This window comes from Comamonas thiooxydans (assembly GCF_002157685.2).
Taxonomy (GTDB): Bacteria; Pseudomonadota; Gammaproteobacteria; order Burkholderiales; family Burkholderiaceae_C; genus Comamonas; species Comamonas testosteroni_H.
The window spans coordinates 3876904-3987572 of record NZ_AP026738.1 but is presented as its reverse complement, the minus strand read 5'-3'; the positions used below and the strand labels follow the sequence as shown (position 1 = coordinate 3987572).

Genomic DNA, 110669 nt, shown 5'->3' with positions numbered 1-110669 from the left:
TTAGCTGAAGAACGTCGCACAACTTCGAGGGCGCAGCGAGGCGTGACAGCAATGATCGCCGGACTGGCAGCAGTCGAAACCAAGGCCGGCCAGGCAACAACTGCCTGTGTAACCAGACACACCAAGGGTCTTATTGACTCCAGTTTGGTGCGGTAAAGCCTGGAGCACGTGCCACCTTCTAGCAGTCTTGAGCTAATACTAACAAATACGCCTGCAGTGAAAAGTCAGGAATAGTTATCAGTGCTTCTGAAACAGCCATTCTCGTGCATCTTGGGTGAAATCATGGTTTAAATATGGTGATGCGGTGCATGAGTTATTTCTATAAAAATATATCTTTTTCATGCATTGATAATTATCTTTCGTCTTGATGGAAGTATTGGAGTTCCCGCTGGAAATCACTGGTTGCTCACTTCAGTGGCGCAGATCGAGCAATATCGATAATTTTTCTGAAATCTAGATCATCTAATGATTTTTTGACTAAATAAACTAACGTTCTATAGTCTAGGCCATTGTCTATTGAGTCAATCCAGACATGTAAATCGCTCCACCTGCCTTGGATCGCCAGTTTCTCTAGTTCGAGTTTCTGATTCTCTGTAAGAGGCTCCAGGTTTTTGAGGGAATATCTCTCCTCATTTTTATTAAGATGAGAGATAATATTTTTGGGGAGAGGTACTATTTCTCGAAATTGAGAACTCTCAGGTACCTGTGTGATCATTAGAAAAAATATCGCGTTAGTACCTCTCCCTGGTTGACTTTCAAAAATCAGATGACCGGACATTTTTTCAATGATTCGGTGTGCGATAACTAGCCCCAGGCCGCGATTTTCATAAGTACCTTGCTCTGTTAGAAATTTCTGGATTGTGGCGAGAATTTCAGGATCTATACCAGATCCGCTATCGCTAACTTCAAAGCGAAAATTCCACTTATCTTGTCCAAGATATTTCCCTCCAAGTCTCAAATCAATGCTTCCGTGAGAAGTAAATTTTGCGGCATTGGATAGGAGGTTGAGAACAACTTGCTTTAGGCGTTTTCGGTCTAAATAAATATGGGTGGGCAATTCGCTTTGTATTTTTAGCGAGAAAATATTTCGCTTGCTGGAGGCTAGGATATGCGCGTGCCTCTCTAAATCACTCAGTACAGAACGCAGATCTTCGAAACTCTCATTCAACGTTAAATGCGGCTGTAAATCATCTTTGGCATATTCTACCAAGTCATCAATTAATTCCAATTGGTAGGTTGCACTTCTTTCAATTACGGATAATTTCTCTGTTTCAATTTTGTTAGAAGATTTTATTATCTGTCGCAAATATGTGATAATCACAGAGACAGGCGCTCGCAAATCATGGCTAACATAGGCTAGTAGTTGCTTTTGCTCCTGCGAATGTTGCGCTGCTTTTTCTAAAGCTTCTTTTAGAGTGCGACTTTTGTACTCGACTTCGTGCTCAAGGCGTGCTTTCTGCTGGCTTTGCCATTGAAGAAGCTCACTCTCTGCTTGCTGACGTTGTAGAGAAGTATTGTGAATCCAAATGATTATGTAGAAAATTCCTACTATTAGGGCGGGTAGGGAAAAAATATATTGCTGAAAATTATTTATCAAAGCAATATTTGGGAGTAATAAAACTGAAGCTCGTAGCAATGCCAAGAATGCCAAGATGAATATTAGTGATAAAGTACTCCGCCCCCCTGGCCCTCCACTGCGATGGTATACGTATGTGCAACCTAGAATTATAAATAAGCTTATTGGCGCAACAATAATTCCCGCAGTTGCGAACCATTCATAAGGGCCAATTAGAACTCCTAAAAGAGCAATGATTTCTATGAGGGCTACAGTCTTAAGTAGAAATTCTCCCGCTGCAGGTAAAATGTTGGGGGTGATTTTTAGCCTGGCTCTAAAATACAGCGTGGTACATAAAACTATCCCTGCTACCAAAACATGATGGGATTTGTGGCTCCACTCTGTGCTACTGGGCCATAGTATTATTCGAGCATAACCTCGGTAGGTCGCTTCATATAGCGCTATCAGTAAAAGAGCCAGTGTTTGCCACGCCATTAGAGGAACTCGTAATGTTCTCCAAAGAACTGCAGAATAAATTGCAAAAAAAATGATACTGCCAATCAATATTCCACTAAATAAAGCATAATTTCGCTCTAACGCATGCCATTGATCTACTGTTTGTAGTGTAAATCCAAGCTTGCTGGGGGTGTTACTATTTATATGAATGAGTACGCTAACAGTCTCTCTTGGTGATATATTAAGAGTAATCTGAGGGACTCGATTTGGCGACTTTGAACCTACGCTGATTCCATCCAGGGATCGACTTACCCGAAATTGACCATCTTGCATGCGTAGTAGATAGAAATTTACACGTTGCAACCAACTTGCCCTCAATGCTAATTGCATCGCCTGAGGGGTTGATAAATCGTTATGCAATGTAAACCTTAGCCACAGGTTTTTTGTATTGAATCGTCCATTCAAAACGCTGGAATTAGCGATTTTAAATCCATCACTCTGACCACTTGGAAGGGCTGCTATCTGTAGTGGATTATCGGATCCGAGCCATTCTTCTAGAATCTCGACAGTGTTGTTTTGGACTTTATTTCCAAAAGTTACATCGCTAATTTTAATTGGCGAAGGAAGAGAACTTTCAATTGCGTTAGCATTGATCGACCACCATAGCAGTATGCTGCAGATTAGCTGGATGCTGCCAGGTATACGTTGCCTCATGATTTTTGACTCAGGCAGGAGCGTCGAAAATTCGATGGAGTGCAGCTAAAGTAGGAGTGAAAGGCGGATGAGAAATTAGCTGAGCTGGAGAATCCTATGGTTGCAGCCACTTCTTCGATGTGCATGATAGAGCTGGAAAGCATGCGTTTGGCCTCATGAAGCCGGGCCTCTCGGATGAATTTGTAAATCGTTTTTCCCGTGTGCTGTTTGAATACCTGTGCCAAGCGCTTTTCATGTGTTCCTAGCTGAGCCGCCAACTCTGTAAGAATGGGAACCTTTGACAAGTCAGAAAGAATCAGTTGCTGGGCGGCCCGCAGTAACGTTAAATTGTGATCAATATTTTTTACTTTTAATTTATTCTCTGATGCATCGATCGATGATAATGGATCAGATGATTCTGATAACGCTATGGAATATTCAAATGCTTCTCTGCGGGATTTCGCTAAAGCAAGATGGATTTCAATACGCGCTAAAACTTCATTAATATCGAAAGGCTTTGAGATATAGTCCACAGCTCCCAACTGCAATCCCCTGATACGCTCGTGAGGTAAAATACTAGATGTCACAAAGATCACGGGAATGTCTTTGGTGGATGAGTCTGCCTTCAATAGCCTGCATATGGAGAATCCATCTACATGCCCCATATTCACATCTAATAGGATTAAGTCATATTGTTGAGCTGTGGCTCGACGGTAGCCTTGCATTGCATCCATTGCGACGGATAGATGATAACTATTGATCCTGAGTAGTTCCAGCAACATCTTCAGTTCAGTCACGTTGTCATCGATGACCAGAATTTTTGCATTCGAAATGCCAGAGCGTAACCAGTAAGACACAATTGGAATTCACAAGCTGAAATTGATATGGGAATCTTCTGAAACAGAAATTTTAGCTTAGCAGGGTGCTTCATTTTTCTCCGTTTTATAGCGTAGAAGACGTATTTTTGACAATGCTTTACAATTTTGCATATTTTTAAATTAATTATCCTGTTTTTAAAAAGAATTCGATTTTTTCTGGATGTGCTGTGTATTTAAAGTTTTATTATATTGAGAGGTGGTATTTATCTTTTAGAAGAAAAAATAAATACTAAATAATTCTGGCGAACGTTTGAAGTCTTGAAGAGACTTGAGTTGGAAAGGGGTGTGGTGTAAATCTTGGGCGGGCTATGTAGTAATACCGAAGGCTCTGCAGTAATCAACTGGGCTTCGTGCTACCACGAAGTTTTGATGCGTGGCATCTCGGGATAGAACCAGTTCATGACCCAGCAGGTGTATTGCCAGCCGAGTTGGACGACGAATCAAAGAATCAGCGTCTGGATCACGCCTGTTGGCGTCAGATCGTCCAACGGCCCATGGCTGAGCTGCGTCACCGCGAAGACATGGGCGAGATCAAAGAACAATTCCTCATGGGTGACGTGCGCATGGCGCGCCGTCACGCGGCCGCAGGAGTGAATGATGATCGCCGTTGTCTGCCGTTGCTCCCGTCAATACATCCGCCAGATCGCGACAACGGCAAGCGCTGCCGGAACCGCAAAGACGACGAGCAGGATCGGCAATTCGTCCTGCACCGAATAGCCGGCATGGGTCACGCCTACCCACATGTTGACAAGCGAGATGACGAGCCAGACGGGAATGAACCACTTCACCCCCAAGACGATGCCGGCGACATCACCGCCCCAGAGCTTGCCGAACAAGGCGAAACTGCCAAACAGGACAACGCCCCCTACGATAGTCAGCAGCATGTGCATGTGAACTCCCTTATGCGGATACCCGAATGACAGCCAGCCTCGAAAGGTTGGCCGACTTCACCTTCATTTCGTGGTATAGCCGCCGTTCACCAGAATGGTCTGGCCGGTCATCCACCAGCCATCCGAAACCAGCAGTCGCACCCATGGCACGATGTCCTCGATATCGGTGAGGCCCGTCTTCGAGAAATTGGACAGCGCCGCCGCGCTCTTGTGATGAGCGACCGCATCCGCCCCCTCGGCTGGGTAGAAGAATGGTGTGTCCATTGGGCCGGGGCCGATGGCATTGACTGAGATGCCGCGCTCGCCGAATTCCTTGGAGGCTGCACGGGTGAAGTGCTCGACCGGCGCCTTCATGCCCTCGTAGCTCGCATAGAAGGGCGTATAGGCGCCGAGCAACGAGGTGACGAGCGTCAGCACCTTGCCGTTGTCGTTGACGTGACGGCCAGCTTCCTTGAGGAAGAAGAAGGCGGTCTTGGCGTTTACAGCAGCCATCTCGTCATATTCCTCCTCGCTGGTCTCGGTCATCGGCTTCTTCAGCACCTTGCCGACGGTGTTGATGGCGATATCCGGCCGCCCGATCACCGCGACCATATCAGTGAACAGCTTTTCCATCGCGCTCGCCGAGGTCAGGTCGGCCTGGAAGGCGACAGCCTGTGCGCCGGCGGCCTGCACGGCGGCGACAGTCGCTTCTGCTTCGGCTTTGGTAGCGGGGCTGTTGTAGTGGATGGCTATCGCCTTTGCACCCTGCGCGGCGAGATCGCGAGCGACCAGCCCACCGAGGTTTTTCGCCCCGCCGGCGATAATGACAACTTTGCCTTTGATGCTGTGGTCGGCCATATAACGATCTCCTTTGTCAACTTGCAGCCACGCCGATGGCTACTTCGATAGGCAAGGATATCGTCTAGTATTTCAAGATAAAGACTATCATTCTGACATCACTTGTCAGAAATTCAATCTAATTGAAGCAGCCACCGTTTTGGATCGCATTGACCTGTTTCGCATCTTCGCCCGCGTCGTCGAGTGTGCGAATTTCACCCGTGCCGCCGACACACTGGGCGTCCCACGTTCTTCTGTTTCCGCAGCCGTTCGGGAACTGGAGGAGCGCGTCGGCGCCCGCCTATTGCATCGGACCACGCGCAAAGTCTCGCCTACCCAAGACGGCGAAGCCTTCTACGAACGGTGCCAACGCCTCATCTCCGATGTCGAGGAGGCTGAAAACCTGTTCCGGCAGAACGAGGCCAAGCCCTCCGGGGAGCTGAGGGTCAATGCACCAGGGCGCATCGGCCGTCTCATCATCGCACCGGCGTTGCCCGTCTTCCTCGACCTCTACCCTCGGATCGACATTAACCTGGGTATCACCGACCGTGCGGTCAATCTGATCGAGGAAAGTGTTGACTGCGTCCTACGCGTCGGGCCTTTGAGCGATTCCGAGCTAATCGCCCGAGCGATTGGAACCTTGCCGCTCATCAACGTTGCCAGTCCGGCATATCTGGAGCGGCATGGCACGCCGCAGACGCCGGAAGATCTCGCCCGCCATTGGGCAGTGAACTACGCCTCGCCCTCAACCGGGCGGGTGGGGCCATGGGAGTGGATCGAGGGCGATGACATGCGAACCCTGATGATGCGTGGGCGAGTCACGGTCAACAGTGCAGAAGCTTATATTGCCTGTTGCCTTTCGGGGCTCGGGCTTATCCAGATCCCCGCCTATGACGTCCGCCCTCATCTGGAGGCCGGCGAACTGGTTGAAGTGCTGACAGACTACCGGGCCGAGCCGCTGCCGATGACCCTGCTCTATCCGCATCGGCAGCACCTTTCACGTCGCGTTCAAGTATTCGCGGACTGGCTGGAAGACCTATTGGAGAGGACGATCGAGCGGTGAGCAAGCCTACGGCTGGCGGGCACCGCTGCGAGCTGGCTTTTTTGCTTCACTCATCAGCACGAACGTGCCTGAATGGCAGCGGCAATCGAGTGGATTGACTGCCCTTAGACAGGTAGACATACCCTGTCTATCCTCTGGCACTGTCCCATCCAGCACAGACAGCTACCAAAATGATAAAGCTGTGCTGCAGTTCATACCTCCCCTTCCGGCCGGGTGCCAGGCAACACCAGCTTGCCTTCGCGCATTGCCTGCAGCAGTAGATGGGGGGTGGTGCAAATATGGGCTTCCAGGGCCAGGGCCGCGCGGGCCTCGTGGCCAGCCATGGCGAGCTCGAAGATCTCCTGGTGCTCGGCATGCACATCGCGGGTGAGCGCGGGCTGCTCCATGGCGTAGCAGCGGTAGCGCTCGCTATGGCGCGCCAGCAGACGCAGCACCTTCAATGTCCAAGGGGATGCATAGCCGGAGAGCAGGGACTCGTGAAAGCGCACATTCAATGCCTCCCACTGGCGGCGGTTGTCGCTGGACAGCGGTTGCTCGGCTGCCGAGAGCTCGTCATAGCTGGCCTGCAACTGGGCCCGCCAGGCTGCGTCGCCATGGCGTATGGATTCACGCAGTGCATGGGTTTCGATATGTACCCGCAGGCGGGTGATGTCCTGCAGGTCGTCCATGGCGATGGTGGAGACGCGAAAGCCGCGCTGGCCTTCGGTTGTGACCAGGGCATCACTGACCAGGCGCGTCAACGCCTCCCGCAAGGTGCCTGCACCATCCTCGTAGGCCTGGCGCAGATGCTCTATGCGCAGCTTGCTGCCAGGCAGCAGGCGGCCTTCGACAATATCGGTGCGCAGCCGGGCATAGGTTTGCTCGGTCAGGGTGCGTGATGCCTCGCCGCCGCTGGATTCAGCCTCGGGCATGGCCAGGCATTGCACAAAGGATTTCTTGGCCAAGCGTTTACTCCTCGATGCTGCGTTCACGGATGCGTGAGAGCCGGTAGCTGAGTTGGGGGCGGGTCATGCCCAGGGCGCGGGCCGCTGCTGCCAGATTGCCGCTGGCGCGGCGCACGGCCTCTTGCAACAGTCGGTCTTCCAGGGCGTCCAGCGAAAGCCCCTGGTGCTGCATGCTGTCGTAGACACTGGCCGTGTGCAGATCGCCATTTGTGCCGCAGGCCTGGGCCAGATGGCCTTGGTCGTCTATGGTGCTTTGGCCGTTGTCGCTCCATTGGGGGAACAGGCAAGCCACATCAATGGGTTCGCCGGCCGGCGTGAGGATGAGGCCGCGTTCCACCAGGTTCTCCAGCTCGCGCACATTGCCGGGCCAGCTGTGGCCGCGCAGCGCGGTCAGCGCCCGGTCGCTGAAGCCCGGGGCCGGCTTGCCGTGCAAGGCCGAGTATTTCTGCAGCAGATGCATTGCCAGCAGCTCGATATCGTCCACGCGCTCGCGCAGCGCGGGGATGCGTATGGGGTAGACGTTGAGGCGGTAGAGCAGGTCGCGCCGAAAGCGCCCCTGTTCCACGGCTTTTTCCAGGTCCACATTGGTGGCGGCGATCACGCGCACATCGACCTGGGTGCTGCGGTGGCCGCCCAGGCGTTCCACCTCGCCGCTTTGCAGCACGCGCAGCAGCTTGGCCTGGGCGGCCAGGGGCAGTTCGCCCAGCTCGTCCAGCATCAGCGTGCCGCCATGGGCGCGTTCAAAGCGCCCTATGCGCGTGGCCGTGGCGCCGGTGAAGGCGCCTTTTTCGGCACCGAACAGCTCGCTCTCTATCAGGTCGGCGGGCAGGGCCGCGCAGTTCACGGCCACAAAGGGTTTGTCGGCGCGCGGGCTCATGGCATGCAGGGCGCGCGCAAAGCGTTCCTTGCCCACGCCGGTCTCACCCGTGAGCAACACGGTGACCTGGGTGGGAGCAGCCTTGGACAGCAGCTCCAGCGCGGCCTGAAAGGCGCGTGAATGGCCCAGCAAGGGGCCCTGGCTGTCGCAAGGGCCCAGGCCGGTACGCAAGGCCTCGACCTGGGACTGCAGCTCATCCAGGCGTACCAGCATGGAGTCGGGGTCGTAGTCGCGTGCGATCTGTTCACCATCGGGCCACTCATGTTGAAACCGGCCCTCTATCAGGCAGTGTGCGTGGCCGCAGGTGGAGCACTGCATTTCCTTGAAAAACACCGGGCGACGGAAGAACGCGCTGGAGTAACCCGAGGCATAGCCCAGCAGCATCCAGCACGAGGGCTGGTCCTGGGGACCCCATTCGCGCAAATGGATTTCCGCTTCCCAGCTGTGTTCCCAGCGCACCACGCATTGAAAGTGGCCCGCCTGCTCATCGGCCTCAAAGATTTCCGGCGTGGCGCGCACCGCACCCTCCAATCTGTGCAGCTGGGGCCCAACGGCAAACATCTCGAACAGGCTGGCCGTGGGCCGTATCTGGCGTGCCAGCAGCGCATCGCGCTCACCTGCGGCATAGCCGGCACGCAGCAGCAGGCGCCGCGTGTGATCGGGGCCCATGGTGTTCATCATTTCGCGGCGCAAGGCGTGAAGAGAGGCCAGGTGCAGCAGCAACATGCGCTGGCCCGAGAGCCAGATCAGTCCGTCTTCGGTGGAGAAGCGGACCTGGCTGCGCAAATCGGCATCGGAGGGTAAGGCGGGGGGAGTGTGGGGCATTAGAAAACTATCGATAAAACATTAAATTCTGGCTACGGGATTGACCCGCATCCCCTGCCTTGAACTGCTGGCGCAATTGATGAATTGCGAACCTTTGCATGGCGTGCTTGATCATTTGATCATGCTGCACTGCAGTAGGCATCGAAGCACTGCGGCTGCAGTCCTAGGGTTTGCCCGGAAATCACTGTTACCCAGCTTGCTCAAACACGTACAAATTTAGGGAGTAACCCTAGATTTATCGATATTTTCATGAACTGGCACGGGCTGTGCAATTGCAAAGGCCATAGACCCGCCAGGAGCCCCTCATGGAAACAAGCACTCTCGATCTTCCCGCCTGCGATCTCACGCGCCGCTCGGTGCGCGTGCTGCAAAAGCGCGCCAACGGTTTTGTGGACTTCGAGTTCTCCGTGGGCTGGCCCGAACTCACGGTGGAGCTGGCCATGACAGAGGCCGACTTTGAGGCTTTCTGCCAGGTCCAGAAAGCCAGGCTGGCCTGACCATCACTCACGCATCCCACGACAACACAGGAGACAAGCCCATGAATATCGAGCTTTCGGCGCGCGAGATACAGCCTCTGCGCCATACCTTTGCCCGCGTGGCAGCCTACACGGGAGACAAGCCCGCGTCGCGCTATCTGGAGGCCACGCTGGGCGTGCAGCCAACACATCACTTCCATTACCGGCCGCTGTGGGAACCAGAGTTCGAGCTGTTCGACACCGGCCGCACAGCGATCCGCATGGCCGACTGGAACGCGTTGCGCGATCCACGTCAGTACTACTACGCCACCTGGACCATGACTCGTGCCAAGCAGCAGGAGGCCATGGAAGCCAACTACCAGTTTGTGGAGTCGCGCAATCTGGCCGGCAAGATGTCCGATGCCCTGCGCGCTAAGGCCTGCGATGTATTGATGCCGCTGCGCCATGTGGCCTGGGGCGGCAATATGAACAACAGCCAGATCTGTTCACGCGGCTACGGTACGCCCTTCACGGCTCCGGCCATGATGCATGCCATGGACCATCTGGGTGTGGCCCAGTACCTCACGCGCCTGGGCCTGGTCATGGACGAGCCCGGCGTGCTTGAGGCCGGCAAGAACGACTGGATGCAACACCCGGCCTGGCAGCCGCTACGCCATCTGGTGGAAGACCTGCTTGTGGTGCAGGACCCCATGGAGCTGTTCGTGGCTCAGAACATGGTGCTGGACGGACTGCTCTATCCCCTGGTCTACAACCACTTCGTGGACGAGCGTGTCACGGTGCAGGGCGGCACGGCCGTGGCCATGCTCACGGCCTTCATGCCCGAGTGGCACACCGAGACCGCACGCTGGATCGATGCCGTGGTCAAGGTGGCTGCAGCCGAATCCGCAGACAACCGCAGCCAGCTGTCGCGCTGGTATCTGAGCTATGCCGACCATGCCGGCGTGGCACTGGCCGCCGTGGCCGAACTGGCCCTGGGTGAGCGTGGCGCGGCCGTGCTCAGCGAAGTCCGCCAAAGCCTGGATATCCGTGCCCGCAAGGCTGGTCTGGACATCTGAGGAGCAGCGCCATGAGCACATCTGCCAGCACCCCCGTCTCCAAGGTGTTCATCGCCTTTCAGGACAACGAGGAGTCGCGCCCCGTGGTGGACGCCATCCTCGCCGACAACACCCACGCCCAGGCCGTGTACTCGCCCGGTCTCGTGAAGATCGACGCCCCTGGCCGTCTGGTCATACGTCGCGCCAGCATTGAAGAACAGACCGGTCGCCCCTACGAGCTGCAGCAGCTCCAGATCAATCTGGTCACGCTGTCCGGCCATGTGGATGAGGACGACGACGAGTTCTCCCTGAGCTGGAACCAATAAGAGCTGCTCACCTAACACCACTAGAAAACGCCATCCAAGGAGACACCATGGACGCACCTGTAATCAAGAAAAAGCTGGGCCTCAAGGACCGCTACACCGCCATGACACGTGGCCTGGGCTGGGAGACCAGCTACCAGCCCATGGACAAGGTCTTCCCCTATGACAAGTTCGAGGGCATCAAGATCCACGACTGGGACAAGTGGGAAGACCCCTTCCGCCTGACCATGGACGCCTACTGGAAGTACCAAGGCGAAAAAGAGAAAAAGCTCTACGCCGTGATCGAGGCCTTTGCCCAGAACAACGGCCAGTTGGGCGTGACCGATGCGCGCTATCTCAACGCGCTCAAACTGTTCATTCAGGGCGTGGTGCCGCTGGAGTATTACGCCCACCGCGGCTTTGCCCATGCGGGCCGGCATTTCACCGGTGCGGGGGCACGCGTGGCGGCGCAGATGCAGTCCATCGACGAGCTGCGCCACTTCCAGACCGAGACTCATGCGCTGTCCAACTACAACAAGTACTTCAACGGCATGCACAGCTCCAGCCACTGGTTCGACCGGGTCTGGTTTCTGTCGGTGCCCAAGTCCTTTTTTGAAGATGCGCTGAGCGCAGGCCCGTTCGAGTTCCTCACGGCAGTGAGCTTCTCCTTCGAATATGTGCTGACCAATCTGCTGTTCGTGCCCTTTATGTCGGGCGCGGCGCATAACGGCGATCTGTCCACCGTGACCTTTGGCTTCTCGGCGCAAAGCGATGAGTCGCGCCATATGACACTGGGCATCGAATGCATCAAGTTCATGCTGGAGCAGGACCCGGGCAACGTGCCCATCGTTCAGCGCTGGATCGACAAGTGGTTCTGGCGCGGCTACCGCGTGCTGACCCTGGTGGCCATGATGCAGGATTACATGCTGCCCAAGCGCGTGATGAGCTGGAAGGAAGCCTGGGAGATGTATGCAGAGGAAAACGGCGGCGCTCTGTTCCGCGACCTGGCGCGCTACGGCATCCGCGAGCCCGCAGGCTGGAAGCTGGCCTGCGAAGGCAAGGACCACATCAGCCACCAGGCCTGGAATATCTTCTACAACTACACGGCGGCCGCACCTTTTCACACCTGGGTGCCCGGCGAGCAGGAGATGCAGTGGCTGTCCGAAAAATACCCGGACAGCTTTGATAGGCACTACCGTCCCCGCCTGGAGCACTACCGTGCCGAGCAGCAGGCCGGCAAGCGCTTTTACAGCAAGACCCTGCCCATGCTGTGCACCACCTGCCAGATCCCTATGGGCTTCACCGAGCCCGGTGACGCCACCAAGATCTGCTATCGCGAGTCCGACTACGAGGGCAACAAGTACCACTTCTGCAGCGACGGCTGCAAGCATGTCTTCGACGATGAGCCCGAGAAGTTTGTCCAGTCCTGGTTGCCCGTGCACCAGATTTACCAGGGCAACTGCTTCAAGCCCGACGTGGATCCCACGGCCGAAGGCTTTGACCCGCTGGCTGCCGTGCTGGACTGGTACGGCATGAATGCGGGCCGCGACAACATGGATTTTGAGGGTTCGGAGGATCAGCGCAATTTCGCGGCCTGGCGCGGCGATCCGCCACCGGCAACCTCGGCCAACAACGCAGCCAGTAGCGCTTCCGCCAACCCCAGCCAGGAGGCCCAGCCATGAGCGTCACCGCACTCAAGCCCTATCGCTTTCCCGCCAAGGATGTGCGCGAGAACTTTCCCGCGCCTCTGCTCTATATCGGCTGGGAAGACCACCTGATGTTCTGCTCGCCCGTGGCTCTGCCGCTGCCGGCCGATATGCCTTTCGGTGCGCTGAAGGCCGTGCTGCCCGATGTCTATGGCGCCCACCCCGACTTTGCACGCATCGACTGGAGCGAGGTGCAGTGGTTCAAGTCGGGCCAGCCCTGGTCGCCCGATGCGTCCAAGTCGCTGGCCGACAACGGCCTGGCGCACAAGGACGTGATCCGCTTTCGCACTCCGGGCCTGATCGGCATCCAAGGCTCCTACAGCTAACCACCCTGGCGGTTGCTGCGCTGGCCTGGCCGGTGCTGCAGGAATGAGAGCGAGACGATATGAGCTACCAACTGACCTTAGAACCCCTGGGCGCCTCGATTGAAGTAGAGGAAGGCCAGACCCTGCTGGACGCCGCGCTGCGCCAGGGCATTTACATTCCTCATGCCTGCGGCCACGGCCTGTGCGGCACCTGCAAGATCCAGGTTTGCGACGGCGATGTGGACCACGGCGCAGCCAATCCCTTCGCGCTGATGGACATGGAGCGCGAGGACGGCATGACGCTGGCCTGCTGCGCCACGCTGCAGTCCGACGCCACCATCGAGGCCGATTTCGAGGATGAGCCCGACGCGCAAATCATCCCCGTGCGCGACTTCGCGGCTGCGGTGGTGCGCATCGTCGATCTGACGCCCACCATCAAGGCTCTGCACCTGCGCCTGGACCAGCCCATGCGCTACCAGGCGGGCCAGTATGTGCAGCTGCGCATACCCGGTCTGAGCAAGGAGCAGGGCGGTTCGCGCGCTTTTTCCATCGCGAACGCGCCTGGCGCCGATGGCTGCGCCCAGGAGATCGAGCTCAATGTGCGCCTAGTGCCGGGCGGTGAGGGAACGGGCTGGCTACACAAGCATTTGAGCGAAGGTGACAGCCTGCAGCTGGCCGGGCCCTATGGGCGCTTTTTTGTGCGCCATTCGGCACGCCAACCCATGGTCTTCATGGCCGGGGGCTCGGGGCTTTCCAGTCCGCGCGCCATGATTTTGGAGCTGCTGGCCAATGGTTGCGAGCAGCCCATCACCTTGGTCTATGGCCAGCGCTCGCGAGAGGAGCTGTACTACGACGACGAGTTTCGCGCCCTGGCCGCGCAGCACCCGCATTTCACCTACATCCCCGCGATATCTGGCGATGACTGCGGGGATTGGCAAGGCGCACGTGGCTTTGTGCACGAGGCTGCGCAAGCCCATTTCCAAGGCGGCTTTGCGGGTTGCAAAGCCTATCTGTGCGGGCCACCACCCATGGTCGAGGCCTGTATTTCCACCCTGATGCAGGGCCGGCTGTTTGAGCGCGACATCTACACCGAGAAATTCCTCTCGGCCGCCGATGCGCAAGGCGCGCGCAGCCCCTTGTTCAAGCGTGTCTGAGGCCGCCATGCCAGCCATGCAAAACGTGCAAGTCAGCGTGGAGCAAACCGGCGATACCTATGCCTGCGGCACCCACGAAAGCCTGCTGAGTGGCATGTTGCGCCTGGGGCGCAAAGGCATTCCGGTGGGCTGCGTCAACGGCGGCTGCGGCGTCTGCAAGGTGCAGGTGCTCGAAGGTGCGGTACGCCATCTGGGTCCCGTGAGCTGTGCCCATGTGAGCGATCTCGAACGCGATCAGGGCTACACCCTGGCCTGCCGTGTAGCCCCGCTGGAGGCCGTGCGCATTGCGGTGGCACAGCGCCTGCACAAACCATTTTTTCTGCGGGCGGCCTCCCCGGCGCCCACAACCCACGGCACACCAACAAGCAACTAAGGAGACAAACATGGGTGTAATGCGAATCGGCCACGCTAACTTGCGCGTGATGGACATGGATGCTGCGCTCAAGCACTACGAAAACGTGCTGGGCATGAAGGTCATGCTGCGCGATGCAGCGGGCAATGTCTACCTCAAATGTTGGGACGAGTGGGACAAGTACTCCCTCATCCTCACGCAAAGTGATCGCGCCGGCCTCAATCATGTGGCCTACAAGGTGCAAAACGATGCCGACCTCGACAGCCTGCAGGCACGCATCGAGGCCTGGGGTGTGAAGACCACCATGCTGCCAGAAGGCAGCCAGCCCACGGTGGGCCGCATGCTGCAGTTCGATCTGCCCAGCGGCCATGAGATGCGTCTGTACGCCAAGAAGGAGTGCGTGGGCACGGACGTGGGCTCTCTGAACCCCGACCCTTGGCCCGATGGTCTCAAGGGCGCAGGTGCGCACTGGATAGACCACTGCCTGCTGATGTGCGAGATGAATCCCGAGGCCGGTATCAACACCGTGGAGGACAACACCCGTTTCATGGCAGAGTGCATGGACTTCTTCCTGACCGAGCAGATTCTGGTCGGCCCCGAAGGCAATATGCAAGCCGCGACCTGGATGGCGCGCTCCACCACGCCGCACGACATCGCCTTTGTGGGCGGCCCCACCTCGGGCCTGCACCACATTGCCTTCTTTCTGGACTCCTGGCACGACGTGCTCAAGGCTGCCGACGTCATGGCCAAGAACAAGGTGCGCATCGACGTGGCTCCCACGCGCCATGGCATCACGCGCGGCGAGACGATTTACTTCTTCGACCCCAGCGGCAACCGCAACGAGACCTTTGCCGGTCTGGGCTATCTGGCCCAGCCCGATCGCCCTGTGACCACCTGGAGCGAGGACCGTCTGGGCAGCGGCATCTTCTATCACACGGGTGAGCTTGTGGCGTCGTTTACGGATGTGTACACCTGAGCATTCCCTGAGGCGTAGACGCGCCTTTCCCCTCTCAGGCTTCGCCGGAGGGGGCGACAGCCTCACTGCGGGGCGGCGCGTCCGGCGTAGGTCCTTGCTCGCTATTCCAGGCGAAAGGGACGTGGCATGCGACATGTGGAAATTATTTGCGCTGAGCCCCTGCCTTTGCTCCCTCGCCCCTTTGGGGAGAGGGTGGGCGTGAGAGGTTGCTGGCCAAGGCGTAGAGCACATGCGTGGTGCATGACCCCCCGAGACATCTGTGAACCCACCTGAAAGATAGAAATGAACCACAAGATTGCATCTGCTGCCCTGGCCCTGCTGGGTACGCTGGCAGCCTCGGCCGTGCAGGCCGAAGGCCATTACGTCCCCGGTGTGGAGGGCATGCAAGGCCCTAGCGTGCCGCCGCCCGGCGTGTACTACCTAGGCTATATGGTGAACTACAGCATCGACGATTTCCGCGCGCCGGGCAGCAGCGACAGCCTGCCCGGCCACAACCGTGGAACCGTGACCGCCCTGGCCAACCGTTTTGTCTGGATCACCAACTACAAGCTGCTCGGTGCCGACTACGGCATGGAAGCCATCGTGCCGGTGATGCGTACCTCACTCACGGTGAATGCGGCCGGCATTTCCGATAGCCGTTCGGGCGTGGGCGACGTTTATCTGGGGCCGCTGGTGCTGGGCTGGCATGGCCCGCAGTGGGACGCTGTGGCAGGTGCCGGTATCTGGCTGGATTCGGCCAGCAGCCGCGATCCGGCTTCGCCGGGCAAGGGTTACAAAAGCACCATGCTCACCGGTGGCCTGACCTATTACTTTGACGCTGCCAAGACCATTTCGGCCTCGGGTCTGATGCGTTTTGAGCGCAACGGCAAGAACGATATGGGCTTTCGCAACGGCAACCAGGTGACGCTGGAGTGGGGTCTGGGCAAGCATTTTGGTGCCGTGCAAGCCGGCCTGGTGGGTTACAGCCAGTGGCAGATCAGCGATGACAAAGGCCCGGGTGCCACGAGCCAGCATTCCTCGCGCCATGCACTGGGCGCAGAGCTGGTCTACCCGGTGCCGGGTGCAGGTGTGTTCCTCAAGGGCGCGGTCTACAAGGAAGTCAGCGCCACGGCCGGCACGGGGGCCCTGCCCAAGGGGTCGCTGGTGCGCTTCACAGTAGTCAAAGCATTTTGAGGAGGCTTGACATGCTGGACTCACTGATGGTTTCTCAGCCCGTGATCCGCACCGACGCCGCCTTGCGCGCCGTGGGTGCGGCCGTAGCCAAGGCCGTGGAATTGGGCGTGCGTGTCAATGTGGCCGTGGTGGATGCGGCTGGGGTGCAGGCCGCGTTTGTGCGCATGACGGGCGCACCCCTGCACTCCATGGACATCGCCACGGACAAGGCCTATACGGCCGTGAGCTTTGGCCTGCCCACGGGCCAGTGGAATGAGGCCTTGGCCCAGCATTCGCTGGCTGTGCGCCAGGGCCTGGTACTGCGACCGCGCTTTGTGGGCTTTGGCGGTGGGCGGCCCATAGTGGTGGAGGGCGCACGCATTGGCGGCATCGGGGTGTCCGGCGGCAGCGAACAGCAGGACGAGATCATTGCCGAGGCCGGCCTGCAGGCCCTGGGCCTAGTTGAGGACCAGCAAGGTGGCTAGAGCCTGGCGCCTGCCAGCCCCTCCAGGCCTAGGTTTTGCCCTGGCCCGCAAAGGTGCGCACCATGTCCAGAAAGGCAGCCAGCACCGGCGATGCATCGTCGCTGCGGTACAGGCAGCTGAGCTCGATGTCACGCAAGTGGTGCGAGTGCAGCGGCCGGTATTCCACGCCGGGCAGGCGCAAGCTGGTGGCCGAACGCGTGGTGATGCAGGCGCCAAAACCGCCTGCAACCAAAGCCACGCAGGTCAGCACATCTTCCACCGACTGGGCCACGTTCAGACGCAGGCCCTCGCGGTGGAAGGCATTGCTGACTTCCTGGGCCAGGCCATGCAAAGAGAGATTGGGGTAGAGGATCATGGGCTCGTTGTCGAGCTCGGACAGTGTGACCTCTTCGCGCGCGCACAGCCTGTGCGTGGCGGGCAGGCCCACGACCAGGGCTTCTTTGAGCACGGTCTGCACGCCTATGCCAGGTTCTGCAGGCACCAGCCGGTTGAAGCCAATCGTGATTCTGCGTTCGCGCAGCGCCTGCAGTTGCTCGTCCTTGGTCTGGTTGTGCAGCGCTATGCGCACCTCGGGCCTGGCCTGGTGAAACGCCGCCAGCAGGCGCGGAATCACGTCCAGCACGCCGGAGCCAAAAATGCCCACGTCCAGCTGGCCAGTCAGCCCCTGACCGGCTCTTTGCGTGCGCTCGCGGGCGCGGTCGGCCAGCGACAGGATGTTGGGCACCTCGTCCAGCAGGGTCTGGCCTGCCTCCGTCAGCTCCACGCCCTTGGAGGTGCGCACAAACAACTCGGTGCCCAGCTCCTCTTCGATGGCGCGTATCTGCCGCGTCAGCGGTGGCTGGGCCATGTGCAGCCGGGCCGCGGCTCGGCCGAAATTCAGCTCCTCTGCCAGCGCCAGAAAGTACCTCATCTGCCTCAAGTCCATGGGGTGGCTCCTTGATACCTTTTGGGTATCTATTTTGGAAAATTCAGTATTGGACAGTATTGAACACCGAATTTATCGTTGCTGCAAAAGCATGCGTGACAGGAAGAAAACCATGAAAGACATCCAGAACTTCATCAACGGTGCCTACGTTTCCACGGGGCGCAGCTTCGACAAGCACTCACCGCTCACGGGCAAGGTGATTGCCAAGGTGCATGAGGCCGGCCGCAACGAAGTCGATGCCGCCGTGACTGCAGCGCGCACTGCGTTGAACGGACCCTGGGGCCGTATGAGCGTGGCCGAGCGCGTGGAAAAACTCTATGCCGTGGCCGATGGCATCAACCGCCGCTTCGAGGAGTTTCTGGCCGCCGAATGTGCGGACACGGGCAAGCCGCGCAGTGTGGCCAGTCATATCGACATTCCGCGTGGTGCGGCCAACTTCAAGATCTTTGCCGACGTGGTCAAGAACGTGCCCACCGAGTTCTTCGAAATGGCCACGCCGGACGGGCGTGGTGCGATCAACTACGGCCACCGTGGCCCGGTGGGCGTGGTGGGCGTGATCTGCCCCTGGAATCTGCCCTTGCTGCTGATGACCTGGAAGGTAGGCCCGGCCCTGGCCTGCGGCAACACCGTGGTGGTCAAGCCTTCCGAGGAATCGCCCCAGACTGCAGCCCTGCTGGGCGAGGTCATGAACGAGGCTGGCATTCCGCCTGGCGTCTACAACGTGGTCCATGGTTTCGGCCCCGATTCGGCCGGCGAGTTCGTCACCAGCCATCCCGGCGTGGATGCCATCACCTTCACCGGCGAGACGCGCACTGGCGAGGCCATCATGAAGGCTGCGGCCAAGGGCGCGCGCCCCGTGAGCCTGGAGATGGGGGGCAAGAACGCCGCCATCGTCTTTGCCGACTGCGATTTCGACGCGGCCATCGATGGCACGTTGCGCTCGGCCTTTGTCAACAGCGGCCAGGTCTGCCTGGGCACGGAGCGCGTCTATGTGGAGCGCCCGATTTACGAACGCTTTGTGGCCGCGCTGAAGCAGCAGATCGAGGGTTGGAAGATCGGCGTGCCAGAAGACGATGACACCAAGCTGGGCCCGCTGATCAGCAAGGAGCACCAGGCCAAGGTGCTGTCGTATTACCAACTGGCGGTGCAGGAAGGCGCCACCGTGGTCACCGGCGGCGGCATGCCTGACCTGGGGGCCCAGTATGCGGACGGCGCCTGGGTGCAGCCCACGATATGGACCGGCCTGCCCGAGACGGCACGCGTCATCAAGGAAGAGATCTTTGGTCCCTGCTGCCATATCGCCCCCTTCGATACCGAAGAAGAGGTGCTGACCAAGGCCAATGACAACGTCTACGGCCTGGCCAGCGCCATCTGGACGCAAGACCTGGCCCGCGCCCACCGCGTGGCCCAGCGCATGCATGTGGGCATTTCCTGGGTCAACAGCTGGTTTCTGCGCGATCTGCGCACGCCTTTTGGCGGTGCCAAGCAATCGGGCATCGGCCGCGAAGGCGGTGTGCATTCGCTGGAGTTCTATACCGAGCTCAAGAACGTTTGCATAAAGCTTTGACCACATCAACCCCTGAGGCGCTGTGAGCCTGCCCCAAGGGGGGGAGACACCCTCGGTGCGGGGCGGCGCGGCCGGCTCAGGCCCTTCCTCGGTGTCTCCGAGTTGGGCTGCGCCAGTTTCACAACGCGAGTCCCGGACATGAAGACCATCTGCCAATTTTCTGAGATTTTTTATGAACGCTGAACTGCACCAGACCCTGGGCGACGAACTCCACGCCGCCCTGTGCGGGCGCCAGGCCATCGAGCCGCTGAGCGCGCGCCACCCCGAGATCACCATCGCCGACGCCTACGCCATACAGCAGCGCATGCTGGCGCGCCGCCTGGAGGCGGGTGAGCGCGTGGTTGGCAAGAAGATAGGCGTGACCTCCAGGGCCGTGATGGACATGCTGGGCGTGTTCCAGCCCGACTTTGGCTGGCTCACCGATGGCATGGTCTTCAACGAAGGTGAGGCCGTATCGGCGAGCAGCCTGATACAGCCCAAGGCCGAGGGCGAGATCGCCTTTTTGCTCAAGAAAACGCTCCAGGGCCCGGGCGTGACGGCAGCCGATGTGCTGGCCGCCACCGAGGGGGTGATGGCCTGTTTCGAGATCGTCGACTCCCGCATCAGCGACTGGAAGATCAAGATCCAGGACACCGTGGCCGATAACGCCAGCTGCGGCGTCTTTGTGCTGGGAGATCGCCTGGTCGACCCGCGCGATGTGGACCTGGGTACCTGCGGCATGGTTCTGGAGAAAAACGGCGAGATAGTGGCCACGGGCGCGGGCAGCGCGGCCCTGGGCCATCCGGCCAATGCCGTGGCCTGGCTGGCCAACACCCTGGGCGCCCACGGCATTGCGCTGGAGGCCGGGGAAGTCGTGCTCTCCGGCTCGCTGGCCGCCATGGTGCCGGTCAAGGCCGGGGACAACTTGCGCGTTTCCATTGGCGGCATCGGCGGTTGTTCCGTCCGATTTATATGACCCCCCTGAGTCGCCTCGCGCCTTCCCCTCGAGGGGGACGACAGCCTCGCGGCGGAGCGGCCCTAGCTCGCTGTCCCTGACCTGGGCCCCGCCAGTTCAAAGCTTGGCGCGCTGAGATAAGTCGGCAGCAACACATAAGCAATTTCTGTGGAGACAAAAGATGAGTCAAAAAATCAAATGCGCGCTGATCGGGCCGGGAAATATCGGCACCGACCTGTTGGCCAAGCTGCAGCGCAGCCCCGTGCTGGAGCCGGTGTGGATGGTGGGCATAGACCCCGATTCCGATGGCTTGAAGCGGGCGCGTGAAATGGGCATCAAGACTACGGCTGAGGGCGTGGATGGACTGCTGCCGCATATGCACGTCGATGGCGTGCAAATCGTGTTCGACGCCACCAGCGCCTATGTGCATGCCGAGAACTCGCGCAAGGTCAACGAACGAGGTGCGCTGATGATTGACCTCACGCCGGCGGCCATAGGCCCTTTCTGCGTGCCCCCGGTCAACCTGATACAGCACCTGGGCAGCGGCGCCATGAATGTGAACATGGTCACCTGCGGAGGGCAGGCCACCATCCCCATGGTGGCGGCGGTGAGCCGCGTGCAGGCCGTTGCCTATGGCGAGATCGTGGCCACCGTGTCCTCCAAGTCCGTGGGGCCGGGCACGCGCAAGAACATTGACGAATTCACGCGCACCACGGCAGGTGCGGTGGAGAAGGTGGGCGGTGCCAAAAAAGGCAAGGCCATCATCGTCATCAACCCGGCCGAACCCCCTTTGATGATGCGCGACACCGTGCACTGCCTGACCGAGGACGAGCCCGACCAGGCCGCCATCACCGCCTCCATCCACCAGATGCTGGCCGAGGTGCAGAAATACGTGCCCGGCTACCGCCTGGTCAACGGCCCGGTGTTTGACGGCAAACGCGTCTCCGTCTTCCTCGAGGTCGAGGGCCTGGGCGACTACCTGCCCAAGTACGCGGGCAATCTGGACATCATGACCGCCGCTGCCGCGCGCACGGCCGAGATGTTCGCCGAACAAATGCTGGCCGGCAAGCTCACGCTCGCACCCGTGGCCCCTATAGCCGCCTGAAGGAGAGGCAACATGGAACTCAAAGGCAAGAAGATCACCGTCCACGACATGACGCTGCGTGACGGCATGCACCCCAAGCGCCATCTGATGACGCTGGAACAGATGAAGAGCGTGGCGCAGGGCCTGGATGCGGCCGGCGTGCCGCTGATCGAGGTCACGCACGGCGACGGCCTGGGCGGAGCCTCGGTGAACTACGGCTTTCCCGCGCATAGTGACGAGGAATACCTGTCCACCGTGATCCCGCTGATGAAGCAGGCCAAGGTCTCGGCCCTGCTGCTGCCCGGCATAGGCACCGTGGACCACCTGCAGATGGCGCATGAGCTGGGCGTGACCACCATCCGGGTGGCCACGCATTGCACCGAGGCCGATGTGAGCGAGCAGCACATCACCGCCGCACGCAAGCTGGGCATGGACACCGTGGGCTTTCTGATGATGGCGCATATGAACAGCGCCGAAGGTCTGGTCAAGCAGGCCAAGCTGATGGAGGGCTATGGCGCCAACTGCGTCTATGTGACTGACTCGGCAGGCTATCTGCTGCCCGACCAGGTCAAGGAACGCATTGCCGCCGTGCGCGCAGCGCTCAAGCCCGAGACTGAGCTGGGCTTTCACGGCCACCACAACCTGGCCATGGGCGTGGCGAATTCCATCGCCGCGGTGGAAGCCGGCGCCAACCGCATCGATGCGGCGGCTGCAGGCCTGGGCGCCGGTGCGGGCAACACCCCCATGGAAGTGCTGGTGGCCGTGTGCGAGCGCATGGGAATTGAGACCGGCGTCGATGTCTGGAAGATCCAGGATGTGGCCGAAGATCTGGTCGTGCCGCTGATGGACTTCCCCATTCGCGTGGACCGCGACGCGCTGACCCTGGGCTATGCGGGCGTGTACGGCAGCTTTTTGCTGTTCGCCAAGCGGGCCGAGAAGAAGTACGGTATTTCTGCGCGTGATCTGCTGGTCGAGCTGGGCCGGCGCGGCATGGTCGGCGGCCAGGAAGACATGATCGAAGACACGGCGCTGACCATGGCGCGTGCGCGCGGGATCAAGGTCGCAGCATGAAGCGCCGCGCCCTGCTCAATGCATCGGCGGCCTGGAGCCTAGCACAGTCCACCCAGGCCTCTGCGGCCGATGATGGCAGCGCGCTGCGCATTGCCATCATCTCGCACGACACCAGGGCGCTCGCGGCCTTTGCGCGATGCCAAGGTATCCATGGTCACGGGCGTGCTGCCGCCGCACATGGCGATCGCATTTCACGCAGCTGCACACGAGGTCGGCTACCAGCCACGCATGCTCTCCCTGGCCAAGGCCTTTGCATTTACGGACGCCGTGGGCCAGATCGATCAGCCGAGTCTTGCGCTGACCAACGAAGTCTGGTGGTCGCCGGCCTGGCCTTTCAGCTCGGGCTATACCAGCGCGAGTTCGGCCCAGGTGGCGTGAGAGTACGAGACGCGCACCGGCAAGCCCTGGGCGCAGACGCTGAGCTTTTCCCATGCCATGGTCGATCTGGCCGTGCAGTCCGCGTCAAGGCCAGGACCGTGGTCGGGCCGCTGAGCTTCTCAGGCCGCTTGCCCCGCCGCAAGGTCTGCTCCACACCCACAGTGGGCGGTCAATGGCTGAATAACGCACAGGGGCGCTGGGTGCTGGAAGTCGTGGACAACACGCGCTCGCCCCTCATTCCCGTCACGGCCGAGCTCACCCTGGGTCAGACCTGAGCAGGCCTTGCCCGTCCATTCATTTTCGATATTCGGAGCACCACATGGCACTTTACCCCGCCACCATTGAACAACTGGCCGAGCACCTGGAGAACTGCGAGCTGCAGGCCCACGATACCTTGAAGATCACCGACGCCCATCCCGATATGGACTGGGACGATGCCTACGCCATTCAGGCCGCCATCCTGGCGCGCAAGCTGGCGCGCGGCGCGCGCGTGGTGGGCCTCAAGGCCGGGCTGACCTCGCACGCCAAGATGAAGCAAATGGGTGTCACCGATCCGGTGTTCGGCTTTCTGGTGGACTACTTCAGCGTGCCTGATGGCGGCACGGTCAAGACCTCGGAGCTGATCCACCCCAAGGTGGAGCCCGAGATCGCCTTTGTGCTCAAGCATGCGCTCAAAGGGCCTGGCTGCCACATCGGAGCCGTGCTGGCCGCCACTGACTTTGTGATGCCCGGCATCGAGGTCATTGACAGCCGCTACCGCGACTTCAAGTTCGACCTCAAGAGCGTGGTGGCCGACAACACCTCGGCCGCGCGCTTTGTGGTCGGCGGCCAGCCCGTGCGTCCCGATGCCCTGGACCTGCGCACCGTGGGCCTGGTGCTGGAGAAAAACGGCCAGCCCGTGGCCATGGGTGCCGGTGCGGCGGTGCTGGGCCACCCAGCAGCGGCCATTGCCATGCTGGCCAACCACCTGGGCCGGCGTGGTCAGGAAATTCCGGCGGGCAGCCTGATTCTGTCGGGCGGCGCTACCGAGGCCATGGCGGTGACCGCTGGCGACCATGTTTGCTTGCGCGTGCAGGGGATGGGCAGTACCTCGATTCAGTTCACCTCCTAAGCCGCTTCGCGTCGTCCCCCTCTCTCTTCGGGAGGGGGACGATGCCCTCGCTACGGGGCGGCCTGTGCTCGGAGTCCCAGGCCTGAGCCGCACCGGGCTTTGAGGCATTTGGGATTTGAGCCAGAGCGGGCTTGTAAAGCAGGAGGGCGCTTGAACCCGCACCACAACGGGAAGGCTGCGCTTCAGGCAAGGGATTGCAACAGCGCTAAGAGCTGTCTTGGCGCCTCCAAATGATGCGCACCATCAAGTTTTTTCAGAACGACAACGGAGACAAGCAATGCAAAGAAGAGAGTTGATGACAGCGGTCGCCATGGCTGCCGTGGCCGTGGGCCTGCCCGGGCGCGCCCTGGCGCAGGCCGGTTATCCCACGCGCCCGGTGCGCATGATCGTGCCGTTTCCTGCGGGCGGCCCCACGGACGTCATGGGCCGCGCGGCTGCCAAGGCCATGTCCGACAAGCTGGGCCAGCCCTTTGTGGTGGAGAACAAGGCAGGGGCCGGCGGCAATATCGGCACGGACGCCGTGGCCAAAGCCGCAGCCGACGGCTACACCATAGGGCTCACAGCCATCAGCAGCCTGGCCATTGCGCCCCACCTGTACAACAGCGTGCCTTTTGATGTGGAGAAGGACTTGCGTCCCATCTCCCTGGTCGGCACCACGCCCTGCGCGCTGGTGATCAACCCGGGCGCGCCGTTCTCCGACCTCAAGGGCATGGTGGCCTATGCCAAGGCCAATCCCGGCAAAGTGAATTACGCGACCTCGGGCATTGGCACTAGCAACCATCTGGCGGCCGAATTGCTGCAGTCCGTGGCCGGCATCCAGCTGATCAATGTGCCCTACAAGGGCTCGAGCCAGATCGTGCCCGACCTGCTGTCGGGCACGGTAATGATGAGCATGGAAAGCTCGCTGGCCACGACCTTGCAGCACATCAAGGCTGGCAAGCTGCGGGCCATTGCCGTGACCTCGCCCCAGCGCTCCAAGGCCTTGCCCGATGTGCCCACTGTGGCCGAGTCGGGCTACCCCGGCTTCGAGGTCGAGACCTGGTTCGGCCTGGTCGCGCCGGCCGCTACGCCCCAGGCCGTGATCACCAAGCTGCACCAGGCCTGGGAGGTCGGTGCCAGGACGGGCGAGGTACAGCAGGCCTTTGACAACATCTCGGGCAATCTGCGCGTCAACACGCCCCAGCAGTTCGCCGATTTCATCCGCGCTGAGAACAAGCGCTGGGGAGACTTGATTCGCAAGCTGGGAATTAAAGCGTAAGTACCCCCTGAGCTCCTGCGCGGTCTTCTCCTATCTCTTTTTGGGTGGGGCCACGCTCCCTCCCGTCCCCAGGTGGGCCAGGGAGGTTTTGGGCGCTGTGCCCTGGGCCTGGGCTTTGCTACCTCATCCTTTGGGATGAGGGGCTGCCCACCAAGCGCAGCGCAATCGATAACTGATGGAAAAAGGTGCCATATGCCATTCGCACAAATCTACATGCTGGAAGGCCGCAGCGAGGAACAGAAAAAGGCGGTGATCGAAAAGGTTACCCGGGCCCTGGTCGAGGCCGTTGGCGCTCCCTCCGCCAATGTGCGGGTCTGGATACACGATGTGCCCAAGGAGAACTGGGGCATTGCCGGCGTCAGTGCCAAAGAACTGGGGCGCTGACCGGACGGAGGTTCAACCTCTCTTGATCGCCTCGGTCTTAAATTTTTCAGGATAAATCGACCAGAGTCTGTAGATGGTTCAAAGCCTCCTATTTCCGTTCCAATAGGAGCACCTGGATGTACGGCCCCGGGAAGTCATGGTGCATTCTTCAGCCTGGAACAGCAGAAGGCACTATGGCAATCCGCCTGTATGGCAGCGCCCGCACAACGCCGCGTAGCTGCTGGCGTCAATGTCCGGATGGCCGTTATGGAGCGGTGACCGATAGGTCGCGATGCGGCTACGAACAGCGGCAATCGCTGTACAGCAGTAGTAGATCAACGAGGCTTGAGCGGGTGCAATGGGTCGATAGCTGCCTTGGAACACTGGCGACTCTCGGTTGCGGCCATTGTCAGCCTGCGACCTGAACGACAGCTAACGCGGTTGGCTGACACTGGTGCGGCTGGATATGATGTATCAATAGCCACCCGCTCCGAAACTGGGAAGCTGTGGTTACCTGGGCAGGAAGACGGCCTCGCATCCAGCATGCAGCTCCTGGACGAACTGTTGACGTCGCTCGCCAACGCCTGAAGATTCCCTCTCAACACAGACCTTGAAAGTCTCAAATGTCCAAGAAAATCTTCGTCAATCTGCCCGTCACTGACCTGCTGAAGGCCAAGTCCTTCTATGAAGCAATCGGCGCCGTCAACAACCCGCAGTTCAGTGACAACACCGCCGCCTGCATGGTCGTCTCCGACAGCATCTACGTGATGCTGCTCACCCACTCGAAGTGGGCCACGTTCACCCAAAAGCCTATCGTCGACGCCCATGCTGCCAGCGAAGTCATGTTGTGCCTGAGCGCCGACGACCGCGCGGCCGTCGACAGCATGGTTGAGGCCGCTTCTGCTCACGGCGGCAAGGCGGACGTGAACCCCTTGCAAGAACACGGCTTCATGTATGGGCGCAGCTTCGAGGATGTAGACGGCCACATCTGGGAAATCATGTTCATGGACATGAGCCAGATGCCTCAAGGCTGACGCAACCTCGACCATCGGCAACGCCTGCTTATGGACGTCTTCTAGTCTGCCTGCGCGGCAATGAATGATGCAGGCCGCCTGTTCAGGCCGGTAGCACTGGTTTATGGACTTCGCTGACAGCCTGACTTCTCCGGCAGGGATCGCATATCGGGGTGTCCGCTTCCTGGCATATCCGTGTGCTCACACTATCGGCCAGAAGCGAACCTCCGAGCGCAGCTTTACAGGCCCCCATTTTCACTGCCTGCAACGGCTCATCGCTTCAGTTGACGTGAATACGTCAGCAATATTGAATCGAACCTGGAACAGTCAATCACTTTTGTTGACAGGTACTCTTGAGCGCCCTTGGATATATCGTTAACGATGATCGCCCTGGCTGCTGTCTGATCATCTTTTGACACGCCTTGCTTGCTTACTTGCTTCTCGATAGCTACAAGCGCTGCCGAAAAAAGGACTCCACTCTTATTCAGCCAGTTGTCATAGGATTGGTTGGTCGGTATGCCTTGCCCCTCGCAATACGCAGAGCTATGCTTGGCAAGCTCAAGAACCTGGAGCTTTTGCACAGCCTCTGAAAACGACATGGCTTGCGTGGCACTAAAGAAGAAAATCGTTGATATCGCGAGAAAAGATGTTGTCATTTTTAGCGACAGATTGAAAGATCAAGGGCTCACCCGACCTCATGGAAAAGAGTGCTGACTAATGCGATCAAGGATTTTCGATGAGCGAAGTAATTGCCTTGCTGCTGTGGTGCTGTATCGATTTTGTGCTGATATTTACTGGAAAAATCGTTGTCGCCATTGCAAGCTTCGGTCAATGGCGTGGAGAGAAGCTGCGCAGCAGTGAAGGACGTCTATATAGCGGAGCAGGAGCACTTTGGTTCAAGCGCGATGGGCAGAGAGTCGTCACCGCCACAGGTTTGCTGTTTGTCGGAGTGCTGTTCTATGTGCTACTTGCACTGATATCTTTTTGGTATTTTTCTAGAAAATAGCTGATTGCAACGCATCTACAGGGAATTCCGCAGTCCGGTCATGAACAGATTGCCAATCAGGAGCACATGTCGGCATCTGAGCAGGTAAATGCCGCGTTGATTTTCGGAAGCTGGCCGTGTCCTGCCGGTGCCACGTTCAAGATCACTCCGTTCAAGCCTTCAGGTATCGCGTACCGCTACAAAAGAAATCTTTCAAGTCAGAGACAAAGCATGTGAAGACACTTGGCGGACTAGCCGTGCTCTGTCATGCCGTGTTTAGTTCAAGTGAGGTCTCACATGAACGCTTTGGTCATCGCTCTTGTCACTATCCTGCCCTTCGCTGGCATTACTTTCGCTCTGTATCGAGCGCTCCAGCATGAAGTAAATCAGCAAAGAATCGCACCTCTTCTTGCCAGCTTCATAGTGTGGTTCGCAGTGCTGTGCCTGCCGTGGCTGCTTACTTTTCTCTGGGCGCTTATCGCGGCTTACATTTTTCAGAGTCTTATTGCTTTGCAAACCGCCGCATGGGATGTTGGCCTTGCCATATCGCTTTATTTCGGAATGTGTTTGTCGTATCCAGTCGGCGTATTGGCTGCAAGTCTCATCACCTGGCGATTTCTCAACCAGCCACCTCATAGGCCTTTCGAAAGCACAAGCTGACCCCCGCTTTACGACACGGGACTCACCACTATGGGTCGATCTACGATTGGCACAGCCTGGTTATAGGCTGGCATTGAAAAAGTCATACCAAGCGACTGCGTGCACTCGAAAAGACTCGACTTTGAGTCCGGTGCGCCACTTGGGTCCTAGACCTTTGTACGTGGTCTTGGGTCCGTGGGAGGGCTTCCCGATCCAGCCAACCGTAGCTGTATCAATTCCAGCAGCGCCCGGACACGCGCAGTCACGGAATGGCGATGGCTGTATGCCCCCAGCAATTGCAGTGGCGCGGGACACAGGTCCAGTGGTACCTCCTGCAATCGGCCCGTAGCAAGGTCTTCCTGGCAGGGATAAGCCGCCACAATCGCGAAGCCGATGCCTTGCCGTGCGCCTGCCACGGCCAGTTCTCCGCTGTTGACGCGGTAGCGGCTGCGGACCGGCACCTTGACGATTTCGCCCGCAGCGTCCTGAAACTGCCAGGGCTGGCCCTTCAGCGCACTGAGGGTGGTGATGCAGGGCAGAGACTTCAACTCGCGCACATGGCGTGGCATGCCGGTCCTGGCCAGCAAGGAGGGGGCGGCAACCACGATGCTGGGCAGTGTGGCGAGTTCGCGGGTGATGAAAGCACTGTCCTCCTGATGGCCCCGGTGGAAGACGATGGAAAGATCGACGTCCTCTCGAAGCACCTCCAGCCCGGTCATCCGGGTATCGCATTCGAGTTCGATACCTGGATGGAGGCTACAGAATTCGGCGAGGATGGGAGCCAGCAGCCTTGGCGCCTCCCCAGGCATGCACATCTTCAGGGGACCGCGCAGTTCGCGCTGTACCGCGCCAAGCTCTTCCTGCGTGGAGAGCAGGGTGTCGAGCAAGGGCTTTGCTCGTTCGTAGAGCAGTCGACCGGCTTCCGTCATGCGCAGATGGCGGGTGCTTCGCTCCAGCAGGCGTGTGCCGAGCCTGCGCTCCAGTGCGGCAACGTGGCGGCTGACGTTGGACGAAGGCATGGCCAATAGACGCGATGCGCCAGCAAAGCTCTGCTCATCAACAACTGCCGCATAGACACGGACAGTATTCAGATCGAGTGCATCGCGCATTGATTATCCCGCTTGAGGTATGAAAACGTCCCAATTCTGCATGCTAGTTCTCTGTGGTGGCGAAATCTAAGATGCCCTTTTGCCCGATGTGACGCGGTGGACCGTGCACCGGGCACTGTATGAGCAAGGAGAGCTGCAGCGTGGAAATTGGAATACTTGGCGCCGGCATTGCGGGCCTGAGCGTGGCACTGGCATTGCGCCAGCGGGGTTACAGCCCTCGGGTCTATGAGCGCCGTGGGGTGCCCTCAACCATGGGGGCCGGCGTGACGCTCTGGCCCAATGCCAGCTTTGTGCTGGAGGACTTGGGACTGCTGCAAGACATTGGTGCCATCGGCGGTCGACTGCGGAGCGTGCGTCGCCAGGATGCGACAGGAAATCCGCTGGGGGGCCTCGATATCTCCATGTTGGACCGGACGATGGGATACCCGACCTACACGGTGCTGCGCAGGCACTTGCAGGAGGTGTTGCTGGACCATGCGGTACGGGCGGAGATTCCGGTGGAGTTCGGGCGCCGGGCGGCGGCCATTGAGCAGGATGTTCATGGCAGAGCCGTGGCCCATTTCGAAAATGGCGCGAGCATCCGCCCGGATCTGCTCATTGGCGCCGACGGCCGCATGGAGTCAGTGGCGCGCAAGTTTGTCGCAGGGGACAACACACCTGTCTATCAGGGCTTCGTGAACTGGATCGGTGTGGCGCAGGCGCCGCAGGCGCTGGTGGACGATATTTCGATTCAGGACTTCTGGGGGGCCGGCGAGCGCTTTGGTTGCGTGCCGATTCGACCCGACCTGGTGTACTGGGCTGCGGCGAAGGCACGGCCCCTACATGAGACCACGCCCACCGCAGATATGCGCAAGGAGGTCGAAGATCTGTTCGCGGAATGGCCTGAGCCGGTCTCAGGCATCATTCGTGCCACGTCCGCAGATGCCATCCGGCTGATTGCGGTGCATGACCTGGAGCCGCTGCATACATGGAGCCGGGCGAATGTGCTGCTGGTTGGCGATGCCGCGCATGCGCCGTTGCCGACGTCGGGGCAGGGTGCCTGCCAGGCGCTGGAAGATGCGTGGCATTTGGCCCGGTGCCTGGATGGCGCAAGCGACGGATTGGACGACGTCTTTCAGGCGTTTGCAAATATCCGTGCTTCGAAAACCGCAAGGCTGGCGGAGCAGGGTCGGGTCTTCGCACGCGGGCTGTTCGCCACCGATCCTGAAACCTGCCGCATCCGCAATGAGCGTGCCAAGGCGTCCGATCCTATGCATGACGTGCAGGTCTTGGCGGCCGGATGGGGACAGGGCCTGCCAATGCCTGGCTGCACCGACTGCACGCCGGCGCAGGAGGGAGGCATCGGCAGCCTGTACCGCATTGAATGACATGCGCTGGATTCCACGCGGATAAAAAGCCATGTCGCCAGTGACGAGAGTCGCGCGGCTCGGCTGAGCTTTTCAGGTGCTGGATGTGCCTCGTCGGTTTTTATTCAGGCGCCTCTTTCTATGCATCCGGCTAGCGCGCATGTGTGCACCAGCCGGTAAGCGCTGCATAGCAGGCATGGTCGTTGACACTTGAACGACCGCAACGGGTGGATCTGCGACTGTCGCAGTCCGGTCAGGAACTGCCGGTAGCTAACGCTCCGCATGCACCGCTGCTGTTACTTTCATGTCACACAGTACAAGCGTCACAAAAAGTACTTATGTGTTGCTTAGAGTTCCGGCAGCGGTTGCAAGAGAGCCACCGCCATTCCCTCTGATAAGTTCCGTTCGTATCTCGCCAATGAAAAATCATAAAACGTGCTCGCGTACTCTGGCAATCGTGGTTGGCTCATTCCTAGCCTCTTCTTCCAGTCTGGCCCTGGCACAGTCTTCCATCACCATTTTTGGCGTAGTGGACGTCGGCATCACCAGTGCCAAGTCCGGCAGCAACAGGCTCAATGCTTTGAACTCCAGCCAAGGCAAGACCAGCCTGATTGGCTTTCGCGGCACGGAAGATCTCGGCGGCGGCAATCAGGCTCAGTTCTGGCTCGAAGGTGGCCTCAGCCCTGACGCCGGCAGTGGCGGCAGCAGCGGCTCTCTGGGTTTCGAGCGCCGTTCCACTATCGGACTGATCAACAATTCCTGGGGTGAAATACGCCTGGGGCGCGACTACACCCCCAGCTACAACATCTTCACCGCGTTCGGGGGCCCCGACACAACCACCGGCGTGCAGGCCAACCTGTTCCAGACGATCCGCCAGACTGCGTATAACGCCGCCAGCCAAAATGGCACGGTGGATCGCACGCGCATCAGCAACTCCGTGGGCTACTTCCTGCCGCGCAACCTGGGCGGTGTCTACGGCCAGTTCTCGGTTTCCTTTGGTGATGAAAACGCCTCCAACTCTGGCGCAAGCAAGGCCCGCAGATACATAGGCGGTAACCTGGGCTATCGCTCTGGCCCGCTGAACGTGGGTATCGGTTACGGCAAGATCGACGGCACTACAGCCGTGACTTCGCCCAGCGCCATCGCCGCAACCAGCGACCTGGAAGACCTGGTGCTGGGCGCTTCATACAACTTTGGTAGTTTCGTGCTCAATGGCGGATACAACAGCCTTAAGTGGAAACCCGTCAGCGGCGCAACCTCCGGGAAGGTGGACGGCGTCTACCTGGGCGCAACCATCCCCGTGGGGCCAGGCAGCTTCCGCGTCAAGTACGCCAGCGCCAAGTTCAGCGGTAACGCCACGGCCCTCACACGCAGCGGTGGCAAGACCGACAAGTATTCGATCGGATATGTCTACGACTTCTCCAAGCGCACCTCCATGTACGCCGGGATTGCGCGTGTCAACAACAAGAATGGCGCCAGCATTGGCTTGATCGGCGGCCCCGCAGGTGTCGCCAACACCGGGTCGACTGGTGTGGATATCGGCATCAGCCACTCATTCTGAGCGGCACGACGCTTCTTTCCGCAAGGAAATCTCCAAGGTCTGGCAGGCCTTCGCCTCGCTGGGCTTTTTTGGGGACTTCCATCTTCCTCTTAAGCCATACCCGCCATGCGCCACCTTACTTCTTCCTCCTGCCTGATGGCTGCGACCGCCGCCGCAGTTGCCTTGCTGAGCGCCTGCGCCGACACTCGCCCGTTCCAGGTCGCCAGCCCAGAGGCGGTCATGCAGACCACCGGCGTCGGCAGCATCAGCGCCGTCGTCACGCGTCAGGACGTCCAGTTCGACGACAAGTTCTATTTCCCCTACGAAGGCTTCCATCCCGGCACCAAGGCCGATTTCCCCAAAGGCTTTCTGCCGGCCTATGGCTCGGGCCTGGCCTTGAAGGGCCGGCGCGCCGACGGCACGCTGGAGTTCTACGCCATCACCGATCGCGGCCCGAACGCGACCACCGGCCCGGTCACGCAGATCACCGACGGCTCCAATCCCGCGGGCTTTGCCAGTTCCACGGTGTTTCCTTCGCCCAATTTCACTCCGTCCATCGGCGTGATCGCCCTCGGAAAGGACGGTGCCAGGCTCGTCTCCACCCTGCCGGTCAAGTTCAGCGCCACACAGAACGCCAATGGCCGCGTGCAGCCACGGGGCATCACAGGCAACACGGGCGAGCAAGTCCTGGACGACTCCTTCACCTATCCCGGCAAGGCCAAGGGCTACAGCGAATTCGGCCTGGACACAGAATCCGTGGTGGTGGATACCACACGCAATGCGCTGTGGGTGTCCGACGAATACGGACCCTTCATCGTGAAGATCGACCCGGCGACCGGCATCATCCTGAAGAAATACAAGCCGGGCACTGGCGCGGCCGATCTGCCTGCCATTCTCGCCAAGCGCCGCGCCAACCGCGGCATGGAGGGGCTGAGCATCGATGCGGCCAGCGGCAAGCTGCACGGCTTCCTGCAAAGCCCTCTGGACGACGGCAAGGCCGACTACACCACCACTGCCGTTCCCGGCGCCACCGGCAAGTCGGAGAACGTGCGCGACTACGCCCGCTTTGTGCGCTGGGTGGAGTTTGACCCGACCACCGAGAAAACCCGTTTGTTTGCATTGCCCGTGGACAGTAGCTGGTACAGCCAGGGCAAGACCGGCAATGCCAAGCTGGGTGATGTGGTCTCGCTGGGCAAGGGGAAGTTCATCGCCATCGAGCAAGGCACGGGCAAGGACAAGAAAGTCTTCAACGACCTGGTTCTGATTGAATTTCCGGCCAACGCCAACGCCAACGCCAACGCCACCGACATCACCGCGCTGGGCTCCGACCTGGAAAAGAGCAGCCTGACTGGCAAGCCGGTCAATGGTTCGGACTATTCCAAGGTCGTGACGCTCAAGAAGACCCGGCTCTTCAACCTGAACGCCACCGGCTGGGTGGCCGAGAAGGCCGAAGGCCTGGCACTGGTCGATGAATACACCCTGGCGCTGACCAACGACACCGACTTCGGTGTTTCGCTGGCCGTGCTGGACGCCAGCGGCAAGGAAATCGAAGGCTCGGACGTCACCAAATGCATGGTGGATGCAGACGGCAAGATCGTGAACGACGGCAAGTGCGCCAAGGGCGCGGCGAGCCTGCGCTTCACCACCAATGACGTCAACGATCGTGCGCAGCGACTATGGACCTTCAGGTTCAGCAAGAAGTTGAGCGAATACGGCGCTCGCTGAACGACAGCGGCCGCACAAGCCGCTCTCTGCTGCAGCCCAGGGGGCGCTTCCGGCGCCTGTCGGCCTGCTGCACAAAGGCAGTATTGATGCAGTCGTATAGCGACTTGCGCTGGTGCTCCAACGGTCTGGATATCCAGTGCGGCCCGGGCCAGACCGTGACCATCACCACGCTCAAAATTGAGATGAGCATCAGATGTGCGAGCGCGTGCCTTGTTCGGGCGACTACGGGGCTAACTGCTCCCGCAAGGTTGTCAATATTTCTTCAGAAAGTGCCGGGTTGCCCGCTGCCGTGGCACGAGCGAGAACCAATGCACCAACCATGCTGCTGAGGGTCACGATAGTCTGAGTACGTTTGGCCGCGTCATCACCTTGGAGCACGCTCATAAAGCGCTGGATATTGCGTTCCACTCCCTGGGCAAAAACCTCCGACATCTCAGGCCCCGCTCTTGCCGCATCTGCTGCCAATGCCGCAGCGGGGCAGCCTTCTCCGGGGTGATCGCGATGCGTCGCAGAAAGATAGCCATGCACCAGCGCGCGGAGTCTGGTTGCAGGCGCGCCATCCGCCTCCGAGGACTCCAATCCGTCTAGCGGCGTGATGGTCCACTCAAATGCACGCAGGCAGGCCTCGCGTGCGAGAGCATCCTTGGACTCGAAGTGCCGGTACAGCCCGCCATGTGTCAAGCCCGCATCGCGTGTGATCTCTGCCACGCCCACGCCATCCAGGCCCTTTTCTCGATAAAGGCGCGCAGCGGCATCCACGATTCCTTCGCGGTTCTCGGCGGCCTGTGCTTTGCTCACTTTCATACGTTAGATGATACTCATCATCAAAACTCATTTATGATTATGACCATCATCAATAAAGTTGGACCCAGCTCCTGGGTTCAGTAGCGGAAGGTGCAGCATGGGACGTCGGGTAGTCATCACCGGTTTGGGCTTGGTCTCTCCTCTAGGATGCAATGTGGAGCTGGCCTGGCAACGCCTGCTGGCCGGCCAGTCCGGGGTACGTGCCTTGGGCGCCGGTGTAGGTGAAGGCACAGGCGTCTCCATCGCCGGAAGGGTGCCGGGCCTGGAGGAGGACCCGCAAGCAGGGTGGAGTCCCGAAGCCGTGATCTCGGCCAAGGAGCTACGCCGCATGGATCGCTTCATCGCATTTGCATTGGGCGCGGCAGACCAGGCTCTGGCACACGCGCAATGGGCTCATCCAAGCATCGAACAACAGGAGCGCGCGGCGACCGTCATCGGCTCCGGTGTGGGCGGCTTCAGCACCATTGTTGAAGCGGTGCGAACCACGGATGGCAAAGGGCCGCAGCGCCTGTCGCCTTTCACCGTACCGGCGTTCCTGGCCAATCTGGCTTCGGGACAGGTGTCGATCAGGCACCAGCTCAAGGGGCCGTTGGGTGCTCCGGTGACGGCTTGTGCAGCCAGCATCCAGGCCATTGGCGATGCGGCACGTCTGATTCGCAATGACGAAGCGGACATGGCGCTCTGCGGTGGTAGCGAAGCCACGATTGACCGAGTTGCGATCGGCAGCTTTGCAGCGGCAAAAGCAGTGACCACTTTCTGCGGCGGCGATCCCACGAAGGCTTCCCGACCTTTCGATCAGGCACGGGACGGTTTTGTCATGGCCGAAGGTGCCGGCCTGCTGGTGCTGGAGGCACTGGATCATGCATTGGCGCGCGGCGCCAGACCGCTGGCCGAGGTCGTGGGCTATGGCACCTCTGCCGATGCATACCATGTCACCTCAGGTCCCGAGGATGGATCAGGCGCAGCGCGATCGATGCGCGCCGCGTTGCGACAGGCGCAGTTGCAAGCTCGTGATATTCAACACCTGAATGCTCACGCAACCTCTACTCCCGTGGGTGACCGGGGAGAGCTGGCAGCCATTCGTCAAGTGTTTGGATTAGGCACCGGCCCTTCCATCACGGCCACCAAATCAGCCGTGGGTCACATGCTGGGAGCTGCAGGCGGAGCTGCTGCGATCTTCACAGTATTGGCCTTGCGCGACCAGATCGCGCCACCCGTGCTCAACCTAGAGCAGCCAGACCCTTTGGCGGACGGCCTGGACCTGATCGCCAGGAGTGCGCGTGCTCATGCAATGGAGCACGCCATGCTCAACGGATTTGGTTTCGGCGGTGTAAATGCGTCGTTGATTCTGAAGCGATTTACTGCCTGAGCCATACCTTTATCAGAGGCCTCATCAGGCCATATCGCACATGCGGCTCTTGGTAGATCGTGAAGGCTTCTCACCCGAACGAATGCCAATGGCCGGTAGTGCGGGTTCTATAGAAGCCTGCGTCAGCAGGCGTTCGATGCAAGCAGCAAGTCGGCTGACGACTGCTTCAGGGGCTCTGGCGAAATAGAGCCTTCGTTCACAAGCCGACGTTCGGGATGAAGGCAGAGTAGTGCACAGTCATGTTGTCACCATAGCCAAAAAAACGGCGATCAACAGACCTAGATAGACCTTCGCGTGAACTCGGTCTGGAATGCGCCCGATCCACAGCGATGCTGCACGGATACCGATCCAGGAACCGGCCACGAGCACAGCAGCGGCTCGTATGTCGATATAGCCGAGGTGCCACTCTCCAAGAGGTAAAGGAGATTGAGTGGACAGGACGATGTAGGTCCCTGTTCCTGCCAGCGCGACCGGCAGCGATAGCGGATTCGCCATGGCGGTAGCTCGTGTCATTTCGACTCCACGGCGGCGCATCAGGGGAACGGTCATCACGCTGCCGCCGACCCCTAGCAATGCAGCAACCCACCCGATCACCAGTCCGGACAGTGCATTCGCCAGCGGCCCAGGGCGGTGCTGCCTTGCTGCGGGCTGAGCAAGAAACCCAGGCCTCAACCAACAGTCCAGAATGGTCAGCACCAGATATGCCGCAAATGCCCAACGCAGCCATTCGCTTTGAACAACGGTTGCCGCAAGTGCGCCAAGTGCGGCCCCTGCGCCAATGGGACCCAGCAAAGGCCTGACATTCGTCCAATCCACTGTTCCTGCGCGTTGGTGACGCCAAGTTGCCAGTAGCGCACCAAAGACCATCACGCAGGTGGATGTTGCAACGGCAATCTGCATGGCAGACTGCCCCGCTGCGCTGTCTGGGGCATTCGGTGTAGACAGCAAGCGGTACAGCAGTGGAACCACCACGAATCCGCCACCAAAACCAAAGAGAACGGTAGTGACGCCTGTCACACATCCGCAGACCGCCAACAATAAATACAAGGACACGAAAAACTCCGTTGATGCAGGAGCCATCACAGTAGATGGCTCTGGAGTGGCGCGCTTTCGATGTTTGGTCAACAATATTTGCATTTCGGCCATTCGCTCCTTGCAGTCTTGCTGTGCGCAATCAATCACTGAACTCCCTCGATGCCACGCCTCGCGCCGTTGTGGCCATTGGCACCGACTATGCGCCTGGCACCGTTCTGGATACCCATAGCCATCGCCGTGCACAGTTCCTCTATGGAGCGACTGGATTGATGGAGGTCGGTACTGACGATGGCGCCTGGGTGATACCTCCCCACTGCGGCGTGTGGATTCCAGCAGGCAAGCCGCACAGGGTGAAGATGGTGGGAGTCAACACTCGAAGCCTGTACATTGAGCCTGACGAGGTACCACGGAGCCAATCGCATTGCGAGGTGCTGGCCGTGTCCCCGCTGCTACGGCAGTTGCTCATCGAAGCCATCGACTTGCCGGCGCTGTATGACGAGCGCTGTCGCGATGGCGTGCTGATGTCGCTTTTGCTGTTGGAGGTCGGCCGCGCTGAAGCACTGCCGTTCTTTGCGCCGCTACCGCGAGATGAGCGGCTGGCGACTCTGTGCATTGCTTTCCTTCACCAGCCCGACGTGCGCTTGTCGCCACTGGCCTGGGCACAGCAGCTACACCAGAGTGAACGCACCTTCAGCCGGTTCTTTCGCTCGCAAACCGGAATATCGTTTTCAGAGTGGAGAAGCCAGGCGTGTCTTCTTGTTGCAATGTCCAAGCTGGGGACCGGTGATTCGGTGACAACGGTGGCGCTTCAACTGGGCTATGACAGTCCGGGTGCGTTCTCCACGATGTTTCGCAAGAGGCTCGGGAGCAAGCCGTCAAACTTCATGGCGGCAGAGCGGTAATACGAGCTGATGGCCACGTAGTTCATTCATTACCGGCTAGTGAACGTCTGCCTTCAGGAGCCAGCTTTTTCAGATCGGTCCAGCTTCGTGCTTTGCTCTTCTTTGAAGGCAGGGCCATCAAACCGCTGCGCTCTATATACGACTCCAGCCTGGATGTGCTCTGTTTGGATCGAGGCATGCAATGGCCTTTTCTTCGGTCGTCCACGCAATAGAAACGTGTGGTGCGCAGGAGCTGAAAGTTGTGTATCGACCAGTGGCAGGCTGAGTAAATGAAAGAGGCAGAGTGGCTGCTGACATTGGTACCTTGGGGAGCAGTTAAAGCGGCACCAGCCTGGCTCCGGGTCTCTGTCGGTTGGCAGCTATCGGCCAGTAGCTGCCGGCCACGGCAGATTTCCGAACGGCGGCTTGAGGCGTTTGCTTTCGGTGCTCATCAGGTATGCCGGCCAACATTGAGCTGAACAGGGGTCACGACCGACCAGTACCCGCAGTTCGCATCACATTGGATACATTGATTGAGAATAAGTCGCATTAACAACTTATAATTTTTGCCGTGTAGTTGATCGCAACTCTTTGCGCCAGGGCTCCAGGCTGTCTTATTGCCGCGCACGTTCGACCTCACTCATAGCTACTGGCTTTTTTGGATCGTGCTGACCCGCTACTACAGAGACCTGTTGAATTTCTGCATGCGCAAAGTGAGAGACCGCGATACTGCGGCTGACTTGGCGCAGGAAAGCTATGCCCGTGTGCTTTCCATGCAGCAGAAGGGGCAGGTCATTCTTGAGCCAGGTGCATTGCTGAGGCAGGTGGCCTTGCGCGCCAAAATCGATATGGATAGACGGGCTGAGGTGCGCCAGCATCAAAATATCGATTCTTTGGAGGAGATGGATCAGCCTGCGAGTCCTCTGCATCTGCAGCCCGAGCATGCCTATGCGTCGTCTCAGAGCATTCAAGCGTATCTTGACACTATCGAGGGACTGCCGCCTCGGTGTCGTGATGCCTTCTGCATGTACATCTTCGATGAGTTGCCCAACAAGGAAATTGCAGAGCGGATGGGGGTGTCGCTGAGCATGGTGAATCAGTACATCAGCCGCGGAAAACTTGCTTGTGCTGCGCGCAGAATGGAACTTGATAATGCCGAGTGATCGCAAATTCGCGTGCGTTTTGCGTAGCTGTTTCGCCGAGGGTGAATTCTTGCCCCGTCCCGCGCATCCGTATCCATAAGATGAGTCACTCTTTTGCATCCCAGCGCAATGTGCCAGCCTCCTTTGACGAGGCTGCGGAAGCGCGCGAGCTTGCGGATTTTTTCAGTCGACAGAATCCGGTAGATGTGGCGGCCGTCGAATGGCACTCGCGTTGGGAGCAAGGCTTGAGCGAGAGCGATCATGAAGCCCTGCGTCAGTGGTTGGCTGAGGATGCTGCGCATGACACGGCATTTCGTCGTCTGACGCAAGACATGGCGGTGCTGCGTTCTGCTCCTTCCGACATGGTTGCAAAAGCACGCTCCTCGTTCAAGAGCGAAGCCATTGCCAGCGGTGGATCTTCTGCGCAGCCAGGCGGTGAGCCCGCGAAGCCGAAGGCGATGGAGGTATGGGCGCGTGCAGGCGTTCTGTTGAACTGGATGCAGCCGCGCTCTGCCCTAGTCGCTGCCTGTTGTGCTGCGGTCTTTGCGGCAGGGATTGGATGGCATCAATGGATGCTGCAGCCGACATTCGAGAGCAGCTATGTTGCACAGAAGGGGCAGCAAAGACTTGTCACCTTGCCAGATGGTACCGAGCTCGCCATGGACACCGACACCCAGGCTCAGGTCACCATGTACCGCGACCGCCGAGAAGTGCGGATTGCTGATGGACACATCATGTTCTCGGTTGCGGCCGATCCCAATAAGCCATTTCATGTTCTCGCTGGGCCTGCGCATGTCACGGTACTCGGGACACGGTTTTCCGTTCGCTATCGCAACCAGGGGGCTGATGCCGGGGCTGTCAATGTTTCGGTGGAGAAGGGCCATGTACGGGTCGCCAGTTCCTACAGCACCGCCAGCGCGAAGGCTGATCTGCCTGTCGAATTGCTGGCGGGACAAGGTCTGAGGGTGTCATCCAATGGGGTGTTAGGCGAGGTAGCCAGCATTTCTCCCGGCAGTGTTGCCCTATGGCGCAAGGGCTTGGTGCGTTTTGATAACACCTCACTGGCTGATGCATTGCTGGAGCTGGAACGCTATGGCCCTACGGGCCTGGAGATCCGCGACCCTGTGGTTGCCGCTCTGACCATCGGCGGCAGCTACCAGATTGATAGGCCAGGGGAGTTTGCGCGCATGCTGACCCAGATCCTGCCTGTGAAGCTGGTCAGCATGTCATCGGGGAAGACTGAAATCGTCAGTGCGCATTGAGCACTTCATGCTCAATGCGGCCATTTCGAATTTTTTTCGGACCAGGGGTGTATTTCTGGTGATCTGATGCGTCTTAAAGAGTAGTGAGTTTCATTTTCATTCATTACTCGACGTTCGGAATCCCTCTCCATGCGCTTCACGCAGCCTCATTTCCAGCCCGCTCCTCTTGCTTTGGCCGCAGCCCTGGCAGTCCTTGCTCCGATGATTGCGCAGGCGCAATCCGCTGCTGATAGCGCAAAGAGCATCGGCTTCTCGATCACTTCCCAGCCATTGGGGAGCGCACTCAACGAGCTGGCAGCAGCCTCTGGCACCTCGATCGGTTTTGCTCCCGCGCTGGTAGCCGGCAAGACAGCGCGCCCCGTCCATGGAGCACTCACGCTGAAGCAGGCTGTGGAGCAGATGCTGGCTGGAAGCGGCTTGGTCGCCGTGACTCAAGGGGGTGGCCTGATCATCAGGGCCATCGCGTCAAATGATGATTCCGCATCGCTGGCCACAGTCACGGTGACCGCACAGCTTGAGAGGGACGGCGTGACCGAGGGCACCGGCAGCTACACCCAGACGGGTCCCAGCCGGACGGCAACGGGCCTGAATCTCTCGCTACGCGAGACACCTCAATCCGTGACTGTCATGACGCGTCAGCGCATGGATGACTTCAAGCTGGAGACGCTGACCGATGTGATGGAACAGACCCCCGGCATCGCCGTCTACAGGCAGAACAATGCCACTGACTTTCAAGCGCGCGGGGCAAAGGTAAACCTGCAGACTGATGGCATGGCACAGCTGAGCAGCGGCTGGTACTACCTTACCAGCACCATGTTTTCGCTTGACGATATGGCGGAGATCGACCGGATCGAGGTCCTCAAGGGTTCATCCGGTCTGGTAGTCGGCAAGGGCGACTATGGCGCGACAGTGAACATGATCCGTAAACGCCCGACCCGCGAATTTCAGGCCAGCGTGCGTGCCAATGCGGGGAGCTGGGACACTTATCGAACACAGGCCGATGTGAGCGGTCCACTGAACGAGGCGGGCACGGTGCGGGGGCGTTTGGTCGCTTCTGCCATGGACGCAGGGGGATTTCGCGATCATGAAAAGAGCAGCAGCAAGATGCTGTTCGGGGCACTCGAAGCGGACATCACTCCTAGTACAGTCCTCAACCTCGGTATGACTTATCGCGAACGCGATGCACAAGGCATCGGCACTACGCAGCCGATCCAGCGCTACACGCGAACAGGTGGTGAGGTGGCGTGGATGCCGCGCTCTTTCAACACCGGGGCCCCCTGGGGCGGATATTCCCAAAAAGGTCTCAATCTCTTCGGCAGTCTGGAGCAACGTCTGGCGGATGACTGGACAGCCACGCTTAAGTTTTCACATCAGAACGTATCCATGGACGATATGAAGGCTGGCTACTTCTACGACCAGGACCGCGCAAGCTTCGGCCGGTGGCGCAACATGGAGACCGATAACTGGAGCGTCAATCTGGATGTGAAGGGGTCATTCGAGCTGTTGGGCCGCTCGCATGAAATTCTGGCCGGCGCAGGCGTATCGCGCTTTCACAGCAATGTGCAATTGCCGCTGAATGCGTTGAACCTGGTGCCGCTCGGCAATCTCGGTATCAACATGGCACAGGGTGGGGCGGTGCTGCCTCAGCCTGATTTCAGTGTTTTGAACTACGGCAACAACAAATTCAGTCAGAAGCAGCGTTATGCCTATGCTGCGGGACGCTTCCGGGTGGCGGATCCTCTGCAGTTGATCACGGGGTTACGCGTCACACGGTTTGAAGAGCGTGACATCACACCATACTGGTGGAACTATGACATGAAGGAGAACGGCGTGATCACCCCGTACGCTGGGTTGGTCTACGAAGTGCGGCCGAACGTGTCGTTGTACGCAAGCTATGCCAACATTTTCCAGCCGCAGACGGCTCAGGATGCACGGGGTGCAACGCTGGCACCGGAGGAGGGCAACACTTATGAGATCGGCGCCAAGGGCGAATTTTTCGACAAGCGCTTGAACGCCAGCATCGCTCACTTCTGGATGAAGACGGAAAACACCGCAGAGGAGAGCGGTGATCTCACTCCTGCGGGCAATACGGCCTATCGTGCGGTCTCGTCTGCAACGCGGCGTGGCTGGGAGCTGGAGTTGGCGGGTGAACTCGCGCGCGGTTGGCAAGCGCAGGGCAGTCTGGTGCAGCAAAGCAGCTCGCTCACCAGCGCCAGTCAATATCCCAAGTACCAGTTCAAGCTCGGCACGACCTATCGCTTTGACCAGGGCTCGTTGCGGGGACTGACTGTGGGAGCGGCCACACGCTGGCAGGGCAAGACCTCGATGAGCAATAGCGCTGCCACTTTGTCGCAGAGGGGTTATGCGGTGCTAGACCTGATGGCGCGCTATCAGGTCGATAAGCACCTGTCGTTCAGCCTGAACGTGAACAATGCACTGGACAAGAAGTACATGGCCGGGCTCACCAACTTTACCGCGGCAGGCTTGTTCTACACCTGGGGTGCTCCGCGCAGCGTAAATGTCGGAATGCGTTATGACTTCTGAATGCTGATATTCAAAGCTAAACGTCGGTACTTCGCTGCCGTGGAGTTCGCAATGATGGACCACAACTGATTCTGGGCAAGGCGGAGAGAAACTCCGCGCTGACCGGCAATAAGCCTGCCCAGCCATTGCTATGTGTTGTTCGATGCAGAGCCTGAACTGCAGACCATTGTCGAGCAGGAAGAAATCCCAAAGGCGCCAAGACACCGAGCGCATTGGATACAACCTTGAAGATGAGGATCGCTGAGTGCAATTGTTTCCCGTATTTCATCGAATGGCGTTGTGCCTGCTAGTCAGTGGCCTATGGTGTTCAGCAGAGGCACAAGCGGAGTATCTCTGGGTGCAGCCCGAGGGGACGGAGGTCCGAGCCTACGTAGGAGAGTTACACAAACCTTTAGACAAGTTGCCTACATTGCTGGAGCCCAGGGCAATGCAAGCTGATGGCAAATCATTGCCAATTCAGACTGCGATCAACCATATCGTTGTTCCCAGGCCATTCAGCGATCTGCGCTTCTCTGCAACCGGGTTCGATGATGGAGTTCTTACCTACTATCAAGCTCGCTACGGTCGCCAGGACATTCAGGCCATCAACGACTTGGAGCTGGTTCCGACCCATCCTGATGGAAGCACCTTTCGATTGATATTCAAGGGACGAGCTGTTGCAGCGAGTCAAGTGAATATCGAAACGGGGGAAGGATGGCGCCGTTCACTGACCCCGTCAAAGGACGGTACGGTGAGCTTCACGCCGTCTTTCCCTGGCCTGTATGTGCTCGAGGTATCGGCTCGCGTCAATGATGCAGTGGTTGCTGTGGGCGGTAAAAAATATAACGATGTACGCTATACCGCGACGCTTAGTTTTATTGTCCCTCAGCAAGAGGGGAGGTGAGTTGTCTGGCGCTGGGCTGGAGGTGCACCACAATCGACTCTGTTGACGAGTATGAGCCAGTCATCGCAATCATTGAGGTGAAAGACAGCCAGAAGCAGCCATTATCAAAACGTCAATGCGGAAGAACAACGCTCGCGGTAGGCTGCACCGTGGCGCGAAGCCGGAGGGCATACGCAAGTGAAGCTTGTGCGCGTCGGCTTAACCAACCAGCTGGGCCACAGGTACTGCACAGAAATGCGACGGCACTTTTGATGGCTGGTTAGCTGGATTGAATCGAAACGCCAAGTTCTTTGCATGTATGCAGGAAGCGTTCGCGAAGTAGCCTTATGTCGAATTCGCCAACCTTGCGCCGCTTGAGTTCAAGCGCCGCCAGAGACTCATAGATGAGTTGAACTATGTGCGATATCGACTCTTCAGTTGAATGAGTGGCCAAAATCGAAAAATCTGGCCGAACGCTATAGTGCCCGACATTGAACCTGTCTGGTATGGCTGGAAGACCAAAATGACCTCTGCCGGAGACGCGCTTCTGTAGTCGAAAGGTATGTCGGGGCTGGCCATCTGGCTTGGCCGAGCCTATGCGCAACTCTACGTCAATCCAAAGATGCTCCATTGGGCCGCCGTACTCGCCTGACAGTTGCTCAGATAGCTTGTCAAAGAGCGGGCGAAGTGCATCAGCGAGAGTTCGGGTGGACTCGTCGAAAATGCTCGCGTGAAAGCCTAGCTGCATATCTTGATTGACCTAATGTTTGAGCTTAGCCGCCTGCAGAAGTGGCTTGCAATCTTGGTTGGCGATCGATGCACCGCGACGTTCATCCAGAACGGAGTTGCACTTTAACTTGAAGGCTGCAAAGTACCTACCAATGTTCGCTCCGGGTCGAATAGCGGCAGTCGCAGTTCGGCCAGGAGCATTCCTTGAAGATCTTCTCTCTGGTGAGTGCTTCTGGCGGGTCGAGGCAGTTCATCTCAGAGACTCCAACGATTGCTGCAGCGCATGGCGGACTTGCGTGTAGAAGTCGGGACTTGCTCTGACAGCGGGCGTTGACGCCTTCAAAGAAAAAGGCCGAGAGATTTGAGATCTCAAGGCCTTTTTGCGCTGGTGTCTATGTAGAGCGCAGGTTTCAGTGCTGCACCACTTGCCGGTCATGCAAATCGCTCAGCACTTGTCGGATATAGCGACCTGCGGCTTGAACCCTGGACATATCTACGCCGGTTTCATAGCCCATGGCATGCAAGGCATGGAGCAGCTTTTCTGTGGCCAGATTGCCGGAAGCGCCCAGGGCATAGGGGCAGCCCCCCAGGCCTGCCACAGAGCTGTCGAAAATGCGCAGTCCCATCTCCAGCGAAGTGCAGACATTGGCTTCTGCCATACCATAGGTATCGTGAAAATGGCCCGCCAGGCGCGCGCTGGGAAGGTCCCTGAGGCAGACTTCCAGCAGCTTGCGTGTGGATTCGGGCGAGCCGCGGCCAATCGTATCGCCCAGAGAAATCTCATGGCATCCCATGGCCAAAAGCTCCTGCGCAACCTGCAAGACTGCCTCTGCAGCAACATCGCCTTCATAGGGACAGCCCAGCACGCAGGATACATAGCCACGCACAGGGACGCCAGCCTTCAGCGCCTTCTGCACCAAAGGCCTGAAGCGATCCAGACTCTGTGCAATGCTGCAATTGATATTGCGTTGCGAGAAGGTTTCCGAAGCCGCGCCAAAGACCGCCACCTCATCACAGCGAGCAGCCAGAGCGGTTTCCAGTCCTTGCAGATTGGGCGTCAGTGCGCTGTAGCAAACTCCGGAGTCACGGTCGATCAAGGCCATGACTTCGGCGCTGCCGGCCATTTGCGGCACCCATTTGGGCGACACAAACGAAGCCGCTTCGATAAAGCGCAGGCCTGCGCGGCTGAGCTGATTGATCAGCTCGACCTTGGCGTTCAATGGCACAGGAAGCTTTTCGTTTTGCAGGCCGTCGCGTGGCCCGACTTCCACGATCTTGACCCGGCGGTCCGATGCATTCGACATCGCTGTCCTCGCTTTCAGATGAGCTTGAGCAGCGCAGGAACGCTGAGCACGGCTGTGTAATAGCCCATGAACTGCACGCCGGTGTTGAAGCCGAAGGTTCGGGAGAGCAGGCCACCCATGAGGCCCATGGTCAAGATCACCAGCAGACCCAGCAGACCGCCTTCCCAGACGCTGATCACGATGATCAGGCCGACAAAGGTGGCGATGATTGCTTCATGGCTGACTTTGCGCGAGACAAACATTGCAGCACGGCGCGCGTAGTTCATTGCAAACGGATAGGACACCACTGCGGCAAGCAACACCGACAACATGCCGTAGCCCAGAAACTCCCAGTGGCTCAGCAGGTTGTGCAGATTGTGGGTCTGGCCCGTAGCAGCATCCACCGTAAAGCGTGGAGGTGCATTGAACAATGGAGCAGCAGGGCCGGCAGCCACAGGACTCAAGGGCAAACCAAAGGCGATCAGCGGGATCAGCGCTTCAGCAATGTAGGTGGCTTCTGTCACACCGTTACGAGCGCTCAGCACCGTGGTCAGACGGTGATACGCGTGTTTGATGCGAGAGCCCACCAACTCGCCCAGCACCACGGTCATGGCCACGGGACTGAACACAAAGGTTGCGCTGGAAATGGCGGCAGTCGTCAATGTCCAACGGGTCTGGGTTCGATCCAGCACCTTGAGAGGATTGGGGAAATAGCCTGACCAACCTTTGACATCAGGAGCCAGGTTGAACTGGCGAACCTTGTCGCGCAACATGCTCTTGCGGCCCGCGGGCGCCATCACGGTAAAAAGATCGGCGACCAGAGGTCCAATGGCGATACCCAGGAAGTAGCTGATGCTGAGCTTGGTGTCGTACTTGGCAGTCAGTGCCTGCAGAGCCAGAATCACCACCACAAAAGGCACGAGCAAAGCAATTGCACCCCAGCGGCCTTTGGAGAAATAAGCAATCAGCACGGCTGCGGCCAGAAAAATCCAGGGCGCAGTCTTGGTAATGGTTGAGCCGAACGGTGCCAACATCACGGCAAACAGCACCGCCAGCGGCACGGCGACAAAGGCAGCGACGATGGCGCCCGAGACCATTTTGCGCAAGGCAATATGCGGCACGCCAAGTTTGCGAAGCAAGTCTGCATCCTGCAGCAAAGGCGTGGCGAGTGTATCTCCGGGGATGCCCAGCAGCGCTGTAGGAACGGCATGGGTCATGTGCTTGGCAACAGCACCAGCCAGAAAGAAGGTAAAGACGCCTGCAGGCGGAACGCCGAGCAAAACGACCAGCAGGGTGAGTGGTGCGAGTGTCGTGGTTTCGTCGGTGCCGGAAACCAGTCCGATTGCAGCAAAGACGATGGCGCCGATCAGGCCCATGCCCGCAGCAACGCCGATTTGTTCAATGAGTTGAGGATCCATGCCGTGTACTCCCTGGGTTATTGACCATCACGGCTTCTGGATGTGCCGGGCGTGATGAAAAGCTCGTAGAGCTTGAGTTCCTTGAGCTCCTGCACCACGACTGGAGGCAGGTCAGACACCGAACCCAGGCCACCGGGCTGCTGCTCCAGCTCACGCAGCACCTCGGCGCGCCATTCAGGGTTGCTGGAGATGTCTTCTTCGGTCACCACACGTTTGGGAGGGAAGATGCGGGCGCAAATAATCCCGGCCAGCACGCAGCCGGCCAGACCAGCGAGCATGGCGTAGGCATGAGCCAGCTGTTTGGATTCGACCACCGAGCTCAACCAGCGGCTGGCTGCAAAAAAGCCGAGCACGCTGATGCCGATGCCGATCAGGATGGACCAGCTCAGGTGCTTCAGGTCAACGGTATCACCCCAGACCTCAGCGAGTTGCCAGTGCGAGGCTTGCTTGTCGGAACTCATAGCCTTGTCTCCTTGCTTGTTGTTGTTCCCGTTTCGGGTAGAAAAAGCCTCGCCCGAATGTGCCTGGCGAGACTGAGGACGCTTAGCGCTGGGCGCGAATTTCTTGCAGCACTTCCAGTGCGCGATCGGTGCGTACGTCATGCTCGGCAGCCAGGCGCTTGGCGACGATCTCTACTTCTTCACCCACGGCACCTGCGACCAGTGCAATATTGCGAGCGTGAAGTGCCATATGGCCGCGCTGAATGCCTTCGGTGGCCAGCGCGCGCAAAGCACCCAGGTTTTGGGCCAGACCCACGGCGGCGGCAATCTCGCCCAGTTCCTGGGCAGATTTCACCTCCATGATCTTGAGCGCCAGGCGTGCCAGCGGATGGGTCTTGGTGGCACCGCCCACCAAGCCCACGGGCATGGGCAACTCGATCGTTCCCACCAGGGCGCCTGCATTGTCTTTTTCCCAGTGCGTCAGCGAGGTGTATTGGCCGTTGCGGCTGGCATAGGCATGGGCACCGGCTTCCACCGCGCGCCAATCGTTGCCTGTAGCGACGATGACGGGGTCGATACCGTTCATGATGCCCTTGTTGTGGGTAGCGGCGCGGTAGGGGTCGATGGCGGCGAAGGTGTAGGCGTCGAGCACGCCTTCAATAATTGCTTCGCCGCTGCGCTCCTTGGTGGCCAGGGTTTGTGGTGTCAGGCGCACACGAGCACGGGCCAGGCGCAGATCTGCCAGGTTCGAGAGAATGCGCAGGCGCACCGAACCACCGGTAATTTTCTCCACCAGTGGCGAGACTGATTCGGCCATGGTGTTCACGGTGTTGGCACCCATGGCATCGCGCACGTCCACGATCAGGTGCATCACGACCATAGGGCCGCGTGGAGAATCGGGGAAGACATGGATTTCGATGTCCTTGCAGCCACCGCCCAGGCTGATCAGCACCTTGTCTCGACTATTGGCTTGCGCGAGGATCTCATCGCGGGCCTTGAACAACGCCAGTCTTGCACCATAGGGGTCGTTGATGCCGACGATTTGCACTTGCGCACGCATCAGCGGCAAGGTGCTTGATGTATCAAAGCCTCCGTCTTCACGGGCCAGCTTGGCCATATACGATGCAGCTGCAATGATGGAGGGTTCTTCCACTGCGAGCGGAATCAGCACATCGCGACCATTGATGCGGAAGTTGCCGGCGACCCCCATGGGTAGCTCGAACGTGCCCACCACATTTTCGATCATCCCGTCAGCCAAGGTGGCGGGCAGGGCGCCCGCTTGGGTTAGTAGATTGCGCTCTTCGGCGCTGAGATTGCATGCGGTGGCGACATGCTCCCAGCGCTGTGCGGGAGTGAGAGCTCGGAAATTGGGAAGACGCGAATCGACGGCCATGAAAACTCCTACAGATCCAGATCTGGATATCAATACAAGGGGACGGTTGGCCGAGAATTTATTCAAACTGTACCTTTAAATACAGGTACAGTTTGCAAGAACAGTACTGCCGCAATGCAGCATTGGACCCATCTGCATACATACTGACAACTCACGATCTAGGAGACTTGAATGGCGGGTGGTAGCAAGCGTCAGGCCCCTATTGCAGAGCGTTTAGCTGATTTGATAGGGCAGCAAATAACCGATGGCGTGTATCGTGCAGGGGACAAGCTGCCGTCCTTGCGTGAGCTGGCGCATTTGCACAGTTACGCCAAAAACACCGTGGTGGCCGCCTTTGATCTTTTGGTCTCGCGCGGCTTGGTGGAGTCACGGCGTGGTGCTGGCTTTTATGTTCAACCGCAGGCCCGCCATGCGGCTCAGGATGAAGACGCAGGACAGCTCAATCGTGCGATGGATGTGGTCTGGTTGATGCGCGAGCAACTCAAGACCCAGCCAGATGCTGTCGCGGTTGGCGATGGATTTCCGCCTATAGAGTGGCTGGCCGATATGCGCATGGATCGCTATCACCAGAAAGTGGTGCGAACCGGATTGGGGTCCTTGTTTCGCTATGGCAGCCGCTTTGGCTATGCGCCGCTGCGCGATAGCCTGGTGCGCAAGCTGGGTGTGTTCGGCCTGGGTGTCACACCTCAGCAACTGGTCCTGACCCAGGGTGCGAATGAAGCCATGGATCTGGTGATTCGCTACTTCGTCCCGCCCGGCGCGACGGTGCTGGTAGACGATCCTGGCTACTATTTGCTGTTTGGCAAGCTCAAGCTGGCAGGGGCGCGCGTGCTGGGAGTCCCCAGGCAAGCCGATGGACCCGATGTCCAGGCTTTGGAGCAGTTGCTGTTGACCGAGCGCCCGCGCTTGTTCTTTACCCAGTCTCTGGCGCACAACCCCACTGGCTCGGACATCAGCGCTGCCAAGGCTTACCGGGTCCTGCAACTTGCAGAACGGCATAACCTCTTGCTGGTGGAGAACGACCCATTGGCCGATTTCAAACCAACCTCGTCAGTGCGTTTGTCCACGCTGGATCAACTGGAACGCACGATTTATATAGGCAGTTTTTCTAAGTCGTTTTCTGCAGCCCTTCGCGTGGGATTCATCGCCTGCAGCGATGCTTTAGCCAGCGACCTGGCAGATTTGCGATCACTGATCCATGTGAGCGGGTCCGAATACTGCGAGCGCATGGTCGATGTGATGCTCCGCGAAGGCCATTACGAGCGGCATCTCGTGCGCTTGCGCCAGCGTTTGGGTAAGGCAACGGAGCAAGCGTTGGATTGGTTGGAGATGCACAACTGCGAAGTGTTTGCGCGTAACCCTCAGTCGCTTTACCTCTGGGCCACGTTCCCCGGCAATCCGGATGCCGTGCGTCTAGCCGAGCGTTTGCTGGCCCACAAAGTCACCATGGCTCCGGGTCATGTTTTCAACCTTGATCCGAGCCAGACTTCGCCTTGGTCGCGCTGCAATGTAGGTGCCATGCTGGACCCCCGCTTTGAGGTGGCCTATCGAGCAATGCAGGAGGTGCGCTAGTCGCTTTTGCATAGCTCTGCGGAACTTATTCGTTGGAGTTTCAAAAGAGAAGTGGCCTTGGTCGAGAACCGCCTTCTCTGGATTGATCAACGCTACGGACTTATGGCTGCCGATTGCGGTCGCTGGCCTTAATTGACCATCATTCCGATACGTGAGGACCAGCCTGCTTGTACTAACCACCGGCAGCAAACGACCCAAAGCTGACGTAGCTAGTTGTCTTAGACATGTTGAGCGAGAGTTCGTATTCATCATCGTGGGCACACCAGATAGCCGCGCGCCAAGCAGACCACCTCGCGCGTCATCTGCTGGACGGAGATCCCGCCCGGCCGGCTTCTGATCATCGCGTGGGCAAGCGAATGAATCGCCTGGGTCAACACGAAGGCTGAAGTCTTCTCGTCTTCGATGGTGAATTGGCGCCGATGCTTGACCAGCGCAATGGTCAAGCGCTCCAACACCATATCTACGCTGCAATCGTGTGCCGATGTGTTGTCGCTAACTGCAAACTGCCCTTCCAACGCTTGGTGAAGATCCGGTTCAACAAGGTGTGCCTTGATCACTGCTTCGATGGCCCGACGCATCCCATCATCGAATGAGGTTGCCTCGGGTTGATCAAAGGCGCGAAGAACCTCTCGCTCCATTCGCTCCGAGTGCCGCAGCCTCACCGCTCCCAGCAAAGATTCCTTGTTAGGGAAGTACTGATAAAGGGATCCGACACTTACGCCGGCTCGTTCGGAGACGGCGTTCGTGGTCACATTGACGTACCCACGCTCGACCAGAATGCGAGCAGTGGCATCGAGTATTGCATCAACCGTCGCGTGGGAGCGTGCTTGACGTGGTGACTTGCGAGGAGGAGGAGCTTCTTTCACGGCGGATTCGAACACGAGTAGCAAAACTGAATAAATGCTCGCATATTCGCAACATCCTATCAACACCTCTTTTGGGTCCGAGTATTCGTATGCACCTTGAACTGCCTCATCTCCTCTTTCTCGCAGGCTTGTTGACCTACCTCTCCATCCGCGTCTTCTACAGGGCCCGGACGGCTTCGGTGCCCAAGCAAATCAGCGAGGCCGACTTCCAAGACAGGATCCTCATCCTGTTGGTTGTTGTGGGGCAGATTTTGCTGCCTGTACTGTATTTGTCGTCGCGGCTGCTTCGATTCGCTGACTACACGCTTCCCGAAGCTTGTGTCTGGATTGGCGCATGTCTTGCGATCTATGGCCTCTGGCTGTTCTGGCGTTCGCACGCGGATCTTGGAAAGAACTGGTCGGTGACGCTGGAACTCGGCAATGACCACCAACTGATCACCGAGGGCGTGTACCGACATGTTCGCCATCCAATGTATGCATCCTTCATAGCGCTAGGTCTTAGCCAAGCGATGCTACTGAATAACTGGATCGCCGGTTGGGCCGCCTTCATTGCAGTCTTCGCACTTTGCGTGGCTCGGATTCCGCGCGAGGAGCGCATGATGGTCGAGCACTTCGGAAATGTATACAGAAGCTACCAGGGGCGCACTGGACGAGTGTTTCCGCGCGTCCGATAGCAGGGCGTCATGAAAGTCAGTCCAGAGTTCACAGCCGCAATGCCTGAAACTGACCTTTTCCTAGCAAAACCGACAGTCTGCTCTTGGCCGAACTCAGTCGGTCACGACCAGCAGCCTAGTCAGCCACAACCGGCACACGCGGTCAGTTTGACCGGAATACGCAGCCGATCACGGACCACTGCTTGAGCGGCAACTTCGTCCTCGGGGTCGGCTGCTTGGCTATTTGGCTCGACGCGTACCCTCTCTGGCAATTGCTTCTGCCTGCAATGACAGGTGCATGCCCGTAGTGACATCCGGCGCTGCAGCAGGGCACGATCTCACCTTGGGTGAGGTGCGGGTGACGGTTCAAGCCGAGCATGAAGCCGCCACCAGTCCCGTAGTGTGCTGGACTGCCAAGCGGACGGCGACCAGCACCAAGACCGACACCGGCCTGCGCGAGACCCCCGCAGGCCGTGTCCGTGGTCACTCGCGGACAAGTGAACGGGCAAGGCATTCAGACCCTCCATAAAGCCTTGCGCTACATCCCGGGTGTGCGCTCGGAAGGGGGCAGGCCAGTGCCAACAACTTGTTCATGCACGGTTTCCTCGCGGAATGCAAAACCTACCTGGATGGTCTGCGCATTCGCCCGGATGGTTGTTTCGGCGACTTCGCGGAAGAACCTTTGCCTCTGGAACATGTCGAGGTGCTGAAAGGCCCGGCTTCGGTGCTTTATTGCCAGGCGCCTGGAGGCCGTGTCGTCAGTTGACCTGCATCTGGGCCTTGCGTGCCACCTCGCCCAGTCGTTTGTATTCGGACTGTGTCAGCGCTTCGAAGCCCTGGGCCGCGGACCCCTTAGGGGTGAATCCGGCCTGCACCAGCTTGTCCTTGACGGCAGGATCGTTCAGGGCCTGGTTGATGGCAGTATTGAGTTTGGCTGTGATGGCTGGATCTAGCTTGGCTGGGCCATATACGCCGAACCATGGATCGACTGCGTAGCCTTTGAGACCGCTCTCGGCGATCGTCGGCACATTGGGTAGCGATGGGCTGCGCTCGCTGCCTGCCACGGCCAGTGCTTTGAGTTTGCCTGCCTGAATGTGTGGCAGGGAAGCGGGCAGGTTATCAAACATGGCGGGTAGGTGGCCGCCAAGCATGTCGGTAATACCCGGTACGCTACCTTTATAGGGCACATGGACAGTATCCAGGCCAGTCATTTGCGCAAACATCACGCCAGCCAGGTGCATGCTGGTTCCGGCGCCGGCAGTACCGTACTGAAGGCCAGGGTTTGCTTTGATGTAGGCGATGAACTCCTGCACATTGTTTGCCGGGAAGCTCTTGCCCACCTCCAGCACGATGGTGGAGTAGCCCAGCATGGAAACCGCCGTGAAATCCTTGCGGGGATCAAACGCCATCGATTTGTAGATGTGCGGGTTGAGCGCATTGGTGGAGATGGCTCCGAAACCGATCGTGTAGCCGTCGGGCTTGGACTTTGCCACGACATCCATGCCGATATTGCCTCCGGCACCAGGCTTGTTCTCGATCACCACCGGTTGACCCAGCGTGCGTGCCATGTGCTCGCCCACGACTCGTGCCACAAGATCGGTCGTTCCTCCAGCCAGATAGGGAACGACAAAGGTAATGGGTTTTTGCGGGAAAGCTGCTTCTGCGCGAGCAGTTGCCATGGTGGTGAGCGCACCTGCGGCGGCAATTGACGCGAGTATCTGTCGACGGTTCATTGAGGTCTCCTTGGTAGTTCTATTGAGTGGCGTTTGAGTCGAGATCCGGAATCTGCTTGAAGCAAGGCCTTGGAGGCTGCCATCACCCGAGGCAGAGTGAGAAGCAGTGTATTTGCTCAATGCAGTCCGTGGGAGCTCAGTCTGGCAACTGCTGGCCAAGTGATGGGCACGGATGCCGGGCGGGGGCCGACAACCCATTGACCTGTAGCCAATAGAGGCGTCGAAAGGAGGAGGGGCCCTCATAATCAAGACCCCCAACGTGTTCGAGATGCCCACTTTTCGTTATGGATAAATTGTTGTTGCAGCAGCAGGTGCTGAAACGTCTCGCCGAGGATCTTCTGCAAGTCGAGCAGGCAGCGAGGGTTGCCCATGAAGCGGCGACCCATGAGGAAAATATCGCCGAGAACAAATACGACACATTGGGTCTCGAAGCTTCCTACCTGGCTGCTGGCCAAGCTCGTCGCGCAGAAGCCATCCGCCAAGCGATGGCCAATTGGCGCCAGTTCCGCCCGCTGCCCTACAACGCCAGCAAAGGTATACAACTCGGCGCACTGATCTGCCTGGTGGATTCAGACGACAAGCAACAACAGCTCTTTCTCGGCCCGGATGGGGGGAACATGAAGTTGTTCATCGGCACTGAACTCATCCAGGTCATCAGCAGCAAAGCCCCCCTGGGCAGGGATATGCTGGGTAAGTGCGAAGGTGATGAGGTGTCGATACAGGTCGCTCAAGTCCGACAGCAGTTTGAGGTGCTGTGGGTTCATTAAGCCGCGAGCAAGTTCAGGCTGGATTGCTCGGGAATTATTCGTTTCAGACCCCTCAGGCCAGCTCATGACAGGGAGGCTGCGGGCGTCATGAATTCCCGGAGCAGACATTCGATGTGAGTGCCAAATCGTCCTGCGCCTGATTTCGGGGTCGCAAGTGAATGGAGCATCCGGCCAGAGGCAGTCCTGGATGGCTTTCTCTCAGGTCACTGCTTCGGGCTGGTTGCCGCCTCAGCGCTTTGGCAGCCGGTGTCCGCGGTTCCTAAGTGGAATTCCAAAAGATCAGGTTCAGTGCTAGATGCGCAGAGGATGCCTTCCTTTCCCTGCACGAAATCTGAGGAGAATCCACAGTTTAGTCGGCAGAATCAGATGCCGCCGCGTCGGCTTTGGCCTGATCTCGCATCCGGTGCCCCCATTGATCAGCCCACTGTGTCAGGGGCTTGAGGGCACTTCCCAGCTTCCGGCCTTCTTCCGTGAGTCGGTAACCCCCCTCCGCGTGATCCACCAAGCCCACCTCACGCAGTTCGCCGAGTCGAATGTTCAATAGACGGGTGTTTGTCTCGCAAGCGTCCAGCAAAGCGCGGAATGTCAGCGAGCCGGACTGCAACTCCCAAAGAATCCGCAGCGTAGTCCGTCTTCCTAGCAGATCCAGGGCGACCATGAGGGGGCGTCCTGACTTGGAGCCTCGGACTGGTTTGTCAATAACGGGTGTCATACGTTTGCTTTACTTTATACAGCGCGCAATATAGCCTGAACTTCAGGTTAGGGGCACCGGTTGGCGGTTGCTCCAACCTGCACTTTCTGGAAGGCAATACATGACAGCACGCATCGCCCCCGCACAACCCCCCTTTGAGTCCGATATTGCGGAGCGCATCGACAAGACCATGAAGGGTCGTCCGCCGCTATGGCTTTTCGCGACCTTGGCCCGCGATCCTCGTCTGGCCAGGAAGTTCTTCTCCGGCAGTCTGTTGGATCGCGGTCATTTGACAATACGGCAAAGGGAAATCGTAATTGACCGCACGACGGCCCTGTGTCGCTCTGAATACGAATGGGGGGTCCACGTAACCGGCTTTGCGAAGCTGGCCGAACTCACTCACGAGCAGGTTCGCTCGACCGTGCTCGGCTCGGCAGCAGATGCCTGCTGGAGCGACGAGGAGAAACTGCTGATTCGCGTCTGTGATGCACTGCACTCGCACTGCGATATCGATGACCAACTCTGGGCGAGCCTCAGTGCCACCTTCCCCGAGAACGCCTTGATGGAACTCCTGATGCTGGCAGGTTTCTATCGAACAGTCAGCTATCTGACCAACGCACTGCGGATGCCACTCGAAGACATCGCGGAGCGATTTCCCACGGCATAGCGCCGGATTGAGTCGTGTCCACGCGGAGCGCCTTTGGCATCCGCGTACATGCAGGTTTCCGTTGCAGAAGCTCGTTCACTGGAAACTGAGTCAACAGAGGCGTGAAGTTCATGCTCTGGGAGCAGGCATTCACGAACGTCAGCTCCTGGCCAGGCTGCGACAGTCGCAGTTCAGCCCAATGCAGACAGTTATTGATGTTCGACGTTAGGCGCTTCAGTCTCCATCGCAGACAATCTTTCGCGTAGGAGAGCTTGACAAGATGAGTGCGAGGAGCGAAGTGATGACGTGAAGCACTTCGAGCTTTTCGACTTTGCGCCAGTCTTCAGTCTGGACGGAAACGCTCTCGCCCTGCCAGCCGACGAGAACCAGCCAGGAGTCCGGCTTATGCGCGACATCCTGCATTGCTTGCTCTAGCTCGGTGCGAAGGCGATGCAGTTGATAGCCTTCGATGACACCGCCACCGTAAAGATCAACCAGCTCACCTTTGTGGCGTTCGAGGTTTGCTGATTCAAGGTAGCGGTAAAGGAACCAGTAGTAGCCGTCGTCATTGAAGGTGACCGGCGATATCTCGCTGCAAGGCGTCTGGAGGTTGGCATGATCGGCCAGGTACAAGGATACGGACATAGAGTGTCTAACGGACTAGGTAAGCCGACCGCAGAATGCGGGTCGGCTTGACTGAAGGGTTACCCCAGGGCGATATGAGAGGCGCAATGAAGCTCAGTTTGATGGCTCTTTCAATTGTGGCTGCGTTCCTCCTTGCAACCCGAGGCTGTGCAAGCTTCAACAGCTACTGGTACGAAGGCTACCTACCTCAGGCGATCGAGGTTGAAGAACTACTGTTTGTCGAAGACAGCGGCGGCTTCAGAGAAGGTTGCGGAGCAGCTATCTACAAAATGGATGGACTATCGCTGGAACACATTCGCGCGAATGGGCTTGATGCGTTAAGAGAAGCTAAGCAGGCTAGGCGGCATAAAGCTCGTGAATACAGTGACTGGAAGGAAACACCCTACATTGAGCCGAAGGACGAAATAGTTCGAAACGGCTGGCTGACCGGTATGAACGAGGGGTGCTCGGATATTCCCTCCGAAATGGAGCGCGATATCAATGAGGCCTTGAGAGAACCAGGCTCCTTCTATGCAACTGGGCATGAGTCTGGCTTGATAGTAATTCCCAAGCGGGGGTGGATCATCTTTTCTCATTTTGGATGAAGATCGCTTGCTCCCCCTCGGTTGCATGTACCTCCTCACCGCTATCCGATACCTGCGCTGAGCGCCAGTTTCGCCTGCCTCCGGCGACGGCTTATGACCAAGACCTCCATTTCACTCATGCCCTGAAAGCGGTCGCCGGCTGATGTGTCGTTCGCGTCGAATGCGTGCTTTGGGGATTGAGCCAGTGCTTGCCATTGGTTGCCGAATAGCCGAGATGGCTAGCGTACACGGCGTCGGAGCCTCTGGTGTAGGCCGCGCTCAATTCAGGGGGGCGACGGAGTTCAGGCCCATGTCGTACTTGAGTTGCCAGGAGGCTTCGCGCGGACCGTTGAAGTCGGACGTTGCATTGCGTTTCCAACCAGATGGAGCCACGATTCACATAGTCAAACGGGTTGTTCTCGCTGACCTTCTGGTGGCCGAGTCCGAATTTGAGAGCACCTATGGCGCCACCTGGCTTTCTGGTAGACAGCCATGAAATTACGCTTTATGGCCGCTGTCGTGGGTGCGCATCCAATTTGCCGCGGGGATGAACTCTCTTGCCGATAACCGTCTTGTCGGTCGGCCTTGAATATCGATTCCATCCCAGACCGGCCATGCGATCTGTTGTCATGTCCGACATCATTTGGATGACTGCTTTCGTGTGTGCCGAAATGGTGCAGCAGACCCTTGTGGGCATTTGCAAGCGCACATCTGCGGCATGCCCGAGACCGCGCTGTCCTGCTTCGTACGACCACCTCGGATCTTGATGTTGTCTGGTGCCCCAGTGGATAAGTCAGGCAGCCCTGTCCTTGGCCATGCAATATGAGTTGACGAACATTGCAGTATGCTGCAAAGACTGACGTATATCCGGTTTGGCTATTCCATGCCTGTTGGCAAATTGCTCGACCGCCGTCGTATCGAAGCGAGTGGTCTGGATAAAGTCCAAGGCTTCGACGTCTGTACTCAAGAACCGCGCGACGGGCGGAATACTCAGTAGCAACTTCAGCAATCGTAGTGAAATGTGATGCCTGGGAGGCTTCAGGCCCATGGGTTGTGCTACCTGTCCCAGCAGCTCTCGCAAGTTGGGACTTTGGTCATCAAGTGCCAGTAGTTCCTTGCCCACCATGGCAGGATCGAAAGCACAAGCCGCCACCAACTCAACCAGGTAATCCACGGTGACCAGTGGCAGCCAATGCTCGGCAGTACCGGGCACTGCAGCCAGCTTTCCCTGCGCAAGATTGCGTATCAAAGCCACCAGCGGCTGACCGTCAAGGATATGTCCGGTACGGCTGTGGCCACAGACCGTCGCGGGGTGAACTACGGTAACTTCCCCGCCCTTGGTGGACATGACCTGCAGGGTTGCAAAGTGCGCCTCCAGCTTGCTCGCCTCGTAAGCACCGACGCACCGGTAGACGGCAGGCCAATCGGTCAGCTCTGGATGGCGAGGATCAATTCCGATGCGCAGCAGATGTTCATGATTCTTCAGCATGTAGCCGCCGATCATCACCAAGCGGCTATTTAGCTCAGCCGCCAACAGCGCCACGCGCTTTGCCCCTTCCACATTGACCGCGCGAGAATGCTCCAATGAAAGCCCCCAGGCGAAGTGGGCACCCAGATGGAATACGACTCTGGCCTGCCTTAGCACTGCTTGGTCGGAAGGGCTCAGCCCGAGGTTGTCCCGCTCCAGGTCGCCTGCAACGGCAAATATCCGGGCTGCAATTCCTCCCAGATTGTCGACCTGCTCTTGCAGTGCAGTCAGTCGTTCTGGGCGGCGCATCAACACCCGGACGGTGTGACCTTTGGCACTCAGGTTCGCCAGCAAATGTTGACCGATGAAGCCGGTCCCTCCCGTGACAAAGCACTCCACGTTCATTCTCTTGCTCCTTGGTAAGGTGAGAAATCAAATGTAGAGTGTCGACCTAACTCTATAGTCAAGCGGTATTTTCATGAGAATCGGCGAACTTGAGACCCGCAGCGGCGCCAGCCGCCATACTTTGCGTTACTACGAGCAAATCGGCCTGATCTCGCCGACGCGACGAACCAACAACTATCGCGTCTACACTGCGCAAACTCTGCAGGATCTGACCTTTATCCAGCGCGCGCAAAGCATGGGTTTTTCGCTGGGGGAAATAGGCCAGATTCTGGATGCGCAGCGGAACAAGGCGATCGATTGTGCTGATGGCGCCAAGCTCATTGAAAAGAAGATGGCGGAGATCAGACAGAAAATCGCCGACCTCAAAAGCATTTATCGCTATCTGGATGAAGAGCGTGCAAACCTCGAAGCCAGTGCTGCCAGGCAACTTGAGCTTCAGCAACTGACCAAGGCTTCGAGCTGAGCTGTCGGTATCCAGGAACGGAAGCTGCCGCAGGCTTCCGGTTTCAAGCCCTCGCTTGAGTAGTTTCTAGAACCTTGCGGCCAGACACTGTCTGGTTCAGTGCAGGCTTGCGTGTTCACTCTGTCTGCAACTTCTGCAAAGCAGACCAGGGACGACAGCACGCGAAGGTCTGCGATGGCGATCTGCGACTGTCGCAGTTCTGCCCGAAGCAGCCATCAAATCATCAACCGAGCCAATGTCTACAACTCAATAGTCGGATGAAGTCTCTGAGTTCTAGTCAATGCAGATTTTTATCCACGCTGATCGCTGCACGACGCCGCGTAACATTTCGAGAAAGCGACCATTTTCAATGGAGTGCAATGGTCGGGTGTTAACGAAATGCAAGTGGCACTCGCCTGGCCAACCAGGCCCACCACCTAGCACAGCATCCTCAAATGCATGGAGGTTTCGACCAAAAAACTGAGCTCCATCTGGTTTGACTGTGCGTATATATGCTGACCAAAAATCAACCTCTGTTCTCACGTTCTCGCAATCAACGATGATGGTTCGCATAACCTTTACCAAGTAGATTTCAATGAGGTATTGGGTGCGCTGGAGGAAATCATAGTGGGGCTCGATTCCTGCCCATGATTTCTCTCTAGGAGCATCCGCTTCGCCGGGGCGCGCCGCCGAAGGTGAAGTACATCCGGGCTGCCACACAGGCTCCTGTCGAGGCTAGAGGATCATCATTGCGACCGCCCTGGCGGAAGCGGGGCGAGTTCCATCCGGTCCCGTCCCTTGCGCTTCGATGCGTAGAGGGCTTCGTCGGCCCGCTTGAGCCAATGTGACAGCTCGGTCTCGGGCTGGTCGAACAAGGTCGCACCGATGCTCAGGGACACTGGCTCGGGCGTTGCGAACATTGCGCGCGCCTGCTGCGCGAACGACTCGCGCAGGTTTTGCCCCAGCGCCTGCGCGGCGGCGCCGGAGACACTGCGCAGCAGAATCACGAACTCGTCCCCGCCCAGTCGCGCCGCCAGTGCGCCGTGGGGCAGCGAGCCGCGGATGATGTCGCTCAGGGTCACCAGCAGGCGGTCGCCGGCATCGTGACCGTGCAGGTCGTTGACCTGCTTGAAGTGGTCAATGTCGATCAGCAGCAAGGCGCCGGGGCTGGCCCGCGAGGCCTGACGCAGCAGCTCAGGTGCGCGTAGATAGAGCGCTCGGCGGTTGTCCAGGGCGGTCAGTGGGTCGCGGGCGGCGATCTGTGCGATACGCTCTTCGCGGCGATGGCGCTCGGTACCGGTCATGGACATCGCGAGCAGCATGATTGCCATCACGCCTTCCACCAGCGAGACCAGGATCACCGCGCCTCGGAAACTGGCCAGGTTGACGAAGGCGTCCGGTGCCACGGTAGAACCGGCCTTGGCCAGGTAGAACAGGCCGTGTGCCAGCAGGACGAAGCGCAACTGCGCTGCGCCCACACTCAGCGCTGCGCCATGCGGGCGCAGCAGCAGGCCGGCGCGCAAGGCGATGACGGCAATCATCAGCGACTGGATGCCCAGCATTGTCTTGGACCACCAGAGCCCGTCGGGGAGAAACAGCATCGCCAGCCAAACGACGGCCAGCAGCCACCAGGCGCGCGGCAGCCGGGCGCGCGTGAATCCGGCAACGCCAGCCAGGAACAGCCAGTGGGCTGCGATCAGCAAGCCGTTGGGGAACCAGATGCCGAACAGTACATAGCCACTGGAGCGCAGCAAGGCCAGCACGCTACCCACGGCGATGATCGCAAACCCCGCGCTCCAGAGCAGCAGCGAGCGTTCGCGCACGCTGCTCCATTCCGCAGCCAGGTACAGCGCCGAGGCGGCGGCCATGGCCGCGGAGAGGACGAGCAGGGTGAAGGGATCGAGAACCATGGACGATGGATGTGTCAGCGCGGGAGCCGATCAGTTGCTCGGGGCGACGGTCGGGGTCGTGGCATTGATTGAAATGGAACGGGCCGTATGCGAGGCGAATCGTCGCAGGATGCGGATTTTCAAGTATCTCTTGTGGGCTGAGTCGCCGGGAGGAATTGACGGATGGAGCCGGGCGTAAGGAGAGGATGTCCGACGCTGTTCTCGCCACGATCGGCAGGCTGTCCTCGATGACCTGCTACATGCTGACCGACCGTGGGACCTCGCCGCTACGGCTGCGAGTTCACACATAAAAAAGCCCCGGGGCAGGGCCACGGGGCTTGGTGTCCGAGTCAGAAGGACTTACTCGGCGCTGGGAGGCACATAGCCGGCTGCAGCATCGGCACCGCCGCCAAAGAAATGGTTTTCCATCTGGCGAGCCAGATACTGGCGGGCGCGGGCGTCGGCCAGGTTCAGACGGTTTTCATTGATCAGCATGGTCTGGTGCTTGAGCCAGTCGGCCCAGGCCTGCTTGCTCACGCTTTCATAGATACGCTTGCCCAGTTCGCCAGGGGCAGGAGGGAAATCCAGGCCTTCAGCGTCTTGACCAAGCTTGATGCAGTGAACGGTACGTGCCATGTGTAGGGTCCTCTTGGTTGATTTCAGATGTTTAGGTAATAACAAACTGAAATCTTAGTAGTTTGAGTTTTAAGAATGCGGCTCAAGAATGCATAGCAACGGGGCAGAAGCCCGTTAACCATTCACTCCAAGAACACAGTCCAATGAAAAATCGTCGCAACTTTATCAAGTTTCCTCTGGCTGCCGGTCTGATGGCTGGCTTGACCCTCTCGGCTCTGCCCACATTGCCCGCTTTTGCTCAAACCGGCGTGCAGCTGCTCAACGTTTCCTATGACCCCACTCGCGAGCTGTATGTGAACTACAACCAGGCGTTTGCCAAGCACTGGAAGGCGACGCAGAACCAGGATGTGACCATCAAGCAGTCGCATGGTGGCTCGGGCAAGCAGGCGCGCTCCATCATCGATGGCATTGAGGCAGACGTGGCCACGCTGGCCCTGGCAGGCGATATCGACGCCCTGGTCAAGAACGGCAATGTCAAGGCCGACTGGCAAAAGCGCCTGCCTCACAACAGCGCGCCCTACAGCTCCACCATCGTGTTCCTGGTCAAGAAGGGCAATCCCAAGGGCATCAAGGATTGGGACGATCTGGTCAAGCCTGGCATCCAGGTGATCACTCCCAATCCCAAGACATCGGGCGGCGCACGTTGGAACTATCTGGCAGCCTGGGAATTTGCCAAGCGCAAGTACGGAGGCGATGCACAGGCCAAGGATTTCATCACCAAGCTCTACAAGAACGTGCCCGTGCTGGACACCGGCGCGCGCGGCTCCACAGTGACCTTTGTGCAGCGCGGCCTGGGCGATGTGTTGCTGGCCTGGGAGAACGAAGCCTATCTGGCACTCAAGGAGTTCGGCCCCGAGAAGTTCCAGATCGTCGCGCCTTCGCTGTCCATCCTGGCCGAGCCTTCGGTGGCCGTGGTCGACAAGGTGGTCGATAAAAAGGGTACGCGTACCGTGGCTGAGGCCTATCTGAAGTATCTGTACTCCGAAGAGGCCCAGCGCATCGCAGGCAAGAACTTCTACCGCCCGACCGATGCCAAGGTGGCAGCCGAGTTTGCCAGCCAGTTCCCCAAGCTGGAGCTGTTCACCATCGACAAGGCCTTTGGCGGCTGGGCGGCGGCAGACAAGGCTCACTTTGCCGACGGCGGCAGCTTTGATCAGATCTATACCAAGAAATAAGTGAAACGAAAGACGGGGGCACGATGAGTGCTCCTGTCTTTGCAATAACTAAAAGATAGAGCCAAGCCATGTCGATTTTGCTGATTGCCGGTAGTCCTTCGCAGCCCTCGCGCTCCAGTGCCCTGCTGAATGCCGTGGCTGCCCGCCTGCAGGCACAGGGCCTGAGCACAGAGCCCGTGCTGCAGCTCAACCAGCTGGACCCCGCAGCCCTGTTGCATGCCCGCTTCGATCATCCCGAGATTCGTGCCGTGACCGATAGAGTGGCCCAGGCCGACGCGGTGGTGGTGGCTACACCCGTTTACAAAGCGGCCTATAGCGGCCTGCTCAAGGTGTTTCTCGATGTGTTGCCGCAGACGGCGCTCAAGGGAAAGCTGGTTCTGCCCCTGGCCACTGGCGGCAGCCCTCACCATATGCTGGCGCTGGACTATGCGCTGCGCCCCGTGCTGCAGTCGCTTGGCGCACGCCACATACTGCCCGGCATTTATGCCACCGACCAGGGTGTGCCCTTGCTGCCCGAAGGCGGTTATGGCCTGGCTCCCGAGATCGCCGAGCGCGTCGAGGATGCCGCCCAGTTGCTGGCCACCGATCTGCGCCGCAGTGCCCAATGGGCCGCAGCCAATGACTTTGAAAGCATCGCGTTTGCCGACGTGCGATGTAGCGTTTGAACTAACGCCCCCCTGAGCCGCTGCGCGGCTTTCCCCTAGGGGACGGCAGCATCGCTGCGGGGGCCCTTGCTTGCCGTCTCACCGATGGGGCGGCGCCTATTTCTCCATGTCTATGTTTTTGATAGCAGTCCCCGCACTGCGAAGGCCGAGTTGCGCCTGAAATCAGGCCGAAGGTACGCCTGAAGTGTGTGGGCTGCAAGCTCCAAGGATTGATTTCTCATGACCGATCGCAACAACACTTCTGTCGTTATTTCGTCGCAATTGCTGAACACCACACGTCGCCAGTGGTTGGCGGGTACGGCAGCCTCGGCGCTGGCCCTGGCTTCGGGCGGACTGCATGCGCAGCAGGGCAATGGCACGGCAGGCGGGCAGCGCGTGCTGCGCGTGGGCCATCAGAAAGGCTGGCTGTCGATTCTCAAGAATCGCGGCACGCTGGAAAAGCGCTTGAGCCCGCTGGGCGTGGCCGTGCGTTGGGTTGAATTCAATGCCGGCCCTGTGCAACTGGAGGCGCTCAATGTCGGCTCCATCGACTTTGGCGATGTGGGCGAGGCCCCGCCCATCTTCGCCCAGGCCGCCGGTGCGCCTCTGGTCTATGCGGGTGCCACGGTGGCGCGCCCGGGTCTGGAAGCGGTGATCGTGCCCAAGGGCTCGACGATCCGCAGCGTGGCCGACCTCAAGGGCAAGCGCATTGCCTACAACAAGGGCTCCAACGTTCATTACTTCCTGGTCAAGCTGCTGGAAAAGCATGGCCTCAAGTACGGCGATGTGCAGTCGGTCTTTCTGGCTCCTCCCGATGCGCGTGCCGCCTTCGAGAAAGGCTCGGTCGATGCCTGGGTGATCTGGGACCCGTTCCTGGCCTCGGCCCAGAAGGCTCTGGATGCACGCCTGCTGGCCGATGCAAAGGGCGTGGTCAACAACCGTGCCTACTACTTCACCTCGCGTGACTATGCGAGCCGCAATGCCGATGTGCTGCGCATCGCGATCGAGGAAATTGCTGCCATCGATGCCTGGGCCAGCAAGAACAAGAGTGCAGCAGCGGCCGAGCTGTCTCAGATCCTGGGCCTGGACACCGCCGTGACCGAGCTGTACCTGAGCCGCGCCGAGTTCGGCACCAAGGCCGTGAACGCCGAAATCCTGGGTGAGCAGCAAAAGATTGCCGACACCTTCTTCGATCTCAAGCTGATCCCCAAGAAGCTCAATTTGCTGCATGCCGCGCCCGTGGACTTGCTGGCCAGCCGCTGATTCATGAAAAGGTCATTGCCATGAGTCCTGCATCCTCTTCACCCCGTTTCCATCGCGGCCGTCGCCAGGCTCTGCAACTGCTGGGCACCACGGCTTTCAGCTGGACCCTGGCCGCGTATTACGCCAACGATGCACTGGCCCAGCCTGTGTCGGCTATTGCAGCTCCGGCCCAGTTGCGCATCGGCTATCAGAAGTCGGCCGTCAATCTGGTTGTGCTCAAGCAGCATGGCGTTCTGGAAAAGCGCTTTCCAGGCACCAGGATCAGCTGGCTGGAGTTTCCAGCCGGGCCGCAGTTGCTGGAGGCTCTGTCGGCCGGAAGCCTGGACTTTGGCCTGACCGGCGATTCGCCGCCCGTGTTTGCCCAGGCAGCGGGCAAGGATCTGCGCTATGTAGGGGCCGAGCCACCCAAGCCTGAAAGCTCGGCCATTCTGGTGCTCGCCGATTCGCCGCTGAAAACCCTGGCCGACCTCAAAGGCAGGCGCGTGGCGCTGCAAAAAGGCTCAAGCGCCCATTACCTGCTGGTGCGTGCGCTGGACAAGGCGGGTATTGCCTGGGCCGACATTCAGCCCGTGTATCTGGCACCGGCCGATGCGCGTGCCGCTTTCGAACGCGGTAGCGTCGATGCCTGGGCCATCTGGGACCCGTTCTATGCAGCCACCGAGCTGAGCATCCGGCCGCGCGTGCTGACCAGCGGTGAAGGGCTGTCGGGCAACAACTCTTTCTATCTGGCCTCGCGCAGCCTGGTCGAGCACCATCCCCAGCTCATCAAGGCCTTGTTCGACGAACTCACGCGCGCCGATCAGCTGGTGCAGACCTCGCGCAAGGAGGCCGTGCAACTGCTGGCCGCTTTCAGCGGGCTGGATGCGAATGTGGTCAGCCGTTTTATCGGCCGCAGGCCCAGCTCGCCGACCACGCTGCTCAATCCCGCCATCGTGGTCGAGCAGCAGCGCGTGGCCGATACCTTTTTTCGTCTGGGCGTGATTCCACGCCAGGTGAAGGTGGCCGACATCGTCTGGCAGCCCACCCCGGCGGAATACGCCGGCCATGGCCAGGGGATCCCCGCCGCTTCATCCATCACGCCCGCCGTGGCGTCCAGGTTCTAAGTCAGGTTCAAGGAGATTTCGTCATGCAAGTGTTCTGGTTCATTCCCACCCATGGTGATGCCCGCTACCTGGGCAGCAGCGAAGGCGCACGCCAGCTGAGCCATGACTATGTCAAGCAGGTGGCCGTGGCGGCCGACAGCCTGGGTTACGAAGGCGTGCTGATTCCCACGGGACGCTCCTGCGAAGATCCCTGGGTAGTGGCGTCCAGCCTGTTGCCCGTCACCAAGCGCCTGAAGTTCCTGGTGGCCGTGCGTCCTGGTCTGCATCAGCCCAGCCTGGCTGCTCGCATGGCGGCCAGCTTCGACCGGCTTTCCGGCGGGCGGCTGCTGATCAATCTGGTCACCGGCGGCGATCAGGCCGAGCTGGAGGGCGATGGCGTGTTTCTCGATCATGCGACGCGCTATGAACAATCGGCCGAGTTCATCGAGATCTGGCGCGAGATTCTGGCACGCAGCCATGAGGGAAAATCGCTGGATTTCGAAGGCCGGCATCTGCAGGTCAAGGGTGCCAAGCTGCTGTTCCCGCCGCTGCAAAAACCCTATCCACCCGTGTATTTCGGCGGTTCTTCGCCTGCCGCCCACGAGCTGGCGGCGGAGCAGGTCGATGCCTATCTGACCTGGGGCGAGCCACCGGCCGAAGTCGCCAAAAAGATTGCCGATGTGCGCGAGAAGGCCGAGCGCCGCGGCCGCCAGGTCAAGTTCGGCATCCGTCTGCATGTGATCGTGCGCGAAACCGATGAGGAGGCATGGGCCGACGCCGAGCGATTGATCAGCCGCCTCAAGGACGAGACCGTGGTGCAGGCACAGGCCGCATTTGCGCGCATGGATTCCGAAGGCCAGCGCCGCATGGCCCAGTTGCATGCGGGAGGCACCAAGCGCAGCCGCAAGGACCTGGAGATCAGCCCCAATCTATGGGCCGGCGTGGGTCTGGTGCGTGGCGGTGCGGGCACGGCCCTGGTGGGCAGCGCCCAGGCTGTGGCCGATCGCATCAAGGAATATGCCGATCTGGGCATAGACACCTTTGTGCTCTCGGGCTACCCGCATCTTGAGGAGGCCTATCGCTTTGCCGAGCTGGTCTTCCCGTTGCTGCCCGTCAACGTGCAGGAAAAGCTCGGCGGTGGCAACCCCGGCGGCCCGTTCGGCGAGACCGTGGCCAATCTGTACTCGCCGCGAGCTGCTGCTTCGGGAGCCGCTGCTCCGGAGCGCGAGCAGGTCCGAGTGTCCCAAAGCTGAAGGAGAGTGTATGAGTGATGTTCAAACGCTGACGTTGCAATCCGCTGCCCAGCCTGCAAGCCCGCCGGTACCGCGCCTAGAGTTGCTGGCGCGTCAGTTCGCTTTGCGGCTGCTGCCCTGGTTGTTGCCGGTCGCGCTGATCGCAGCCTGGCAGGCCGCATCGGCCTATGGCTGGTTGTCCACACGGGTGCTGCCCGCACCGCTGGATGTGTTGCGTGCAGCCTGGGCTCTGGCAGAGTCGGGCGAGCTATGGACCCATGTCAAGGTCAGTGCCGGGCGTGCGCTGGCGGGGTTGGCCATTGGCGGCAGCCTGGGCTTGCTGCTGGGCCTGCTCACAGGTTCGCTGCGATGGGCCGAGACGCTGCTCGATTCCACGATCCAGATGGTGCGCAACATCCCTGCGCTGGCGCTGATTCCGCTGGTCATTCTGTGGTTCGGCATCGACGAGTCGGCCAAGCTGTTCCTGATCAGCATTTCGGTGTTCTTCCCCATCTACCTCAACACCTTCCACGGTATCCGCAATGTGGACCCGGGTCTGATCGAGATGGGGCGCAGCTACGGCCTCACGCGCTGGCAGCTGTACCGCGACATCGTGTTGCCGGGGGCGCTGTCCTCCATCCTCGTGGGCTTGCGTTTTTCGCTGGGACTGATGTGGGTGATTCTGATCGTGGCCGAGACGATTTCAGCGCAGGCCGGCATCGGCTACCTGACCATGAATGCACGCGAATTTCTGCAGACCGATGTGGTGCTGGTGGGCATTCTGCTCTACGCGATTCTGGGCAAGCTGGCCGATTTGTTCGCCCGCTCGCTGGAGCGCTGGTGGCTGCGCTGGCATCCGGGGTATCAGGGGTGACTCCCCCTGAGCCGCTGCGCGGCTTCCCTCTCTCTCTTCGGGAGGGGGACGACATCCTCGCTGCGAGACGGCTCTTGCTGGATGTCTCTGGCCTGGGTCGTGCGCTTTTTGGGGCTTGGTGGAAAGAATGAGAGGAGCTTGCGATGAGTAGTTTGTGGAGTCGTTTGGCCCAGTCGCTGGTGGGTGCAGGTGCGCTGAATGCGCGTCAGCCGCTGGTGGCATGGGAGGCATCCTGGGACGAGGCCGAGGCCTTGCAGGCTAGCGGCCAGCTGTGGCACAAGGCCAAGGATGCGGAAGATGGAAAAAAGGACAGCAGCCAGCAGTCGGATGCGCAGCAGAAAGAGCAGGCCGAGGACGTGCAGGGCGTGCATTTGCAGACTCGGCAGCTGACCAAGCGCTATGGCGAGCGTGAAGTGCTCAAACAGGTGCAGCTCGACGTCCAGCCCGGCGAGTTCATCGCCATCGTTGGGCGCAGCGGCTGCGGCAAGTCCACCTTGCTGCGCCTTGTGGCCGGGCTGGAAGAGGCCAGTGCTGGGCAGCTACTGATCGATGCGGGCGATGCGCGCGAGCAGCGCCGGCAGAACAGGGATACGCGCATCATGTTTCAGGACGCGCGTCTGCTGCCCTGGAAGCGGGTGCTGGACAACGTGATTCTGGGGTTGCCCGATTCGGCGCGCGAGCAGGGGCGCAAGGTGCTGGCGCAGGTGGGACTGGCTGACCGCGAAAACGAATGGCCGGCGCGGCTGTCTGGCGGCCAGCGCCAGCGCGTGGCCCTGGCCCGTGCCCTGGTTCACCAGCCGCGACTGCTGCTGCTTGACGAACCTCTGGGCGCTCTCGATGCACTGACGCGCATCGAGATGCACCGCCTCATCGAAGGTCTGTGGCGCAGCCATGGCTTCACGGCCTTGCTGGTCACTCACGATGTGCAGGAAGCCGTGGCGCTGGCCGACCGCGTGGTGCTGATCGAAGACGGACGCATTGCGCTCGACGAGCGCATCGATTTGCCGCGTCCGCGTGTGCATGGCGATGCCCGCTTTGCCGCGCTGGAGACGCGCATTCTGGATCGCGTGCTGCAAAAGCCCGAGTCAGAACAGGCAGCCGGATTGCAGAGCTGGCCTGGCGTGCCGGCTACGGGCCTGCGCTGGGCGATTTGAGCATCCAACGAAAACAAAGAGAAACAGGCAGCTGGCGCGGCCACAAGCTGTGCCGCCTGCCATCAAGATATGAATTTTCAGCAACTGCGTTCGGTTCGTGAAACCGCAAGGCGTGGCTTCAATCTGACCGAAGTGGCGGCCATGCTCCACACCTCGCAGCCCGGTGTGAGCCGGCAGATTCGCGAGCTCGAGGAGGAGTTGGGCATCGATATCTTTGTGCGCGCCGGCAAGCGTCTGACGGGGCTGACGCCGCCCGGCACGGCCTTGCTGCCTATTGTCGAGCGGATGCTGCTCGAAGCCGACAATCTGCGTCGTGCGGGCGAGGACTTTCACGCCAGCGAGCGCGGCGGCCTGTCGATTGCTGCTACGCATTCCCAGGCACGCTATGCCTTGCCCCAGGTGGTGCGTGATTTCCGCAGGCTCTACCCCCAGGTTTCGCTGCATCTGCATCAGGGCTCGCCACGCCAGGTAGCCGAGATGCTGCTATCGGGTGAGGCCGATATCGGTGTGGCCACCGAGGCGCTGGGCAGTTATGAGAACCTGGTGACTCTGCCTTGCTACCGCTGGTCGCACAGTGTGGTCGTGCCGCCTGACCATGAACTGCTCGATACGGACGGAGCACTGACACTGGAAGCGTTGGCGCGCCACCCCATCATCACCTACGAGCAGGGTTACACGGGGCGTGCCCATATCGACAAGGCGTTTGCGGCGACAGGGCTGGTGCCCGATGTGGTGCTCACCGCCATGGATGCCGATGTGATCAAGACCTATGCGGAGCTGGGCATGGGCGTGGGCATCATTGCCTCCATCGCTTTCGATGTCGAGCGCGATCGCCATCTGCGCGCTATCGATGCCCGTCATCTGTTCGAAGTCAATCTCACGCGCCTGGCTCTGCGCCGCGATGCCTGGCTGCGTGGCTATGCCTATGCCTTCATCGAGAGCTTTGTGCCTACGCTGACGTCCGAGGTGGTGCGTGCGGCACTGCAATCTGCCGAAGACTGAATTTCAACTCGAACATCTCGAAAGAGCTTCAAGCCCCTGGTATTGCACTACATGGGGCGACTGTGCAGCAGGGGCTGGCGCAGGTGGTGCTCAATGCCTCGAACTTTTTGCGCTGCCATATCGTGGTGTTGGGCGTCCTTGTCATCCGCGCGATCGGACTGCGGCACGATGCATGGCCGCGCAGGCTTGTGTCACGCTACGGTTGCTTATTTTCATAAGATGTTTTTGATATAAAAATTTTTGTTTTTATTCTTTTGAGTTTTTTGGAGAAGGTTTCAGAATTGTTTTCATGCAGTGCAGCAAACACTGTTTTTCAGAACCTTCATGACTTCTCAGGAGAATTTTGTATGTCCATTCAAGCCATCAACGTACGCAATCAGTTCAAGGGCAAGGTCAAGGAAATCATCCGCGGTGACGTGGTTTCGGAAGTGGATGTGGAAACGCCCTGGGGCATCGTCACTTCGGTGATCACCACGCGCTCGGTCAATGATCTGGGTTTGGCGGTGGGCTCGGAGGTTGTGGCCCTGGTCAAGTCCACGGAGGTGTCCATCGCCAAGCTGTAAATCTCAGAATTCATATCAAAACAGCACCCAGCGCAAGTACTGCTTGCGCTGGGTGCTCTCTTTTTTGGACCCACCAATACCATTCTTGTTATGTCGCTGCTTCGCGCCTGGCCTTGATGGCAAACCAGCGGTTTGGCAGGCGGTGTTGGCGGCTCTGAGGGGCGCGGCGAGTATCGGGTGCACAGCGCCAAACAGGCATGGCCTAAGCAGTGGGCAGCAAGCAAGGGCCTTGGCGGCCCCGCTGCTCCGCAGCGAGGCTGTCGTCCCCCTCGGCGAAGCAGAGAAAGGGAGGGCGCAATGCGCCTCAGGGGGTGTTTGTCTATTCGAGCGTCATCAATGCCGCATTGCCGCCCGCTGCCGCTGTGTTGTGCGATAGAGCGCGTTCATGCCAGAGCCGCTCCAGCCGCACGGGCTGGCCTGTCTGGCAGCGCGTGGGCAGTACCAACGGGCCTGGGCGCCTTGCCAAGGCCTGCGCCCAGCGCAGAAACTCGGGGGCGTCGCATTCCAGCAGTGCTGCATCCATGGCCTCGGTCTCCGCAATTTCCTCGACGCTCAGTTCGGCAGGCAACAGCCGCACATGGCGGCGCAGTGCATCTGGCAGCTTGCCGTGAATTGTGGTGCCGAGTGGGCCGGGTACCCACAGAGCTTGCGAGCCGCAGGCCAGTGCGGCGGCCAGTTGCAGCAGCAGCATGGTTCTTTCCTGCGCCAGGCACAGTGTGCGCGGCTTGCCAAGCAGCTGGTAGAGATTGCGCTCGCCTGTGGGGCCGGGCAACAGACGTGCGGCATGCAGATCGGGCAGGGCCGCTTGCAGGCGCTCGCAATCGTGGCCAACGATGGCCTCACCATGCTGCCTGGCCCAGTGGCCCAACTGGTGCAAGGCGGTCGCCGCTGCTGCCGTGACGGGCGTGGCGCTTGCCTGTGTCTGTCCGGATTGATGCAGCAGCAGACTGAGCAAACGCAGGGGCGAGCCGGGTGTCTGCTGCAGGCGAGGCAGATACAGGGGGCCGCCGGCCTTGGGTCCGGTGCCCGACAGCCCCTCGCCGCCAAAGGGCTGAACACCGACCACGGCCCCCACCATATTGCGATTCACATACAGATTGCCAACATGTGCCGCCTGGGCGACCACTTGCACGGTTTCGTCGATGCGCGTGTGCAATCCCATGGTCAGGCCGTAGCCCAGGGCGTTGATGCGCTCCAGCAACTGCGGCAGCTCGCGCCTTTGATAGCGCAGTACATGGAGTACGGGGCCGAAGACTTCGTGCTTGAGCTGATGCAGATCGGGAAGTTCGATCAGCGTGGGCGCCACAAAATGCCCTTGTGCGGCAGTTTCCGGGCTCAGCGGCGATTGATGGATGCGCAGATCCAGCGCCCTGAGTCTGGCGATATGCCGCTCGATAGCAGTCTTGGCATCGGCATCGATCACGGGGCCCACGTCGGTGGCCAGCTCGGCCGGGTCGCCGCAATGCAGCTCCTGCATGGCGCCGCGCAGCATGGCCAGCAGCCGGTCGGCGCAGTCGCTTTGCACGCACAGCAGGCGCAGAGCCGAGCAGCGCTGGCCGGCGCTGTCAAAGGCGGATGCAGCAATGTCCTGCACGGCTTGCTCGACCAGCGCGGACGAGTCCACCAGCATGGCATTCTGACCGCCGGTTTCGGCCACCAGCACCACGGGCTGGCCGTCGGGGCGCAGCCTGGCGGCGGTCTGCAAGTTCAGCAGGCGCGCGACCTCGGTGGAGCCCGTGAACAGCACGCCGGCCACACGCGCATCGGCCACCAGCGCTGCCCCTACGGTTTCGCCCCGGCCGGGCAGCAGTTGCAGAACGTCTGGCGCAATGCCGGCCTGATGCAGCAGGCGCACGGCTTCCTGGGCGATCAGCGGGGTCTGCTCGGCGGGCTTGGCCAGCACCACATTGCCGGCTGCCAGGGCGGCGGCGACCTGGCCGGTGAAGATGGCCAGCGGAAAATTCCAGGGGCTGATGCAGACCACAGGGCCTATGCCGGGGGCGAGCAGATCCGCATCGGCCTGCCGCCGAATCTGGGCCGCGTAATAGCGCAGAAAATCGGTGGCCTCGCGCACCTCGGACACGGCATTGGCCGCAGTCTTGCCGGCTTCGCGCATCAGCAGGCTCATCAGCGGCTGCATCTGCGTTTCAAAGAGCTCGGCTGCGGTCTGCAGCAGACTGGCGCGCAGCTCGGCCGGGCTGGCTTGCCAGGCGGGCTGGGCCTGTGCGGCCATCTGCATTGCCTGCTGAATCTGCGCGGGCGTGGCATCGCTGACATAGCCCAGCAACTCCTGATGGTTGGCCGGGTTGGTGATGGCTGTGCCGATGGCGTCGGCGGCATGCGCGGCATGGACACCCTGGAGAAGTTGTGCGGGCCGGCTTTGCGCAAGCGCTTGAGACAGAGCGCTCAACACACCGTCATCGCTCAGGTCCAGACCAGAGGAGTTGCGGCGCTGTTTACCCAGCAGCTCGCGCGGCAGCACTATGCGGGGGTGGGGCAGGCCTACGTCATCGGCCGCAAGCAGGGTCTCCACCTCGGCTCTAGTTTGGAGGCCCGGCTGGCCCTCAGCCCAGGTTTGGTCTGAAGGGGCTGCTATCAAATCAGAGATGGGCCAGTCGGGGTTGGCGATGCGGTGCACGAATGAGCTGTTGGCGCCGTTTTCCAGCAGGCGGCGCACCAGATAGGCCAGCAGTGTCTCGTGCGTACCCACGGGGGCATAGATGCGGCAGGGGCGGCGTGCGGCCTTGTCCTCGGCCTCGACCACATGCAGGTAGAGCTGCTCGCCCATGCCATGCAGGCATTGAAATTCATAGCTGCCTACGCTGTAGGGAAGGGCACTGGCGAGTGATTCGATGCTTGCAACCGTCTGAGCATTGTGGGTGGCGAATTGCGGGTAGATGGCGCTGGGTGCGGCCAGCAGCTTGCGAGCGCAGGCAATATAGGCCACATCGGTGTGGTGCTTGCGGGTGTAGACCGGGTAGTCGCTCAGACCGTCGATCTGGGCGCGCTTGATTTCGCTGTCCCAGTAGGCGCCTTTGACCAGGCGCACCATCAGACGTCGCTCGCTGCGACGGGCCAGGTCGATCAGATAGTCGATCACATAGGGACAACGTTTTTGATAGGCCTGAATCACAAAGCCCAGGCCGTTCCAGCCTGCCAGGCCAGGGGCGTGGGCCAGTTGCTCCAGCAGGTCCAGCGACAGCTCAAGCCGGTCGGCCTCTTCGGCGTCGATATTGAGCCCTATGTCGTAGCTGCGTGCCAGCTCGCACAGTTGCAGCACTCGTGGCAGCAGCTCGCTCATCACGCGCTGCCATTGCGCGCGGCTGTAGCGCGGGTGCAGGGCGCTGAGCTTGATGGAAATGCCCGGCCGTTCATAGACGCCCTTGCCGCCAGCGGCCTTGCCGATCGCATGAATCGCATTCACATAGGACTGCATGTAGCGCTGTGCGTCCTCGGCGGTGAGAGCGGCCTCGCCGAGCATGTCGTAGGAATAGCGAAAGCCTCTGGCCTGCAGTTCGCGAGCGCGCTCCAGAGCCTGAGAAATGGTCTCGCCCATCACAAACTGCTCGCCCATCAGGCGCATGGCCATGTCCACGGCCCTGCGCACCAGAGGCTCGCCCCCCCTGGCAGTGACACGCTTGAGCGCTGCGAGCAGGCCCGGCTCGCTATGCGTATCGACCAGCTTGCCGGTGACCACCAGCCCCCAGGCGGCGGCATTGACAAAGAGCGAAGGGCTTTTGCCCAGATGCGCCTGCCAGTCGCCGCCGCGCAGCTTGTCGCGGATCAGCGCGTCGCGTGTGGCGGCATCGGGTATCCGCAGCAAGGCCTCGGCAAGGCACATCAGCGCCACGCCTTCCTGCGAGGACAGAGAGAACTCCTGCAGCAAGCCTTGCACCAGCCCCTGGCGTCCCGCGCTGGCAGGCTGGGCACGCAACTGCTCGACCAGCTTTTGCGTATGAACGGCGACCTGGGCCGCCTGTGCTGGAGGCAGGGTGGCGGCGGGCAGCAGCCGGGCCACGGCATCGGTCTCGGCCATGCGGGTGGCGGCGGTAATGGCTTGGCGCAGTGTGTCGGCAGGGCGTTTGCTGCTTGGCAGCGCAGTGAAGGTCGGCATGTCGGTGCAGGTGTCAAAGAGCCTGGACGCGAGCGGGTGCGCGGCCTTCACCATGTTCACAGCTGCATTGCAAGCGGCGCGGACGCGGCTGTCTACATAGGGAAAATCATTGCTGGTTTGCTGAAGAATGAATCACTATATTGAGTGGATTAAAAAGAGGAATTCACCAATGATGGATGCTTCAGAAGTGGATATCGATAGGATTGACCGAAAAATACTGGCAATTCTGCAAACCGATGGGCGTATCTCCAATCTGCGCCTGGCCGAACAGGTGGCGCTTTCGCCCACGGCCGTGCAGGCCCGCGTGGCCCGGCTCACGCGCGATGGTTACATCCTGGGCTACGAGGCGCGTCTGAATCCGCAGAAGCTGGGCGTGGGCATGACGGTGTTTGTCGAGGTGCTGCTGGATCGCACCACGCCTCATGTGTTTGACGAGTTCAAGGCCGCCGTGCTGGCCTATCCCGCCATCATGGAATGCCATATGGTGGCCGGCGGCTTTGACTATCTGCTCAAGACCCGCATGGCCGATATGGCCGCCTACCGAGACTTTGCGGGCCGGGTGCTATGGCAGCTTCCGGGCGTGCGCGAGACCAGAACCTATGCGGTGATGGAGGAGATCAAGGACGATGCGCGGCTGCCTTTGTAGGAGAAAAGCGCGTTTGAATGAAGGGTTCAGGTCTCTGTATCTGCGTTGACGCAGGCGAGCAACAGCTGCTTTTGGGGGAATGGATGGGCCGCAAAAAACATGTAAATAATTGATACACACAGAGGTGGTTGCCGCAGTACAGGCTGCGGCACAAGGCTGTGCAGTCTTTCTCGATTAATGACCAAAAAGCGGCATCTATGAGAGTCAATGCACCAGTGACACAGCGGGAGTACAGCTTTGATGAGCACGCGACTCTGATGTCCACCACGGACACGGAGAGCTACATCAAATATGCCAATCAGGCGTTCATGGAGGTCAGCGGCTTCGAGCCGCAAGAGATCCTCGGCCAGACGCACAATCTGGTGCGTCACCCGGACATGCCGCCGGCCGCTTTTGCCGACATGTGGGCCACCCTCAAAAGCGGCGAGCCCTGGAGCGCACTGGTCAAGAACCGGCGCAAGAACGGGGACCACTACTGGGTTCGCGCCAATGCCATTCCCATCATCCGCAATGACAAGGCCAAGGGCTATATGTCCGTGCGGACACAGCCCGAGCGCAAAGAGGTCGAGGCGGCGCAAAAGCTGTACGAGTCCATGCACGACAAGGGCGGTTCAGCCCCCGAGCTGCACAAAGGCATAGTCTCCAGGAAGGGGCTGGGGAAGCTGCTTTCGATCTGGCGGCACATGGGGGTGCGCCGGCGCATTCGCCTGAACTCGCTGGCCTTGTGGGGCGCCCTGGTGCTCGGCGCCTGGCTGCTGGGCCAAAGCCAGATGCAGTTCCTGTCGATGGCGGCCTTCATGACGGTGGCCCTGATGGTGATGACGCTATTGCTCGAGAGCCAGTTCGCCACGCCGCTGGAGCTGCTCAAGCGTCAGTCGCTGAACGTGGCAACCGGCAACAACCGGCAGACGGAATACTTGCAGCGCACGGATGAAATCGGCACCACGCTGCGCACGGTCAACCAGATCGGTCTCATGTTTCGCTGGCTGGTGGACGATGTGAACCAGCAAGCTCTGAATGTTCAGCAGGCCTGTAACGAGATCGAGCAGGGCAACAGCTATCTGCACGGGCAGACGGAGCAGCTGGCGGTGAATGTGGCCCAGACCTCGGCCTCTATGGAGCAGATCACGGCCCGGGTTCAGTCCAGCGCCGATACGGCACAAAAAGCCGGTGTGCTGGCCAGCGAAGCCAGCGCGGCGGCCTTGCGCGGGGGGCAGTCCATGGATCAGATCGTCTCCACCATGGAGTCGATTACGGCCAACTCCCGCCGCATTGCCGACATTGTCGGCGTGATTGACAGCATTGCCTTTCAAACCAATTTGCTGGCGCTGAATGCGGCCGTGGAGGCCGCCCGTGCCGGCGAGCATGGCAGGGGGTTTGCCGTCGTTGCCGGCGAGGTGCGGGCCCTGGCGCAGCGCAGCGCCGATGCAGCCAAGGAGATCAAGGCGCTGATTCAGGCCAGCACGGCCACCATCGAGGCGGGCTCTTTGGTGGTCAGCGATGCGGGGAGCAATATCGGGGATATCGTCTCTCAGGCCCGCAGCGTGGCGGACTTCATTGCCGAGATCAGCAAGGCCACGCGCGAACAAAGCGAGGAGATCAGCCAGGTCGGGAAGTCGGTGGCGGACATGGACTATCTGACGCAGCAGAACGCGCAGCTGGTGACCCAGGGGGCGCAGGCTTCCAGCAGCATGCAATGGCAGGTGAAAAATCTTGTGGAAGCGATTGGCGTGTTCCGGTAGCTGGAGAATTTCAGGGCAGTCCGATGGCTGCGATGGGCTGCCGGCTGCCCTCCTTGGACCAGATGTGGGCGATCTGCCCGCGACAAGCACCTCAGCCCCAGAGCTGCGGCTTGTTCACCATCAAATAATAGGTGCCGGCCATGGCCACAAAGGCGGGATAGCCCAGGGCCTCCCAGCGCAACTGGTATTGCCGGAAAAGAGGCGGCAGGGCCTGGTTCTGGCTATGCGCCTGGGTCGCCATTGCAGCCATGCGGATCTGCAGCCAGACCACGGGCAGCCAGCAGATGCCGGCCAGCGCATACAGGCCCAGCGAAAGCGCGAGCCAGGGAGTGGTGAGCGGCCAGCCTGCGAGATAGGCCATGGCAATGCCCGTGACCGGCTGAATGAAGACGCAGGGAGTGGTGAACCACCAGTCGGCCCGCACCACCAGGCGGCTGACCACTGCCTGGGCCGCGACCGAGCCGCTGCGGTTGGCAAAGAACATGTAGAAGGCCGAACCGAGGCCGGTACCGACCAGCAGCACGCTGGAGAGGATGTGCAGTGTCTTGAGCAACAGATAGGTATTCATGATTCAAGCCTGTTGTGCGAGTTGTCTGTTTGCAGCAGGAACCACAGCATGGCGGCGATGGGCAGGTTCTTGAGCAGCGGTCCCAGAGGGTGCAGCCACAGCGTGGGTTGAAGAGCCGTGCCGATCACGGTCATGGCCGTCATCAGCAGCAGGGCGCTCAAGTAGATGGCGCGGCCCGGACGTAGCAGCAAGGCCAGACCCAGAGCCAAATCGGCCAGCAGGCCGGACCAGATGAGCAGTGCCTGCCAGCGTGTATCGCCAATGCCGCCCTGGTCCAGCAAGCGGGCACCTTCGTGGTTGAGGCCCGAGAGTCCAAGATAGTCCAGTGCGCTGACCAGAGCCGTGCCCAGCCAGACAACGACCAGACTCGCGTGCATGAATTGGGCAGCTTGCTTCTGCGGGCTGGGTCTGCTGCTGTTTTGCAACTCAGGCATGGCGGCGGCCTTCCTTGGGCAAGGTGGCCAGCATGGCATCCGGAGCCACGGGAGCGCGCCCCAGCAGCGAGGTCAGGGTCTGAGGATCGGTAACGTTGTCGTTTTCCAGCAAGGCCATGGTTTCACTGCACCAGGGCAGGGCGGGGATCTGGTCGCCAACTCTGGCGCTGCCCTTGCTCATCCAGTCGGGCAGGGCGTATACCGATGCCGGGCCGTAACCCATCTGGTTGCGCAGGCTGGCGATGAAAGCCTCTGTCGAAAGCGGCTGGGGGCCGCCGATTTCGACGATGCCTTCAGAGGTGTCCGATGTCGCCATATGCGCGAGCACTTCGGCCAGATCACGCACGGCCACGGGCTGTATCTGGCTGCTGCGCATGAGTTCGGGCAGCAGCAAAACGGGCATTCTGGCCAGATTCAGGAACAGCTGGCTGCTGGCTCCGCCCGCACCAAAGATGATGCTGGGTCGCACGACAACGGGATGGAGCCTGCCTTGTCTGCCCAGTGCCAGCAAATGTTCGTCGGCCGCGCGCTTGGTGCTTGCATACTGGGTGCCTCCCTGACCCGCGCCCAGGGCCGAGACCTGCACCACGCGGCGCACGCCGGCCTGGGCACAGGCATCGAACAGCGCGATGGGAGCCAGAGAATGCAGGGTTTGCAGATCCTGGCCGGGCTTGTCTCGCAGCGCACCGACGGCGTTGATGACGGCATCAATGCCCTGCAGATGCTCAAGCCATGCCTCGGCCGTAGTGCAGGCGCCAAAGTCCAGTGGCGGCTGGCTGTGGCGGCTGCGCACCACGGGGTCGTGGTCCAGCAGGGCCAGCGCATTCACGATATGTCGACCCAGAAAGCCTGTGCCGCCGCAGATCAGAACTCGCATACGCTACTCCTTTGCAGTTTTCTGCCTTGACAGAATTCAGTTGGGCTTCAATCGTTGCCGCTTTCTCGGCCGCCATCCTTGCCTCGGACAAAGCGCTGGACGCTGGCGCCAAGGCGCAGGATCTTGTCCAGCGTGGCTGGAGACAGGCGCAGCATTTCGTCGGTCCAGATGCCCAGCGAATCCATGAGGCGCAGCGTCTCGTGCACGCGGTCCTGGGCATCGGGCGTTTCCTGCTCGAATTCGGGCTGGGCGATCAATTCACGCAGCAGTGCGCTGGTGGGGTCGAACTCGCGCTGCTTGCGCTCTCGCACGATGGTGCGCAGCAGCTCCCAGACATCGGCCGAGGTCTCGAAATACTCGCGCCGGTCGCCGCTCCTGCGGCTGCTGCGAATCAGGTTCCAGTTCAGCAGCTCCTTGAGGCTGTTGCTGACGTTGGAGCGTGCCGCACCCAGGGTTTCGCAGATTTCATCGGCATTGAGGGGGCGGCCATGAAAGAACAGTAGTGCATGAATTTGCGCCACCGTACGATTTACGCCCCAGGCGTTTCCCATATCTCCCCAGTGGTGCACAAAGCGTTCAGCGATAGGACTCAGTTGCATGGGATGTAGTGTGGTCTTGTCTGAAATTTCTGTCAATACAGAAATTTGTGTTTTTGAAAAGCCACTTTACTGCTTAGGGCGCTGATACTGTGATCAGCGCGCTCTGGTGGGCAGGATTGGAAGCGGATTTTCTTTGGCTGAAGAAAATTCGAGCCGATTTGCTCACTGTGTCCGTACTCGTAAAATAGCTGCATTACAGGGGCATGAAGCCCCGTTAGGGAAGGGAGAGTTCATGACCGCTGCATCCGCCTTGCGTGCTGCGTTGATTTTGTCGGCCTGTGCCTTGGCCCAGGCCGCGTCGGCTGCCTGCTATTTTGTCTATGCCCCCAATAACGAGCTGATCTATCGCTCCAATGTGGCGCCGGTCGATCTCTCTCTGCCCCTGCACCAGACGGTGTCGCAACTCTCCCCCGGAGCGCGCATGTTTTTCTCGCTCGACGAGTACAACTGCGCCACCGAGGTCAATCTGATCGCCGAGCGTGCCCAGATTGCTGCGGCGCGCAACAACCGCGAGCGTCGCCTGCGTGAAGAGCAGCGCTTCTGATTGCATAGCTGTTGGCGATTGACCACCAAGCGTTTGAGGCAATTTTGATGCTTGCTATCTGACGCGCGGCGGATGCCGGGGCCAGGGCGTCATCCCGTAGTCCGTGCAGTTTTTTGCCGTGGTCTGCCCTCGGGTATGGGGTGGCCTGAGACAATCGGGCACCATGAGTGAATCCCGCGACAACAAAATTCCCGAGAACCTGCCCGAAGTCCCATCCGATGCCCCGGCGCTGCCCGAGGGCTGGCTGGAAGTGCTGTCCATGGACATGGATGCCCAGGGTGTAGCCCGCAAGCCCGATGGCAAGGTGGTCTTCATCGACGGCGCCCTGACCGGTGAAATCGTCAGCGCCAACACCCATCGCAAGAAGAACAACTGGGAAGCGGCCACGCTGACCGAAATCCACCGTGAATCCTCGCAGCGCGTGACGCCCGGCTGCCCCAATTTCGGCCTGCACGCCGGCGCCTGCGGTGGCTGCAAGATGCAGCATCTGCATGTGGCGGCCCAGGTTGCCATCAAGCAGCGTGTACTGGAAGACAACCTCTGGCATCTGGCCAAGGTCAAGCCCGAGACGTTGCTGCGCCCCATCGAAGGCCCGGCCTGGGGCTATCGCTTCCGCTCGCGCCTGTCGGTGCGCTATGTGGCCAAGAAGGGCAAGGTGCTGGTGGGCTTCCACGAGCGCAAGAGCCGCTACATCGCCGACATGGAGGTCTGCAAGATTTTGCCGCCCCATGTGGACGCAATGCTCATGCCCATGCGCGCACTGATCGCCAGCATGGATGCCCGCGAAACCTGCCCGCAGATCGAAGTGGCTTGCGGTGACCATGTCACCGCCCTGGTGCTGCGCCATCTGGAACCTCTGTCGGACGCCGACAAGCAGCGCCTGCGCGACTTTGCCGCCGCGCAGAACGTGCAATGGTGGCTGCAGCCCAAGGGCCCGGATACCGTGCATTTGATGGAAGAAGGCGGCACACAGCTGTCCTATGGTCTGCCGGACTTCGGCATCACCATGCCGTTCAAGCCGACCGATTTCACTCAGGTCAATCCGCATATCAACCGCGTGCTGGTCACACGCTCGCTGCGTCTGCTGGATGCGAAAAAGAACGAGCGCGTCATCGACTGGTTCTGCGGTCTTGGCAACTTCACGCTGCCCATTGCCACCATGGCGCGCGAGGTACTGGGCATCGAAGGCTCGGAAACACTGGTCAAGCGTTCGCACGAGAACTACGCTGGCAACAATGCCACGCGCAGCGAAGACGACAAGCTGGCTCCCACCAGCTTTGTGGCGCGCAATCTTTTCGAGATGACGCCTGCCATGCTGATTGCCGACGGTAATTCCGACAAATGGCTGGTCGATCCTCCGCGTGAAGGTGCGTTTGCGCTGTCCAAGGCGCTGGCCGATATTCACCAGATCCGCATCGGCGCCAAGCAGACCGGTGTGGCCAGCGAAGAGCAGCCCGATTTGTTGCCGCCGCTGCCCGAGGGGCAGGAAAACTGGCAGTTCCCCAAGCGCATTGTCTATGTGAGCTGCAACCCGGCCACGCTGGCACGCGATGCGGGCTTGCTGGTACACCAGGCCGGCTATCGCTGCGTGGCAGCCGGTGTGGTGAATATGTTCCCGCATACGGCGCATGTGGAGTCCATGGCCGTTTTCGAGCGCGCATAAGCGAGCATGCCCTGAACTGCGCCTGCGCGGCGCAGTTCAGCCGCCAAGAGACGTATCCAGAATCATCATCAGCACAAAGCCCAGCATGAGCCCTGTGGTGGCCCAGGCTTCATGGCCTTTGCGATGCGATTCGGGAATGATTTCGTGGCTGATGACAAATAGCATGGCACCAGCGGCGAAGCCCAGACCCCAGGGCAGCAGCATGGTGGAGCTGCTGACCACGATGGCGCCGATCACGGCTCCCAAGGGCTCGATCAACCCTGTCAGAGCCCCCAGCACCACTGCAAAACCGCGGGTATAGCCGGCCGCCAGCAAAGAGGCTGCGACGACAAAACCCTCGGGCACATCCTGTATGGCAATGCCCAGCGTGAGCGAGCTGGCGCGCAGCCCCTCGTTGGCGGCATAGCCCACGCCTATGGCCAGACCCTCCGGAAGATTGTGCAGGGTGATGGCAATGACAAACAGCCAGGTGCGCCGCAGCTGCTTGGCATCGGCGCCTTCACGGCCTTTGATGAAGTGTTCGTGCGGCAGCAGGCGATCCATGACCAGCAGGGCTGCACCTCCGAGCAAGATGGCTGTGCCGATCAAGGCTCCGCCCAGCCATTCGCTGCCGGCGGGCGAGGTCGCTGCCTTGGCGGCTTCCAGACCGGGGAGAATCAATGAAAAGGCGCAGGCAGCCAGCATCACGCCTGCGCCAAAGCCAAACAGCGTGTCCTGTGTGCGTTCGGACGGATGCTGGGTCAGCAGCACAGGCAAAGCGCCCAGCGCGGTCGCCAGCGCCGCCACACTGCCGCCCAGCAGTGCATTCAGTGCTGCGGGATTGGTCTGCAGCTGCTTCCAGACCATGGATGCCAGCACCAGAGCGCCGGCCGCAGAGATCAGCAGCCCGAGCCGGGTCCTGAGCGGCAGAGGGGTATGGCTGGAAGAGGCGGTCTGCAGTCCGTCCGGGCCCATGGTTCAGCTCCTGACAGCCTGGGTGGCGGCGGCGAAGCGGCGTGCCACTTCATTCCAGTCCACCACGTTGTAGAAGGCGGCGATGTATTCGGGGCGGCGGTTCTGGTATTTCAGGTAATAGGCATGCTCCCATACGTCCAGGCCCAGAATCGGCGTGTTGCCGCTGCCAATGCCCAGCATCAGAGGGTTGTCCTGGTTGGCGCTGCTTTCCACATGCAGCTTGCCGCTGCGGTCCACGCTGAGCCAGGCCCAGCCGCTGCCAAAGCGGCTGATGGCCGCCTTGGTGAATTCGGTCTTGAAGTTCTCGAAGCTGCCCAGGTCCTTGTCAATGGCTGCTGCAAGAGCGTTTTGCGGCAGGCCTCCTGCGCCAGGAGACATGACTTGCCAGAACAGGCTGTGATTGGCATGGCCGCCGCCGTTGTTGCGCACCGCTTGACGCAGCGTTTGCGGCAGCGATTCGACCTTGGCGAGCAGATCTTCCAGCGACCATTGCGCGTACTCGCTGCCTTCGAGTGCCGCATTGAGGTTGTTGACGTAGGTCTGATGGTGCTTGGAGTAGTGGATCTCCATGGTTTGCGCATCGATATGCGGCTCCAGTGCCGCGTAGTCGTAGGCCAGTGGGGGCAGGGTATAGCTCATGAGGGAAAGCCTTGGCAGTGAGAGAGAGGGAAGTCAGTGCAGTGATGAATGCACGGGCTCGAAGCTGGCAAGGCGGGACTGCCTGTCGCTGGCGGGGTGAGTGAGAAGGGCTGCAGATATCGAGGCACAGACGTCAGCGCTGGCATGAGTGTCTGCTCCATCTTGCTCGGCCCGTGCGGCCAGCAGCTGGGGCAGATGACGGTATATCGCCAGACTTAGGGAAGGGCTGGTGCAGCCCTGCTGCAGCAGTGACATCAGCGTCTTCTGCGCCTCATGCAGACATTCGGAGGACGAACCCGGCTGGCCTGCGGCGTCAAAGGCATCCGCCAGATTCAGGTGGGCCACGACAAAGGCCGCAATGCGGTCATCGTCGGCAGTGTCTGCGGGTTCCGCGCTGAGTAGTTGCAGACTCAGCTGCTGCGCATGGCGATAGTGCTTTTGTGCCGAGAGATGACGATGCTCCAGCGTTGCGGCCAGTGCTGTGCGGGTGTGCCGCTTCCAGGCGGACAGCAAATCGGCAGCCGAGGCGTTTGTCGTGCGGACTCTCATGAGGCACCTTCGATGCAGGCTTGGGCTGCCACGACTTTTCCGTCCTCTCCCGATGGATGAATGCGCACCACCCGCAAGGCGGTCGGCTGATCCACCAGCAGGCAGGTCTTGCCAGTGCGCTTGCAGTGATCCTTCACCCGCCAGTAGGCACCGTCGCTGATGCAGCCCGTCTGGCAGATCACCAGATCGGCAGCATGCAGGCTGTCCTCCAGCAACTGCTGCTCGGCCAGGGCCTGGCTGTCGGCAGTCTCGACCGAAGGCCAGTCAATGTCGGCCGCCGTCGTTGCCTGAGGTACTTGAGGGGGAGCTTGCACCAGATTCAGTGCCATTGCCTGGGCCAACGCGTGGCGCTGCTCACGCTCCCAGGCCAGTGCGCTGTCACGGACAATGACTTTGGCCCTGAGGTGCACAAGCTGCCGCTTGAGGGCTTCCACTTCGCGTGCCAGCGATTGCATCTGTGCCGTGCAGCGGGTCTGCACTTCCATATAGGTCAGCATGAGGGCCTCATGCTCAAGGCGTAGTTGGTTGAAGTCATCATCTGGCACGGCAGTCTTGTCCCCATGGTTGAGAGCACAACAGAACTCGTCGCTGGGATGCGCGTATGTGCAGCTAAGAATGGAATCAATAATTCATGAATATAAATGAGAATTGTTTGTATTCAATACACGTAAAGAAAATATGACATCCGGGAGTGCCTAGGCAGGGCGGTGGCCGGACATAAAAAAAGCCGTAGCGCTGTTGCTACGGCTTGTGCCGATCAATGCTGAGTGACAGGGCCAGGAGCTCATGCTCCGGGCCTGCCATCAGCGATTTCAGCTGCGGTTGCGGCTGCTGCTGTTGTCGGGCTCCGGGGCACCGCGTTTCTCGGCGGCACTCTGTCCCAGCACGGAAGGCACGCCTTCGATCTTGTTGGAGCGCATGTATTCATCCATGTCCTTCCAGCCCGCAAACACCAGCGCCTTGGGTGCCTTGGGGTTGAGGACGTAGCAGTCTTCCAGTCCGCGCATGGCATGCCGGCAGGCGCCGCCAATGGCCTTGGCTTCGGATTCGCGCGCCACGGTGCGTGGATCAGGGCCCAGGCCCGGAATGTCTTCGATCTTGCAGCCTGCCAGTACCAGAGGCAGCAGGGCAATGGCAAGTGCGCGGGGAAGGTGGTTTGGCTTCATCTTGTCTGCTTATCGGCAGCGGCAGTCGGAAATTTAGGCCATGACTGAAATATCCATCAATGCGATGACTGCGCTTGATGCCAAGGTTACTGGAAACAAAAAGGAGTGCGCAAGGCACTCCTTTTTGCTTGGGTGGTGGCGAGGTTTAGTCGCGGTCGCCGCCCATGATGCCCAGCAGGGCCAGCAGGCTCTGGAACACGTTGAACAGGTCCAGATACAGGGCCAGGGTGGCGCTGATGTAGTTGGTCTCGCCGCCGTCGATGATCTGCTTGAGGTCATACAGCATGTAGGCGGAGAAGATGCCGATAGCCAGCATGGAGATGGCCATCATGCCAGCCGTGGAGCCCACGAAGACGTTGATGATGGCTCCCACCATCAGCACCAGGGCGCCCACGAACAGGAACTTGCCCATGCCCGACAGGTCGCGCTTGATCACGGTGGCCAGCATGGCCATCACGAAGAACACGCCCGCGGTACCGGCAAAGGCAGTCATGATCAGCTGGGTGCCGTTGGAGAAGCCCAGGATCATGCCGATCAGGCGCGAGAGCATCAGGCCCATGAAGAAGGTGAAGGCCAGCAGCACGGGCACGCCAGCGGCGCTGTGCTTGGTCTTCTCGATCGCGAACATGAAGCCGAAGGCGCCGACCATGAACACGATCAGGCCCACGCCGCCAGTCAGCGCGCGAGTCATGCCAGTGGCTACGCCCAGCCAAGCACCCAGCACGGTGGGGATCAGGCTGAGTGCCAGCAGCCAGTAGGTATTGCGCAAGACACGGTTGCGCTCTTGCTGCGAGACACCGTAGCCCGCAGAGCCCAGTGTGGTGACTTGTTCGTTCATGTAGCCATTCCTCCTTCAGGAATTGTGTGTTGAAACATTGTCATTCTAGGTGGGGGTCTTGAGAAGCCTTTGCAATACCCCGTTGCAATGCGGCAGTTTTAGGATGGAATGTTTTTCACATCGCATCTACTTTTGCCTGCAAAGTACAGAATATGCTTGCTGCATTGACAATCCAACGGAGCTTTTTATCTTATGAAGACCAAGCACGAACTCGAACTGGCCGATGTGAAAGCCATCGCTGCGGCTGCCGAAGCTGAAGCACTGAAGAACAACTGGCCCGTGACGATCTCCATCGTGGACGACGGCGGCCATCTGCTGCTGTTGCAGCGCATGGATGGTGCTGCTCCCATCTCTTCGCATATCGCCCCCGCCAAGGCTCGCTCTGCAGCCGTGGGCCGCAAGGACACCAAGGCTTTTGAAGACATGATCAACAATGGCCGCACCGCTTTCCTGAGCGCTCCGTTTGTGGACGGCCTGCTCGAAGGTGGCGTGGCCATCGTCAAGGACGGTCAGGTGCTGGGTGCCGTGGGTGTTTCCGGTGTGAAGGCCAATGAAGACGCACAGGTTGCCAAAGCCGGCATTGCTGCCCTGGGCCTGTAATTGCTGACTTTGCCACTGCGGTGGCAGAGTCCAAAACAAAACCCCTGCCGCTTGATGCGCGCAGGGGTTTTGTTTTGGCGGGTTGCGAATGAGGAAAAAACGCGTGGCTATGTGAAGTGTGAGCACAAGAGAGGGCAAGTGCTCTACAACGACTATGGCTGGCGAATCGACACTTGCGGTGTCGCCCCACGATGAAACGGTTTATTTGGTCAGAATGAGCTTGCCCAGCTTGGTGGCCTGCAGGCGATAGGGCGTGCCGTTGTGCAAGATGGTGACGGCTTTCTGACCGTTGAGCAGCAGGGCGCTGTCCAGGCCCAGGCTGGAGCCGGCAGCGGCTGAGGGGGTTGCAGCAGCCATGGAGGAGGTGCTACGGTTGTTGGGCTGTGAGGTCGCAACAAGCGGTGCAGACATGCCGTGATTCCTTAAGATCAAAAACTTGTGTAATGATAACAATTCTCAATTGAAAAGCAAGTGATACTTAATCTCATTCGCAAAAAAGTGCCATTTATTTTTCAACTGGAATCTGTCCAGCTGCATCTGAGGACTTTTGCCGGCGGTCCATCAGCAGTTTGTGCCTGTGCCGGGCGGCTTGAATGCTGTTTTGATGCAGGTTCCGCAATAAAAAAACGGCCCCTGAGGGCCGTTTTTTGCAAGCATGGGCTTATTTGGATGGGTCGGTCACAAAGCCGATTTTCTTGACGCCGGCACGCTGGGCGGCGGCCATGGCCTGGGCCACGCGTTCGTAACGCACTTCCTTGTCGCCGCGGATATGCAGGTCGGGCTGCGGCTCCTTGACGGCCTCGGTCTGAAGATTGGTCTCCAGCTGCTCGTCACTGATTTCCTGACCGTTCCAGGAATATTTACCGTCGGCCGTGATGCCCAGCTGCACGGTGGCAGGCTTGGTGTCCTCGGGCTGGTTGGTGGCGCGAGGCAGGTCCACGTTGACCGAGTGTTTCATCACGGGCACGGTGATGATGAAGATGATGAGCAGAACCAGCATGACGTCCACCAGAGGCGTCATATTGATCTCATTCATCACATCATCGCTGTCCCCATCGTCCATGGTTCCGAATGACATGGCTTAGGCGCCTTTCTTCAGGGGCAGCACGTTGCCAGAGACCTGGCCGTCCACGGAAACGCGGGCACCAGTCACGAAATAGGCGTGCACGTCGTGGGCAAAGCTGTTGAGGGCGTTCAAAATGCCCTTGTTGCCACGCACCAGAGCGTTATAGCCCAGCACGGCGGGGATGGCGACGGCCAGACCCAGGGCAGTCATGATCAGCGCTTCGCCGATGGGGCCGGCCACCTTGTCGATAGAAGACTGACCGGACATGCCGATGGCCACCAGGGCGTGGTAGATGCCCCAGACGGTGCCGAACAGGCCGATGAAGGGAGCGGTCGAGCCCACGGAGGCCAGAATGGCCAGGCCGGATTGCAGGCGGGCCGTGAATTCGTTGATGCCGTTGCGCAGGCAGCGGGTCACCCAGTCGCTGATGTCCAGCGTGTCATGCAGGTGGACGCTGGTCTTGCGGTGGTGGGCGGAGGCTTCACGGCCTTCGAGCACCATGAAGCGGAAGGGGTTCTGCTTGTCGTCACCCAGCTTTTCCAGGCCAGTGGCCAGATCGGGGCTGTGCCAGAAGTCCTGCGCCTGGGTAGCGAACTTCTTGAATTTCACAATATCCAGCGCCTTGAGAATGATGACCAGCCAAGAGGCCACCGACATGACCAGCAAGATGATGGCCACGCCTTTGGTCACGAAGTCGCCCTGTGTCCAGACGTGGGCAATGCCGAATTGGGATTCCATGGGTACTCCTGAGAACTGCAGATTTATTTGAGAACAAAGTTGATGGGCACGATGTGCCACATGGGTTCGGCTACGCCGTTGCGCTTGCCGGGGACAAACTTCCACTGGCGCACGGTGTTGACGGCGGCGTCATCTAGGCGGTCAAAGCCGCTGGACTGCTTGATTTCGATTTTCTCGGGCTGGCCCTGCTCGTTGATATAGACGCGCAGCAGCACCTTGCCTTGTTCCCCCATGCGCTTGCTGACCGAAGGATAAGCGGGAGCGGGGTTGTTCAGATAGGCCGCATTGCTCGATGGCTGCTCGATCTTGGGTGGGGCTGGTGGTGCGGGAGGCGCAGGCGGAGCCGGAGGTGCCGGGGGCGCGGGTGGCGCCGGCGGTGTCTTGTCCGGTTTGCTGTCGCTGTTCTCCAATGCCCCTTGAGGTGCAGCCGGTGCCGGTGTCGGGTCCTTGATGGCCTTGGGCAGCGGAGCCTTCTTGACTTCGGGCTTGGGCTGCGGTTTGGTCTCGGGCTTGGGTGCTGGTGCCGGAGGCTTGGGAGGAGGGGGAGGGGCCGGCGGGGTAGGTTCGGCAGCCGGCGGTGCCACAAACTGGGCAATCACGCTGGCGGGAATCACTATCTCTGGCGGCTTTTGCTGTGCCAGGCCATGCTGCATGGCCCACAGGGCGGCAGCGTGTACGACAACCACAGCACCAGCAACTGCCATATTGCGGCTTGGGCCGCTGGCAGGTGCAAATCGATCAGACTGGGACATAAGAACGAGAAGAGCAACCAGCGCAGGCTGGGATCAGAAGGGAGAAGCGCTGGTCAACCGGCAATAGCAGGCACAGGAAGCAGGGCACGCTGACAGGATTGCATCATTCACGCAGGATCCACCAGGTGCATACCATCACGAGAATCAGACTGCCAAAGACGGCTGAGAGGACGGAGAAGTGGGCCATGCTTTGCTTTCCAGAATGTTGGTGGCAAGCTGAACCGTCTGCACCGACGCGCAGGATTGCGCTTCGTTGTGGATGGCCGCGATCGGATGGCTTGCACTGCACTGGGCGACGACATCGCGTGCGCAGCCTTCGCAGCGCCCGCATTGTGTGGCAACACCCAATTCAAACTGGATTTCGTCAAAGCTCATCCCCGCATGCGCGTGGCGTGCTATTTCTCGGTCAGAAACCCGGCGGCATACACAGACGATCATGGCTACAGGCAGTTGTTGCTGGCTATTGATGTAATAGGCGGAGTATAAATGAGAATCCATCGCATTTGCAATGCATGCCACCAAATTACGCACAATCAGCAAGTGGTTAAGAGCCCGGGCCCGATCTGCTCAAGGCTGGCGCAGCCGGTCTGGGCCATGGCCAGCTCCAGCTCGGCGCGCAGCAGATACAGCATATGAGCCACGCCCAGCATGCCGGCCACTGCCAGGGCATGCATTTGCGGCCGACCCAGCAGCACGGCGCTGGCACCCAGCGCGATGGCCTTGAGTACATCGGTGCCCTGGCGCACGCCGCCGTCCATCAGCAGTGGAATATGGGCAGGCGTGGCCGCACGAATGGCCGGCAGCACTTCGAGGGGGGAGACGGCGGTGTCCAGCACTCGCCCGCCATGGTTGGATACCACGATGGCATCGGCCCCCAGCTCCACGGCTTGCGCGGCGGCGCGGGCCGAGAGCAGACCTTTGACGATCAGGGGCAACCGGGTTTGCTGACGCAGCCAGACCAGGTCGTCCCAGGTGGGTGCGCCTCGGGCCAGTTCGCTGCCGAACAGAATGTGCTCGCTCATCAGATCGCCGGTCTGCCGTGGCTGGGGAATGCCACGCAGATTGACGGCCTCCACGCCTGGCGGCAGCGGGTAGCTGGAGCGCTTGATATGGGCATCCACCGTCCAGACCAGGGCCTGGTAGCCGGCATCTTCGGCGCGGCGAATCAGCTGCAGCGTGTGCTCGCGCGTTGGCTGCTGGTAGAGCTGGAACCACAGTGGGCCGCTGCGCCCCAGCTCCTGCGCTGCGGCTTGCGCGGCCTGGGCGATTTCCTCGAGCGTGCAGCTGGACAAAGTGCTGACCACCATGCCGGTGCGCATGGCCATGGCCGCTCGCGCCGTGGCGAGTTCGCCTTCGGGGTGCGCCAGCCGCTGGTAGGCGACCGGTGCCAGCAACAACGGCCAGTCCAGACTCTGACCCAAAAGGCTTTGCCGCGTATGCGCGGCGGACAGATCGGCCAGTGGCTCAGGACAGAGACGGATGCGGTCGAAGGCCTGGCGGTTGTGGCCCAGGGTCAGACCCTGGTCCGCACCGCTTTCCAGGTGGGTCCAGGCCTGAGCCTCCATATGCTCGCGGGCTAGCCGGGCGTAGTCCGCCAGGGAGCCTATCTGCGCGGAAATCTGCGTCAGTGGCGGTTTGACGGGCTGGCCTGCGGCATTCAAAGGTTCAACAGTCATAAATCAAGCCGGTTGGATTGGGGCGAGGCAGCAAAGCAGGCATGGCTAAGTGGGGGGGGCAGCCAGCGAAGGCAACTCCAGCAAAGGCTGCCGTCCCCTCAAGGGGAGGCGGCAAAGCCGATCAGGAGGGAGCTAGCTTTCGGACCACATGCGCAAGAGATTGTGATAGGTACCCGAGAGGGCAGCGATGCGCAGATGCTCGGGCTGCTCTTGCGTGAGTTGCTGAATGCTCTGGTCCAGATCGAACAGCAGACGGCGCTGCTCCGCCGACTTGACCAGGCTGTGCGTCCAGAAGAACGAGGCATAGCGCGTGCCGCGCGTCACGGGGTTGACTCGGTGCAAGCTGGTGCCGGGGTAGACGATAGCGTCGCCCGCCGCCAGCTTCACGCTTTGCTGGCCGAAAGTGTCTTCTACCATCAACTCGCCGCCCTCGTATTCGTCAGGATCGCTGAAGAACACCGTGGTGGAGACATCGGTTCTGACCTTGATGGCCGTGCCCGGAATGGTGAAGAAGGCGTTGTCGATATGGTTGCCATAGGTACCTCCACCTTCATAGCGATTGAAGCGCGGCGGCAGGACCTTGAGCGGCAGGGCTGCCGACATGAACAGCGGGTTGCGGCCCAGCCGGTCCAGGATCAGGTCGCCTATCTGCTGGCCGGTCTTGCTGTCCAGCGGCAGCTGCAGATTGCTCTTGACCTGAGCCGCCACATGACCGGCCGTGGTCTTGCCGTCCTGCCAGCTGGCGGCTTCCAGCGCCTGGCGGCAGTGGCGAACTTCATCGGGAGTGAGCAGGCAGGGGATGCGTAGCAACATGGCGGAAGTGAGGCGATATCTATCTGTTGATGATCCGGGTTACATCATTAACCATAGCTGGTGGCGTTTGATACCTATAGCTTTCAATGACTTCTTGGCTTGAAAACATTTATGGATAGGCGCTACCAGCTATGGTTTTGATGGCGAAGATCAGGCTTTGCGAGCCAGCGGCAATGCGCTTGACCCGCCAAGTGTGCATGTAAAAAGCCCCGCTGGCATCAGGAGCCTGCGGGGCTTGGAATGATGGTTTGCAGCAAGCCTGCGCCAGATCAAGCGCAGGCAGGGCTGTCATTGCTCCTGTCAGTACATGAATTAGTACGTGAACTTGAGCGAGGCCACGGCCGAGCGGCCAGCGCCCATATTGGCGTAATGAGGCGAGCGCACGCCGGTGTAGTACACCTTGTTGCCCAGGTTGTAGACGTTCAGCTGAAAGCTCAGGTTCTTGTCGATCTGGTAGGCCATCATCGCGTCGTAGCGGGCATAGCCGGAGGCGCCCTTGGTCACGATGCCGCCCTGGCCTTGAATGTAGCTGGCAGCAACGTCGCTCTGAGCATAGATACCCAGACCCAGTGTCAGTTTGGCCATGGGCTTGTAGCTGGTCCACAGGCTGAAGCTGTGCTTGGGTGTGTTGTAGAAGGGCAGGCCATTGCGAACATCGTCCTTGCCCATGTTCTTGAATTCGCTATCCATAAAGGTATAGCCACCGAACACGCTCAGATTGGACAGGATCTGGCCGGTAAAGCCCAGTTCGATGCCATTGACTTCCTTGTTGCCGCCCATGTACGTGCCGGTTGCATCGCTGATGCGCACATTGGTCACTTCATTGCGGAAGACTGCGGCAGTCAGGTTCAGCTTCTTGTCCAGCAGGTCCCATTTGGTGCCCAGCTCGATGGACTTGGTTTTTTCCGGCTTCAGGCTGATCAGCGCATCTGTGGTCGTGGTCAGGTCCTCGCTGCCGTTGCCCAAAGTCGAGCCACCGGGGCGCGAAGAGGTACCGATATTGGCGTAGATGCTGCCATTGGATGCGGGCTTGTAGACCACACCCAGCTGGTAGTTGAACATCGTATCGCTGCGGCTCAGGTCATACGCCGGGTAGGCGCTGGCGCCACGGCCGCCGGCGGGGCCGGAAGCGTTGAGCTTGTAGTGGTCCACGCGCAGACCGGCATTCACCAGCCATTGCTCGTTGAGCTTCAGAGTGTCAAAGCCGTAGACAGCAATGGTGTCGATCTTGTTGACGGTAGATTGCGCTGGGAGAGTCAAGGGGACATTCCAGGCTGCATTGGCGCCGCTGGGGTTGCTCAAGGTGGTGCACCAGGGGTCGGACACCGAGGTGCACACGCCAGTGCCGCTCTGGATTGCGCCCGAGCTGCCATCTGCTTTTTCCTTGGACAGTTCCAGGCCGAAGGCATAGCTGTGGCCGATGGAGCCGGTCTGCTCCTTGCCAGTGAACTCGGTCACGTTCTGCAGCGTGGTGGTGTCATAGACACGATAGTTGCCACGGCGCCAGACATAGCCATTGAGGGCATTGCCCTTGGAGTCGTCGGGCTGTGTCCAGACATAGTCCTGCTTGGTCTTGCTATAGCGCAGGCTGTTGCGGATCTTGTTGGTGTCGGTGAACTTGTGGGTGACCGAGGCCGTGAACAGATCGCTCTTTTCCTTCTCGTAGTCACGGTTGTTCAGCCCATACCAGTTGTCGCGGCTGTTGCCGTAAGTGGGGCGAATCTTGGAGCCACCGGGCAGTTGCGTTGCGTTGGTTGAACCGGCTGCGTTGGCACCATTGCTATACAGATAAGGTACGCCGCCGTCGGGGGTGTTGTCGGTCTGCAGATGCTGCCAGGACAGGGTCACTTCGGTGGCTGTGCCCATGCCAAAGGTCACGGTGGGGGCAATGCCCCAGCGCTTGTTGTCAGGACCGTTGCGGCCGGGAACGTCGGCACTGTGGCCCATGGCGTTCAGGCGAATGCCGGTGGTCTCGTTGATCTTGCGGTTGATGTCCAGTGTGCCGCGCAGATAGTTGTCGGTACCCAGACCCACGTCGCCCGAGATGAAGTTCTCGTTCTTGGCCTTCTTGGTGGTGATATTGATGGAGCCGCCTGCGCCGCCGCGACCAGCGTAGGCGGAGTCAGCACCCTTGATGACTTCCACGGCTTCGACGTTGAACAGTTCGCGGGTACCGGCGGCGATGTCACGCATGCCGTCCACAAAGGTGCTGGACTGGGCGTCCATGCCGCGGATGAAGGGTTGGTCGCCGCTGGGGTTGCCGCCTTCGCCGTTGCCGAAGGTGATGCCGGGGGTGGAGCGCAGAGCATCCTGCAAGCTGGTGGCACCTGTTTGCTTGATGATCTCTTCATTGATGACCTGAACGGTCTTGGGCGTGTCCAGCAGGGGCGCTGTGAACTTGCCCTGAGGGCTGGCTTCGGTCTTGAAGCTGGCGTCGGCAGCGGCTTCCACATTCACGGTGGACAAGGTGGTTTCCTGCTGAGCCATCGCGCTGGCGCCAATCAGGCACAGGCCTGCGGCAATCACGATTTGCTTGAGCTCGCAGCGCAAGCCGTTGGAGTCGGTCGGGGTCAGATGGTTGTTGGACATGCTTTTGATGAAGAGTCGATTTTTGAAAAAGCGTGCGAATTCTAGGTGATATTGATAATAATTCTCGATACCATTCAATAATGGAGTCCGATAATCTACGTTTTGTTGCAGTACGGCAACAGACAGGCTGCCTGGATAGACGGTGCGGGTTCTGCCGGTCTATGCAGCCACGAGTTTTCGGGATGGCGTAAATGCCCTGGCCTTGGGCGGGCGCTTTGTTTACGTCAAGTAAAGTAAATAAAAGTGAGATGCATTTAGAATCTGCACAACTAGAATGCCGGCTTGCTGCGCAAGCAAGGACTGGCCTTGTGGCGCTATGTCCCAAAGGTCGGCTCTGCCCGGCCCGGCGGCAACGCAATCCCAGAAAGTTCTGAATGACCGCGGCTTCCTCCAACGCCCCGCAGCGGGCGTACTGGCTCAAGAAATTACATGAGTGGCACTGGATCAGCTCCGCCATCTGCCTGATCGGCATGCTGCTGTTTGCCGTGACGGGATTCACCCTGAATCACGCCGGGCAGATCGAGTCCAAGCCCAAGGTCGAATCGCGTGATGCACAACTGCCTCGGGATTTGCTCGAAAAACTGCAGCAAGCCCAGAGGCATGGTGTGGAAGCGGCGAACAAGAATGCCGTGGGCTTGCCTGCCGAGGTGGATGGCTGGCTGGCTCAGCAGATCAAGGTCAGTGCCAAGGGTTTTGCAGTGGAGTGGAGCGAAGACGAGGCCTATGTGCCCATGCCGCGCCCGGGCGGCGATGCCTGGCTGCGTGTGGACCTGAAGGAGGGCGCGGTCGAGTACGAGAAGACCGACCGAGGCTGGATCTCCTACCTCAACGACTTGCACAAGGGGCGTAATACGGGCGGAGCCTGGAGCCTGTTCATAGATGTCTTTGCGATTGGCTGCCTGGTGTTCTGCATTACGGGTCTGCTGATCCTGAAGATGCATGCGCAGCGCCGACCCATGACCTGGCCCATGGTGGGCCTGGGACTGGTGCTGCCGGCCCTGCTGGTATTGCTGCTCGTGCACTGAGCCCAAGAATTTTGTGAAGGAAGAAAAAATGGCGAAGCGGATTTTCAAAACCTCGGTGGCATTGAGCGCCGTGGTGGGCCTGCCGGCACTCGCGGGCGGTATGAATGTGGCGGTGACCGTGCCCCAGTTGCAGGTGGCCGAATACCACAAGCCCTATGTTGCCGTGTGGCTGGAAAAGGCCGATGGCGGCGTGGCAGCCAATCTGTCCGTCTGGTACGACGCAAAGATGAAGAACGCCGAGGGCACCAAGTGGCTCAAGGACATGCGCCAGTGGTGGCGCCGTACCGGCCGTGAGCTGAGCTTCCCCATCGACGGCGTGACCCAGCCGACCAAGCCCGTGGGCAGCCATGCGCTGTCCTTTGCCGAAGGCAAGAACCCGCTGCCCCAGCTGGCTCCCGGTCAGTACAAGCTGATGGTGGAAGCCGCCCGTGAAGTCGGCGGCCGCGAGCTGGTATCCATTCCCTTCGAGTGGCCCGTCAAGCAGGCCACCAGCCTGAGCGCCAATGGCAGCACCGAGCTGGGCGCGATCAAGCTGGAATTGAAGCCTTGATCACCCCCTGAGGCGCTCAGCGCCTTCCCCCTCTCTGCTTCGCGGAGGGGGACAACACCTTCGCTGCGAGGCGGCTCTTGCCCGGTGTTCCTGGCTTGCACCTCGCCTCATTTTCGGATTTGTCACCCTTTCTGTTTTCAAGGACCTGATATGAAGTTCCAAACTCGTGCCATCGTCGCTGCAACTCTGGCTCTGGCTGCCCTGGGCGCCCAGGCGCATGATCTGTGGTTCAAGCCTTCCAGCACCGTGCTGTCCAAGTCCGACTGGGTGACGGTGGATGCGGCCGTGTCCAACGATGTGTTCTTCTTCAACCACCGTCCGCTGGGTCTGGAAGCCGTCAAGGTGACCGCACCCGACGGCGCGGCCGTGGAAATGAAGAATGTGGCCAAGGGCGAGCTGCGCAGCATGTTCGACTTCAAGCCTGAGAAGACCGGTACCTACCGCGTCACCATGCTGATGACCGGCGTGATGGGCGGCTACAAGGATGCCAACGGCCAGCCCAAGCGCCTGCGCGGTTCGGTGGAAGAAGTGCTCAAGCAGATTCCTGCCGATGCCAAGGAAGTGCGCGTGACCGAGAATCTGCGCCGCATGGAAACCTTTGTGTCCCTGGGCAAGCCTTCGGCGCTGGCGCTGACCGGCAAGGGCCTGGAGCTCAAGCCCGTGACCCACCCCAATGATCTGGTGGCCAGCGAAGAAGCGACGTTCGAATTCCATCTTGACGGCAAGCCCGCCGCCGATCTGGAGCTGGAGCTGGTGGCCGACGGCATTCGCTATCGCGACGGTGTGGACGCCATGAAGCTCAAGACCGATGCCAAGGGGCAGGTCAAGATCAAGTTCCCTCGTGCAGGTCTGTTCTGGCTGAACGCCGATGCCACGGACAAGAAGACCAGCATTGCCAAGGCAACAGAGCGCCGCCTGGGCTATATCGCGACTCTGGAAGTCCTGCCTTAAGCGTTAGCGCTTGATGGACTGAATGCGCGCGCCCGCTACGGGCGCGTCGTTGTTTTCGTCTTTGTCTGGATGCCCATGCCCACCCCCCCCCGTGTACGCTTTGACGCCAGTCTCTGGCAACTGCCCTCGTCGGCGGCACAGAGTCAGGCTCGTCCCCGGACGCCGGCGCTGGACTTTGGCGTGCAGCGCTGGAGACCCGCAAGCCTGCAGCACCAGCAGGACGGGCGCATTCACCGCCTGTCCGGCCAGACCATGGGCACGCACTGGTCGCTGCGCCTGGTCAATCCCGATTACCTGCCCACGGAGCCGGTGCAGGCCCTGCTGGAACAGGTGTTTGAGGATGTCATTGCCCAGATGAGCAACTGGGAGGCGGATTCGCTGATCACCCGGTTCAATCGCTCAAGACCCGGTGAAATACATTTTCTTCCTACGGAGTTTGCTCTGGTTCTGGAAGCGGCCTTGCATTGGGCAAGGCTTTCAGGCGCGGCGATGGACCCCGGCATGGGAGCGCTGGTCTCGCTATGGGGGTTCGGGCCGCGTCAGAACCCGCTGCAGCCGCATTCAGGGCAGGCACCGCCCAGCGAGGAGATCGAACGCTTGCTGAAGACCAGCGGCCATGGTCATCTGCGCTGGAATGCACAGACCCGGCAGTTGCAGCAGAGCGGTGGTCTGGAGCTGGATTTGTGCGGCATTGCCAAGGGCTTTGCCGTGGACTGGGCGGTGCAAAAGCTGCAGGCCGCAGGCTGGGCTGCGGGCATGTTCGAAATCGGCGGTGAGCTGCGCAGCTGGGGCGCGCGCCCTGACGGGCGGCCCTGGCAGGTGCAGCTGGGCACGGGCGGTTCTGCCGAGGCCGAATCGCTGGTCGTGGCCTGCAGGGAGGGCGCTTTTGCCACCTCGGGCGATTTCTGGCATCAGTTCACGCAGGCTGGCAGGCGCTATTCGCACACGCTGGATCCGCGCACGGGCTGGCCGGTGACGCATGATCTGGCCAGCGTGACCGTGTTTCATGAGGAGTGCATGCACGCCGATGCGCTGGCCACCGTGCTCACGGTGCTGGGTCCGCAGCAAGGCTTGGACTTTGCCCGTGAGCATGAGATTGCAGCCGTGCTCACATCGCATCTCGCATCCGATGGCAATGAGGCTCGCAGACAGGTGCTCAAGACACCCGCCTGGATCAACCAATTTGAGGCATGACAGTGGAATGGATTTTGACGCCCGAGCGCATCTATGGGGCTATGGGTTTGGTAGCCGCCTATGCCGGCATGTGCTGGGGTATTGGCACCAAGGTACGCAAGCAGCGCTTGGCCGATGAGGCCGAGAGCAATGCCTCGCAGGGCGGTGCTGCTGCGCCTGCCGTCCTGATTGCCTATGCCAGCCAGACGGGGCAGGCCGAAGCTCTGGCGCGCGCCACGGGCAAGATGTTGGTCGATGGCGGTCTGCAGGTGCGTCTGTTGGCCGTGGAGAAGCTGACGACCGAGCTGCTGCAGCAATATGCACGCAGCCTGTGGCTGCTGTCCACCACGGGCGAGGGCGATGCACCCGATCATGCACTGGGCTTTGTCCAGCAGCTCATGGCCACGCAGCCTGCGCTGACCCGGCACCAAAGCCTGGTGCTGGCGCTGGGTGATCGTGAATACCAGGAGTTCTGTGCGTTTGGTGTGGAGGTGCATGAGTGGTTGCAGACCAGCGGCGCGCGCAGCGATCTGGTCTGCGTGGACAATATGGATGCCTCGAGCTTGCAGAGCTGGCAGACCCAGGTCGCTCAGATGCGACAGGACTTGCTGGGCGAGTCTGCGCCCACCCAGGAGCCGGAGTCGGATTGGTTGCAGGCGCCGGTCAGCATTCCCTTTGTGCTAGGACGACGGCGTTTGCTCAATCCCGGCAGCCAGGGCGGGGCTCTATACCTGCTGGAGTGGACGCCGCAGTCCGGCGAGCTGCCGCACTGGGAGTCGGGAGATCTGGTGTCCCTGTGCGTGCCCGCCGACCCTGAACGCGCGCGCGACTACTCGATCGCCTCGATCACGGCCGACGGCAGCCTGCAACTGCTGGTGCGCGAGAGCACGCGTGCCGATGGTTCGCCGGGCCTTGCGTCGCACTGGTTGTGCTGCGACATGGCCGAGGGAGATGTGCTGCCGTTGACCTTGCGCGAGCACCGCGGCTTCAGGCTCGGTGACAACGCCGGGCGGCCGTTGATGCTGATCGGCAATGGCTCGGGCCTGGCGGGCCTACTCAGCCATATCAAGGCGCGCGTGCAGCAAGAGCTAGGTGATCAATGGCTGTTGTTCGGAGAGCGCAGTCCACAGCATGACGCGCTATTTGCCGATCAATTGGGCGCATGGCTCGGGCAAGGTCGACTGGCACGGCTGGATCAGGCCTGGTCGCGCAATGGCAAGGATTCGCGCTATGTGCAGGATTTGCTGCGCAGCCATGCCGAGGAAGTCCGGCAGTGGGTGGAACGTGGTGCAGCCATCTATGTCTGCGGCAGCCTGAACGGCATGGGTCAAGGCGTGCATTTGACGCTGCAGGCCATTCTGGGCGAGGCCAAGGTGGCCGAGCTGTTGGGCTCGGGTCGCTATCGGCGCGATGTGTATTGAAAAGCGCCGAGACTACCTTTGCCCGTTGCCGTGCAGGGTGGCTTCGCGCTGAACTCAATGGCAAGCACTCGGCTTGTCGGGTGGTATCAGCCGTTCGGCCACAATGCTTGTCCCAGAAACGCAAAAAGCTGGCTCAGGCCAGCTTTTTTGTGGTCAGCGCAAGCGCAGTGCTTACTTGACGTGCTTGCCGATCAGGCCGGCCATCTCGAACATGGAGACTTGAGGCTTGCCGAAGACTTCCTTGAGCTTGGCGTCGGCGTTGATCATGCGCTTGTTGGCAGCGTCTTGCAGGTTGTTGGCCTTGATGTAGACCCACAGCTTGCTGATGATTTCAGTACGGGGCAGGGGATCCTTGCCAACCACGGCAGCCAGAGCGGCGCTGGGGGTCAGAGGTTTCATGAAGGCAGCGTTGGGAGTGCGCTTCTTAGCGGCGGGAGCTGCTGCCGGTGCTGCAGCGGGTGCCTTCTTTGCAGTTGCCATATTGCTTATTCCTAATTGGGTAGTGGACTTATCACCAGCGAAATACAGCTGCAATCCACTGGCTGAGTCTGATGCTAATGGCAAAAAATCGCTCTTCCAAGCTAGTGGGCTGTTTTTTTGCCTCGATTTGTTGCTCTCAGGCCCTTTAGTGTCCGTTTTCACGGGTTTTTCCTCGAGAGTGTTGTGAAAAAGTTGCTCTCTGTGTGTGTCCGCTGGTGCTTGTGCTATGTCCGGTGCTCAGGGCAAGATGCAGGAAACTTGGTTCTGTGGAGATTTTCATGAGCGATTCCTCGGCTTCTCTTGGTTTCAGCACCTGCGATTTGTGCGATGCGCATATCAGCGATGACAGCAGCGATTTCCGTGTGCTGCCGCCCGTGTTCCACAGCTATGGCGGGAATGTCAGCTTTATGGGGGCGGTCAGCACTGTGCAGTGTCTGGACGACAACAGCCTGGTGCGAGCGGCGCTGGCCGAGCCGGGAGACGGTCGTGTGCTGGTGGTCGATGGCGGCGGCTCGCTACGCCGGGCTCTGGTGGGAGGGAATGTGGCGACATCGGCGGCCCAGAACGGCTGGGCCGGGGTGCTTGTCTACGGCTGCGTGCGCGACGTGGCCGAGCTGAAATCCACGCCCGTGGGTCTGTATGCGCTGGCGCTCAACCCCATGCCTACCGTCAAGCAAGGCCAGGGACTGCGCGATGTCTATGTGCAGATCGCCGGCCTGTGGATTCGCCCGGGTGACTGGTTGTATGCCGACTCCGACGGCATTGTGCTGAGCCGCCGCAATCTGCTTTCCTGATTGAAATCGACGGCGCCTAACGCCTGATCTGCAATGAACCGGGCCAGGTTGTGATCACCACGCTGATCAGGGCAATGCCGAAGGCCAGCAATTGCATGCTGCCGACGCGCTCGCCCAGGGCCAGCATGCCCACCACAGCGGCGCTGATGGGTAGCAGCACGGTAAAAATGCCGGCCCGCGATGCGGGCACGGCGCGCAGTCCCGTCATCCACAGCCACACCGTCCAGACGCAGGCGGCCAGGGCGTAAAACAGCAACAGACCCCATGCAGGCACCGAAACCTGGGAGAAATCAAACTGCCAGGCCAGATAGAGCCCGGCGGGTGTGGAAAGCACGAACCCCCAGAGATTGATCAGCGCCGTAATGCGCTTGGGGCTTACGCTGGCGGTGAGCTTTTTGCCGATCACGGCATATGCGGCCTCGCACAACACGGCAGCAATCAGCAGCAACTGGCCCAGGCCTTGCTGAGGATGTGCGGCAAGGCTGCTGCTTTCGGTCTTGCTCAAGGCATTCAGCCCTATGCCGGCTACTGCAAAAGCAATGGCTGTCCATGTACGCGCGCCAACGGCTTCGCGCAGAAAAAGCCAGCTCATGATGGCGACTGCGGCAGGAATTGCGGCCATGGTCACGCCCGCCGTGACGGCACTGGTCAAGGCTACGCCGCTGATCATGCAGAGCGTGAAAAGGAAATTGCCGAAGAAGGACTCAAAAAACAGCAGCCACTTGGTCTGCCTGGTCAGAGTTGTCTCGTGCGCTGGTGGCCTGAGCCAGCCCAGCATGGCCACGGCACCGATGCCAAAGCGCAGCCAAGCCAGCAGCATGACCGGAAAGATGGCAGCCAGAGGCTTGGACAAAGCCACATAGCTTCCTACCAAAGACATGCTGAGCGCCAGGCAGAGATAGGCGATGGGGCGGCTGGGCGTGTGCATGGCGAAATGGATTTCAATGACAAGAGAAGGTGATGCAAGGCAGTGTGGCAGGGCTGTTGCATGCATTTGACCCAGGGGGAGGGAACTGTTGTTTTTTTGGTTCTCGCCGCCTTGGGCGCTATGTCTTTGTCGTGTCACCTGTTTTTGTTCAAGTGGTTCGGCCTGTCTTCGTGCCGGGTAAATGAGCAGATCAAGGCAGGCGCCGGGACTTTTTTCGTACTGCGTTTAAAGGATGACGACTCCTAAGGCCGTGCTTCCGCAAATTTTTCATGAAGCAAGATTCCAATTTCTTATTATGAAAAATGCAAATGCTGCGCTGCCGCAAAATTTCTCAATACGAGAAATGCACTTTCTTATTGTGAAAAATAAAAATAAGTCATTGATTTTATTGATTATAAATTTCAGTCTTTTATAAGACATAAGACTCTTCAGAAGAACGTCGCAGACATAAAGTAGATCCCAAGGACGAACACCAATTCATCTTGTTTTAACCGCTAAGGAGTGCACCATGCCCCAATCCCTGACTCAGCAACTGAGCCGTGAACAGCAAATCGCAGCCCTCGAAAAAGACTGGGCACAGAACCCACGCTGGAAGAGCGTCAAGCGCGGCTACAGCGCTGCCGATGTGGTGCGTCTGCGTGGCAGCCTGCAGCCAGAGTACACCCTGGCCCAGCGCGGTGCCGAAGTGCTGTGGGACAAGATCAACGGCAGCTCGAAGAAGGGCTATGTGAACGCCTTCGGCGCCATCTCTGCTGGCCAGGCCATGCAGCAAGCCAAGGCCGGTCTGGAAGCCGTGTACCTGTCGGGCTGGCAAGTAGCTGCCGACGGCAACACCTCGGAGACCATGTACCCCGACCAGTCGCTGTACGCCTACGACTCCGTGCCCACCATGGTGCGCCGCATCAACAACACCTTCAAGCGCGCCGATGAAATTCAATGGGGCAAGGGCATCAACCCCGGCGACAAGGAGTTCATCGACTACTTCCTGCCCATCGTGGCTGATGCGGAAGCCGGTTTTGGCGGCGTGCTCAACGCGTTCGAGCTGATGAAGAACATGATTCAGGCAGGTGCTGCCGGCGTGCACTTCGAAGACCAGCTGGCTGCGGTCAAGAAGTGCGGTCACATGGGTGGCAAGGTGCTGGTGCCCACCCGCGAAGCGGTCGAAAAGCTGATTGCCGCCCGTTTTGCGGCCGATGTGATGGGCGTGCCCACCATTGTGCTGGCCCGTACCGATGCCGAAGCGGCCAACCTGATCACCAGCAACCATGACGAGAACGACATCCCGTTCCTGACTGGCGAGCGTACCCAGGAAGGTTTCTACCGTGTCAAGAATGGTCTGGAGCAATCCATCAGCCGCGGCGTGGCCTACGCTCCCTATGCGGATCTGGTGTGGTGCGAAACCGGTGTGCCCGATATCGGCTTTGCCCGCGAATTCGCCCAGGCCGTGCACGCAGCCTGCCCAGGCAAGCTGCTGAGCTACAACTGCTCGCCTTCGTTCAACTGGAAGAAGAACCTCAACGACAGCCAGATCGCTTCCTTCCAGGAAGACCTGTCCGCACTGGGTTACAAGTTCCAGTTCATCACGCTGGCCGGCATTCACAGCAACTGGTACAACACCTTCAAGTTTGCCCACGAGTACGCTCGCGGCGAAGGCATGAAGCACTACGTGGAAATGATCCAGGAGCCCGAATTCGCGGCACGTGACAAGGGCTACACCTTTGTCTCGCACCAGCAGGAAGTGGGCGCAGGTTACTTCGACGACGTGACCACCGTGATCCAAGGCGGCTCTTCCAGCGTCAAGGCGCTGACCGGTTCCACCGAGGAAGAGCAGTTCCATTGAGCCACGATGAATCGTGATTCTGTCTAGGTAGAAAAAGTGGGGTTATGCGCCCGGGGCGAAAGTCTCGGGCGCTTTTTTGTTTGCCGGGTTAAAATGGCGCGACTTCAATTCACAAGGGCGAGAAAGGCATCAACGGTTATGACACCGCGAACTACATCGGAGATGTACTTCAGCTGCTGATGGCAGCTGGCGGTTCGCGCCTGCCCGAGATTTCTCGACACCCTCATCAAAGCGCGGACTGGTTCCGCGCTTTTTGCTTTCAGGCAACTCCAAAGCTCTGGCGCTGGCCCTCACCCACACAAATTTGGTTTGACAAGGAATTTCATGATCAACATCACGCTCCCCGATGGCTCCAAGCGCGAATATCCGGGCCCGGTTTCGGTTGCCGAAGTCGCTGCTTCGATCGGCTCCGGCCTGGCCAAGGCCGCATTGGCCGGCAAGATCAACGGCAAGGTCGTGGACACCAGCTTTGTGATCGAGCAGGATTCGCCGCTGTCCATCATCACCGCCAAGGAGGCCGACGGTCTGGAGGTGATCCGCCACTCCACCGCTCACTTGCTGGCCTATGCCGTCAAGGAGCTGTTTCCCGATGCGCAGGTCACCATCGGTCCCGTGATCGAAAACGGCTTCTACTACGACTTCTCGTACAAGCGTCCCTTCACGCCCGAAGATCTGGCCGCCATCGAAAAGAAGATGACCGAGCTGGCCAACAAGGACGAGCAGGTGGTGCGCCGCGTGCTGCCGCGCGACGAGGCCGTGCAGTACTTCAAAGGCATCGGCGAAGCCTACAAGGCCGAGATCATTGCCTCCATTCCCAGCAATGAAGATGTGAGCCTTTACCGCGAAGGCGCCTTCGAGGATCTGTGCCGCGGCCCCCACGTGCCCAGCACCGGCAAGCTCAAGCACTTCAAGCTGATGAAGGTGGCTGGTGCCTACTGGCGCGGCGACCATCGCAACGAGATGCTGCAGCGCATCTACGGTACCGCTTGGGCGACCAAGGACGAGCTCAAGGACTATCTGTTCAGATTGGAAGAAGCTGAAAAGCGCGACCATCGCAAGCTGGGGCGCGAGCTGGATCTGTTCCACATCGACGAACACTCGCCCGGCACCGTGTTCTGGCATCCCAAGGGTTGGGCGGTCTGGCAGCAGGTCGAGCAGTACATGCGCCGCGTCTATCAGGACAACGGCTACCAGGAAGTCAAGGCTCCGCAGATTCTGGACAAGGGCCTGTGGGAGAAGACCGGCCACTGGGACAAGTACCGCGAAAACATGTTCACCACCGATTCGGAAAAGCGTGAATATGCCCTCAAGCCCATGAACTGCCCGGGCCACATCATCATCTTCAAGCAAGGCATCAAGAGCTATCGCGATCTGCCTCTGCGCTTTGGCGAGTTCGGCAACTGCCATCGCAACGAGCCCACGGGTTCGCTGCACGGCATCATGCGCGTGCGTGCCTTCACACAGGACGATGGTCACATCTTCTGTACCGAAGACCAGATCCAGGCCGAGGTGACGGCTTTCACCTCGCTGCTGCAAAAGGTGTATGCCGACTTCGGCTTCACTAACATCCTGTATCGTCTGTCGACCCGTCCCGAGAAGCGCATCGGCACCGATGAAGCCTGGGACAAGGCCGAGAACGCGTTGGCCGAAGGTCTGCGCGCATCGGGCTGCGAGTTCGAGTATCTGCCGGGAGAGGGCGCGTTCTACGGTCCGAAGATCGAGTACACCCTGAAGGATGCACTGGGCCGTGAATGGCAGTGCGGCACCATCCAGGTGGATCCGAACATGCCCGAGCGTCTTGATGCGGAATTCGTGGGCGAGGATGGCGAGCGCCATCGTCCCATCATGCTGCACCGCGCGATTCTGGGTTCGCTCGAGCGTTTCATCGGCATTTTGGTCGAGCATCACTCGGGCGCGCTGCCCGCCTGGCTGGCTCCTGTGCAGGCTGCCGTGCTCAATATCACGGACGCTCAGGCCGACTATGCGCAGGAAGTTGCGCAGAAGCTGCAAAAAGCATTGCCGAATCAAAGCCTTAGAGTGGTGACAGATCTGCGCAATGAAAAGATTACGTATAAAATACGCGAGCATTCCATGCAGAAGCTGCCCTATATCCTTGTCGCGGGCGACAAGGAGAAGGCCGCTGGTGCGGTTGCAGTGCGCGCCCGGGGTAACAAAGACCTCGGTGTGATGTCGGTTGATGCATTCATTGAATTGCTCGCCAAGGACATCACGGCCAAGGCCTGAAGCAGATTAATTTTTGTGGCGGGTCGGTCAGCGTGCAAGGCACGCTAGCCGGCTACGCTGTTGTAGCCATTTCAATCCAAGGGTGAAAACCATAGCTACTGAATTTCGCGATCGGCGCCACCGTGAAGAGCGCAAGCATCGACTGAACCGAGAAATCATGGCGCCTGAAGTGCGTCTGTCTGGTCCTGACAACGAGCCTCTGGGCATCGTGCCGCTGCAAGAAGCGCTGCGCATGGCTGGCGAGCTGGATGTCGACCTGGTGGAAATTGCGGCCAACGCATCTCCTCCAGTCTGCCGTCTGATGGATTACGGCAAGTTCAAGTACCAGGAACAGAAGAAGGCTGCTGAAGCCAAGGCCAAGCAGACCGTCATCGAAATCAAGGAAGTGAAGTTCCGCCCTGGTACGGATGACGGTGACTACAACATCAAGCTGCGCAATATCCGCCGTTTCCTGGCAGAGGGCGACAAGTGCAAGATCACGCTGCGTTTCCGCGGCCGTGAAATCACGCACCAGCAGCTGGGTCTGAATCTGCTCAACCGTCTGCGCGACGATCTGGCCGATTCCATCCAGGTGGAGCAGTTCCCCAAGCTGGAAGGCCGTCAGATGATCATGATGGTTGCGCCGGCTCGTGCAGGCGGCAAGAAGCCTGCCGGTGGTGCAAAACCACAAGGTGATGGCGTCGCAGCTGCACCTGAAGCTGCAGATAAGGCATAATTGCGGTTTTGCCTTTCGGGCAAGAGTGGGCTTGGCCCACTTTTGTTTTGTGCGGCAGACAAAGAATTTGCAGGCTTGCCTGCAAGAGTCAGCCCGGCCTGGCCGGACTGACAAACAAGTGCCTCGGAGGCCAGCGAAGTGTGTGCGGGTTGCACACCGCCTTGCGAGCACAAATTCAATAGGAGCATTCATATGCCCAAAATGAAGACCAAGAGCAGCGCGAAGAAGCGTTTTCGCGTTCGTCCCGGTGGTACCGTCAAGCGCGGTCAAGCCTTCAAGCGTCACATCTTGACCAAGAAGACCACGAAGAACAAGCGTCACCTGCGTGGCATTGTCAACGTGCATGAAGGCGATATGGGCTCCATCGCAAAGATGTTGCCTGGCGCTGGTCTGTAATTCACTGACGAACTAGGAGAAAACACATGCCTCGCGTCAAACGTGGTGTAACGGCCCGTGCCCGTCACAAAAAAGTTCTGAATCTGGCCAAGGGTTTCCGCGGTCGCCGTGGTAACGTCTTCCGCGTTGCCAAGCAAGCGGTCATGAAGGCTGGTCAATACGCCTACCGTGACCGTCGTACCAAGAAGCGCGTGTTCCGTCAGCTGTGGATCGCTCGTATCAACGCTGCTGCACGTGAACTGGGTCTGACTTACAGCCAATTCGCCAACGGCCTGAAGAAGGCTGCCATCGAAATCGACCGCAAGATGCTGGCCGATATCGCCGTGCACGACAAGGCTGCTTTTGCAGCTATCGTCGACCAAGTCAAGGCCAAGCTGGCTGCCTGAGGTCACGATCGGTAGTTACTCTTGTAGGACTTTTGCAGACAAGAATCCCCATAGGCGTTTGCCGATGGGCGAGCATCTTGCTTGAACTTGATTGCAGAAGTCGTGTCTTGTTCAGTAGCTGCTGATGCACAAACAGCAAGGGCTAGGGCTTGAAAAGGCACTAGCCCTTGTTTATTTTTACAAGTCGATAAAGAGTCGATATGAACGAGTTGGATTCTCTGGTCGAAAGCGCACAGCAACTGTTTGCGCAAGCCCACACCCCCGCTGATCTGGAAAATGCCAAGGCGCAGTTTCTGGGCAAGTCGGGCAAGATGACCGAGCTCATGAAGGGCATGGCGCAGCTTTCCGTCGAAGAGAAAAAGTCGCGCGGCGCCGCCATCAACGTGGCCAAGCAGGCGATCGAAGCGGCCTTGACCGCCCGTCGCAAGGCTTTGGCAGACGCCGAGCTGCAGGCCCATCTGAAGGCCGAGGTGCTGGATGTGACTCTGCCCGGTCGCCGTCGTGGCGCGGGAGGGCTGCACCCCGTCTCCATCACCATGGAGCGTATCGAGGGCATCTTCGGTTCCATGGGCTTTGATGTGGCCCAGGGCCCCGAGATCGAATCCGACTGGTTCAACTTCACGGCGCTGAACACGCCTGAAGACCATCCCGCGCGCTCCATGCACGACACCTTCTATGTCGAAGGCGGCACCCAGCACGCGCCCAATCTGCTGCGCACGCACACCAGCCCCATGCAGGTGCGCCATGCCGTGCAGCATGTGAAGAATTACCGCAACGCGCTCGATGCCGGTCAGACCATGCCCGAGATCCGCGTGATTGCCCCCGGCCGCACCTACCGTGTGGACTCGGATGCCACCCACTCGCCCATGTTCCACCAGTGCGAAGGCCTGTGGATCGGCGAGAACGTGAGCTTCAAGGACCTGAAGGTCGTGTTCACCGACTTCTGCAAGACCTTCTTCGAGCAGGATGATCTGGTGCTGCGCTTTCGCCCCAGCTTCTTCCCGTTCACCGAGCCTTCGGCCGAAATCGACATCCAGTTCCAGAGCGGCCCGCTGGCCGGCAAGTGGCTGGAAGTGGCGGGCTCCGGCCAGGTGCACCCCAATGTGGTGCGCAACATGGGCCTGGATCCCGAAAAATACATCGGCTTTGCCTTTGGCATGGGCCCCGACCGCCTGACCATGCTGCGTTATGGCGTGAACGACCTGCGCCTGTTCTTCGACGGCGACATCCGTTTTCTGTCGCAGTTTCAGTAATTAAAAAAGTGAGCTTCTAGCGTTTGTATATAAATGATTTCAAGTGACTTTGATAATGAAATCGTTGTGAATCAAGCGTAGATAGCTCCTCTTTTGAGATACGCATGCCCAGCCAGTTGCAGACCGCCTGCGGTGCGACTGGCATGAACGCCAAAGAGTCTGACTATGCAATTTCCTGAATCCTGGTTGCGCGAATACTGCAACCCCAATCTGACCACCCAGCAGCTGGCCGATACCCTGACCATGGCCGGTCTGGAAGTGGAAGAGCTGGATCCTGTGGCGCCTCCCTTCACCGGCATCGTGGTCGGTGAAATCAAGGAAGCCGTGCAGCACCCCGACGCCGACCGCCTGCGCATCTGCCAGGTCGACGTGGGCGGCCCCGAGCTGCTGAACATCGTCTGCGGCGCGCCCAATGCGCGCGTGGGCATCCGCATTCCCTGCGCCACCGTGGGTGCCGAGCTGCCGCCCGGTGCCGATGGCAAGCCCTTCAAGATCAAGATCGGCAAGCTGCGCGGCGTGCAGAGCTTTGGCATGCTGTGCTCGGCCAAGGAGCTGGGCATTGATGAAGACGCCAGCGGCCTGCTGGAGTTCCCCGCCGATGCGCCCCTGGGCCAGAACGTGCGCGAGTACCTGAATCTGGACGATACGCTGTTCACGCTGAAGTTGACGCCCAACCTGGCGCACTGCCTGAGCGTCTATGGCGTGGCACGCGAGCTGTCGGCGCTGACCGGCACGCCGCTCAAAGCCCTGTCCTTTCCCGCTGCCGCCGTGGCCTTGCAAGACAAGCTGCCCGTCAAGATTGAAGCCACCGATCTGTGCGGTCGTTTCTCTGGCCGTATCGTGCGCAATGTCAACACCCAGGTGAAGACGCCCCAATGGATGGTGGACCGTCTGGCGCGTTGCGGCCAGCGCTCGGTCAGCCCGCTGGTGGACATCTCGAACTATGTGATGTTCGAGCTGGGCCGTCCCAGCCATATCTTCGATCTGGACAAGATCAGCGGTGGCCTGAATGTGCGCTGGGGCAAGGAAGGTGAAACGCTCAAGCTGCTCAATGGCAACACCATCAAGATCGACGACTTCATCAAGGTCGGCGTGATTGCCGATGACCAGCAGGTCGAATCCTTGGCCGGCATCATGGGCGGCGACGCCACGGCCGTGTCCGACGACACCCAAAACATCTACATCGAAGCCGCGTTCTGGTTCCCCAAGGCCGTGGCCGGCCGCTCGCGCCACTTCAACTTCTCGACCGATGCAGGGCATCGCTTCGAGCGCGGCGTGGACCCCGAGTTCACCACCGAGCATATCGAGCGCATCACCGCGCTGGTGCTGGAGATCTGCGGCACGCCTGACACGCAAGTGGCAGTCATGGACGACCAGAAGCCCAATATGCCAGCCCCCAAGCCCGTGCAACTGCGCGTGGCCCGTGCGGCCAAGGTCATCGGCATGGACGTGACCCAGCAGCAGGTGCTGGATGCCCTGAACGGCCTGGGTCTGCCCGCGACTGTGGTCAGCGAAGGTGTGATCTCGGTCACGGCTCCGACCTTCCGCTTTGACATCAATCTGGAAGAAGATCTGATCGAAGAAGTGGCCCGCATGATCGGCTATGAAAACCTGCCGACCACCAAGCCGCTGGCCCCGATCTCGCCCAAGCTGCGCGCCGAGAACGAGCGCAGCCCCTATGCCGTGCGCCACGAACTGGCGGGCCTGGGCTACCAGGAAACCATCAACTTCAGCTTTGTCGAAGAAAAGTGGGAGCAGGAGCTGGCTGGCAACAACAACGCCATCAAGCTGCTCAACCCCATCGCCAGCCATCTGAGCGTGATGCGCTCGTC

At 59.7% G+C, this 110669-nt stretch carries 112 protein-coding genes and 1 pseudogene (1 of these 113 running past the window's edge); 67 read left to right on the top strand and 46 right to left on the bottom strand.

The features are described from left to right. Positions 1-406 precede the first annotated feature (406 nt). From CTR2_RS18515 to CTR2_RS18495, 5 genes are all read right to left on the bottom strand, one after another. Entirely contained in the window at positions 407-2725 is a 2319-nt protein-coding gene (locus CTR2_RS18515) for a sensor histidine kinase (RefSeq protein ID WP_087081980.1), read from the bottom strand. After that, on the bottom strand, positions 2722-3561 hold the full coding sequence (locus CTR2_RS18510) for a response regulator transcription factor (RefSeq protein ID WP_087081982.1): 840 nt from the start codon (positions 3559-3561) through the stop codon (positions 2722-2724). Before CTR2_RS18510 ends, CTR2_RS18515 begins: the two co-directional genes overlap by 4 nt. 461 nt (positions 3562-4022) lie before the next feature. Next, positions 4023-4160, bottom strand: a complete 138-nt coding sequence (locus CTR2_RS18505; protein WP_254913255.1) for a low temperature requirement protein A — start codon at positions 4158-4160, stop codon at positions 4023-4025. Positions 4161-4208: 48 nt separating this feature from the next. Then, positions 4209-4472 carry a hypothetical protein gene (locus CTR2_RS18500; protein ID WP_087081984.1) on the bottom strand — a complete coding sequence of 88 codons (264 nt, stop codon included), beginning with the start codon at positions 4470-4472 and terminating at the stop codon, positions 4209-4211. 63 nt (positions 4473-4535) lie between these two features. Then, a complete protein-coding gene (locus tag CTR2_RS18495; RefSeq protein WP_087081986.1) occupies positions 4536-5309 on the bottom strand; it encodes an SDR family oxidoreductase in 774 nt (257 codons plus the stop codon). 139 nt (positions 5310-5448) lie between these two features. On the opposite strand from CTR2_RS18495, the gene CTR2_RS18490 reads away from it, so the two are divergent. After that, entirely contained in the window at positions 5449-6351 is a 903-nt protein-coding gene (locus CTR2_RS18490) for a LysR family transcriptional regulator (RefSeq protein ID WP_087081988.1), read from the top strand. A gap of 191 nt (positions 6352-6542) precedes the next feature. Here CTR2_RS18490 and CTR2_RS18485 read toward each other — a convergent pair whose 3' ends face one another. After that, positions 6543-7295, bottom strand: coding sequence for a GntR family transcriptional regulator (locus CTR2_RS18485; RefSeq protein ID WP_087081990.1), 753 nt, complete (start codon positions 7293-7295; stop codon positions 6543-6545). Positions 7296-7299: 4 nt separating this feature from the next. Continuing rightward, positions 7300-8997 (bottom strand): sigma-54-dependent Fis family transcriptional regulator, encoded by a 1698-nt coding sequence (locus CTR2_RS18480; RefSeq protein ID WP_087081992.1) that lies wholly within the window; start codon positions 8995-8997, stop codon positions 7300-7302. 305 nt (positions 8998-9302) lie between these two features. Between CTR2_RS18480 and CTR2_RS18475 the strand changes: the two genes are divergently transcribed. From CTR2_RS18475 to CTR2_RS18430, 10 genes are all read left to right on the top strand, one after another. After that, on the top strand, positions 9303-9494 hold the full coding sequence (locus tag CTR2_RS18475; protein WP_087081994.1) for a phenol hydroxylase subunit: 192 nt from the start codon (positions 9303-9305) through the stop codon (positions 9492-9494). A 41-nt stretch (positions 9495-9535) separates the two neighbouring features. Then, positions 9536-10528: an aromatic/alkene monooxygenase hydroxylase subunit beta gene (locus CTR2_RS18470; protein WP_087081996.1), complete on the top strand. Its 993-nt coding sequence runs from the start codon at positions 9536-9538 to the stop codon at positions 10526-10528. A gap of 11 nt (positions 10529-10539) precedes the next feature. After that, entirely contained in the window at positions 10540-10833 is a 294-nt protein-coding gene (locus tag CTR2_RS18465; RefSeq protein ID WP_087081998.1) for an MmoB/DmpM family protein, read from the top strand. A 47-nt stretch (positions 10834-10880) separates the two neighbouring features. After that, entirely contained in the window at positions 10881-12491 is a 1611-nt protein-coding gene (locus CTR2_RS18460) for an aromatic/alkene/methane monooxygenase hydroxylase/oxygenase subunit alpha (RefSeq protein ID WP_087082000.1), read from the top strand. After that, entirely contained in the window at positions 12488-12841 is a 354-nt protein-coding gene (locus CTR2_RS18455; RefSeq protein WP_087082002.1) for a phenol hydroxylase subunit P4, read from the top strand. The genes CTR2_RS18460 and CTR2_RS18455 overlap by 4 nt, the downstream gene beginning before the upstream one ends. Before the next feature lie 59 nt (positions 12842-12900). Next, entirely contained in the window at positions 12901-13974 is a 1074-nt protein-coding gene (locus CTR2_RS18450) for an NADH:ubiquinone reductase (Na(+)-transporting) subunit F (protein ID WP_087082004.1), read from the top strand. A 7-nt stretch (positions 13975-13981) separates the two neighbouring features. Then, the gene (locus CTR2_RS18445) at positions 13982-14347 is read left to right on the top strand and encodes a 2Fe-2S iron-sulfur cluster binding domain-containing protein (protein WP_087082007.1); all 366 of its coding nucleotides are present in this window, start codon (positions 13982-13984) and stop codon (positions 14345-14347) included. 10 nt (positions 14348-14357) lie between these two features. Continuing rightward, complete coding sequence (locus tag CTR2_RS18440) at positions 14358-15302, top strand: catechol 2,3-dioxygenase (protein ID WP_087082009.1); 945 nt, start codon at positions 14358-14360, stop codon at positions 15300-15302. A gap of 282 nt (positions 15303-15584) precedes the next feature. Continuing rightward, positions 15585-16475 carry a SphA family protein gene (locus CTR2_RS18435; protein ID WP_087082011.1) on the top strand — a complete coding sequence of 297 codons (891 nt, stop codon included), beginning with the start codon at positions 15585-15587 and terminating at the stop codon, positions 16473-16475. A gap of 11 nt (positions 16476-16486) precedes the next feature. Continuing rightward, the gene (locus CTR2_RS18430) at positions 16487-16939 is read left to right on the top strand and encodes a GlcG/HbpS family heme-binding protein (RefSeq protein ID WP_087082014.1); all 453 of its coding nucleotides are present in this window, start codon (positions 16487-16489) and stop codon (positions 16937-16939) included. Between the two features lie 28 nt (positions 16940-16967). Here the strand turns inward: CTR2_RS18430 and CTR2_RS18425 are convergent, their stop codons facing one another. After that, positions 16968-17864: a LysR family transcriptional regulator gene (locus CTR2_RS18425; RefSeq protein WP_087082016.1), complete on the bottom strand. Its 897-nt coding sequence runs from the start codon at positions 17862-17864 to the stop codon at positions 16968-16970. Between the two features lie 112 nt (positions 17865-17976). Between CTR2_RS18425 and CTR2_RS18420 the strand changes: the two genes are divergently transcribed. From CTR2_RS18420 to CTR2_RS18375, 10 genes are all read left to right on the top strand, one after another. Continuing rightward, positions 17977-19431 carry a 2-hydroxymuconic semialdehyde dehydrogenase gene (locus tag CTR2_RS18420; RefSeq protein WP_087082021.1) on the top strand — a complete coding sequence of 485 codons (1455 nt, stop codon included), beginning with the start codon at positions 17977-17979 and terminating at the stop codon, positions 19429-19431. 172 nt (positions 19432-19603) lie between these two features. Further along, on the top strand, positions 19604-20386 hold the full coding sequence (dmpE, locus tag CTR2_RS18415) for a 2-oxopent-4-enoate hydratase (protein WP_087082023.1): 783 nt from the start codon (positions 19604-19606) through the stop codon (positions 20384-20386). A 160-nt stretch (positions 20387-20546) separates the two neighbouring features. After that, positions 20547-21470: an acetaldehyde dehydrogenase AphF gene (aphF, locus tag CTR2_RS18410; RefSeq protein WP_087082025.1), complete on the top strand. Its 924-nt coding sequence runs from the start codon at positions 20547-20549 to the stop codon at positions 21468-21470. Positions 21471-21482: 12 nt separating this feature from the next. Continuing rightward, positions 21483-22520 (top strand): 4-hydroxy-2-oxovalerate aldolase AphG, encoded by a 1038-nt coding sequence (gene aphG, locus CTR2_RS18405; protein ID WP_087082027.1) that lies wholly within the window; start codon positions 21483-21485, stop codon positions 22518-22520. A 90-nt stretch (positions 22521-22610) separates the two neighbouring features. Then, positions 22611-22898 carry a type 1 periplasmic-binding domain-containing protein gene (locus CTR2_RS18400; RefSeq protein ID WP_140400996.1) on the top strand — a complete coding sequence of 96 codons (288 nt, stop codon included), beginning with the start codon at positions 22611-22613 and terminating at the stop codon, positions 22896-22898. After that, positions 22895-23173: a hypothetical protein gene (locus CTR2_RS18395; RefSeq protein ID WP_140400997.1), complete on the top strand. Its 279-nt coding sequence runs from the start codon at positions 22895-22897 to the stop codon at positions 23171-23173. The genes CTR2_RS18400 and CTR2_RS18395 overlap by 4 nt, the downstream gene beginning before the upstream one ends. A 44-nt stretch (positions 23174-23217) precedes the next feature. Further along, positions 23218-24009 (top strand): 2-oxo-3-hexenedioate decarboxylase, encoded by a 792-nt coding sequence (gene dmpH, locus CTR2_RS18390; RefSeq protein WP_087082031.1) that lies wholly within the window; start codon positions 23218-23220, stop codon positions 24007-24009. Positions 24010-24286: 277 nt separating this feature from the next. Further along, positions 24287-25267, top strand: coding sequence for a tripartite tricarboxylate transporter substrate binding protein (locus CTR2_RS18385; protein WP_087082033.1), 981 nt, complete (start codon positions 24287-24289; stop codon positions 25265-25267). A 192-nt stretch (positions 25268-25459) separates the two neighbouring features. Further along, entirely contained in the window at positions 25460-25651 is a 192-nt protein-coding gene (aphI, locus tag CTR2_RS18380) for a 2-hydroxymuconate tautomerase AphI (protein ID WP_087082035.1), read from the top strand. Between the two features lie 602 nt (positions 25652-26253). Then, on the top strand, positions 26254-26664 hold the full coding sequence (locus CTR2_RS18375) for a VOC family protein (RefSeq protein ID WP_087082037.1): 411 nt from the start codon (positions 26254-26256) through the stop codon (positions 26662-26664). Positions 26665-26915: 251 nt separating this feature from the next. On the opposite strand, the gene CTR2_RS18370 is transcribed toward CTR2_RS18375, so the two are convergent. After that, positions 26916-27299, bottom strand: coding sequence for a hypothetical protein (locus CTR2_RS18370; RefSeq protein ID WP_087082039.1), 384 nt, complete (start codon positions 27297-27299; stop codon positions 26916-26918). A gap of 80 nt (positions 27300-27379) precedes the next feature. Here CTR2_RS18370 and CTR2_RS18365 point away from each other — a divergent pair, with 80 nt between their 5' ends. Continuing rightward, a complete protein-coding gene (locus tag CTR2_RS18365) occupies positions 27380-27649 on the top strand; it encodes a hypothetical protein (RefSeq protein ID WP_087082041.1) in 270 nt (89 codons plus the stop codon). 276 nt (positions 27650-27925) lie between these two features. Further along, positions 27926-28288, top strand: coding sequence for a hypothetical protein (locus CTR2_RS18360; RefSeq protein ID WP_087082043.1), 363 nt, complete (start codon positions 27926-27928; stop codon positions 28286-28288). A 146-nt stretch (positions 28289-28434) separates the two neighbouring features. Here CTR2_RS18360 and CTR2_RS18355 read toward each other — a convergent pair whose 3' ends face one another. After that, the gene (locus tag CTR2_RS18355; protein ID WP_087082045.1) at positions 28435-29376 is read right to left on the bottom strand and encodes a LysR family transcriptional regulator; all 942 of its coding nucleotides are present in this window, start codon (positions 29374-29376) and stop codon (positions 28435-28437) included. 140 nt (positions 29377-29516) lie between these two features. Between CTR2_RS18355 and CTR2_RS18350 the strand changes: the two genes are divergently transcribed. The 3 genes from CTR2_RS18350 (at position 29517) to CTR2_RS18340 (ending at position 33987) form a co-directional block, all read left to right on the top strand. After that, complete coding sequence (locus tag CTR2_RS18350; protein ID WP_087084520.1) at positions 29517-30743, top strand: FAD-dependent monooxygenase; 1227 nt, start codon at positions 29517-29519, stop codon at positions 30741-30743. Positions 30744-31140: 397 nt separating this feature from the next. Next, positions 31141-32283 carry a porin gene (locus CTR2_RS18345; protein ID WP_087082047.1) on the top strand — a complete coding sequence of 381 codons (1143 nt, stop codon included), beginning with the start codon at positions 31141-31143 and terminating at the stop codon, positions 32281-32283. A gap of 105 nt (positions 32284-32388) precedes the next feature. Next, positions 32389-33987, top strand: a complete 1599-nt coding sequence (locus CTR2_RS18340) for an esterase-like activity of phytase family protein (RefSeq protein WP_087082049.1) — start codon at positions 32389-32391, stop codon at positions 33985-33987. 222 nt (positions 33988-34209) lie between these two features. Here CTR2_RS18340 and CTR2_RS18335 read toward each other — a convergent pair whose 3' ends face one another. Further along, positions 34210-34791 (bottom strand): TetR/AcrR family transcriptional regulator, encoded by a 582-nt coding sequence (locus CTR2_RS18335; protein WP_087082051.1) that lies wholly within the window; start codon positions 34789-34791, stop codon positions 34210-34212. 97 nt (positions 34792-34888) lie between these two features. On the opposite strand from CTR2_RS18335, the gene fabF reads away from it, so the two are divergent. Beyond that, complete coding sequence (gene fabF / locus CTR2_RS18330) at positions 34889-36160, top strand: beta-ketoacyl-ACP synthase II (protein ID WP_087082053.1); 1272 nt, start codon at positions 34889-34891, stop codon at positions 36158-36160. Between the two features lie 237 nt (positions 36161-36397). Here fabF and CTR2_RS18325 read toward each other — a convergent pair whose 3' ends face one another. Then, positions 36398-37306, bottom strand: a complete 909-nt coding sequence (locus tag CTR2_RS18325) for a sulfite exporter TauE/SafE family protein (protein WP_087082055.1) — start codon at positions 37304-37306, stop codon at positions 36398-36400. A gap of 20 nt (positions 37307-37326) precedes the next feature. Here CTR2_RS18325 and CTR2_RS18320 point away from each other — a divergent pair, with 20 nt between their 5' ends. The 5 genes from CTR2_RS18320 to CTR2_RS18300 all read left to right on the top strand — a co-directional run bounded on the left by CTR2_RS18320 (position 37327) and on the right by CTR2_RS18300 (position 43907). After that, positions 37327-38097 (top strand): AraC family transcriptional regulator, encoded by a 771-nt coding sequence (locus CTR2_RS18320; protein ID WP_087082057.1) that lies wholly within the window; start codon positions 37327-37329, stop codon positions 38095-38097. A gap of 644 nt (positions 38098-38741) precedes the next feature. Further along, the gene (locus tag CTR2_RS18315; RefSeq protein ID WP_087084521.1) at positions 38742-39239 is read left to right on the top strand and encodes an RNA polymerase sigma factor; all 498 of its coding nucleotides are present in this window, start codon (positions 38742-38744) and stop codon (positions 39237-39239) included. An 80-nt stretch (positions 39240-39319) separates the two neighbouring features. Beyond that, positions 39320-40480, top strand: coding sequence for a FecR family protein (locus CTR2_RS18310; RefSeq protein ID WP_087082059.1), 1161 nt, complete (start codon positions 39320-39322; stop codon positions 40478-40480). 129 nt (positions 40481-40609) lie between these two features. Beyond that, positions 40610-43024: a TonB-dependent siderophore receptor gene (locus CTR2_RS18305; protein WP_087082061.1), complete on the top strand. Its 2415-nt coding sequence runs from the start codon at positions 40610-40612 to the stop codon at positions 43022-43024. Positions 43025-43451: 427 nt separating this feature from the next. Next, positions 43452-43907 (top strand): DUF4198 domain-containing protein, encoded by a 456-nt coding sequence (locus tag CTR2_RS18300; protein WP_254913257.1) that lies wholly within the window; start codon positions 43452-43454, stop codon positions 43905-43907. 1118 nt (positions 43908-45025) lie between these two features. Here CTR2_RS18300 and CTR2_RS18295 read toward each other — a convergent pair. The 4 genes from CTR2_RS18295 to CTR2_RS18280 form a co-directional block, all read right to left on the bottom strand. Then, complete coding sequence (locus tag CTR2_RS18295) at positions 45026-45919, bottom strand: hydroxymethylglutaryl-CoA lyase (RefSeq protein ID WP_087082067.1); 894 nt, start codon at positions 45917-45919, stop codon at positions 45026-45028. 14 nt (positions 45920-45933) lie between these two features. Beyond that, positions 45934-47316, bottom strand: coding sequence for a tripartite tricarboxylate transporter permease (locus tag CTR2_RS18290; protein WP_087082069.1), 1383 nt, complete (start codon positions 47314-47316; stop codon positions 45934-45936). Between the two features lie 17 nt (positions 47317-47333). Further along, positions 47334-47777, bottom strand: a complete 444-nt coding sequence (locus CTR2_RS18285; RefSeq protein ID WP_087082071.1) for a hypothetical protein — start codon at positions 47775-47777, stop codon at positions 47334-47336. A gap of 82 nt (positions 47778-47859) precedes the next feature. After that, positions 47860-49149 (bottom strand): hydroxymethylglutaryl-CoA reductase, degradative, encoded by a 1290-nt coding sequence (locus tag CTR2_RS18280; RefSeq protein ID WP_087082073.1) that lies wholly within the window; start codon positions 49147-49149, stop codon positions 47860-47862. 171 nt (positions 49150-49320) lie between these two features. Here CTR2_RS18280 and CTR2_RS18275 point away from each other — a divergent pair, with 171 nt between their 5' ends. Beyond that, the gene (locus tag CTR2_RS18275) at positions 49321-50721 is read left to right on the top strand and encodes an aminotransferase-like domain-containing protein (RefSeq protein ID WP_087082075.1); all 1401 of its coding nucleotides are present in this window, start codon (positions 49321-49323) and stop codon (positions 50719-50721) included. A gap of 248 nt (positions 50722-50969) precedes the next feature. Here the strand turns inward: CTR2_RS18275 and CTR2_RS18270 are convergent, their stop codons facing one another. Further along, entirely contained in the window at positions 50970-51602 is a 633-nt protein-coding gene (locus CTR2_RS18270) for a TetR/AcrR family transcriptional regulator (protein WP_176391619.1), read from the bottom strand. A 74-nt stretch (positions 51603-51676) separates the two neighbouring features. On the opposite strand from CTR2_RS18270, the gene CTR2_RS18265 reads away from it, so the two are divergent. From CTR2_RS18265 to CTR2_RS18260, 3 genes and pseudogenes are all read left to right on the top strand, one after another. Beyond that, positions 51677-52261 (top strand): protein-S-isoprenylcysteine O-methyltransferase, encoded by a 585-nt coding sequence (locus tag CTR2_RS18265; RefSeq protein WP_087082078.1) that lies wholly within the window; start codon positions 51677-51679, stop codon positions 52259-52261. Positions 52262-52713: 452 nt separating this feature from the next. Next, a pseudogene (locus CTR2_RS27595) lies at positions 52714-52800 on the top strand (hypothetical protein); the annotation flags it as partial. A gap of 26 nt (positions 52801-52826) precedes the next feature. After that, positions 52827-53006: a TonB-dependent receptor plug domain-containing protein gene (locus tag CTR2_RS18260; RefSeq protein WP_087082080.1), complete on the top strand. Its 180-nt coding sequence runs from the start codon at positions 52827-52829 to the stop codon at positions 53004-53006. Here the strand turns inward: CTR2_RS18260 and CTR2_RS18255 are convergent. Next, positions 52999-53973: a Bug family tripartite tricarboxylate transporter substrate binding protein gene (locus CTR2_RS18255; RefSeq protein ID WP_087082082.1), complete on the bottom strand. Its 975-nt coding sequence runs from the start codon at positions 53971-53973 to the stop codon at positions 52999-53001. The genes CTR2_RS18260 and CTR2_RS18255 overlap by 8 nt on opposite strands. 284 nt (positions 53974-54257) lie before the next feature. Here CTR2_RS18255 and CTR2_RS18250 point away from each other — a divergent pair, with 284 nt between their 5' ends. Continuing rightward, complete coding sequence (locus CTR2_RS18250) at positions 54258-54740, top strand: GreA/GreB family elongation factor (protein WP_087082084.1); 483 nt, start codon at positions 54258-54260, stop codon at positions 54738-54740. 349 nt (positions 54741-55089) lie between these two features. Here CTR2_RS18250 and CTR2_RS18245 read toward each other — a convergent pair whose 3' ends face one another. Continuing rightward, complete coding sequence (locus CTR2_RS18245) at positions 55090-55398, bottom strand: winged helix-turn-helix transcriptional regulator (RefSeq protein WP_087084522.1); 309 nt, start codon at positions 55396-55398, stop codon at positions 55090-55092. A gap of 154 nt (positions 55399-55552) precedes the next feature. Between CTR2_RS18245 and CTR2_RS18240 the strand changes: the two genes are divergently transcribed. Next, entirely contained in the window at positions 55553-56098 is a 546-nt protein-coding gene (locus CTR2_RS18240; RefSeq protein ID WP_003066570.1) for a carboxymuconolactone decarboxylase family protein, read from the top strand. 213 nt (positions 56099-56311) lie between these two features. On the opposite strand, the gene CTR2_RS18235 is transcribed toward CTR2_RS18240, so the two are convergent. Both CTR2_RS18235 and CTR2_RS27590 read right to left on the bottom strand, forming a co-directional pair. Continuing rightward, complete coding sequence (locus tag CTR2_RS18235) at positions 56312-56722, bottom strand: hypothetical protein (RefSeq protein WP_176391620.1); 411 nt, start codon at positions 56720-56722, stop codon at positions 56312-56314. Between the two features lie 7 nt (positions 56723-56729). Beyond that, complete coding sequence (locus tag CTR2_RS27590; RefSeq protein WP_409021338.1) at positions 56730-56882, bottom strand: DUF1010 domain-containing protein; 153 nt, start codon at positions 56880-56882, stop codon at positions 56730-56732. Here CTR2_RS27590 and CTR2_RS18230 point away from each other — a divergent pair. Further along, complete coding sequence (locus tag CTR2_RS18230) at positions 56809-57306, top strand: hypothetical protein (RefSeq protein WP_003066567.1); 498 nt, start codon at positions 56809-56811, stop codon at positions 57304-57306. The two genes, CTR2_RS27590 and CTR2_RS18230, sit on opposite strands and share 74 nt — an antisense overlap. Positions 57307-57564: 258 nt before the next feature. Here CTR2_RS18230 and CTR2_RS18225 read toward each other — a convergent pair whose 3' ends face one another. Both CTR2_RS18225 and CTR2_RS18220 read right to left on the bottom strand, forming a co-directional pair. After that, the gene (locus tag CTR2_RS18225; protein WP_254913259.1) at positions 57565-57678 is read right to left on the bottom strand and encodes an OprD family porin; all 114 of its coding nucleotides are present in this window, start codon (positions 57676-57678) and stop codon (positions 57565-57567) included. 400 nt (positions 57679-58078) lie between these two features. Continuing rightward, a complete protein-coding gene (locus tag CTR2_RS18220; RefSeq protein ID WP_087082086.1) occupies positions 58079-59158 on the bottom strand; it encodes an SDR family oxidoreductase in 1080 nt (359 codons plus the stop codon). 73 nt (positions 59159-59231) lie between these two features. Here CTR2_RS18220 and CTR2_RS18215 point away from each other — a divergent pair, with 73 nt between their 5' ends. Beyond that, complete coding sequence (locus tag CTR2_RS18215) at positions 59232-59621, top strand: MerR family transcriptional regulator (protein ID WP_087082088.1); 390 nt, start codon at positions 59232-59234, stop codon at positions 59619-59621. Positions 59622-60346: 725 nt separating this feature from the next. On the opposite strand, the gene CTR2_RS18210 is transcribed toward CTR2_RS18215, so the two are convergent. Continuing rightward, the gene (locus tag CTR2_RS18210) at positions 60347-61510 is read right to left on the bottom strand and encodes a GGDEF domain-containing protein (RefSeq protein ID WP_087082090.1); all 1164 of its coding nucleotides are present in this window, start codon (positions 61508-61510) and stop codon (positions 60347-60349) included. Positions 61511-61849: 339 nt separating this feature from the next. Further along, a complete protein-coding gene (locus CTR2_RS18205; protein WP_003053502.1) occupies positions 61850-62125 on the bottom strand; it encodes an oxidative damage protection protein in 276 nt (91 codons plus the stop codon). Between the two features lie 143 nt (positions 62126-62268). Between CTR2_RS18205 and CTR2_RS18200 the strand changes: the two genes are divergently transcribed. The 9 genes from CTR2_RS18200 to CTR2_RS18160 all read left to right on the top strand — a co-directional run bounded on the left by CTR2_RS18200 (position 62269) and on the right by CTR2_RS18160 (position 71114). Beyond that, positions 62269-63300: a sulfate ABC transporter substrate-binding protein gene (locus tag CTR2_RS18200; protein ID WP_087082094.1), complete on the top strand. Its 1032-nt coding sequence runs from the start codon at positions 62269-62271 to the stop codon at positions 63298-63300. 68 nt (positions 63301-63368) lie between these two features. Continuing rightward, positions 63369-63965: an NADPH-dependent FMN reductase gene (gene ssuE, locus CTR2_RS18195; protein WP_087082096.1), complete on the top strand. Its 597-nt coding sequence runs from the start codon at positions 63369-63371 to the stop codon at positions 63963-63965. Positions 63966-64184: 219 nt separating this feature from the next. After that, complete coding sequence (locus CTR2_RS18190; RefSeq protein WP_087082098.1) at positions 64185-65207, top strand: sulfonate ABC transporter substrate-binding protein; 1023 nt, start codon at positions 64185-64187, stop codon at positions 65205-65207. Positions 65208-65227: 20 nt separating this feature from the next. Next, positions 65228-66310, top strand: coding sequence for a sulfonate ABC transporter substrate-binding protein (locus CTR2_RS18185; protein ID WP_087082100.1), 1083 nt, complete (start codon positions 65228-65230; stop codon positions 66308-66310). Between the two features lie 23 nt (positions 66311-66333). Further along, positions 66334-67542: an FMNH2-dependent alkanesulfonate monooxygenase gene (gene ssuD, locus CTR2_RS18180; protein WP_087082102.1), complete on the top strand. Its 1209-nt coding sequence runs from the start codon at positions 66334-66336 to the stop codon at positions 67540-67542. 10 nt (positions 67543-67552) lie between these two features. Then, positions 67553-68395 (top strand): aliphatic sulfonate ABC transporter permease SsuC, encoded by an 843-nt coding sequence (gene ssuC / locus CTR2_RS18175; protein ID WP_087082104.1) that lies wholly within the window; start codon positions 67553-67555, stop codon positions 68393-68395. Between the two features lie 143 nt (positions 68396-68538). Beyond that, on the top strand, positions 68539-69549 hold the full coding sequence (locus CTR2_RS18170; RefSeq protein ID WP_087082106.1) for an ATP-binding cassette domain-containing protein: 1011 nt from the start codon (positions 68539-68541) through the stop codon (positions 69547-69549). A 69-nt stretch (positions 69550-69618) separates the two neighbouring features. Then, positions 69619-70551 carry a CysB family HTH-type transcriptional regulator gene (locus CTR2_RS18165; protein ID WP_087082109.1) on the top strand — a complete coding sequence of 311 codons (933 nt, stop codon included), beginning with the start codon at positions 69619-69621 and terminating at the stop codon, positions 70549-70551. 347 nt (positions 70552-70898) lie between these two features. Next, positions 70899-71114 carry a TOBE domain-containing protein gene (locus CTR2_RS18160; protein ID WP_003053517.1) on the top strand — a complete coding sequence of 72 codons (216 nt, stop codon included), beginning with the start codon at positions 70899-70901 and terminating at the stop codon, positions 71112-71114. Between the two features lie 319 nt (positions 71115-71433). On the opposite strand, the gene putA is transcribed toward CTR2_RS18160, so the two are convergent. Then, the gene (gene putA, locus CTR2_RS18155; RefSeq protein WP_087082112.1) at positions 71434-75282 is read right to left on the bottom strand and encodes a trifunctional transcriptional regulator/proline dehydrogenase/L-glutamate gamma-semialdehyde dehydrogenase; all 3849 of its coding nucleotides are present in this window, start codon (positions 75280-75282) and stop codon (positions 71434-71436) included. Positions 75283-75397: 115 nt separating this feature from the next. On the opposite strand from putA, the gene CTR2_RS18150 reads away from it, so the two are divergent. Together CTR2_RS18150 and CTR2_RS18145 are read left to right on the top strand one after the other, a co-directional pair. Further along, positions 75398-75874, top strand: a complete 477-nt coding sequence (locus CTR2_RS18150) for an Lrp/AsnC ligand binding domain-containing protein (RefSeq protein WP_034367116.1) — start codon at positions 75398-75400, stop codon at positions 75872-75874. Between the two features lie 197 nt (positions 75875-76071). Then, a complete protein-coding gene (locus tag CTR2_RS18145; protein ID WP_149357059.1) occupies positions 76072-77616 on the top strand; it encodes a methyl-accepting chemotaxis protein in 1545 nt (514 codons plus the stop codon). A 91-nt stretch (positions 77617-77707) separates the two neighbouring features. Here the strand turns inward: CTR2_RS18145 and CTR2_RS18140 are convergent, their stop codons facing one another. The 4 genes from CTR2_RS18140 to CTR2_RS18125 are packed head-to-tail and all read right to left on the bottom strand — an operon-like array spanning position 77708 to position 80094. Further along, the gene (locus CTR2_RS18140) at positions 77708-78184 is read right to left on the bottom strand and encodes a DUF2269 family protein (protein WP_087082116.1); all 477 of its coding nucleotides are present in this window, start codon (positions 78182-78184) and stop codon (positions 77708-77710) included. After that, positions 78181-78618: a DoxX-like family protein gene (locus tag CTR2_RS18135; protein WP_087082118.1), complete on the bottom strand. Its 438-nt coding sequence runs from the start codon at positions 78616-78618 to the stop codon at positions 78181-78183. The genes CTR2_RS18140 and CTR2_RS18135 overlap by 4 nt, the downstream gene beginning before the upstream one ends. Beyond that, positions 78611-79495: an NAD-dependent epimerase/dehydratase family protein gene (locus tag CTR2_RS18130; protein WP_087082120.1), complete on the bottom strand. Its 885-nt coding sequence runs from the start codon at positions 79493-79495 to the stop codon at positions 78611-78613. The genes CTR2_RS18135 and CTR2_RS18130 overlap by 8 nt, the downstream gene beginning before the upstream one ends. A gap of 47 nt (positions 79496-79542) precedes the next feature. Continuing rightward, on the bottom strand, positions 79543-80094 hold the full coding sequence (locus tag CTR2_RS18125; protein WP_087082123.1) for a GbsR/MarR family transcriptional regulator: 552 nt from the start codon (positions 80092-80094) through the stop codon (positions 79543-79545). Between the two features lie 232 nt (positions 80095-80326). On the opposite strand from CTR2_RS18125, the gene CTR2_RS18120 reads away from it, so the two are divergent. Together CTR2_RS18120 and rlmD are read left to right on the top strand one after the other, a co-directional pair. Beyond that, positions 80327-80638: a hypothetical protein gene (locus tag CTR2_RS18120; RefSeq protein ID WP_003053526.1), complete on the top strand. Its 312-nt coding sequence runs from the start codon at positions 80327-80329 to the stop codon at positions 80636-80638. Between the two features lie 163 nt (positions 80639-80801). Then, a complete protein-coding gene (gene rlmD / locus CTR2_RS18115; protein WP_087082125.1) occupies positions 80802-82301 on the top strand; it encodes a 23S rRNA (uracil(1939)-C(5))-methyltransferase RlmD in 1500 nt (499 codons plus the stop codon). Positions 82302-82337: 36 nt separating this feature from the next. On the opposite strand, the gene CTR2_RS18110 is transcribed toward rlmD, so the two are convergent. From CTR2_RS18110 to CTR2_RS18085, 6 genes are all read right to left on the bottom strand, one after another. Further along, on the bottom strand, positions 82338-83255 hold the full coding sequence (locus tag CTR2_RS18110; RefSeq protein ID WP_087082127.1) for a ZIP family metal transporter: 918 nt from the start codon (positions 83253-83255) through the stop codon (positions 82338-82340). A 3-nt stretch (positions 83256-83258) separates the two neighbouring features. Then, complete coding sequence (locus CTR2_RS18105; RefSeq protein WP_087082130.1) at positions 83259-83894, bottom strand: superoxide dismutase; 636 nt, start codon at positions 83892-83894, stop codon at positions 83259-83261. A 33-nt stretch (positions 83895-83927) separates the two neighbouring features. Then, positions 83928-84443, bottom strand: a complete 516-nt coding sequence (locus CTR2_RS18100) for a hypothetical protein (protein WP_087082132.1) — start codon at positions 84441-84443, stop codon at positions 83928-83930. Continuing rightward, complete coding sequence (locus CTR2_RS18095) at positions 84440-84940, bottom strand: DUF2325 domain-containing protein (protein ID WP_087082134.1); 501 nt, start codon at positions 84938-84940, stop codon at positions 84440-84442. The genes CTR2_RS18100 and CTR2_RS18095 overlap by 4 nt, the downstream gene beginning before the upstream one ends. Before the next feature lie 315 nt (positions 84941-85255). After that, the gene (locus CTR2_RS18090; RefSeq protein ID WP_087082136.1) at positions 85256-85609 is read right to left on the bottom strand and encodes a hypothetical protein; all 354 of its coding nucleotides are present in this window, start codon (positions 85607-85609) and stop codon (positions 85256-85258) included. A 145-nt stretch (positions 85610-85754) separates the two neighbouring features. Then, positions 85755-86447, bottom strand: a complete 693-nt coding sequence (locus tag CTR2_RS18085; RefSeq protein WP_003053535.1) for a Bax inhibitor-1/YccA family protein — start codon at positions 86445-86447, stop codon at positions 85755-85757. 192 nt (positions 86448-86639) lie between these two features. On the opposite strand from CTR2_RS18085, the gene CTR2_RS18080 reads away from it, so the two are divergent. Next, positions 86640-87047, top strand: a complete 408-nt coding sequence (locus CTR2_RS18080; RefSeq protein WP_003053536.1) for a GlcG/HbpS family heme-binding protein — start codon at positions 86640-86642, stop codon at positions 87045-87047. Positions 87048-87248: 201 nt separating this feature from the next. Here the strand turns inward: CTR2_RS18080 and hemP are convergent, their stop codons facing one another. The 8 genes from hemP to CTR2_RS18040 form a co-directional block, all read right to left on the bottom strand. Continuing rightward, entirely contained in the window at positions 87249-87458 is a 210-nt protein-coding gene (gene hemP, locus CTR2_RS18075; protein WP_087082138.1) for a hemin uptake protein HemP, read from the bottom strand. A gap of 250 nt (positions 87459-87708) precedes the next feature. Further along, positions 87709-88125, bottom strand: coding sequence for an ExbD/TolR family protein (locus CTR2_RS18070; protein WP_034358920.1), 417 nt, complete (start codon positions 88123-88125; stop codon positions 87709-87711). A gap of 3 nt (positions 88126-88128) precedes the next feature. After that, positions 88129-88851, bottom strand: a complete 723-nt coding sequence (locus CTR2_RS18065; protein WP_003069935.1) for a MotA/TolQ/ExbB proton channel family protein — start codon at positions 88849-88851, stop codon at positions 88129-88131. 23 nt (positions 88852-88874) lie between these two features. Beyond that, positions 88875-89603 carry an energy transducer TonB gene (locus CTR2_RS18060; protein ID WP_087082140.1) on the bottom strand — a complete coding sequence of 243 codons (729 nt, stop codon included), beginning with the start codon at positions 89601-89603 and terminating at the stop codon, positions 88875-88877. 144 nt (positions 89604-89747) lie between these two features. After that, positions 89748-90041 (bottom strand): (2Fe-2S)-binding protein, encoded by a 294-nt coding sequence (locus tag CTR2_RS18055; protein WP_034358951.1) that lies wholly within the window; start codon positions 90039-90041, stop codon positions 89748-89750. A 95-nt stretch (positions 90042-90136) separates the two neighbouring features. Further along, a complete protein-coding gene (locus CTR2_RS18050) occupies positions 90137-91264 on the bottom strand; it encodes an alpha-hydroxy acid oxidase (protein WP_087082141.1) in 1128 nt (375 codons plus the stop codon). 147 nt (positions 91265-91411) lie between these two features. Then, positions 91412-92092, bottom strand: coding sequence for a Fe2+-dependent dioxygenase (locus CTR2_RS18045; RefSeq protein ID WP_087082143.1), 681 nt, complete (start codon positions 92090-92092; stop codon positions 91412-91414). A 312-nt stretch (positions 92093-92404) separates the two neighbouring features. Next, on the bottom strand, positions 92405-94681 hold the full coding sequence (locus CTR2_RS18040) for a TonB-dependent receptor (protein ID WP_087082146.1): 2277 nt from the start codon (positions 94679-94681) through the stop codon (positions 92405-92407). 374 nt (positions 94682-95055) lie between these two features. On the opposite strand from CTR2_RS18040, the gene CTR2_RS18035 reads away from it, so the two are divergent. From CTR2_RS18035 to CTR2_RS18015, 5 genes are all read left to right on the top strand, one after another. Continuing rightward, positions 95056-95706, top strand: a complete 651-nt coding sequence (locus CTR2_RS18035) for a PepSY-associated TM helix domain-containing protein (protein ID WP_087082148.1) — start codon at positions 95056-95058, stop codon at positions 95704-95706. 28 nt (positions 95707-95734) lie between these two features. Then, the gene (locus CTR2_RS18030) at positions 95735-96256 is read left to right on the top strand and encodes a DUF2271 domain-containing protein (protein WP_003053552.1); all 522 of its coding nucleotides are present in this window, start codon (positions 95735-95737) and stop codon (positions 96254-96256) included. 150 nt (positions 96257-96406) lie between these two features. After that, the gene (locus tag CTR2_RS18025; RefSeq protein WP_003069955.1) at positions 96407-97207 is read left to right on the top strand and encodes a DUF4198 domain-containing protein; all 801 of its coding nucleotides are present in this window, start codon (positions 96407-96409) and stop codon (positions 97205-97207) included. Positions 97208-97282: 75 nt separating this feature from the next. Next, positions 97283-98401: an FAD:protein FMN transferase gene (locus CTR2_RS18020; RefSeq protein ID WP_254913261.1), complete on the top strand. Its 1119-nt coding sequence runs from the start codon at positions 97283-97285 to the stop codon at positions 98399-98401. After that, positions 98398-99801: a sulfite reductase subunit alpha gene (locus CTR2_RS18015; protein WP_087082152.1), complete on the top strand. Its 1404-nt coding sequence runs from the start codon at positions 98398-98400 to the stop codon at positions 99799-99801. Before CTR2_RS18020 ends, CTR2_RS18015 begins: the two co-directional genes overlap by 4 nt. Before the next feature lie 171 nt (positions 99802-99972). Here the strand turns inward: CTR2_RS18015 and CTR2_RS18010 are convergent, their stop codons facing one another. Beyond that, on the bottom strand, positions 99973-100281 hold the full coding sequence (locus tag CTR2_RS18010) for an SWIB/MDM2 domain-containing protein (RefSeq protein WP_003053560.1): 309 nt from the start codon (positions 100279-100281) through the stop codon (positions 99973-99975). A gap of 278 nt (positions 100282-100559) precedes the next feature. Here CTR2_RS18010 and rraA point away from each other — a divergent pair, with 278 nt between their 5' ends. After that, positions 100560-101075, top strand: a complete 516-nt coding sequence (gene rraA, locus CTR2_RS18005; protein WP_087082154.1) for a ribonuclease E activity regulator RraA — start codon at positions 100560-100562, stop codon at positions 101073-101075. Between the two features lie 16 nt (positions 101076-101091). Here rraA and CTR2_RS18000 read toward each other — a convergent pair whose 3' ends face one another. Then, positions 101092-102003 (bottom strand): DMT family transporter, encoded by a 912-nt coding sequence (locus tag CTR2_RS18000; protein WP_087082156.1) that lies wholly within the window; start codon positions 102001-102003, stop codon positions 101092-101094. A gap of 508 nt (positions 102004-102511) precedes the next feature. Between CTR2_RS18000 and aceA the strand changes: the two genes are divergently transcribed. The 7 genes from aceA to pheT all read left to right on the top strand — a co-directional run. Then, positions 102512-103843 carry an isocitrate lyase gene (aceA, locus tag CTR2_RS17995; protein ID WP_003053566.1) on the top strand — a complete coding sequence of 444 codons (1332 nt, stop codon included), beginning with the start codon at positions 102512-102514 and terminating at the stop codon, positions 103841-103843. 324 nt (positions 103844-104167) lie between these two features. Beyond that, positions 104168-106087, top strand: coding sequence for a threonine--tRNA ligase (gene thrS, locus CTR2_RS17990; RefSeq protein WP_087082160.1), 1920 nt, complete (start codon positions 104168-104170; stop codon positions 106085-106087). An 82-nt stretch (positions 106088-106169) separates the two neighbouring features. Continuing rightward, complete coding sequence (gene infC, locus CTR2_RS17985; protein ID WP_080569844.1) at positions 106170-106802, top strand: translation initiation factor IF-3; 633 nt, start codon at positions 106170-106172, stop codon at positions 106800-106802. Between the two features lie 192 nt (positions 106803-106994). Beyond that, positions 106995-107198, top strand: a complete 204-nt coding sequence (rpmI, locus tag CTR2_RS17980; protein WP_034365623.1) for a 50S ribosomal protein L35 — start codon at positions 106995-106997, stop codon at positions 107196-107198. Positions 107199-107224: 26 nt separating this feature from the next. Beyond that, positions 107225-107584, top strand: coding sequence for a 50S ribosomal protein L20 (gene rplT, locus CTR2_RS17975; protein WP_003053572.1), 360 nt, complete (start codon positions 107225-107227; stop codon positions 107582-107584). Positions 107585-107784: 200 nt separating this feature from the next. After that, entirely contained in the window at positions 107785-108837 is a 1053-nt protein-coding gene (gene pheS, locus CTR2_RS17970; protein WP_003069975.1) for a phenylalanine--tRNA ligase subunit alpha, read from the top strand. A 165-nt stretch (positions 108838-109002) separates the two neighbouring features. Beyond that, positions 109003-110669, top strand: the 5' portion of a protein-coding gene (gene pheT, locus CTR2_RS17965) for a phenylalanine--tRNA ligase subunit beta (protein WP_087082162.1). Its footprint extends 787 nt past the window's final position; the window shows 1667 of its 2454 coding nt (coding positions 1-1667); its start codon is at positions 109003-109005; the stop codon falls past the right edge of the window.

What these genes read in the sequence shown, in the direction of transcription:
- CTR2_RS18515 (WP_087081980.1), bottom strand. Translation starts at nt 2,725, where the DNA reads ATGAGGCAACGTATACCTGGCAGCATCCAGCTAATCTGCAGCATACTG.
- CTR2_RS18500 (WP_087081984.1), bottom strand. Translation starts at nt 4,472, where the DNA reads ATGCACATGCTGCTGACTATCGTAGGGGGCGTTGTCCTGTTTGGCAGT.
- CTR2_RS18495 (WP_087081986.1), bottom strand. Translation starts at nt 5,309, where the DNA reads ATGGCCGACCACAGCATCAAAGGCAAAGTTGTCATTATCGCCGGCGGG.
- CTR2_RS18480 (WP_087081992.1), bottom strand. Translation starts at nt 8,997, where the DNA reads ATGCCCCACACTCCCCCCGCCTTACCCTCCGATGCCGATTTGCGCAGC.
- CTR2_RS18475 (WP_087081994.1), top strand. Translation starts at nt 9,303, where the DNA reads ATGGAAACAAGCACTCTCGATCTTCCCGCCTGCGATCTCACGCGCCGC.
- CTR2_RS18470 (WP_087081996.1), top strand. Translation starts at nt 9,536, where the DNA reads ATGAATATCGAGCTTTCGGCGCGCGAGATACAGCCTCTGCGCCATACC.
- CTR2_RS18465 (WP_087081998.1), top strand. Translation starts at nt 10,540, where the DNA reads ATGAGCACATCTGCCAGCACCCCCGTCTCCAAGGTGTTCATCGCCTTT.
- CTR2_RS18460 (WP_087082000.1), top strand. Translation starts at nt 10,881, where the DNA reads ATGGACGCACCTGTAATCAAGAAAAAGCTGGGCCTCAAGGACCGCTAC.
- CTR2_RS18455 (WP_087082002.1), top strand. Translation starts at nt 12,488, where the DNA reads ATGAGCGTCACCGCACTCAAGCCCTATCGCTTTCCCGCCAAGGATGTG.
- CTR2_RS18450 (WP_087082004.1), top strand. Translation starts at nt 12,901, where the DNA reads ATGAGCTACCAACTGACCTTAGAACCCCTGGGCGCCTCGATTGAAGTA.
- CTR2_RS18445 (WP_087082007.1), top strand. Translation starts at nt 13,982, where the DNA reads ATGCCAGCCATGCAAAACGTGCAAGTCAGCGTGGAGCAAACCGGCGAT.
- CTR2_RS18440 (WP_087082009.1), top strand. Translation starts at nt 14,358, where the DNA reads ATGGGTGTAATGCGAATCGGCCACGCTAACTTGCGCGTGATGGACATG.
- CTR2_RS18435 (WP_087082011.1), top strand. Translation starts at nt 15,585, where the DNA reads ATGAACCACAAGATTGCATCTGCTGCCCTGGCCCTGCTGGGTACGCTG.
- CTR2_RS18430 (WP_087082014.1), top strand. Translation starts at nt 16,487, where the DNA reads ATGCTGGACTCACTGATGGTTTCTCAGCCCGTGATCCGCACCGACGCC.
- CTR2_RS18425 (WP_087082016.1), bottom strand. Translation starts at nt 17,864, where the DNA reads ATGGACTTGAGGCAGATGAGGTACTTTCTGGCGCTGGCAGAGGAGCTG.
- CTR2_RS18420 (WP_087082021.1), top strand. Translation starts at nt 17,977, where the DNA reads ATGAAAGACATCCAGAACTTCATCAACGGTGCCTACGTTTCCACGGGG.
- dmpE (WP_087082023.1), top strand. Translation starts at nt 19,604, where the DNA reads ATGAACGCTGAACTGCACCAGACCCTGGGCGACGAACTCCACGCCGCC.
- aphF (WP_087082025.1), top strand. Translation starts at nt 20,547, where the DNA reads ATGAGTCAAAAAATCAAATGCGCGCTGATCGGGCCGGGAAATATCGGC.
- aphG (WP_087082027.1), top strand. Translation starts at nt 21,483, where the DNA reads ATGGAACTCAAAGGCAAGAAGATCACCGTCCACGACATGACGCTGCGT.
- dmpH (WP_087082031.1), top strand. Translation starts at nt 23,218, where the DNA reads ATGGCACTTTACCCCGCCACCATTGAACAACTGGCCGAGCACCTGGAG.
- CTR2_RS18385 (WP_087082033.1), top strand. Translation starts at nt 24,287, where the DNA reads ATGCAAAGAAGAGAGTTGATGACAGCGGTCGCCATGGCTGCCGTGGCC.
- aphI (WP_087082035.1), top strand. Translation starts at nt 25,460, where the DNA reads ATGCCATTCGCACAAATCTACATGCTGGAAGGCCGCAGCGAGGAACAG.
- CTR2_RS18375 (WP_087082037.1), top strand. Translation starts at nt 26,254, where the DNA reads ATGTCCAAGAAAATCTTCGTCAATCTGCCCGTCACTGACCTGCTGAAG.
- CTR2_RS18370 (WP_087082039.1), bottom strand. Translation starts at nt 27,299, where the DNA reads ATGACAACATCTTTTCTCGCGATATCAACGATTTTCTTCTTTAGTGCC.
- CTR2_RS18365 (WP_087082041.1), top strand. Translation starts at nt 27,380, where the DNA reads ATGAGCGAAGTAATTGCCTTGCTGCTGTGGTGCTGTATCGATTTTGTG.
- CTR2_RS18360 (WP_087082043.1), top strand. Translation starts at nt 27,926, where the DNA reads ATGAACGCTTTGGTCATCGCTCTTGTCACTATCCTGCCCTTCGCTGGC.
- CTR2_RS18355 (WP_087082045.1), bottom strand. Translation starts at nt 29,376, where the DNA reads ATGCGCGATGCACTCGATCTGAATACTGTCCGTGTCTATGCGGCAGTT.
- CTR2_RS18345 (WP_087082047.1), top strand. Translation starts at nt 31,141, where the DNA reads ATGAAAAATCATAAAACGTGCTCGCGTACTCTGGCAATCGTGGTTGGC.
- CTR2_RS18340 (WP_087082049.1), top strand. Translation starts at nt 32,389, where the DNA reads ATGCGCCACCTTACTTCTTCCTCCTGCCTGATGGCTGCGACCGCCGCC.
- CTR2_RS18335 (WP_087082051.1), bottom strand. Translation starts at nt 34,791, where the DNA reads ATGAAAGTGAGCAAAGCACAGGCCGCCGAGAACCGCGAAGGAATCGTG.
- fabF (WP_087082053.1), top strand. Translation starts at nt 34,889, where the DNA reads ATGGGACGTCGGGTAGTCATCACCGGTTTGGGCTTGGTCTCTCCTCTA.
- CTR2_RS18325 (WP_087082055.1), bottom strand. Translation starts at nt 37,306, where the DNA reads ATGGCCGAAATGCAAATATTGTTGACCAAACATCGAAAGCGCGCCACT.
- CTR2_RS18310 (WP_087082059.1), top strand. Translation starts at nt 39,320, where the DNA reads ATGAGTCACTCTTTTGCATCCCAGCGCAATGTGCCAGCCTCCTTTGAC.
- CTR2_RS18305 (WP_087082061.1), top strand. Translation starts at nt 40,610, where the DNA reads ATGCGCTTCACGCAGCCTCATTTCCAGCCCGCTCCTCTTGCTTTGGCC.
- CTR2_RS18300 (WP_254913257.1), top strand. Translation starts at nt 43,452, where the DNA reads ATGCAAGCTGATGGCAAATCATTGCCAATTCAGACTGCGATCAACCAT.
- CTR2_RS18295 (WP_087082067.1), bottom strand. Translation starts at nt 45,919, where the DNA reads ATGTCGAATGCATCGGACCGCCGGGTCAAGATCGTGGAAGTCGGGCCA.
- CTR2_RS18290 (WP_087082069.1), bottom strand. Translation starts at nt 47,316, where the DNA reads ATGGATCCTCAACTCATTGAACAAATCGGCGTTGCTGCGGGCATGGGC.
- CTR2_RS18285 (WP_087082071.1), bottom strand. Translation starts at nt 47,777, where the DNA reads ATGAGTTCCGACAAGCAAGCCTCGCACTGGCAACTCGCTGAGGTCTGG.
- CTR2_RS18280 (WP_087082073.1), bottom strand. Translation starts at nt 49,149, where the DNA reads ATGGCCGTCGATTCGCGTCTTCCCAATTTCCGAGCTCTCACTCCCGCA.
- CTR2_RS18275 (WP_087082075.1), top strand. Translation starts at nt 49,321, where the DNA reads ATGGCGGGTGGTAGCAAGCGTCAGGCCCCTATTGCAGAGCGTTTAGCT.
- CTR2_RS18265 (WP_087082078.1), top strand. Translation starts at nt 51,677, where the DNA reads ATGCACCTTGAACTGCCTCATCTCCTCTTTCTCGCAGGCTTGTTGACC.
- CTR2_RS18255 (WP_087082082.1), bottom strand. Translation starts at nt 53,973, where the DNA reads ATGAACCGTCGACAGATACTCGCGTCAATTGCCGCCGCAGGTGCGCTC.
- CTR2_RS18250 (WP_087082084.1), top strand. Translation starts at nt 54,258, where the DNA reads ATGGATAAATTGTTGTTGCAGCAGCAGGTGCTGAAACGTCTCGCCGAG.
- CTR2_RS18245 (WP_087084522.1), bottom strand. Translation starts at nt 55,398, where the DNA reads ATGGTCGCCCTGGATCTGCTAGGAAGACGGACTACGCTGCGGATTCTT.
- CTR2_RS18240 (WP_003066570.1), top strand. Translation starts at nt 55,553, where the DNA reads ATGACAGCACGCATCGCCCCCGCACAACCCCCCTTTGAGTCCGATATT.
- CTR2_RS18235 (WP_176391620.1), bottom strand. Translation starts at nt 56,722, where the DNA reads ATGTCCGTATCCTTGTACCTGGCCGATCATGCCAACCTCCAGACGCCT.
- CTR2_RS18230 (WP_003066567.1), top strand. Translation starts at nt 56,809, where the DNA reads ATGAAGCTCAGTTTGATGGCTCTTTCAATTGTGGCTGCGTTCCTCCTT.
- CTR2_RS18220 (WP_087082086.1), bottom strand. Translation starts at nt 59,158, where the DNA reads ATGAACGTGGAGTGCTTTGTCACGGGAGGGACCGGCTTCATCGGTCAA.
- CTR2_RS18215 (WP_087082088.1), top strand. Translation starts at nt 59,232, where the DNA reads ATGAGAATCGGCGAACTTGAGACCCGCAGCGGCGCCAGCCGCCATACT.
- CTR2_RS18210 (WP_087082090.1), bottom strand. Translation starts at nt 61,510, where the DNA reads ATGGTTCTCGATCCCTTCACCCTGCTCGTCCTCTCCGCGGCCATGGCC.
- CTR2_RS18205 (WP_003053502.1), bottom strand. Translation starts at nt 62,125, where the DNA reads ATGGCACGTACCGTTCACTGCATCAAGCTTGGTCAAGACGCTGAAGGC.
- CTR2_RS18200 (WP_087082094.1), top strand. Translation starts at nt 62,269, where the DNA reads ATGAAAAATCGTCGCAACTTTATCAAGTTTCCTCTGGCTGCCGGTCTG.
- ssuE (WP_087082096.1), top strand. Translation starts at nt 63,369, where the DNA reads ATGTCGATTTTGCTGATTGCCGGTAGTCCTTCGCAGCCCTCGCGCTCC.
- CTR2_RS18190 (WP_087082098.1), top strand. Translation starts at nt 64,185, where the DNA reads ATGACCGATCGCAACAACACTTCTGTCGTTATTTCGTCGCAATTGCTG.
- CTR2_RS18185 (WP_087082100.1), top strand. Translation starts at nt 65,228, where the DNA reads ATGAGTCCTGCATCCTCTTCACCCCGTTTCCATCGCGGCCGTCGCCAG.
- ssuD (WP_087082102.1), top strand. Translation starts at nt 66,334, where the DNA reads ATGCAAGTGTTCTGGTTCATTCCCACCCATGGTGATGCCCGCTACCTG.
- ssuC (WP_087082104.1), top strand. Translation starts at nt 67,553, where the DNA reads ATGAGTGATGTTCAAACGCTGACGTTGCAATCCGCTGCCCAGCCTGCA.
- CTR2_RS18170 (WP_087082106.1), top strand. Translation starts at nt 68,539, where the DNA reads ATGAGTAGTTTGTGGAGTCGTTTGGCCCAGTCGCTGGTGGGTGCAGGT.
- CTR2_RS18165 (WP_087082109.1), top strand. Translation starts at nt 69,619, where the DNA reads ATGAATTTTCAGCAACTGCGTTCGGTTCGTGAAACCGCAAGGCGTGGC.
- CTR2_RS18160 (WP_003053517.1), top strand. Translation starts at nt 70,899, where the DNA reads ATGTCCATTCAAGCCATCAACGTACGCAATCAGTTCAAGGGCAAGGTC.
- putA (WP_087082112.1), bottom strand. Translation starts at nt 75,282, where the DNA reads ATGGTGAAGGCCGCGCACCCGCTCGCGTCCAGGCTCTTTGACACCTGC.
- CTR2_RS18150 (WP_034367116.1), top strand. Translation starts at nt 75,398, where the DNA reads ATGATGGATGCTTCAGAAGTGGATATCGATAGGATTGACCGAAAAATA.
- CTR2_RS18145 (WP_149357059.1), top strand. Translation starts at nt 76,072, where the DNA reads ATGAGAGTCAATGCACCAGTGACACAGCGGGAGTACAGCTTTGATGAG.
- CTR2_RS18140 (WP_087082116.1), bottom strand. Translation starts at nt 78,184, where the DNA reads ATGAATACCTATCTGTTGCTCAAGACACTGCACATCCTCTCCAGCGTG.
- CTR2_RS18135 (WP_087082118.1), bottom strand. Translation starts at nt 78,618, where the DNA reads ATGCCTGAGTTGCAAAACAGCAGCAGACCCAGCCCGCAGAAGCAAGCT.
- CTR2_RS18130 (WP_087082120.1), bottom strand. Translation starts at nt 79,495, where the DNA reads ATGCGAGTTCTGATCTGCGGCGGCACAGGCTTTCTGGGTCGACATATC.
- CTR2_RS18125 (WP_087082123.1), bottom strand. Translation starts at nt 80,094, where the DNA reads ATGCAACTGAGTCCTATCGCTGAACGCTTTGTGCACCACTGGGGAGAT.
- CTR2_RS18120 (WP_003053526.1), top strand. Translation starts at nt 80,327, where the DNA reads ATGACCGCTGCATCCGCCTTGCGTGCTGCGTTGATTTTGTCGGCCTGT.
- rlmD (WP_087082125.1), top strand. Translation starts at nt 80,802, where the DNA reads ATGAGTGAATCCCGCGACAACAAAATTCCCGAGAACCTGCCCGAAGTC.
- CTR2_RS18110 (WP_087082127.1), bottom strand. Translation starts at nt 83,255, where the DNA reads ATGGGCCCGGACGGACTGCAGACCGCCTCTTCCAGCCATACCCCTCTG.
- CTR2_RS18105 (WP_087082130.1), bottom strand. Translation starts at nt 83,894, where the DNA reads ATGAGCTATACCCTGCCCCCACTGGCCTACGACTACGCGGCACTGGAG.
- CTR2_RS18100 (WP_087082132.1), bottom strand. Translation starts at nt 84,443, where the DNA reads ATGAGAGTCCGCACGACAAACGCCTCGGCTGCCGATTTGCTGTCCGCC.
- CTR2_RS18095 (WP_087082134.1), bottom strand. Translation starts at nt 84,940, where the DNA reads ATGCTGACCTATATGGAAGTGCAGACCCGCTGCACGGCACAGATGCAA.
- CTR2_RS18090 (WP_087082136.1), bottom strand. Translation starts at nt 85,609, where the DNA reads ATGAAGCCAAACCACCTTCCCCGCGCACTTGCCATTGCCCTGCTGCCT.
- CTR2_RS18085 (WP_003053535.1), bottom strand. Translation starts at nt 86,447, where the DNA reads ATGAACGAACAAGTCACCACACTGGGCTCTGCGGGCTACGGTGTCTCG.
- CTR2_RS18080 (WP_003053536.1), top strand. Translation starts at nt 86,640, where the DNA reads ATGAAGACCAAGCACGAACTCGAACTGGCCGATGTGAAAGCCATCGCT.
- hemP (WP_087082138.1), bottom strand. Translation starts at nt 87,458, where the DNA reads ATGTCTGCACCGCTTGTTGCGACCTCACAGCCCAACAACCGTAGCACC.
- CTR2_RS18070 (WP_034358920.1), bottom strand. Translation starts at nt 88,125, where the DNA reads ATGTCATTCGGAACCATGGACGATGGGGACAGCGATGATGTGATGAAT.
- CTR2_RS18065 (WP_003069935.1), bottom strand. Translation starts at nt 88,851, where the DNA reads ATGGAATCCCAATTCGGCATTGCCCACGTCTGGACACAGGGCGACTTC.
- CTR2_RS18060 (WP_087082140.1), bottom strand. Translation starts at nt 89,603, where the DNA reads ATGTCCCAGTCTGATCGATTTGCACCTGCCAGCGGCCCAAGCCGCAAT.
- CTR2_RS18055 (WP_034358951.1), bottom strand. Translation starts at nt 90,041, where the DNA reads ATGATCGTCTGTGTATGCCGCCGGGTTTCTGACCGAGAAATAGCACGC.
- CTR2_RS18045 (WP_087082143.1), bottom strand. Translation starts at nt 92,092, where the DNA reads ATGTTGCTACGCATCCCCTGCCTGCTCACTCCCGATGAAGTTCGCCAC.
- CTR2_RS18040 (WP_087082146.1), bottom strand. Translation starts at nt 94,681, where the DNA reads ATGTCCAACAACCATCTGACCCCGACCGACTCCAACGGCTTGCGCTGC.
- CTR2_RS18035 (WP_087082148.1), top strand. Translation starts at nt 95,056, where the DNA reads ATGACCGCGGCTTCCTCCAACGCCCCGCAGCGGGCGTACTGGCTCAAG.
- CTR2_RS18030 (WP_003053552.1), top strand. Translation starts at nt 95,735, where the DNA reads ATGGCGAAGCGGATTTTCAAAACCTCGGTGGCATTGAGCGCCGTGGTG.
- CTR2_RS18025 (WP_003069955.1), top strand. Translation starts at nt 96,407, where the DNA reads ATGAAGTTCCAAACTCGTGCCATCGTCGCTGCAACTCTGGCTCTGGCT.
- CTR2_RS18020 (WP_254913261.1), top strand. Translation starts at nt 97,283, where the DNA reads ATGCCCACCCCCCCCCGTGTACGCTTTGACGCCAGTCTCTGGCAACTG.
- CTR2_RS18015 (WP_087082152.1), top strand. Translation starts at nt 98,398, where the DNA reads ATGACAGTGGAATGGATTTTGACGCCCGAGCGCATCTATGGGGCTATG.
- CTR2_RS18010 (WP_003053560.1), bottom strand. Translation starts at nt 100,281, where the DNA reads ATGGCAACTGCAAAGAAGGCACCCGCTGCAGCACCGGCAGCAGCTCCC.
- rraA (WP_087082154.1), top strand. Translation starts at nt 100,560, where the DNA reads ATGAGCGATTCCTCGGCTTCTCTTGGTTTCAGCACCTGCGATTTGTGC.
- CTR2_RS18000 (WP_087082156.1), bottom strand. Translation starts at nt 102,003, where the DNA reads ATGCACACGCCCAGCCGCCCCATCGCCTATCTCTGCCTGGCGCTCAGC.
- aceA (WP_003053566.1), top strand. Translation starts at nt 102,512, where the DNA reads ATGCCCCAATCCCTGACTCAGCAACTGAGCCGTGAACAGCAAATCGCA.
- thrS (WP_087082160.1), top strand. Translation starts at nt 104,168, where the DNA reads ATGATCAACATCACGCTCCCCGATGGCTCCAAGCGCGAATATCCGGGC.
- rpmI (WP_034365623.1), top strand. Translation starts at nt 106,995, where the DNA reads ATGCCCAAAATGAAGACCAAGAGCAGCGCGAAGAAGCGTTTTCGCGTT.
- rplT (WP_003053572.1), top strand. Translation starts at nt 107,225, where the DNA reads ATGCCTCGCGTCAAACGTGGTGTAACGGCCCGTGCCCGTCACAAAAAA.
- pheS (WP_003069975.1), top strand. Translation starts at nt 107,785, where the DNA reads ATGAACGAGTTGGATTCTCTGGTCGAAAGCGCACAGCAACTGTTTGCG.